Here is a 115343-nt window from a genome sequence, read left to right on the forward strand (position 1 = left end):
ACACCTCTAATCCAGGGGGCTGGCCCCCTGCTATTTATCGCGAAAGAATGCTGTCACAAGCAGCTTAGCAACGGGATTTCTGTATGAGGGTGTTTTCAAACTGCACTTTTTTTGACAACTCCAATACTTCGCCTTGGCTCAAGCCACATTGTTCCGCCAGCCCCGCCCTCCACGGGCTTCTTGCTCCACAAGTCCTCCCAAGCGTAGCCAAGGGAGGTCGTTGCACAAGAATTCGACGAAGCAGATCAAATAAATAACAAAAATGTAAAAGGGAATTCCGAATATATTGCCGAACCTCTTACTAGGAGTCTGAGAGTGTGAGAATTAACAAGTACGACATCTTGAGAACAATGGGATTTACAAAACGTACATAAAAACCGGTGCGAGATTAATGATAATAGAAAATTGCATACCCGTATCTTTTTGCGGATTTTTATCGTTAATAGATTGAAAATTAAATTAAAGGAGAGTAGATGATCTATGGAGAGAATTGTCACATTTGTAGCCAGCATTTTCATTCCGGTAACCGATATTACCCGATCTGCGGAGTGGTACGTTCGAATGTTCGACATGGAGACAATTGAAAAGACCGATCAACGAGTCGGACTCGCGTTCCCTATCGGTCAAACGTTGGTTGTATTATGGAAAGTGGAAAAACCGCAGCCTGTCCAATTCGATTCAGGCAAATATATGATGCCTTACTTCAATTTCACTTCGTACGATATTGACAATTCGTATAGACGGCTTAAGGCAAAGGGAGCGGGGTTAAGTGAAATCCACGTAGAGGATGGATTTAGGTTTTTCGAAGCTATCGATCCTGACGGTAATCCCTTTAATATTGTGGAAGAGACGGGACAAACACCGTATTTTGCTCACAAGAAAAATATAAGGAAGTAAACATAATGCCACAGGGGGACCGTTCAGATGCAGGATATGAGACGTTTGCGGTGATGACACTGCCGCTGCAAAGCGATCTGAAGCAGTATTGTCTGGCTAAGGCGGGTTCAGCGTGGGATGCGGACGATTTGCTGCAGGAGTCGCTCATTAAAGCATATCGTTGGCACACTCGGTTCCCAAGCAGGGAAATTACGAAGCCTTTTTTGTTTCGAATTGCCGCCAACGCGTGGGTGGATATTTGCCGCAGTCGCAAATGGCAGCCGAAGGTCGGAGCGCTCGAGGTGGACAAAATCGGTTCTTATGATGAATGGAGCCAATGGGATGTGCGTGAGGCGCTCGAGCTGTTGTCTGGTCGGCTCGAACCCAAGCAAGTCGTTCTTGTTTTGCTGATCGACGTATTTCACTTTACCGCGAAAGAAACGGGAAAACTGTTTGGACAATCAGAGGGTTCGGTGAAGGCGGCTCTGAATCGGGCGAGGACGAGGCTGAGGACGGCCGTTGAACGCCATCCCGAATATTGGGATGATTCTGTGTTTTCAGCTCCGCGCCGCGGACTTAGCATCGAGGTGTTCGAAGCGTTCGTCGACGGTTTTCGTCGTGCGGACCCTATAGCGATTTTCCGATCGTACCAGACGCTGATTGACGATGGCGCTGTGGTGGATCGGATCGAATTGCGCGGAAAAACACTTTATTTTACGATTGTCGACCCCGACGGCAATTTATTGATGATAACGGAGAAGCTGAATGAGGGGCGTATGAAGTTCGAGGAGTGATTTTACTTGTTGGAAATCTTGCAGCAACAATACGATTGGATCAGATCCGCTAGAAAAAACTTGTTTACGTTTATGGAAGAGATCCCTCCTCAAATATTACATCAAACAATTCCCGATTATGGGAACGGAACGATCATTCGGACCCATATTCATGTCGCTGACTCTTATAGGTTCTGGCTGGGATCTTTCGCGTTTAAGAAGTTAAACGAAAATATGGAAACTACCGTACATGAGATTGAACAAGCTGATGTGAAGTATGTCCGTGACAGATTTGCGGAAGTAGATGAAATCGTTCAACGGTTCTTGAATGAATATTGCGGTCGCTGGCGTGAACCTATCGAGCAAGATAAGAACTGGAAGGGATACCCAAGGACCCCTACTCCTTTGCTGCTGTTAACTCATGTTGAGACACATGAATTTCATCACAAAGGTCAAATCGTGTCGATGGCAAGACATCTGGGTAATCCGCCTCCTGCCGATGATCGTTTGGGCGGACTCTTTTCCTAATAATTCAAAAATAAAATCGATAAGAGGTGTGGAAATGAAAGCTTTAGGATTGAGGAACATCGATGTTATTACCGTGTTCGTTGAGGATCTGCAGAACTCGAAGTCGTTCTATCAAGAGGTTTTCGGCCTTTCAGCCGTTTATGAAGATGACAACTCCGCAGTTTTTGATTTCGGAGACATGAGTATTAATTTGCTGATTATTCCTGCAGCGAGAGAGCTAATCGATCCTGGAACTGTCGCAAGCCGAGAGTCTGGGTCACGCTTCCAATTTACCATCCGAGTAGATGATGTGGATGCTGTCTGCATCGAACTGACTATGCGTGGTGTCGCCCTCCTCAACGGCCCAATGAATAGGCCGTGGGGAGTACGCACTGTAAGTTTCGCGGATCCGGGTGGACATATATGGGAGATTGCGCAACAACTTAATTAAAAAGAGAATACCATGATAATGACCTGTAAAGGCCATGTTATAATAGGAAAATATTACATTTAGGAGTGAACTACTTATGGAGAATATTATCCGTTCCAGCATTCATGATTTCGATTTTATGCTTAAGCCTATGATAAATCGCAATAGACGACGGACGAATGCTATATTTCCTGACAAGGAAGGCGTCTGGGAAGAGTTTGAAGCTAGTCACACGGGTGATAAATATCTCGATGGAAGGGTCATCGTAGATCATTTTGAAGGAACATACCCAGATGGAGAGGTCAGAAAAGGGATGACGATACGTGCTTTTGACGAGGAAGCGCAGCAGTGGTCGCTGGTATGGCTTGATAACCGCAACCCCCATGATTTTAGACCGCTGATCGGGAAATTTGAAAATGGAATTGGTGTATTCAATCAGGTAATAGAAACACCGGATGGAAAGCCGCTGCATGTACGATTTGTTTGGGATGAGATCACGGAGAATACGGCACGCTGGCAACAGGCATTTTCATTTGATGGCGGAAACAGTTGGGATACGAATTGGATTATGGAGTTTACTAGAAGATAAAAGTCTACGCTCTTTGGTCTTCAAAGAGAAGCTGACAGCTGGAGCGATTGGATTTCTTACGACGAGAACCCGATAGCCGTCGGAGATGATGAACATTCGAGCAAGGCATAACAGTATGTATATGCTGAATACATCGCCATGCAGCCTAGCGGCCGCGGCGATGTATTTTTCTATGTCCGGAGTCAACACGAATTCAACAACGCCGCTCTGACAGTTGCTCTGGGAGTACACAAAGATATCGACTCGTCTAGCATAAGACGGCTCTAATCCCATTCGGGGTAAGAGTCGTCTTTTGATATGTGTTGATTAACAATCGCGATGATATTTTGGACACTAGGAGTATTGCTTGTCATATGACAGTAAGGCACTACCCGATATTACACCGCGCAAGCCATCATTAAGAAAGCAGGATACAGAAGAAAGAAGGAGAGCGCGATGGAAGCAACACTATCGAAAAGAGCGGTGCAGTCCCTATGGATGATGTGGGAGGGCGCATTTGACTGGATTACAACCTTTCGCAGCGCATCGATTAAACAATACGGTATTTGTAAATTGGTTGTGAGGCGCCACCATGGGCGGACGTTAACCTGTTATGACGGACATCAAATTAGAAGCGGAGATTGGGTTGGAGAGCTTCATCTGGACAATCGAAAAGTGATGGAGCTTACGCGCGAATACGGGGCAGATTTGGCGGGGCTAAGCATTGCGCGTGCATTTCGGGCAGCGATCAAACAAATACGTCTGGAACTGAACGATAATCCGGAGATGGGTCAAATTCAGGCTTTTATGGGAATTACGTTGCTCCATCGGGGAATCGCCCATGGTATCGGCTTTGAAAATCATCCCATTAAGGTGAAATGGCAGCGGCTGTGGTACGGGTGTTATCTTCGTTTGCTGCTCAGAGTCATGCATCCGGAAGGAAAGCGGCGTATTCGGCAAAATAGAGAGCAGCTGTCGCCTGTGCTAATGATGATAAGCACACCGGCACTAAAAGCTCGCGGTAGATTATCACGTTAATGGGGCAATTTGTCGTATTCTTGGGGCTACTAGTGGGCATTCTGTTGCGGCCCTCTTTGGCGTTCTCGTTCAACAGTTTGCAAACGACTTCGCGAAAATAAGTCCATTTAGTTCCATATGTCGCAGCGTACTTGTGGGTTTTTATAATACCGGAATAACATCCTCACGAAGCATGCGTTCGGGGTCTGCCTTTTCCTGAGAGAACGGACTAAAAGTCATGACGATGACTGTTTTCAGGTCAGGAATAACGCGAATAATTTGACCGCCGTACCCGTTGGCTTCATAGCTGAAATGGCTTTTTCCATCGCTACCTTTGACGTCCGCAAGCCAGAACAGATAACCGTATTGATCACCGGGTTCAGTTGTATTTGTAGAAATATGACGCTCAGTGGAGGCGGTCACCCATTTCATGGGAACGATCTGTTTCCCCTGCCATTTGCCTTTATGAAGATAAAGTAAACCGAACTTCGCCATATCGCGCGGGACCATAGTTAAATTCGTGCCCCCTACGTTGATGCCGTTACTGTCGGACATCCAGTAGTAGTTTTGGATGCCGAGTGGCCCGAATAGATTACGATCTGCGAACTCTCGGGTGGACATCTTGGCCTGCTTGGTGATCATCGCGGATAAGAACTGGGTAAGTCCCGTATTGTAAGCGAACTTGGTCCCCGGCGTGTTCACTATGGGCTGCTTGATCGCAAAGTCGAATAGGTCTGGGCTATTAATGAAATTTTGAAAATCATCATCCGCCGGTTTTAGGCCACCAGTCAACGTCAACGCATTCTTGACAGTAATGTCTTTTTTACGGGAATCTTGTTCATTTACGAAATATTCCGGCATGATCTCAGAAACTTTAGTATCCAGTCCTCCGATTAGGCCTTGATCGATGGCGATTCCCGTTAATGCCGACATGATGCTCTTAGTAACCGAGAATACGCCGTTAGGTTTATTAGGGTCACCTCCGTTGTAGTATTTCTCGAATACGATATCGTCGTCTTTCACAATGAGTAAGCTTGTAATTTTTTTATTTACCGATAATTTATTATCCAATTCATCCAGTTGTTGGGCGTCCATTCCCTTATCTTTCGGATCGGCTGTTTTCCAGGTGAATGTGGTTGGTTGTGACTTGCCGAGCAACAAGTTGCAGCCGGAAGCGAAGATACAGCAACAAATGCAAAGCAGTAAAAGTAGAAAGAATTTCCGCATACGGACACCTCCATAGCATTTTAGGAAACGTTTGCAAAATCAATTATTACCAAAATATATCAATAAGTATTAGAAGAGTCTATGCATTTTGTTACTAAAATAGTGGGAACTAATACTCCCCGTACGATGCTTAAGAGCCGTTCGAAGCGCTAAGCAAAAATTATTGTAATTACAGTGAACGATTCGCAATCGGCTCTTGTCTAATAGTGTGGAGGTGAATACGTGAAATCCCATGTAGAGTTTCGATACTTGGTGAATATGGATCGTATGGACAAGACGGATCTGTATGAACTGATGACTGCATATGGAGACGATGTAAGGAGATACGCTTATGCCATCACCAAAAACAGGGAACAGGCCAAAGATATTGCCCAGGAAGTGTTTCTTAAAGTATATCGCAGCATTGGTTCGTTCAAGGGCGATTCGTCTATGAAAACATGGCTATTTACAATCACAAGAAATCTCGCCATTAACGAATTAAAGTCCAGCTATATGCGTCGCATCGTTTTACTCGGTTGGGTGAAGCCGCAAAAGAATGAACGGTCAGCGGAAATGGATTACTTTACGGAACAATCTGTTCGGGAGATTAGAGATATCATTATGAAGTTGCCGAACAAGCTGCGAGAAGTTCTTATTTTGACTCTTGAACACGAACTGACGATGGCAGAGATCGCTAAACTAGTGAATGTATCGGAAGGCACGGTTAAATCGAGATTACATAGGGCACGCCAGATCATTATTAGAAAATGGAGGGTGACAGAGCCATGAACGAGCGATCGATGGATTGGGAGAGCAGAGTAAAGCAGGGACTATTTACGGAGGAGGTTTTTTCCGACGAGATGAAGCGATCGGTGTTGGAGGCCGTAGATCGTCAACCTGGTTATTTCTCTTGGCAATGGAAGCGTCTTGCGGGGGCGGTAGTCTTAAGTATCATTTCGGTAATTTTGATCGCAAATTGGCCATACGCCAATGTCGACAAGGCAGCTTCCGGTTTATCCGACGAGATGAAGATGCCTGTTATATTCAAGCCCCTCGACGCCAGAAATTGGACATTCGGGCAGGTTATTTCACAAGCAGACCCCGACATTCTTCCGGGGTTATCCAATAAGTACAACCCTTTAAAAAATAAGACAATTACGCAGATTCCGTTTAGCGATATCCAATTGATCGATGAAAAGCAAATAGACGGTTTCGGAACGATATTGCATTATACTCTAAAGCCCGATTCAGTGACCCCTCATGAAGTAAAAGGAAACCCGGATTACTTTGGATTTGCGGTAAACGGATCATCCCGGCCGAAAACTTTGTACCATTACGGCACGGGGCATATGTATGACCAACAGTTCAGCATGACACGACTGTTCGGACAGGAGGTGCTTAAAATCGAACAACCGGTTTGCAGAATAGATGGCGAAACGTGCGTCTGGTACTTTAATAGGGATGCGGATGGACAGGTCTACTCGTACATGGATCTTGATGCTGCCAGCTATGAACGTGATTTGGATGGCGATGGAAAAGAAGAGGTGGTGGTTGTTACCCACAAACAAAACCAAATCTACATCTTTAAAGAACAGGATGGACAGCTCTTATGGGCAAGCATAAGAGACATTTTGAAAGTCAATCAAGATGACACCATACAATATGACGACGCAAGTGGCACTTTTACAGTACATTCAACCCTAACGGGAGGGGAAGATGCTGTTAGTGTTTATCTCTATAAGGAAGGGTCGGATTCGCTTGTTAGAATAGATAGCAACGGCAATATCATGCAAGCAACGGATAAACCTTCATCTTAAGATACTCGAAAGCCAGTCCTTCCAACCCCGCGAGCTGAGACGACAAAAAGAGCATAATCTGATGCTTATCCAGATTATGCTCTACATTAATGCTAATTATTTAATAAAAGTTAAGCTATTTTGAATGTGCTTGAGAATATGTGAGTTTTGTTCATAATAATCTCTTGGCATATCTAGTGAAACCTCCAGCACACGATCATGATCATCGATGACTATAATTTGGACGACGTGATCAGGGAATGCATCACTTCCAGCTATATTGAAGTCTGTTTTATAGGTCAACATAGTCATATTTTTTTTGAGCTTCTTTTCTTCACTCAGTTTATAGATGTCTTTATATGTCTTATCTTCCCAGTCGATAAACTTGCTTTTATACACATCTCTTGGATAAGGGTACGTATAAATATAAAAAAGGCCAAACTCGCCTTCTTCCACATCTATACTATACGATAATTCGCTTGATCTCGAGGTCCACTCCTTAGGAATACTGAACTTCAACCCCTCATACGTTACAGTCTCATAATTATCTGAATTGGTCTGTGAGCTGCAGCCGACAATTATCACTCCTGTAATAAACAAAAACAATAAAACCTTTAATCTTCTCATAATCATCTATGCTCCATTCGCTGATAACGATTCACTCTCAGTTTTTCATAGTCTACTCCTCTTTTTTTCATCGATTATATCACGACTTCCACATATTAACTATTTTAATGGGGCGGGTTAGCCTACCAACCAGATGGGCCATAAGAGACCCGGGCCGCCTCTATCGTCCACGAATTTGCAGGAACAACGCAGCGGCGCCTAGAATTCCATAAGCATAATGATAAAGCCGAGGCTGTGAATGCTAGGCTTTTTTACGTACCGTTGAAAAAAAAGGAACTTTGCGGCTTCGCGCTCGTTGTTTTGTCAGAGGAGGTTGCCGGAGTGGATTACGAGTATATCAAGCAAATGAACGAAGGGATCGACCGCAACGCCTTGCTCGACGAACTGATGATGATGTACGGCAAGGATGTGTGGAACTATGCGTTCTTCTTGACGCGTCGCCGGGAACTGGCCGAGGATATCGCCCAGGAAACGTTCATAAAAGCCTACCACGCGATTTACTCGTTCCGAGGCGGGATGACGATGAAAGCGTGGCTACTCGCGATCGCCCGCAACACGGCGCGGGATTACTTCAAATCCGCGTGGTTTCGCCGCGTCCAACTGGTCTGGGAGGAGTACGAGACGAGCGTGTTCCAGCCTTCCGCGGAGAAGCAATGGTTCGTGTCGCTCGAACAGCGCGAAGTGTGGAATGCTGTGCTGAGCTTGCCGCGGAAGCTGCGGGAGGCGCTGCTGCTGTACGCGCATCACCATCTCACGCAGAAAGAGATCGCGGAAATGTTGCAGCTTAGCGAAGGGACGGTCAAATCGCGCATATTCCGCGCACGGGCCGCTATTAGCCGCAAGCTGGGTAGGCCTGCGGCCTTTGAAGGAGGAAAGCGTCCATGAATCAATCCGAATGGGAGAAGCATCTCGAAGAGCTTCCGCTCGGCAGCGGCGGTTTCTCCCCGAAGTCCATGAAGCAAATTAAGGAGAGGATACGATTGGACGGTAAACGCAGAAGCCCCATCCGAGGCATAACGATCGCGGCAGTTTGCGTACTGTTGGCGGCCGGCGTCTGGGCGGTCGGGGATTACCGCCAGGCGCTCTTTCCGAGCTCGGGGGCGGCGAAAACAGACGAGCAAGAGTTTCGGCTGAGCGTGCAGTATGGGGACAAATCAAGCTTTATGATCCGGTTTGGCACGACGTATATGCTCGATCACCCGAAGGCGTCGTTCGAGGTCGCCGTACCGAGCGAGGAATACTTAAAGAAGCAAGACTTGGCCTCTTACAAGAAGTGGGTGAGCGAATCCAATGCGGACGTTCTCCGATTTCCGCTCGCTTTCGTCGACGACCTCGCCGCAGACGGCGTGATCGTTCCGCTTGACGATCTGATTAGGCAGGAAAAACTGGATCTCAAAGCGCTCTACCCGTCCGCGGTCGATCTGGTCAAGGAAGCGGGTAACGGGCGGATGTACGGCATCATCGATGATCTCGATATGAATATGCTGATCTACAACCGGTCGCTGTTCCAGAGCAAAGGCGTGCCGCTCCCCGAGAAAGGCGCAACGTGGGACGACATTGTCCGCTTAGCCGCACGATTCGAAGGTGCGAGCGACGGGGGCAAGCCGGCGTACGGCTTCTCGTACGGATCCATTCCGGATCCGTTTCGAATGATCTATGACATAGGGCAATCCCAAGGACTGTCAATCGTGGATGCGAAGGGTTACCCGCAAGTAAACAGCGCTTCCTGGAAGGCCATCTGGAGCCAAGTATCCGAAGGCATTCGCAAAGGTTGGATCAGCGATGAATCGCTGGATAATGCCGAAGCGTTAGACCCGTTAACGGCAGCGATCGCCGGCAATCCGTTCTATAACGGCCGCTCCGCGATGACATTGCAACCGTATCTTTCATGGTACGTCATGAGCGAGGCGATCCAGCAAGGCTTGTTACAGGACGAATGGGATGCGATTCCGCTGAGCGCGCCTACCACGCCGGGCAGGATTAGCTCGCTGACCGACGGCACGGTCTATGCCATTAACGCCAAGTCTCCCAATCAATTACAGGCGATGAAATTCATCCATTACCTAGCAAGCAAGGAACGTTCGACTAAGGCTGTCGAGATGGGGGGGCCGCAAATGCTACTCGCGGCAGTGCCGGGCGTGAAAATAGAGGGCTCTCCAATCGGTCGCTATTACGAGTCCGAGCTGGACGTGTCCGCCGTGCTGCAGCAAGCAGAGCGTAGTCAGCTGCCCGAGTACAACCGTGTGATGAGCGTGCTGTCGGCGAAAGCGAACGCGGAGCTTCGGGACATTGCGGGCGGACAGTCAACGGTCGATGAAGCGTTGGCCCGGCTGCAAGCGGATGCGGAACAGGCTGCGATTACCGGCGGGTCGGAGGCAAGCCAATGAGGGCGGCGGCCTTAAGGTCTCAAGGGCGCTTCCTTGTCATGGTGGTGTTGGCGGTTGGCTTGATCGCGGCGTCTAGCGGTTGCATAGGCAAGTCTAAACCTCCGCCAGAGCCAACCGAGCTGACGATCGCGTTCATCAACCAGATGACCTTCGATGCTTTCTACAGCAGCACCTTCCAGTCCGTCTATCCGAATATGAAATTTAAGATCGTACCGCTGGTGGATCCGATTTATTATCCCATCAATCCCGATTTCGGTTCCCCGCTTAAAGAAATGTTCGAGACGAAGAAACCGGACCTCGTTATTCTGTGGGACGCGCAATACAAACACGCCGCCGATGCGGGATGGCTACGCGACCTTGAGAACATGGCGTCATTGAACAAGTTCGACCTCGGCACGCTGCACGAGGGGATGCTCGACAGGGCACGGAACAATGAGGAAGGTAAGCTGTACGGGCTTTCGCCTACCTTTAACTCCTCGGCGGTTTATTACAATAAAACGCTGTTCCAACGCTATGGCGTGCCGCTGCCGGAGCAGGATATGACCTGGGACGAGATCCTGCGGCTGGCAGGGTTGTTCATAGACCAGCCAGGGGGCGAGGACGGCATCAGAGGCCTCAGCACAAAATCATTGACTAAGCCGTTCGACCTCATGTCCAATATCGCACGGACCGAAGGGATTGAGATGTACGACAAAGCCGCTAACCGCCTCACGTTCGACAGTAAATCATGGCATGCCCTTATTTCTAAGGTCATAGCCGCATACCAGCGCGGCACATTCGTTACCGAACCTTACAAGACAAAGGGCAAGTATATCGGTCTGGACGAGATGCGCGATCGCGACCTGTTCGCGCATGGCAAGGCAGCGCTTACGGTCGAAAGCGATTATTACGTGACTGAGCTGAAGCAGCTTTACGTAGACTTCGAGTGGGGCGTGCTGCCTGGGCCGGTCCAGACTCGGGACCCGAGCCGGGGCGGGGATATTTCGGTGGATACCATGTTTGCAATTCCAGCAAAGTCGGGTCATCCCAATGAAGCTTGGAAGCTTATCGAGGCAGTCATGTCGGAGAGAATGGGCGAAGTCTTTGCAGAGAGGGATTTCGGCCTACCCGTTCGGTTAAATGGAAGAATGGCGAAGAATCCGCTGTATGAGGTATTCTACAAGCTGCGGCCAGTACCGCTGCAGGCGGAGTATTCGATCGGCGCCAACGAGAAAGAAGAACTGACGCAGATCATTGACGACGAGACCGACGCGGCGATCGCGGGCCGCAAATCGGTCGACGACGCCATTGCGGCGATTCAGGAAGCAGGCTCGCGACTGCTTCCGGATCGCTCAAGACCGAAATAGAGAGGAAGTAGATTTGAGGGCTGCAACAGGTTGCCGTTGAGCGGAAAAGGCGCGCCATCCCCCGTCGGATGAGCGCGCTTCTTGTTTGCTAGTTTCAGGATTCGCTTGCTGCCGAATTATTAACAGATCAGCTTTTGGAAATCAAATCTTCCTAGCAATAATGAAATATTCTTGAGAACTTTTCTTCAAGCAATTCGATTCGACAATTGAAAAATTCCCTTCCTCAATTGTATCGACTAAATTGCGTATTTTAAATGATCTGATATTCGGCATTAAACCAACTCTGCCTGCAAACAATAACAGGTTTTTTAGAACGATCTTTTCTCCCACGCATGGTGTTGCAGAAATCAATAATCCTCCCGGTTTCAACAGTTCATTCATTCTCTGCAGAACGGTCTGTTCATCTTCCAACAAATGCAGAACATGAAAGGCCATGACGACATCGAATGAGCCTTTTTCATACCTTTTATCAAAAATGGTTGTGTGAGCATAGTTAATATTTGCAATGTTCCGCTCTTTTGCCTTGTTTTCGGCAATTGCGATCATATTAGAAGATATATCAATCGCATGAATCCCTTTCACATAATCTGCAATTTCATTTGATATCAATCCCGTCCCACAGCCGTAATCCAAAACAATGTCGCTTATTTTGAGATGCGTTTTCGTTCTTTTTTTTATATTGATGTAAGTTTGTTCATCCTTCATCTCTATTTGATCATATTTGCTTGCTGTTTTGTCCCAAAAACTTTCTGATTTATTCATTTCAGTTACACCTTCTTTTCTAGAGCATCCGCCCGGTTGAAACCTTTAATGATTAGCCATATAGCCAGAACCAATTGTTGAAAGGCAATTGGAATGTTCAACATCATGTATGTTGCATCCAGACCGATGAAGCGAATCATAAATAATAAGCTTGCCAATATGGACAATGCGGACCCAAGAATACCCGAAACGGATAACCAACGTGGGACTAATTTTGTTTGGTAAAATATGCGGTTAATCAAGAACATAGCCACAACAAATGCAAGTGTCGTTGCCACATGGTTCACCAAATCACGTCCTTCCCGTAACAATCCGCCCAGGGACTGAAAGTACGAACCATTCAGGGTTCCAACTTTTGCAAATTCGTGGCTTAACGTTAATAGCAATAGAAGAATGATTACACCAATAATTATGAACACACCCGCAATGATGCCGAAAGCAACAGAACCAAGAGCCAAACCTTTATTATGCTTACTTAAGATCGGATACAACACAATTGGAACGACAACATAGGTGACGACCATTAACAACTGGAAAATCACTCCTATTTGTACCTGGTTTTCATTAATAGAAGCCTTGACAAGGTAGTCCGCTCCATCTATAACAGGCACAACACTAAATATACCTGTAACCAACCCGGCTATTAATAACACCCCAGTAATTACTGCAGACCTTCTACCTGAATTTGTACTCTTCCTCAACATAATTAACCTCCTTATAAAGGACGTGTGAATTAAGAGGTCAAAGAAGTATTTCCCTCTTCTCGATAGCGAAGATTCGTAATGAGCGGAACCATGGATAATATAAACCCGAGGAAAATCTCGTCTCCTGATTAAAGTATATTTTACAAAATGTGTAAACTATTCGCAATATAATTAAAACTAGATCCTTTGTCAAGTTTATTTTACAAATTGTGATGGCTTGCAAACAACAATCTGGAGCGATTGGATTAGTTAAGCGGGGAAAAAGGTGGCGACAGGAGAAGAATAAGAACCGAGAGGGCACGTCGGACACGGGTTTGAGGGCTGTGGCAGGTTGCCCGTTGGGGGCCTGTTGCGGCCCTCATTGGCGTTCTCGTTCAACAGCTTGCAAATACCTCAATTCGGAGCATGGCATAAGATGACGGAACGGAAGAGGCATATATTTCTAGGGAAACGCAGAAAATGCCAAACTTTTCTGGTAGAATTGCCGTATTTATAGTTTAGGTGTAGGTTCGACTATCTAAAAATACATCATGAAAGGAGTGACGTCATGCTGCGTGTAGAAGGTTTATCCCATGCTTTTCGGAATGGCACAGAAACGACAACTGTATTACAGCACATTAATTTTCATGTGAGGCAGGGTGAGATCGTCGCTCTTCTTGGAAGCTCGGGCTCGGGCAAATCAACGCTGCTCAATCTGATGGCCGGCTTGATGAAGCCGACGGAAGGCGATATTTACATATCGGATCACAATATCGTGAAGATGAACGAGAATCAGCTTTCCGAGTTTCGCCGTAAACATATCGGTTTTATATTTCAGGCATACGAGCTGATCGCGAATCTGACGGTTCGCGAGAATGTCGAGTTGCCCCTTGTGTTCCAATCGGTCTCGCCCTCAATCCGGAAGCAGAAGGCTCTGTCGCTGCTTGAGCAAGTAGGCATTCCCGAGAAGGCGGAGCTGTTCCCTTCGCAATTATCCGGAGGCCAGCAGCAGCGTGTCAGTATAGCGCGCTCTTTAATTACCGAGCCATCGGTCATCTTTGCGGACGAGCCTACCGGTAATCTGGATACAAAGACGGAAGAGGAAATTCTGGCGATATTGAAACGGCTGAACAGCATGATGAAAACAACGTTCGTCATTGTTACGCACGAGAGGGAAGTTGCGGCTCAGACACAGCACATTATTTCGCTGCGGGACGGCTACCTGATCACGGATCGGGACCCATCTGACGCCATGCCGTTGGCGGGGGTGACGACAGGATGAGGATTGGCGATCTTACGCGGCTGTCATGGGATCAGGTCAGACGCCGGAAAGTCGTGACCGCTTTGTGCGCCGCCGGACTATCGATTGGCTGTGCCGCGATTATACTCGCCCTCAGTATAGGAGAGTCTGCTCAGCAGTACATCGAAACCGAGATGAACAGCTTCTTCAAGATGGACGAGATTACGGTGACAGCCAATGAGGGCGTATCGGCCAGTGGAGGCCAGGGGGGTCAGGCAAGCGGCGGAAATCCGGCGGTGGGCGACGATTCTCTGGATCGCGGCAAGCTGACCGACCAGAAACTGGCGATTATGAAGAATATGAAGCATGTGACGGCAGTGGCTCCCTTTCAGCAGATCAATTATATGGAAATGTCCACAACGGACAACCGGAAGAGCTATGTAGAAGTGATCGGGACGGACCTGGGTATGCTGGAGGCCTTCGACAAGCCGTTCATGAATGGCGGGCCTTCAGATCTGATCGGTACCATCGTGCTGAGCTATGGGGCGACATTGGGGCTGGCCGATGCCGAGGCGCGCGATAAGCTGATCGAGCAGTTGAACCGCAATCCTTATGACAGCACCCTGGTCGAGCAATATGAGAAAATGAATCGGATGCCGGCTTCCCTATTCCAGCGGCAGGTCCAGTTTCTCGGTTACTCGAATGACGGAAAGGTCAATCAAACCTCGCAGCTGCGCGTAACCGGTGTATTGAAGAAGCCGAAGGGCGTAAGCGAGAATGCGGTTGCTTACGACAAGAAAGCTTACGTATCGCTTGAGACGGCGCAGATGATGAAGCGCGAGTTGAATATGGGCCGAGGCGGGATGGCCGATGAAGCATCATATAACTCCGTTATTGTAAAGGTGGACAGTCAGGAGAACGTCGAGCAGGTGGAGCGACAGATTAAGAAGCTTACTCTGAATACGCAAACGAATTTGCAGCAGAAGGAACGGCTTGCCGAGCAATTCAGCATTATTAAAGCAGTAGCGCTTGGCGGCGGCGTATTTATTCTCATCATTGCTTCGATTTCGATCGTGGTGGCCATGACGATGTCGACTTACCAGCGGCGCCGCCAGATCGGCATTATGAAGGTGCTTGGGGCGAATTTGGCGCAAATCCGCAACATGTTCATCTTCGAAGCGGCGCTGCTTGGCCTGCTTGGTGGCTTGCTCGGCATCTTGTTCTCCTATTGGATCGTATGGGGAATCAATGCCTTAATCCAGTCCATGTCCGGCGGCAGTCAGGATGCCGTCATTATCTTTGTTCCCTTGATGGCCATTCCGGTTGGCATGGCGTTCGCGATTCTGACCGGCGTCATATCGGGAATCTATCCGGCGGTGAGCGCTTCGCGCACCGATGCGCTGACGGCCATTCGACGGGATTAGAAGCAAGTGATGCGATGCTATTAGATAGAAGGGGTAGAAGAGATGAAGAAGAGAATAAAATGGCTCGTCATCGGGCTTGTCCTAGTTGGGATCAGTTACGCCTTATATTCGATATCTCGGCCGGCAAAGCCGATGGATCCGATGGAAGCCTCGCAAGCGATTACGTTCGAGGTGACGACCGAGACGCTTGTCAATACGATTGAAGTAAAGGGCAAGTCGCTGTATGAGCAGGAAACCTTTGTTTACGCGCCATTCAGCTCGAAGGTTATGAGTTGGAACGTGGAGGACGGGCAGCAGGTCAAGAAAGGGGACGTTCTGTTCAAGCTTGATCAGACGGCGCTGCAGAATGAAATCTCCCAAGAGGAAGCCGCCCTTCGCAAGGCGGATCTCGAAGCGAATCTCAAGGCATACATGTCGGAGCTGGACGAAGAGGGCATGACAATCGGCACGACGGAAACAGAGCGAAAGCGGGCGCACGCGACGAAGGAGATCGGCCGGCTGACACAGGAGCTGAACGATGTAACCAAGTCGATCCAGCGCAAGACGCTGGCGGAGAAGCAGACTCTGCTTGGGAAGTCGGAATACCGCTCGCCAGCTGCGGGCATATTCCTCTACGATACGTCGAGCAAGCGGCCGCAAGCGGTTGGTGACAACCAATACATAGGCAAAATTGTCGACCTCAGCAAGCTGCAGTTCATCGCGCTTGTCGGCGAGCAGGATGTCTTCCGCATCAAGCCGGATATGCAGGTTCAAGTGAAGATGAATGCGATGAAGGATTTGAAGCTGTCGGGCAAGGTGCTGCGCGTATCGAAATTCGCCAAAACCGGCACCGATCAGAACAACATCGAACAGGCGGCCCAGTTCGAGGTAGTAATCGCACTGGAACCGAATGAATATTTGATCGCAGGCCTTAGCCTCAATGGGCAGATCGAAACCGAACGCAAGAAGGATGTAACGGTCGTGCCGACGATTGCCGTCATGCGGGAGAAGGACTCCTATTACGTCATGGTGGATAAAGGAAATGGACAGTTCGAGCGTCGGGATATTAAGATCGGCATGGAGACGCCCGAGAAGACGGAAGTGCTGGAAGGCTTGAAGAAGGGCGACACGATCGTGCTGCAATAAGCATGCGATCTCGTCCGTATATAGGCCGGGAACCATTGCCGCAGTATAGATGCGGCCGGATTCCCGGCTCTGCCGCGAGAATCCGGTGGCGACGCGGGGAAGAGGAGCAGTTATACAGGTTGTGACAAGGAGTACGTCGTCGCTCATGTGACGATGTACTCCTTTGCTTTGTGTCCAGGAGTATCGAAGGCACTTTGCACTTGCATGCGATTCCACTTGATTTACAACCTTACTTGCGAGAAACAGTGGGGTCATCCCTCGTGTTGTTCTTAAAACGGGAGAGTCGACAAGGGACTAATTCGCTTCTTGATTCCCGATTGATTATTTCACTTGCAGCTAGTCGCGCAATCAGCGGCGCCAGCGTTATTGCAGAATGCATCACTGTCAGATAAAGTCCCTTTATGTGATCATGGAAGCCCACGATCGGATAGCCGTCTTCAGGCATTGGTCTCATCCCGACCTGGATGTTTTCCAGTTCCAATTGATTTCCGCCCTCCAGACTGCGACGCAACGTCTCGAACGCTCGCTTGCCGACCGCCTCTGGCCCGTTTTCCTCCGACTCGTCGATATAATCTTCCGCAGCAAGCAGCGTTTGATCCGTCGGTTGACGCGCTTCAAATTGCGCATTTGAGATTAATGTGCGTATCAGCTTATGCGCAGATTTCATCCGAATCAGAATGGCAGGCGACGGCGTTACCGGCACGGGACAACCTAATGGGTTGCAAAGTTCGGGTATGCCTGTACCTGCGGCCAATATGACGACATCCGACTCCAGAAAACCCTTAGACGTGTGAACACCGACCACGCAGGAATCTTCTTGCTGCAGCTGTGTAACGTTGGTACCGAACTGAACCTTTGCTCCGTACTCCCGCGCTCTGCTCAACAACAGATCCGTTAACCCTATCGGGTCCACCGCACCTTCTTCGCTGACAAACATCGCTTCATCCGGATATTCCTTCAGATTCGGTTCCAATGCCTCAAGCTGCTCCCGGTTTAATTTTTGAAAACGGAATTGCTCCCTTAGGGACGGATTGTCCCAAGTCAGCGCCCCGTGCCAATGAATTTGCAGTTCGGACAAGTCTTGCTGAAGCGCATGATATTCTTCACAAGCCGCATCGTACAAATGCCAGTATTCGGGAGCCACCCTATGCGTCGTATGTATCCAGGCAAACGATTTTTCCGTGACTTCACGTGCCGCGGCGGGGTGTCGTTCAATAACGGTTACATCTTGATTTTGTTTGGCCAGATGATAGGCCACGGACGCCCCGACAATTCCTGCGCCGATTATCACGATTTTTTGTTTACTCAATAAGGACTCCCCCTATGTCACCTTATTGTAGCATAGGCGTCATAATAATCTGACGTCATAACATATGAGGACAGCTGGAGCGATTGGATTTCGTACGATGGGAATCCGGTTACCATGGGAAGAGAGACATCACCTGGTCAAAACGTAACCTTCTACCTCTCTGATCTGTCCAACAAGGCAAAATATGGAATTGCAAAATAGGCCCCTGATGATAGCCGACTGCTGTCATGCAACGACAACGGCATCGCAAAAAAACAGAAACCCGAGAACGAACGCCTATGAAAAGCGCCTATTCTCGGGTTTTTGAGTTTTCTCCGTTAAGGTTGCGGCGGAACCAGCGTGACGTGGCTGCCGACATGATCGGCGTCGAAGTTTACGGTATGAACGTAATAGCCAATCAATTGTTTGTTCGCGTCAAAAGCGAATACATACATGAATTGGTTATGGACCTTTTCGATAGGAGCGCTACCCAAAAAAAGATGGGTATATGGCTTGTTTACAAATTGGTCTATTCTTACAAGCTCATGAACGGCCCAGAAACGATTCCAACTGAACTTCACTGCTTCTTTCGTCCAAGCGGTCGGCGTCGAGTGTTGATACTCGATATTATTCCACTTGAAGCTGAAATATTTGGCGTTCGCCAACTGCGGATTCGCCGCTATCGCTTGCGCGTTAAATTGGAATTTGTATCCATAGTTGGACCGGTTCATGTCATAGCTTTGTTGATCATGAGCGGTCAGCTCGGCTTTGGTCCACAGCGAGATCTCGATGCCATTACCGTTCGTGACGACCTGGGCCGGGGTTAAGTCGTACGCATACTCTCCGTCCATGATCAACCGGCCTTCGCGGACGACCGTCACGTGCAGATTGCCTTGCGGAAGGGCAGGCTCGAATCCGTTCAACAGAATGAGCGCTCGATTGTAATAAACGGTATCGGTAACAATGGTCTCTTGCCGAGATGCATGATCGGTAGCTGGAATCGTGACCGTTACGACATCCCCTTCTTCCAGCGATTGGCTCACCAATTGATAGGGCGCTCCGTAAAAGAAGTCTTTCTGAATGTAAAATGCCTCTTGAAGATCGCGATCATAAACGAATTGAATCTCGTATACCTTGGTGCTCTTGTCGTTACCGCTGGTCACGAAAATAAAAAGATGAGCGTCCTCCAGCGGTTTCAGATGCACGTTGATCGTATTCTGGCCGTTCTGCAAAAATCCGAAACGGTAAGTGCCATCATTCTGAGTCAATGAGTAGGAAATCTTGGCATAAGTGGCGGCTGTCACGCTGACGGCGACGTCCGATTCGGCAATGTTGCGCGGTACGCCGACCGAATAATATAAGGCGTCGCTGCTGAAGCCGGTGCCAAAGATATTTTTGCTCCCGTCCCGCTGGACAAGCTGGAATTGGTCGTACACGCTGCTGGTCACGGATACCGCGCTCAGTCTCGCGTTGTCACATTCGGCAGTATTGGCGGCATTGCCGGTGCAATGCTCGGAACCTGTGCCCGGATTCGTCCCTGGGCCTGTACCCGGATTCGTCACGGGACCTGTACCTGGATTTGGATTGACTGGCTTCGAGACTTTAATGCCGTCTTTGCCATCACCGTCGACGTTAGCCGGTTGGTTCGCGAACTCGGATCCTTTTGCCTTCTCGTTGATCGTCGCGTTCTCGATCTTGCCATCGCCGATCAGCTTGGACACCGCGTCCAGCACGAGCTTGAGTACTTGCGCTTCCTTGCTCACGTTGATTGTATTGTTCGCTGCGCCGTCCGCCACAACCAGATTGTCGACGGAACCGCTCGGGATGTTGATCTTGATGTTAGCAGCCAGTACGCGAACGTCTTCAAACTTTCCGATAAGATCGACGCTTGCGTCTTTCGGCAGATCTTTAGCCAACTCGACATTCGCGAACCCGCTGTCTGTCACGTTCGATTCTTCCAATTTGACCGCGGATTGGACGATGACGTCGTAGACTTTGGTCTCGCCGATCGCGACGATGCGCACTTTACCGGAAGCTTTGTCCACGATAACTCGAAGTAATACAGAATCTTCGACGTGAATAGAATTTTCGCCGCCGCCGTTCACATGCGTCGTACCTTTGACTGTGACGTGCTTAAGCGTCACGTCGCCGTCCCCGACTTTTGCCGACACGGTTAGATTGCCCGTGATGACCATATTCTGTAACGTGACGTTATCGGCAGCAATAACCACGTCACCTTCGATGGTCTCTGTCTTGTCCGTTGAGCCGTATACGCCGGCCTTATCGAACACTTTCGCCGTTGCAGCGGGTTTCAAAGCAAGGGCCGCATCAATCGCGACGACCGCTTCCGCGCGGGTAATGGCAGCTTGCGGGCGCAAATTGCCTTTCGTGTCGCCTTTAAGCACATTATTCGTAGCTAACGACGTGATCGCGTCCTTACTCCAGGAGGCGATCTGATCGGCATCCTTGAATACGGAGACGTCCTCGCCAGCCACCGAGTCCAGTTTGAACGCTTTCGCGATCATGACGGCCGCCTCCTGGCGAGTCGTCAAGCGGTTCGGATAGGCTTTGCCGCCAGTACCTTGCAAGTACCCGGCTTTCACGGCGATCGCGAAGTCACCGTAAGCCCAATTTGTTGTCGGCAAGTCGCCGAAAGTAAGATTATTTTGGGCGTCGCTCAACTTCAGAGCGCGATTCAGTAGCGCCACGAATTCGCTGCGCTTGATCGGCACGTCTGGCTTGACCGAGCCGTCCTTATACCCTTTGATCAGTCCGGATTCGACCCATTTCTGCAGCGTCGTTGAAGCCCAATGCTTCTGCGCATCCTGCGGGACGGCTGCGAAAGCGGAGGAAAGCAACGTTCCGAATACCAGATTTAGAGCTAGTAAAGCCATGATGATTTTCCTGCTGCGTCTCAACCCATACTCCTCCTTAAGGTGGGGCTAAAGCCCTCATTAGAGGATAATGGTACCACATCGATATACCTACACCCATGAAAAATATGTAATTAATATAAAGGATCGGTAGATTTACTTTTAGATATTTTAAAATGGCAATAGAAAGGCCGAGTGCGCTAACACTCGGCCATACAATTGCTCCCCTACTGTAGGATATATGTCGGTCAGACAAGGAGAGGAGAAACTCTTCCTGAGCAAGTTTTATTATGGAAAAGGAAATTCACTGAACTAACGCTATATAATTGTTGAATCACGGGACAGGCCGCCGAGCACTTGGCGGCCTTCTGTACGTATGAATCCCATACCCCAAATTACTTTCATTTCTTTTTCTCCAACTCCGCCTTTAATCTTGCATTCTCTTCCAACAGCTTTTGAACGTCCGGGGCAGCCTTGCCGGAAACCCAGCCATACAAATCGTCTCTTGCTGCATACTCCGGTAATTGATCGCGAAGTACCATTTTAATGTGCCGTACATCTTCAACATAATAGATAGGGATTTGTTCCATGACCGATTGCTTAAAATCTTGAAACTTCCGATAGTATTCAATGGCTGTGAAGTCGTATGGCTTTTGTCTTAATGCTTCATCTGTGACAACAAAAGCAAATCTAGGTTTGCCCGTTTCTCCGGCATACTCATATTCCCAATGCGTATAGCTCTTGGATTCATCAGGAAGCGTTAACCCATAGAACCCTCCGAGAATCAGGATATATACATCGGACTCGTCGATCCATCTCTTCCTCATTGTCATTGGACTTTCCTTAAAAAATTGCTCGATTCCAGCAGGGATATGACCGGCTTGAAGCACAGCTTCAACAGCGGTATGTCTTTCCTCAATAAGATCGTCGAATGTAGACGATATGTAAATTTGTAATTTCTTTCTCATAGACCCACCCAAAAGAATTAGTATAAATGGAATCTACCACTCTCGCGCTTTATTTGTCAAAATGGACGGGGGTCTACCGCCAACGATGCGCTCTAAAAAGCCAGCTGAGGAAAGGTTTGAAGACAGGTTTGAGGATCAGCGTTATAGCACCGGCAATGTCGGGACCCACGGCGACGGGGGTTAGAAGAGCCTTTTCCGCATATTGATCGTTTATGATATACGTCCATGTCGAGGAAGGGCTTTTCAAGCCTAACCGCTCCCACTCGGAAGGATCGTTCGAATTGCCGAGCCTTGCCAGCATTGTCGAAGTTTCCTTTTCTATTTTCGCCGGAATTTGTTCGAACGCCTGGATAATTCGCGCATGAAACTCGTCGATCGGATTAAGGTTCGCAAGGCCTTCCAAATGAATGCCTTCACGAATATAGGAAACATAAGCGAGATGCTCGGCCCAAAACTTGTCGATATAAAATAATCTGACGCGCTGTTCCGAGGGGCTCATTGGCGTTTCACCGGTCAAAATAGCGAGGCGATCTTGATACAGGATACGCCTTTGCTCCTCTACCATATCCGAATAGTGGTTCAGCTCTTGGCGGATGTGGAAAGTTTGGCCCATGATCACGTGCTGAATGTGGCCGATTTTATTGCGCAGTATCGCTTCATCGAGCGGCTCGTCCTGTTTGCGTTTCTTGTAGGAGGAGGGGATCGCTTTGTCGATGCCGAAACGCAAAATTAAATCGTCCTCTAAGGTAACGAAAAATCTGGACGCTCCCGGATCTCCTTGCCGGCCTGCGCGACCGCGCAGCTGATTGTCGATTCGAATGCTTTCATTCGCGAGCGTACCTATGACATACAGACCGCCAAGCTTCGCGACGGCATCCGCTTGCTTCGGGTCTCCGCCGCCAAGCCGTATATCCACGCCGCGCCCGGCCATGTTCGTGGACACCGTTACGGCGCCGATCTCTCCCGCTTTGGCAATGATTTCGGCTTCTTCCGAATCGTTCTTCGCGTTAAGCACATGGCAATTCACGCCGATTTGCCGAAGGCACTCCGCCAATATGCCCGACTCTTCAACGCTCGACGTGCCGATCAGAATCGGTCTTCCGGTCGCATGGACGGACGCAATCTCGGCGACCAACGCTTTCAGCTTTGCTTCCTTGTGGGTGTAGATTTTGTGAGGGTGATCGATTCGAATACAAGGACGATTGGGCGGAATTTGAACCACCTGCAGCGAATAAATAGCCTCGAATTCGATCGCCGAAGCTTGAGCGGTAGCCGTCATTCCGCTGATTTTCGGATATAAGCTCAGCAAATGCTGAAGCGTGATCGTGCCGAGTATTTGGCCGCCGGCCTTCGACTTAAGCCCTTCCTTCGCTTCCAGCGCTGCTTGAAGTCCGTCCGGCAAATGTCGGTTTTCCGCTACACGTCCGGTATATTCGTCGATCAGTTCGATTCTACCGTCGCGTACGATGTAATCGATATCCCGTTTTAATAGAGCATCTGCATGAAGAGCGCAATTGATGGACGTTAACAAATGACTGTTATGGCCTTCGTACAAATTACCGCAGTGTAACAACGATTCTACCTTTTCGGAGCCCGTCTCGGTTAAGTAGACATTACGCTTGAACTCATCGAAAACGAAATGCTCCTCGTGATGCAACTGTTTGGCCACATTCGCGAACCTTGTGTCATCATTTCCAGTAGTTGCAGCTTCGCCAGCAATTACGAGCGGCACGCGCGCCTCGTCGAGCAGCAGCGAATCCGCTTCGTCGACGATCACATAATGAAAAGCCCGATGGACGGTGTCGGCTGCATTCATCACAATGGAGTCGCGCAAATAATCAAAGCCCGCCTCTTTGGCCGTCACGTACGTAATGTCTGCCGAATAGGCTTGCTTTTTCTCGGCCAAGCTCATGCCCGCTTGAACCGCGACTGCCGATAGACCGAGAAACCGATAAATCGGTCCCATCCACTCCGCGTCCCTGTTCGCCAAATAATCGTTAAACGTCAGGACATGCACGCCTTTGCCCGTTAGCGCGTTTAAATAAGCCGGCATAACGGCCGCAAGCGTCTTCCCTTCGCCGGTACGCTGCTCGATCAGAAATCCCTCGTGCAGAGCGATGGCAGCCATGATCTGGACATCGTAAGGCCGTAATCCGAGCTTTCTCTTCGCTGCCTCGCAGACTAGCGCATAGGCATCGACAAGCAGCTCGTCCAAAGGCGTACCCGATTTTGCCTCCTTTTTCAGCCGGAGGGATTCCGCTAGCAGCCGCTTTTCGTCCCATGCTTCCAAATCCCGTTTCCTGATAAGCTCCGCTTTGTCTCGATAGGCTTTCAGCTTATGCTGGGTATCGCGGTCTTTGATTTTTTGCATCAACTTGACGGCTAAATTCATCGGAATTCGTTCTCCCCTCGGACCAGTTCTACTTGCTCAGAAGCCATACCCATACCAAGAACAGAAGAGGGATCCCCACAATCGCAGAGATCGTTAGCCGGCCCATCGGTTTGGCTATATTGACAGTCCAGCCCATGCCGTAAGGTTTCGGAACGAAGATCGCCGGATCATCAGGATTGCAGTAGAATGTCCCCGTCATTTTCCAGTGATGATTTTCCTGCGAAGAGAAATCTCGTAGTTGGTCCAATCCCTTCGCCCTCGAATAAACCAACATGCCCAGTAGCAACAGATAGGCCGTAAGCATGAGCGCGAACGTCAAATTGATCCACAAGTCCAATTTGAATGAATAGATCCTGCCCGCTTGGAACAGCCCCAAGAATACGGTCAGACCTAGCGAAATACCCCATATCACGAAAGAGTTGATTCGCTTGTACTGGATTTGCTTTTGCAATGAACCATCCGGGTCATTCGGATCCAGAGACGTTCTTATTCTGGCGGCAATGAGGTTCAGAAGCATAAAAAGTCCGGTTCCGATAAGTTGTCCAAAGTTCTCGTAGAAAACGGAACTGATGGATTTGGTGGAATACCAGGAATACCAGTCCGGCATTCTGTCCGCGTTCCGATGTATGGCGAAATAAACCGGGATATCGTTCCACTTCACAAGGGCGATAACGACGCAAACCACGATAACGGCCAAGTGAGCACCGAACCATGGCAAGCCGAGCACGGGGGAACGAAACCGTCTGCTCGAGATGATGGCTGATCTTCTATTTTCGATGGGGACTTGCCAACCACGGGTTGCATTTAATCGTAGCGCCGATTGTCTGCAGATCGCGATTGCGATGCCGGAGAGCGGAAATTGAAGGAGTAGTGCGATCAAAAAGTATACCAAAGCGTGCGCATTGCCCAGGTACCGAATCAATGAGAAGCAAGCGGCAGCCATAACCAGTACGATTATCCCCATCAGAAATATATATTGAACGCGTATCCGTCGGACAGCGAGATCCTGCGTCTCGGTAGCCGGAACCGATACGCCAAACAGCAAGGTTCGAGGACCGAAGAAATTTTGTGCGCTGATCAACAGCGCTTGAATAAAATAGAGGCTTGTTGCCGCTATGAGGGTTCCATTCATCATCATTGACCGTCCCCTCCGCGCTTCATAGTGGTGTCCTCATACAGCCTTTTGCATCGATTCACAAAAGCTTCTTCCGTCATTCCGCGTACAGCCGCTTCCGCCGCGAGCGAACGAAGCTGTCGGAACAATTTGGCTTCGAATTCCGCCGTCACGCCCGGCATCGCGTCCGGCTGAACGATAACCCCCTTCTTCCGGTGCACTTGCAGAAAACCCTCCTGCTTCAGCAAGGTGTACGACTTGTTGACCGTATGTAGATTGATGCCAAGATTCTCGGCAAGATTCCTAACGGATGGAAGCGGATCGCCCGGCTTCAATGCGCCCGATGCGATCCCTTCGATCAATTGGTTGATTAATTGCTCGTATAGCGGAGTCTCCGATTGGAGATCCAGCTCGATGAACATAAGTATCTCTCCTTATATCCGTACAGGTTCAGCATATCTGTCATATATATTATATAACAGATATGCTAGGAGAGAGCAATATCTATTTGTGGTAAGGGAGGATGCAAGATTTCCCGCAAAAAAGAGACGCGCGGCATTTCTGCCGCGCTGATCGGAACACCCGTTTTTTTTGTTTCGGAACCTTTTTGCTCCCACCATAGTCGCGACCGTTCGATTATTTGATCTGGATCAGAATGTCTCTATTGATTTCGATCTGATCATTGCTTCGGCTCAGTTTAATTTCATAACTATCAGCCTGCGGGGCGCGAACGGCCAAAGTATAGGTTTTACCTTTCGCGTCAAGCTCTGGGATTCCGATAGTCCCCGGATAATCGGCATAAGATTTTCTTAGTTCGGCATACTTTTTGGTTTTGTCTTTATATACCTCTTGGCGATAGTCGGGGATGTCGAAGTGGACGGTCGATAAGCTGCCGGTCTCCGGACGCTCGTTCTTGAGCTTCAGTATAAGGAGCCCTTTCTCGTATTTCGCGTTTTCGATTGTAAACGACTTGTTTTTGAAGCTTACCGATTGTGGGAACTTCTGTTTTGTTGAAACAGTAACAGAGCCGCTCGGCGATTTATCTCGAATATGAACGTTGTTGACGTGGAAATACAGCTTCGATACGTTCGGATCAAAGTAAGGGGAGTTCGTGAACGTCATGATGCTTCCATCCGTGGTATTCCCCGGATCCAGACCGTATTGATTCGCGATTTCTTCTACCATAAGGGGATATATGTTCCCTTTGTCGTCTTTTAAGTAAGGATTGTTAGGTACCTCGTCGCCAAATTGAGCAAATTCGACATAATAGGATGCGTTCTTCTCGGTGGCGATTGTCAAATAGGTATTGGTCGGCGTAATGTTGATTTTGTCTAAGGTAAATGCGACGAGATCCGGATCTTTCGGCTCAGTTGCGACGTTCTGGCTCAAGGGGATCAAGCGGTCTTGTGCCAGTTTGTCGGGATTGAAGGGGATTACGAACGACATCCATTTCGTGTGAGAGGTACCTTTGGAATATGCATCGACATCCACGTGCAAAGCAGTAGGTTTGCTTTTGAGAAACGTCTTCAGCTTCTCGGAGTCCAAATCGAAACGCACCGATTCGACATAAAAGATCTTTTTCGTAGTTTCGTCTTCTACGATGTTTGAATTAATGGGGCCCCCTATGCTGATGCCCGAAGCAAACTCCGAGACGGAAACCGAATATTCGGTAACTTGTTTACTGTCGATGCTCAACCCACCGTCGTCAAGCCGATATGCATGCTTCGTAATTTCGTCCGAAGAGTAGAGCACTTTATACATCAGCTTGTCGCTTGAAAGGTACATGTCGCTGATTTGAATGGTGACGCCATCTTTTTGCTGGGTGATCGGTTTAAATGGTTCATACCCGTAGTTCTGCGCGTTCTTTACGCCTTCATATCCCCGAATCGCGTCCAACCATTGCACGGCGGCGGACATGACTGGGATTTCCTTCGCTATGGCCGCAAATGACGGCGAAACCAATACGGCGGTCGAGAACAACAGCGTAGTCGCGACACAAGCGGCGGCAATACCATGGAAGCTTGCGCGTCGTTTTGAACGGCGTGTTCCAATCTGTGCCGAATCGATTTCTTCGAATATGCGTTTCTTCATTCTTTCAACGTCTACCTCGTGCTTGTTATACGTTCTGGAAAGCTTGAGATTGTCCTCCATATCTATCCTCCTTCATTCTAAGCCGTAATTGCTCGCGGCCTCTTTTGAGCCTAGTTTTGATCGTGCCGACATTCGTATTGAGCGCCGACGCGATATCCGCAATCGGAAGTTCCTCGAAATAGTACAATACGATCGGCGCGCTGTAGCGGCTCGGGAGCGCTAGTACGGCCTCGTGCAGCTCACTCAAGTCGGAACGGTTGAAATACGACTTCTCCGCGCTGTCGTCTTGTCTTTCCTGAAAAAGGTTCGTAATTACTTCTCGCCAATGTTTACGTTTGGCTTGCTTGCATTCGTTAATTACAATTTGGACGAGCCATGGAAAAGGATCCGGCTTGAGAAGAGTGTCCATCGAGCGGTATGCTTTGATAAAAGCGTTTTGCACCATGTCCTCGGCGGCCGTCCAATCCCTGACATACGTGTAAGCGATTCTGACCAGACGCTTCGTGTAAAGGTCGATCCACACGGCTAGTCGATCTTTGTTTTCCAAGTTTCTCTCACCTCCTGTGCACATGTAAGATGCACGCCGTAGGAAAAAGGTTTCAGCCGATAAGAAATATTTTTCGACCACTTAGCCTGAAGCTCGTCCGCCTCCTCAGCCCCCAGGAGCTTTTAATGACGCCGTCTTAGCGGTTAATAGCGCGAAGCTTTATCTAGAGCCGACAGATCCAGATATGGCTGGTGTTTCTTCCCATAATGAAAAGCAAAGCGATCGGATGCTGCATAAGTGGCGTCCGGTCGCTTTTGTGCGCATGGCAACGTCTCAGCGTGATGAAACGATTAGGGGCAATGAAAGTTGAAATTAGTAATGGTATTTTATCCCGTACCGTAATAAAATGGTGGAAATGTGACATTGTGACACAAATCTATTATAACCTACTTAAGAACAGGAGATTTCGGATGCAAAGGAAACTTATTTACCTAGTTACGGCACTCCTCCTTATCATTAGTGGTACCGGAACGCAGGCAATGGCTGCCGCAACGGCGAAGGTGCAGCTGCTTCCTGTAAACGACTACTTAGAGCTACCCTATTTAAACGATAGCGGGAAGAAAATACAGCTGCGAGGCTATAAAAATTTTGAGCTAGATTGGAGCGCAGCAATTACAGATGCATGGGAGTTTAAACTGGATGGGGACCGGTTGTTACTTCTGGACAGCAAATTTACGAAAGCAATATCCAAATCGAACGGCCGTAAATTGTGGGAGCATAACTATAATGATTCTAAGCCGAACTTTCTATATGGGTGGGGGCAGTCGGCGAACGGCACGATCTTCACGATCCGAAAGGGTATTATGGATGACACTATTGACGCTAGGGTGGATCTAATTACAGGCGGTGGCAAGGTCAAATCCACCTATTTCCTTCCGAATGATCAGTATATATTCCCTGAATTTATTGCAAAGGTTGCCATGGATTCGAATGACAATCTGATAACGGTGGCAAGCGGGAGACTCGTTTCCCTCTCCCCGAACGGTTCGTTGAACTGGGCCAATTCGGAAGTTGGTGATTGGAAAACGACTACCACAACGATCGGAGATTTCGTATTTACAAGATATGAAACCAATATCAAGGAATTGATTGTCGATTCCCAGGACAATGTGCTCGTATTGACCGACTTGGATTACGCTTATTACTTGAGCAATACCGGAAAAATATTGTGGGAGAAGCAGCTTGACGGAACTCCGAAGGATTGGAGCGCATCCGGCTATATTCAAAAAACCGGCCAGTGGATCCGAGCATTCGGTAATCAATCTGCGTATATCGAAATTCTGGATTTGAAGAGCGGGAATCTGACAAAAGTAAATAAGCCGAGTACGGCTCAGCTTGATCTGGTTATGGCCAAAGCGGGCAATGATCGATATTATGTACAATCCAAACACGGAATTACCCAGATCGATTCTGCAGGTAAAACGATATGGGAATATCCGCTGCGTCTGAACGGTTATTATACGGTATACTCCATGTTATGCGACTCCAAAGGCAATGTATATATTGAGGACAACGGTGGTAGCGTATTCTCTCTTGACCCTGCGGGCAAAGAGCGGTTCGTTTTGATTGTAAAAAACAAGACATCCATATTACATAACATCGCGGTTGACGAGAGAGGGACTCTTTATTTAGTAGATACGAAATTGGGAGTGCTGGCAATCAAGCCGACGAAACGCTAAAACGGCCTTCATTGTGTTGAACCCGCACCAACGTCAAATCTCATGCTTCGGGAAGTCGATCAGCACGTTGAATTGATCGCCCTGAATGTCGATCCGAATGCTGCCTCCCTGCAGCTCAACGATGCTCCTGGCGATGGCGAGACCTAGTCCCGATCCTTCGGAATGGCGCGACTCGTCGGCTCTCTTGAATCGCTCGAACAATTCTTCCGCGGCAAAATCGATCTCGTAGGACGAAGTGTTTTGGATGCGAAACGATACCCGATCATCTGTTTCCTCCAGCGACAAATAAATGCGCGTGCCGGGAAGCGAATACTTGCGCGCGTTGCCGATTAAATTCTCGAAGACGCGCTGGGTCTTATTGCCGTCGAGATAGGCATAAATGTGCGGTTTGCCGATCTTCACCCGAAGCAACGGCGCGATATCATCGCTGTTGTCGCCGAGTTCGGCCAATGTCTGGTTCAGCAGAGCTGCGACGTCGATCTCACGCAGGTCAAGCTCGACCGCTCCGCTGGCCACCTTGGACGCTTCGAACAAATCTTCGATGAGGGTTTTGAGCCGCATTGATTTGCGGTCGAGCACATCTACGTAGGCGCTCGATTCTTCCGGCGACAAGTCCTTCTGTTTCAACAGATCTACATAATTAATAATGGAAGTAAGCGGCGTCTTCAAATCGTGAGATACGTTCGTGATGAGCTCGGACTTCAGTCGTTCGCTCTTCATTTGTTCTTCAAGCGCCACGCGGTAGCCGGCCTTCATATTATTAATGCGGGAGGCCAGTGCAGTGAATGCGTCTTTGCCTTTCACATCGATCGCGCTTTGCAGGTTGCCGGCGGCTGCCGCCTCCACGCCGAGACGAATCCGGTGGAACTTCCCGATGAGATTCCAAGCGTAAGGCAGGACGACAAACACATAGAAAATATCATATAAAACGTACCACCGTTCCACGTAATAATACCGAAAGGTCAAATTCCAGGCACTAATCCCCGCCAAAGCCGATAACACGGCGAATCCGACGACAACGAGAGTAAGCTTCACTTCTTTGAACGCGTATCCCCATGGCAAGTATAAATAATTGCGCACGTAACTGTGTCGCCACTGCTCTTGAAGGGACGACCATCGGACGACGAAATGACCGGCGAAGAGCGCAAAGGATCCTAAGGCCAGCCATAGCAAGCCTTCCAGGGTATTCCATAACATGCGGTAACCGTAGAACCTCAAATCTGCGATCTGTTCGATGACAAGCCACCAGATCGCAACGCACGCCGCAAGACGAATCTCGAACGGCACGCGGCGCAAGGGGATTTTATTTAGGATCGATTTTATAGCCAATGCCCCACACCACCTTCAAATATTTCGGCTCTTTCGGATTGATTTCGATCTTCTCGCGAATATTACGAATGTGGACGGCCACCGTATTTTCCGTGGAATAAAACGGTTCGTTCCACACTTTTTCATATATCTCATCGATGGAGAACACCCTGCCCTTGTTTTCCATCAGCAGCTCCAATATTTTGTACTCCTTGGCCGTAAGCCTGACTTCATCGTCATCTACGAACACTGTTTTCGCATCTCTGTCCAGCACGAGTCCTTTAATCTGGATTCGATCGTTGTTTACGGAATGGACAGCGCCTAAGTTTGTATATCTTCGAAGCTGCGAACGCACTCTCGCGATCAGCTCCATCGGGTTAAAAGGTTTTGTCATATAGTCGTCCGCCCCGATATTGAGGCCCATAATTTTGTCGGTGTCCTCGGATTTGGCGGACAGCATGATAATCGGAATGTTGCGGGATTCCCTGATTTTGAATGTCGCTTTAATCCCGTCCATCCGAGGCATCATGATGTCCATAATAATGAGGTGAATCGTCTCGCGCTCCAGAATGTCCAGCGCTTCCTCGCCATTGGACGCGGTGAATACTTGAATCCCCTCGCTTGTCAAATAAATCGTCAGTGCTTCCCGAATTTCGGGTTCGTCATCTACGATCAATACGTTATTCTTCGGCATATTTTGTCACCTTCAATCTATTCTTGGTTCGTTTAGACATACGCGTGTATTTCCATTGTATCCCGACGCAAATTAACAATATACAAAGAAGCGGCATCGTTGTGCTCCTATCTCCATTCTTCAATAGAGCGAGCAGCTTGTCCGGGCCTCTTGGCGCGTCCGTGTAAAACCCATATGCTCCGATTTCCTGCAACCCATTCATCATCATGGTGTTGTTGACCGTGTGGACGTAACTTTTCACGCCGAGTTTATTCAACCTCTGAATAAGCGTGGGATTCACGATTGTCCGGGATACAGGCATGGCGACTGCCGTAATATGCTTGGCTTTCACATATGCAACGATGCTGTCTGCGGAAGCGAGCGTCTTGTATAACGAATAGATTTTATGCGGAAACGGATAGATCTCCATGACGGCGTCGTACATCTCGGGATTGAAAATCTCTGGAATGACGCGCTGCATAATCGCAGGGTCAACGATATTCGCAACAGAGACTAGAGCCGCGAATTGAGCTTTCACTTTCTGAATGTCCGTTTCTTTGGTATCCAGTATGACGTAGACATCGGGGTACTTGGCCATGAGGCTGACAATATCCTCCCAAGATAACGGTTGATACTCCCCATAGATCAGGGCATCCTTGAACTGTGCAAGCGTCGGCTTATGGCCGGATTTGACGGGCAAATCGGGTTGTATCTTCTTCGTCCAACCGTGCTTCGCGACGACCTTCCCATCCAACGTCATCATCAAATCCACTTCAAACAACCGATAGCCTCTGTTGTAATTGGTCATGAACGCTTCATATGAATTCGTGTAAGACATTCCTCCTACCGATCCCATCGCATGGGCGATCATCCTGTTCTGCATCCATTGTTCTCCGCTGGCAGAGGCAACATTGCCGTTAGCTAACCTCGTGCCTCCGAAGCCGAAACTAATTATAAACGAGATTAAAATTATAATGAGAGAGATTCGAGCAACATAGCTGACTTTTTTCATGATGTGATCCTCCTTCTCGCAACCCCATGAAGGCATCCTACCAACCGGTTATGAAGAGCGAGCGGAGAAAAAACGAAGGAAATTATGAAGTTTTGGGAGCTGATTGAAATTGATGCCCCAGTTCTTTGTGATAAAATAATGTTAAATATAAAGCGGGAGGCGTTTGAAATGAAAACAAATTACATTCACGGGCAAACTCATGAGGGGCCAAGCGCATAATTGCCCATAAACTGCGCGATCCCCTGGCGAGAGGGGAAAAACAAGTGAAGCAATATGCATTGCAACAGTACGAATACCATGTTTGGGCTAACAAGAAAGTGTGCGCACATTTACAAGAATTGTCCGACGAGGTGTATCGAAAGGAAATCGTCAGCGTGTTTCCGACGATCTATGATGCAATGACACACATTTATGTGATCGATTGCAACTGGTTAACGTTCTTGTCGAGAGGCGGCGTCACGGATATGTCTGTCGAATATTTTCAAGAGCTAAAGGAAACGACGGATCGATTAGTGGCTGTAACCCAAGGCAAGCGTATTGAAGAGCTGAGCCAAATGATGTTTGAGTTGAGCGAGCGGTTCAGGGAGTATATCGCGGAGCATGAGGATATTGAATCATTGTGTCCATCCGGGGCGTTTACAGCCCGCTATATCGATTTTATTCAGCATTTGGTGAATCATGGGACCTATCACCGCGGGAATGTCACCGCAATGCTTAGACAGATTGGGCATCCCGGTACGCCGACAGATTTTGGCTTTTACCTGTACACTTTAAGCCAGTAATAGTTGAGAAGCATAACAAGAAGCAGCCTGGAACTTCATATTTCCAGGCTGTTTTCCATTACCTTGCATTATTGTGCATACAAAGCGTTCTGGAGGATGAGCAACAATGTGCATGCGTGCAAATTTTATGCAAGTTGTGGCTTTGTAATAGGCGGGCTTGATCTTCACTTGTATCAGGGCATTCATAAGAATAGTGATGAATTCGCGATATTCTGGTATCTGATTTTTGAATAAGCAACGCAAAAAAATACACCGCCCAAGGCATGCAGCCTTTATGACGATGTATTTAAATTCATTCTTCTGTAGTCTTGTAATCTGCGGGGTCGAAAGCAGCTTTCGGATATTCGAGCTTAAGCTTGCTAAGAGTCGATACGATGATTTTCAGCACCAGGTAATCGCGGAACCACCGATGGTTCGCCGGAACGATGTACCATGGATTCGTTTTCGTTGCGGTCGCCTTGAACGCCGCTTCGTACGCCTTTACGTAGGCGTCCCAATGGCGCCGTTCTTCGAGATCGCTCGGGTCGAATTTCCATAGCTTCTCCGGGTTTTCCATCCGTTCTTGGATTTTTTTAAGCTGAAAATCGGGCGAGATATGCAGGAAAATCTTAATAAGTACCGTTCCGTTATCCGCAAGCATTTTCTCGAATTGCTGAATGTTTTTCAGCCTGCGGGTGGCGACATCCTTGTCGATGAGCCCATGCACGCGGGTAATGAGTACGTCCTCGTAGTAAGAGCGATTGAAAGAGACGAAGTAGCCTTTGGGCGGCGTCACTTTGTGGGTGCGCCATAAGAAATCGTGAGCCGCCTCGTCGTCCGTCGGCCGCTTGAAGCTTTCCGCGCGGAAGCCTTGCGGATTCAGTCCGGACAGCACCTTTTTGACAACGCCGTCCTTACCGCTGCAGTCCATCCCTTGAAACAGGACGAGCACTCCGTTTTTCTTGGAAGCGTACAGTCTTTCTTGAATATCCTCCAGTTGCTCCTTCAGCTTGGCGAAGCTTTCTTCAATTTCCTCCTTGCCCGTAAACCCCGATGTATCCTCCGGATCGTAGCTTTCCAAAGACACTTTTTTCTTCTCGTCCAGCCGATAAGCGTCCAACATTCGAATCTCTCCTCGCGTTGGGAATGAACTCATGCTTTCTACCATATTAACGCAATTTTCACGATTCTAATAGGAGATTCGTCCTCAAGCAATGCCGGTCAGCGAATCGCCGGTCGGCTCTCGCTCTTGCCGTCGCCGATCAGCTTAGACACGCTGTAGCCAACTATGATATATTTTGACTACGCAAATGAAATGTAAGCGCTTAACTTATGATATGTACTAAAAAAAGTCGTTGCTCTTGTGCAAAGAAAGGACGGTTCGATGAAGATAAGATCGCTGCTGGCAGCGCCATTTCGGGGACTGCTTATCCGAAACAAAATTATCGTCGTCTTTATGCCGCTGTTCATCATCCCCTTATTTGCGCTTGGGTATTTTACAAGCCATTTGTTTACCGGCAGCCTGATCGACAAGACGAAACAAAACGTGCTGGACGAATCGGCGTTGATATTGACTCACCTCGATTCGATCATTCGCAACTCCGAGAGCGCTGCCAATGTGATGGTGGAGGATTTCAACCGCATTTACCAGGATTCGGATACCCTAAACAGCCCGGTTGAAGAAAAAAAGCGCCGCGTTCAAATTCAAACCTTGTTCGATATCGAACTATACAATTTTCCGGACATCGATTCATTTGCATTTCTCGATTCGCGGGGGGTTCTATACACGTCCTACTTTCCGGCCAAAAACAATGACGTAAAAGTATTCGGCAGCAAGCTGCTCCACGATCTGAACGAGTTGCCAGGCTACGGTGTCAATAATTGGTTGCCCGTGCAATTTCGCGATTTTCTCGTGTCCGATCCCGATATTCCGGTGCTGTCGATCGGCAAGCAGATCATCGATCTGAACTATGGCTATCCGCATGGAATTCTGTTTGTCAACGTTAAAGAAAGCGAGCTTTCTTCCCTATACGCGAATATGGTCTCGTATCCGAACGAGCATTACCGCATTATCGACAGCAAAGGCACGGTGATCTCGTCCTCGGACAAATCGGAGCTAATGAAGCCATTGAAAGACGAAGCGCTGCGAAAGCTTATCTTATCGAAAGAGTCTTTCTCGGAAATTGTGCGTACGCAGACTGGCGCCAATCTGGTTACGAGCGTCACTTACGCCAAAATGGGCTGGAAGCTTGTCAATATGGTACCTGAGCGAGCCATTACGGCGGATATCCGCAAAAATACTCGAATGACGGTCCTGATCGGTTTAATCTGCCTTGTCTTCGCTCTCCTCGGCGCAACCATTCTGTCTAGGTTCATCGTCAATCCGCTGCAGAAGCTGGCGAAGGCGATGCGCCGGGTGAAAGAAGTCGAGCTGGATGAAAAGGCGCATTTTCACACAGCCGACGAAATAGGGCTGCTTGCGTCCGTATTCAACTCGATGATTGCGCGCATGAAGGAGCTGATCCAGCGGGTGGAGGCGGAGCAGAGAAGAAAAAAGGAATACGAACTGGCGCTCATTCACGCCCAGATTAAGCCGCATTTTCTGTACAATACTCTCGATTTGGTATATATGCTGAACGATCTCGGCCGAAGCGACGAAGCCCGGGATACGACCAAGGCACTGGCCGATTACTACCGCGTCGCGTTGAGCAAGGGCAGCGAGATCATTCCCGTTGGCGAAGAAATCAAAAATGCCAAAGATTATTTGACGATCCAGCGTGCCCGTTATTCGGACGTATTTGATTTCGATATCAGCATGCCGCCGGAAGTAATGAGGTCGGCCATTCCGAAATTGTCGATCCAGCCGCTGGTGGAGAATGCCATCTATCACGGATTGAAGACGAAAGGCAGCATGGGACATATTCATATCGGGGGCTTCCGGGACGAGCAGGCGGTGACGATCATCGTCCGCGATAACGGCGTCGGCATGCCGGAGAGCCAGCTGAGGGAAATCCGGAGCCGGTGGTCAAGCGACGACAACATGCCTGTGTCCTTCGGGCTATTCAGCGTTAACGAACGAATTCGACTTTATTTCGGGAACGAATACGGGGTAACGATCAGCAGCAAGCCGCAAGAAGGCACCGAAGTCAGAATAAGGCTGCCCGTCTGAACGAAGGAGGAATTGCGATGTTTAGCGTGATGATAGTAGATGACGAGCCGTTGTTTCGAGAATATTTGCAAAAAAAGTTCGATTGGAATGCGCTCGATATGGCGATCGTGTGCGAGGCCCGCAACGGCATCGAGGCGCTGGAGCAGGCGGAGGCGTTCCTACCGGATATCGCGCTGGTGGATATCAACATGCCCTATATGGACGGCCTAGCCTTGTCCGAGCAATTGAAGTTGCGTTATCCCGATATGTCGATCGTGCTCGTAACCGGCCATAACGAGTTCGAATACGCGCGAAGGGCCATTCGGATCGGCGTAAAAGATTATTTGCTGAAACCTTTCGACAAGGAAGAATTTTCGGTGACACTGAATAAGGTGAAGAGCTTTATGAAAGCCATGCACGAGGAAAAGGCTAATGTCCAGAATCAGTCCGCCTTGCTGCGCGAAAGCTTTCTGCTAAAGCTCATCTGCCCGGATTTCTGCATGATGCGGGAAGACGCCGAGGCCGAAATGGCGCAGCTGCGAATTCCGATACCGCGGCGGTATTGCCGGGTAGCCTTAACGGTAATCGGTCATTTGCGCGACAACGACGAGCCGACTGAAGCTTCGCTGTGGAGAAATGAGGTCGAAAAAATGCTTCGGGAGCTTATCCCCGCACGTGGCGAACCGGTGCTGTTCCACGATGCCGAGGGCCGGATTGTCTCCATTATCGCCTTGGATGACCGGGAAGAAGCGCTCGCTTATGACGGCCAGGCTTTTGAACAGCTGAGTCGGCAGGTCGAACATCACTTCAAGATTACGGTGACGACGGGACTCGGCAGACTCTCGAACGATCCTATGGAACTGCGCTTATCATATCGGGACGCTGTGACTGCCGTTCAGAATAGAATGACGGCCGGTCAAGGCCAGGTCATCTGGCACGAACGGTTGGGAAACAACGCGAGCGCGTTCGAACTATTCTCCATCGAGTTGCAGGAAAAGCTCATTTACAGCTTGCGGATGAAAGAAAGGGATACGGTCGAACAATTGCTTGACGAGGTTTTCTCTTATCTCGGCCAAACACGGACTGCCGCCGATACCGCCTTGACCGGACTGGTGGGCATCGTCTCCATCGGCCTATCGTTCGCCGCCGAATCGGGCCTCGCGGTCGGCGATCTGTTCGGCCGCGAGTTCTCGCCCTACCGGGAGCTAGAGCGGATGCAGACGATCGAGCAATGCCGGGAGTGGTTGAAGGCGCTGTTTTGCCGCTTAATGAACGAGGTCTACGGGAGCAGGGCATCGAAATCTCTAAAGCTGCTCGAGGCAGCAAAGCAAATCATCCATGACGGTTACGCCGATAGCGACTTGACCGTCGAGGCGATCGCCGCGCGGCTCTTTATCGATGGCAGCTACTTGCGGAGAATATTCAAAAAGGAGGCCGGCATGCCGGCTTCCGATTATTTGACCTTTGTTCGAATGCAGCAAGCGAAGAAAATGCTCGGCGAAGGCAAGCTGAAGCTATCCGTTGTCGCGGAGCTGGTCGGCTATAATGACGCCAACTATTTCAGTAAAAGCTTCAAAAAGCACTTCGGCTTCACTCCGACCGAATACGAGCTGAGGAAGAGGCGCTGACGGCTTGCATCGGAAAACAAATGCCCGATGTCCCGTTTTGTACCGATTCGTCGCGATTATTGCATTCTTTCCCTTCCTCCGAAACTTTATAATAAAAAAAACCGATGAAACCGCTTGCATAAACGGGGTCGCGGATTCAATTCCATAGAAGGAAGGGATAGGGTTGAAGCAAACACGATTTAAGGCATGGACAATTGCAGTCGCATTGGTGGTCACTTTCTCTTTGGCCGCGTGCGGCAATGGCAAGAATACGTCGAACGCAGAAAATTCAGCGCCGGCCAACACGAGCGAAACCGAGAGCTCTACCGAAACCGCAAGCGCGCCAGCGAATGATCAGCCGGTCAAGCTGAGGATCTATGCCCAATATTTCGATGACGATACGAAGAAGCCATACGACTACGCCGTTGCGGAGTTGAAGAAGTCGATGCCGAATGTCGAGCTTGTGCTTGACCCGTCCGTACAGGACAACGGGCAGAAGCTGAGAACGTACGCCGCTTCGGGCAATATGCCGGATATTTTTCAAGTGGGATACAACGATATCAAGGCATTCAGCACTTCGAAAAACATCGAAATGCTGGACAATGCCGCTCCGACAGCGCAGTTCAAGCAAGATTTGAATCCCGGGAACGAGCCGGTGTTGATTGCCCCTGACGGTCATATTTACGCTTATCCCTATTCCGGAATCGAATTCCAAATTCTCTTTTACAATAAGAAGCTATTTGCCGATGCGGGCGTACAGGTGCCGATCAAGACGTTCGATCAGTGGAAGGATGCGATCGCCAAATTCAAGGCGAAGGGCATCGTGCCTCTGTCGATATTTTCCAAGGAGAAATGGATCGGGAACTCCTTCTACAAAGGACTTGTAACAAGAGAAGAACCGAACGGATACGCTGCTCTGACAGGGACCGAGCTTTCGGATGCGTTCAAGCTCGCGGCGAAGCAATTCAACGATCTGAAGGTCGCCGGATTGTTCGATCTCAATGCCACGAACACCAACTACGATCAGGCGTCCTCCATGTTCTATACGGGCAAGGCTGCGATGTTCGTCAACGGGCAGTGGGAAATCTACGGCGCGGATAAGCAAATGGGAGACAATGTAGATTGGATGTATTGGCCGGCGAAAGACGAAGCGACGTACGATGCCATGAAGTTCTATATGGACGGTTCGGGCGAACCCGCTGGCTACGGCGTGTCGACGACGAGCAAAAACAAAGAAACCGCGATTGAGGTTGCCGCATTCATCTCCCGGAAATATGCGGAATTCAAATATACGCAGCTCGGCAATCCAATCGTCTCCGTGAAGGTGGATAAGCCGATTACCGCCACTCCTCCTGCGATGATGCAACGTCTGATCGATGAAACGCTGCCTAACATCAAAGGTTTCGCCAAGCTGAATGAAAATGTCAAGATCAGTACGGCTATCGACGACAATACGCAAAATCTGATCGTCAAAGACTTCAGCGATCAAGACTTCATTAAGAATATGAATAGGGTTCTTGGCGAGGTCAACAAGTAACGGCGAATTCTACTCAGAGAATGGAATGAGTTCTATGAGAAATTATTTCGGGAACAAAAGGGCGATCGCTGCGTTCGCCCTTCCTGCTCTTTTACTGTATACGCTAGTTGTCGCTTATCCGGTGGCGCAAAGCTTGTACCGCAGTTTTTTCGACTGGGACGGTCTCGGGGCGGGAACCTTCACCGGGCTAAGCAACTATGTCAAGCTGATTGACGACCCGCTTCTCTTGACCTCGCTCAAGAACGGCGGAATTTTCGCCCTCGTTCTGGTCGTATTTCAGATCGGGCTCGGCACGGTGCTGGCCCTGGCTTGTGCCGATGCCAAAATCAAAGGAAGAAAAATACTGAAAGTGGGTTATTTCATTCCGGTGGTGTTGTCCGTTACGGTCGTGTGCCAGCTGTGGATTGCCATTTACGACCCGACCAACGGGCTCATTAACCGGTTGTTCCAGATGCTGGGCATCCCTTATCAACAAAACTGGCTATCCTCGCCTACCGTCTCCATCATCGCGATCGCTTTCGTGAATGCCTGGCAATATATGGGATATCAATTCAGTCTCCTCTACGCAGGAGTCAAGTCGATCCCGGAGCAGTATATGGAGGCCGCCATTATTGACGGCTGCACCAAGTGGGCGGCGCACCGCAAAATCACGATCCCGCTGATGGTGGAAACATATAAGTTTTGTTTTATAGTGGCGATTACATCGGGAATCGGGGCTTTCGTCCAGATGTTGATCATCACGAACGGCGGACCCGGAACGACCAACTTCACGCTGACGTTCATGATTTTCCGTTACGCATTCAACGAATTCGAATATGGCTACGCCTGCGCAGTGGCCGTATTTCTGGTAGCGCTCAGCTTGCTCGCCACCGTCATCATTAACCGGTTATTCGAGCGAGAGCGGATTACTTATTAATTCGGGAAGGGAGCGTGCCGCAATCTTATGCCAACCAGAGTCAATATCGGACGACTACTTCTGCAGGGTTTGTTATGGTTTTATTTTCTCATTTCCGTTTATCCGCTGATCTGGATGGTCTCGTATTCGCTGAAAAACAATGATGAGATATTCGTCACCAATCCCTTCGGCTTGCCGTTCCATTTCCGGATCGAGAACTATATTCACGCCTGGTCGCAGTTCAGCATTCCCCGTTACTTTGTGAACAGTCTAGTCGTTTCGACGATAAGCACCGCCGGGATCCTGATCCTGGCGGTCATGTTCTCTTATGCGATCGCTCGAATGGTGTGGAAGCTGCGCGAAACTGCGAGGTTGTATATGATCATCGGCATGTTCATTCCGTTGCAGGTCATTATGGTCCCGCTCGCGATTTTGGTGAGAAATCTCCACCTGGCCAACACTTACGGGGCTCTAATCGTCCCGTACATCGCGTTTGGCCTACCTTTCTCGTCGCTTGTTTTCTACGGGTTCATGCGCAGCATTCCAGTCGAGCTAGAAGAGTCGGCGTGCATAGACGGGGCTAGCATTTACAAGACGTTTTTCCGTATCATCGTGCCAATCGTGCTGCCGGCCATCGCAACAATCGCCATCTTCCAATATCTCGGAGCGTGGAACGAGTTTTTGCTCGCCTATATTTTGATCTCCGACGAAGCCTTGAAGACGCTGCCGTTAGGTTTGCTGTTTTTTCAGGGACAATACAGCACGGACTGGGGCGGAATGGGCGCCGTCATGACAATTGCCAGCTTGCCGATGGTCATCATATTCATGTTCTTTAGCGATCAGGTCGAACGCGCCATGACAGTAGGCGCTGCTGTCAAAGGCTAGTTCTGCAACCAAAGTTGTAAATTAAATATAGATTATGCTATTATAGGTTCAATACAAGGAACGGAGGGTTGTTCTAACAATGGGTGTTATTTATTTTTCCAGATTACGTTTTGTCACTTTGTGCCACTAATTAAATAGTGAACGAAGGCTCTGCTTGCGTGCGGAGCAAAACGGAATCGGTCTGCCCATTTTAGGATATCCCTGCTGCATAGATGGATATAAAGGGACAGCGCGTCTGTCTCTTTTTTGCGTACTTAAAAAAGATCTCAAATTCACTTTTGCAGTTAAAAATCCGCTAACTGTTGTCTTTGTCGACTCAAGGACAAGAGTTTATCTGAATGCGCCTAGAAGTTCATCCCAATTCCCGTTGTTCCGCCGCAGGCATACGCCTGTGGTTTTTTATTTGGGTCAACGGAAATGAACGAATTCGGGAGGAACATAACAATGCGCGGACAGAATAAGAAGCATAGAACGATTAGAAAGTGCAAATCGGGACCGAACTTTACGGGCCAGCATCTCTTGCACAATCCGAAAACGATCAAGCAACTCATAGAAACGGCTTGTTTACAGTCGACCGATACAGTGCTTGAAATCGGCGCAGGTAAAGGTGGTTTAACTTTTCCGATTGCCGAGAAAGCCGGTAGAGTCATAGCGGTAGAAATTGATGCGGATTTCGTTGGGGCTTTGCGCGCAAAATCGAAAGGCTGTCCCAAAATAAAAATTATCCAAGGCGACATCAGGGAGATGCGATTGCCTGTAGAGCCATTTTGCGTTGTGGCGAACATTCCATTCTCCATCACCACGGCTATTTTTGAAAAACTGCTGGGAGCCGAAGGCAAAGCATTTCAAAAAGGGGCGTTGATTTTGGAGAAAGGAGCGGCTCGAAGGTTTACGGAAGGCTCTACGTTGGATCCTCGTTTGTTGATGTGGAGGATGAATTTTCAGTTCGAAATGAGAACGGTGGTCCCACGCACTCACTTTGCCCCGCCTCCGCGCGTCGACGCGGCTATCATACAAATTGTTCGAAGAGATCACCCTCTTGTACCTGCCAATGATGCGAAAAGATTCATGGCATTCGCGGCATATGCCTTAAGTGAACCGCGACAGTTGGCGGCCGAGGCGCTTAAGGGGATTTTCACACCAGCTCAGTTGAAAACGGCATTAAAAAACGCAAGGGTTGATCGGGAGCGAGCGGTGGCCTTGTTGTCGCAGGAGCAGTGGGCGTCACTCTTTCATACGATGCGTCAACATGTAGCGCCTTATCGTTGGCCCAAAATGTAAGATGGCAGAGAGTAACCGTCAACATTTATAATAATTATAATTTCTGGAAATTCGAGCCAGGAAACTAGTGATAAGGAAGTGAACAGAGCAGATGACTTCTATCGTCACGAATAAGCTAGTGCTGGAAGTTCTACCGTATTTGCGCGATATTTGCCCGGAAGATTGGGCGAATGCTCAGCCTGAAGTTCGGATATTCCCAGCCAAGTCGCGTCTCTTTCAGAGGGAGGAGGCTGCGTCATACGGCATCTTTTTGCTAAGGGGAAGCGCCCGCATCAGCCAAATCGGGGAGGATGGGGGTGAGAGGGGCGTCAATAAACTTAATCCTGGCGAGAGTTGCGCTCTCCTTGTGCTAAGTGGACTGAGCGGGCGGGACTACCCCGCCGCCATTGAAGCCGAGACGGAGGTCGAGGCGCTCTTTGTGTCCAAACTAAGCTTTCTCCGCTGGGTGCAGGAATACGAGCCTATTCGTAAAACCGTGTTTGGCAGCCTTCTCGATGGCATTATACGTTTGGGCGAACAACTCCAATCAAGACAGACAAAACCGCTGGACATACGGTTGGCTGAAGCACTGCTGAGATCCACTTCGGAGCGGCAGCCATTGCGACGAATGACGCATAATGAGCTTGCTTCCGAGATCGGTACCGCCCGCGAAGTTGTCAGCCGAACGCTCCAGCGTTATCAGCGGAATGGATGGGTAGAGACGGGGAGAGGTTGGATAAAAATCATTCGCCGCGATGAATTGGAAGCGCTAGTTGGTGACTAGGTCACAGAAGCGGTTCCACCCTTCCTGCTATAGTGGGGAAGTAAGCCATTTCCCTTATAAAGGAGGAATCTGCAGATGATTCGCCAACTTCAGCAGGGCATGATTGCCCCGGCATTTCGTACCGTCGATCTTTATGGCAATCCCATATCGCTTGAAAGTTATCGCGGCCGCAAAGTTCTGCTAGCCTTTTTACGTTTCTCTGCCTGTGCGGTTTGTAATTTACGCGTGCATCATTTTATCGGTAGATATTCGGAATGGCAGCGCCAAGGCATGGACGTCATCGCCATATTCGAATCCCCAGAGGAGAATATGCGGAGATATGTGGGTGCTCAAAATGCTCCGTTCCCACTCGTCGCCGACCCGCAAGCTCACTTATACGATTTGTACGGTGTCGAGACATCCGAAGAGAAATTACAAGCAACAATGGCCGATGCGAACACGAAGTCATTCGTCGCCGAGGCTGCTGCTGCTGGCTATGCGCTTACTCCCGAAGAGGGTTCGAACTTCAACAGGATTCCCGCGGATTTTTTGATAAATGAGCGAGGTATCGTACGGCTAGCGCATTACAGCAGCATTGTTACCGACCATCTCTCGTTTACAGTGATCGACAGCTTCGCTGCTGGCGAGTAACAAGTACCGCTAATTAGTATCTTATTGTTGAACCAGAGCCCTCTATGGTACAATATCGTAGAAAAACCGAGCGTGCGAACATTCGGCTTATACAATTAGGTTGGAGGGGATATCCCTTCAAGCTCATGAATGAAACAAAAGCCCACCTTCAGCTTCTACCTGCAAGGTGGTTTTTTACTTTCTCTTGCAGAAGAGGATCATGATCAGCTAAAGGAGAACGATCGGATTGCTTATTGTGCAGCTTAGTTATTTCGGACTCGTATTTTGGTTTGGTTTATATATGATTAATCGGGATGTAAGAAACGTTCGGTTATGGCTAGCCGGTCTCGGCCTCATCGTTTGCTCCATCGGTATCGGAGCGGTCATATTGTTACCCCACAGCCAAGAGCACCAGACTATGGCGATGCCAATCAGCAAGGTGCGTGATATCTGCTCTTATCTGCCTTTGGTTTTGTGGCAGGGTGCCATTCTATCGGCTGCCGCAGGAAAAGAGAACAAACGGAGCGCATTATGGCTGCTATGGAAACACGGGCTAACGGGGTTGACGCTGTGTAGCATGATTTGGCTCGCCTTCGTTGAGAGTCCTATTGTATACGGCGTTTCCTACAAAGTCGCGGTATGCATGTTTTTTATCCTGTCGGCGGTATTTTCCATAGGGGGAGCGGTATCTAATGAGATAAAACGGCCGCTTCCTTTCTATGTTTTCATTTATTCGCCGCTACTTGTATTTTCCTGCATGATGGCTTTGAATCTCTTATTCCCGGGTGACGCATGGAACAAAGGGACGCTTATGGCAAACGGTGCCGGAATGCTACTGTTTGGCGCATATACGATGATCAAAGAAATCAGGGATCAAGGGGAATCCTGGCTTCCCGATTTGTTTCGGTCGCTTGATTATTCCGTCTTTTTTACGCTCATTTTTTCCGGTCAGGTCGCGCTTGTTATTTTGCTTGGAACGGGGACGGGCTTCGATTTTACGACGCTGTCGACATTGATGGTCAGCATAATGGTTTCCATTGCATTTCAGGTGTTTGTGTATCCGATTCGGGCTTTGCTCGATAATATTGCTTTAATGATGTTCCCGAAGCTGCGCACGGAACGCTCCAAACTGCGTTTGGTCGAAAGCGTTCAGGTTCGTATTGATGAATATGCGAATCCGGAGGAGATGGACGACGAGGAGCTCTACCGTCATATCCGGCGCGCGACTAGCAACTTGGGTAACCTGGAGCGATTGGCGTCGAGCCCGCTCGCGCAATTGAAGCTGATTGACGAGAGGATTCGGAAGCGCGGGGCGGCGGATGGTGTAGTGGAACGGGCTAACGAGCTTAAGTCTTTGCTTATCGAAAGTATTTTGCAATTGAAGCCGCGCCGGGATGAACAGTTCGGCACGACGGACGAATGGAAATTTTACAATGCTTTGTATTTCCCTTACGTCGTGGGCATCAAACCGTATAGCGTTCGTTATTCGGACAATCAACTGGATGTTTCCTCCATAGAGGCCTTGAAGTGGTTCCGTACTTGTGTGCCAGAGCGCACCTGCTATAATTGGCAGAACGCCGGCGCACGTCTTATAGCGACAAGTCTGAGGGAGAAAAATGCCCTTATCAAGGCGCAGTAACGATGACATGGATGGCGGTTGTCTCCTTGGGAAAGCCCAGGGAAGCGGCCGCCTTTTTTTTAACGATCAGAAGAATAAATTTCTATGACTCCATACTCATCTGATCGCTCGATACAAACGTATACTGCCGCCCCGAGGACGGCGGAGCCGTTTTGCTTGCTGACCGAAGAAATACGCAATATTGGCACCAAACGGCAGTGAAAAGCATGGTTTTGGCAGTCATTTGTGGGCTACTCTCGGTGTTGCAAGGCGTAATCAAACCATTAGGAGGAATGTACAATGTCTCAAGCAAGCATCCAAACCGCAAAAACGGCACATCAATGGGTGATCGGATCCATTCAAGCGGACCGACACGCCTCCGTCGATAATTAATCGTCCCCAAAAGAAAGAGGTGTTAAATATGAAAACAAATGGAGCAATAACGCCGGCAGGAGAAAATCTCATTCGCAAAGTACTACTGACGAATGTCGTTTCGTCCGGGGCATGCGGGCTACTGCTGCTGTTCTTTTCTGGGTATGTCGCAGATTGGACGGGACTGGGCAACAGATTAGCTTTGGTCGAAACCGGGGTTTTCCTGCTCGTATTCGTCGCATTTCTTGTTTGGACCACGTCCAGAAGCACTGTTTCTCCAGTGGCCGTGCTTATCATTGCTATGCTTGACTTCATTTGGGTCGTCGGCAGTGTGTTTCTGCTGAAGGATAAAGGAACTACGTTGGCGATGACCGTTTTTGGCGAGTGGGCGGTAATTCTGGTCACTGCGGTCGTCGGCGTATTCGCGATTTTCGAGGCGTTTTATTGTTGGCGTAACCGTTCTTTCGGAAGAGATCAAACGATCCAGTAACTGGCGAAGCGCAACGTCGGACGCGGGTCTGGGGGCTGTGTCAGGTGGTGAGCAAGTGATCTGGCGCAGCCCTTTATCGATACAGGAGGTATTATGGATACAGAATCAGAAGCGGTTATGAAGGATTCGACGATATTTTTCCTGATAGCCCGTCCAGCAGTACGTTCAGACCGAAATCGAATTCTTGCTGCCAATCTGTGTTCACCGTGTAAGGAGCCAACCGAATGAAAGTGGGGAACTGTTCCTTGGAAAGACTGTTGTAGAACTGACCATATTGCTCGCTGATTTGTTCGGCGGTGGCACCGCTATTATCCGCCAATGATGCAAACCGCATTTCCTCAGCCACAAGTCCCAGCACATAGTTTTTCAGCATGGAGGCGATCCACGGAATCTGCCTGTCTTCGAACCCGGCAGAAGCCAGTATTTGATATAACTTTTCGATCTGCACAAGACGATTGTATCCCAATGCGATAGTGGCATTAAATAAATCCACGGTGTCACGGTACCGGCTCAGTATTTTTCTAAATTGCGCTCCCCAATACAGAAGCTGTTCCCTCCAAGGCAAGGAGGGATCGGGCCATTCCATTTCGGAGCTTATTTTATCGGAAATCAGCTGCAGTAGTTGCTCTTTCCCTTTTACATGGTAATACAGGGAAGCGGTCTGTACCGACAAATCATCGGCTACTTTACGCATGCTCAATTCTTTCAAGCCTGATTCGTTTAATAAACGAATAGCTGATTGCACGATCCGCACCCGGCTTAATGGCGTATGCAAGCTTTCGTTTTCTTCAGGACCGATGAGTTCCAACGATTGCCGAACCCGTTTTCTCGCCATTTGAACACTCTCCTTATTGACATTATAACATGTTTAGAATAATCTAATACCATTAGATTAATTAAGGGCATTTATATGTCCCGGAATAAAAGGAGACATTATGAGACTAAACCATTTGAATCTTTGCGTGGAAAATTTGGATGAAGCACGTGAGTTTTTTCGTGAGTTTTTCGATTTTAACCTGGTCGACCAGAAGGGGAACGCAATTGCGGTGATGAATGACGGGCACGGTTTTACGCTTGTATTGAGCAATCCCGTGTCTTTTGGGGGAACTGTCCCCGAGTACCCTAAAGACTTTCATGTCGGTTTTTATGTCGATTCAACCGATGAAGTCGATCGGCTTTGCGACCGTCTCGCGGCAGCAAATCTGCTATCCGATCAAAAACCTAAAAACATGAGGGGTGGATATACGCTGTACTTCAATGCACTGGGTGGCATCCTGTTTGAAGTGACTTGCTTCGTTGATTGAACGCCTTTGCTTCCAGATAAACATCTGGAAGCAAAAGCAATCGAAGCCAATTGTCCTCGTTAGCGTTATTGCAATACATACCCGCCATCCGTAAATAAAGTCGTGCCGGTTGTATAACTATTCGTCATTAAATAAATCACCGAATGAGCGATCTCATCCACATGTCCTACACGCTGTAACAGCGTCATGCCTTCATACGCCTCGTAAGCTTCTTTACGATCCTTCTCCGTTCTTATCGTACCAGGAGACACCACATTAACTCGAATCGGCGCTAACTCGATTGCAAGCGCCTTACCTAAACTTTCAATGGCTCCATTACATGCAGCATAAGAGGCCGCTCCGGGTATAGGTCTTTGACTCGCTGCCCCAGACATAAGAACGATTGATCCGCCTTTGGAAATATAAGGGGCAGCGTATTTTGCGGCATAGTACTGCGGCCAGAATTTATTTCGAAAACAACTCTCCGCGACCTCTTTCTCCGAAGTAATTGGGCCAAGCACATAAGTTGCTCCCGGAGTAAACAAATGATCAAACTGGCCGACTTCACGAAAAAAAGATTGAAGTGCGTCTTCATCTTTATTGTCCACCTGCAATATTTGCAACAAATCGCTATTGATGTCGGATTGCGCTTGCTTTAGCTTTTCAAATGATCGCCCAGCAATTACGACATGCGCACCTTGCCTAACAGCTTCCTTAGCTGTACCCAGGCCAATTCCAGTACTGCCACCTATAATCACAACGCGTTGATCGGTTAAGTTCATGCTGTATACTCCATCAAGTAATACGGCCCGTCTTCGGACGTTCCTTGTTCCAGGATGGTCCAGCCTCGGGATTGGTAGAAGTTCAGGGCGGACGTATTCGCCGCCACGCACTTCAAGGTCGGCCGCGGCGAAACAAACCGTTCGCAGCAGGCTTCAAGGAGCGCCGTACCCACACCTTGTCCCGCGAAATCGGGATGTACGAATAAATGGTGAATAAAATGAGTGGGAACCCATACGGACGAGAAACCCAGCACGCGCTCGCCGTCCGCGGCGATCAGAATAAACTCGTCTTCCGTATCCTTGTCGAAGTCCTCGGGAGCTATCGAAGAAGGGGCCAGCCACTTGAAATGCCGGTTTCGGGATTGGAAATAGATTTCTCTCAGCGCATCGTAATCCGCTTTTTCTGCCTGCCTAATCTGCACCTTCAAACACCTCTGCCTTTATTTCATGGAAATCCGTGAATCAAATATCCTTCTCCAAAATTAAAGCACAGAGCTGCTCTAGCTTCAAGCTGGATGGGCACCGAGCCTTCGCCTGTACTTAACAGGCGTCAGTTTTTTCTATTTACTGGCAGGATAGCAGGAAGAAATCGCGAATCTTGTCAGGGATAAAGCCTTTTGCTTTGAAACACCCTATCAAGCCCATCATTCACACCGTATTTCTACCCGTACCTGATTTGAAGGTGGCTATCGAATGGTATGCGGACTTGTTCGAACAGCCCATTCGGCCAGACAAAACGGGAGGCGGAATCTACTGGGGCGTATCCTTCGAAGGTACCGGAATTATTCTCGACAGCCAAATGTGGGGATTCCCGCCGATGATCATGTTCGAGTCGATTCGAGATATCGATGCGTCGTATGACTTCTGCACCAGTATGGGCTATTCGCATGTTGGAGAGCTGTACCGTTATGACGAGGCTAAGCATTTCGCGGTGGGCGGGAACATGGTCTGCTGGGCAATCTCGCATGAGCAGCCGGAGGAACCAGTGGGCGATACACACCCGCTGCTCACGAGGATCAGCCGAGTGATTGCGCATGGAGATCACGCGGCCGAGACGGAGAGCTGGTACGCCGGATTTTTGCAAAAGGACGTTCGGCCGGATCCGCTGGTACAAGGGTTGAACGGCATTGCGATGGACAGGGGGGCGGATCTGCTAGTCGACGACAACCGGCTGTCGCAGACTGGAAAAGCGCATTACGACAAGCTGCAGCTCGATCTGCGCGTCGCCCCGGCCCTGGTGATCGATTCCCCGGATTTAGAAGCAGCAAGAGATCACGTGATCGCGAAAGGCGCATCCGATGTGACGGTTATCGAGGAACGGATGGGCGCGGCATGTTTCACATTCTATGACCCGTACGGCAACGGGATCATGATGCGGCAAACGCGTTAATCGCATCCGATGTGACGCGGGTTCGGGGGCTGTGGCAGGCTGCTGGATGGTGATCTGTTGCAGCCCTCTCTGGGCTTCTCGAGTACAAAAAGCCGCCAAAATGCGGCGGCCTAAGGAGATGCGCGCGAGCCTTAGCTAACGATAGCCCGCGATCAAACCGATGGCGACGAGTGATTCCACTACCCAGACGATGCGCATAAACCCGACGCTATACCGAGTGTCTCGGTATAAAGGATCCGGACCTCCTCGCTGTTCAAGAACACTTTCATTAATCCGGAACTTAGAAAAATGGCGGCTAAAAGTCCCTGTGCAATGCGAACGAACCATTTCATGGTTGGTCCCTACGAGGAATGCCTGGCCAGCAGGGCGGCGAACTGATCCAAGAGCTCGATCACCCCCTCGGTCATGCCCGACTTAAGTACTCCGTCACGAATTTCTACCGATGGGGTACAAGGAAGTTTCCGTAAATTTTGTTCTTCCTTCCGCCAGTTCTTCGAACGTCACCGTGACTAGGCCAACGGCTGGAACGCCTTCAAATTCATACGTGTGGATAAGTCTATCCGGCGATGAAACTTCATGGAAAACCCCGTTATGTGCGTACTCTTTTCCGGCGGGATCCCGCAGAACGTATCTCCAAATGCCGCCTTTCTTCACGTCCAAGCTGTCCACGATCGTCGTCATGAAGCTCTTCCCCCAAAATTCGGGGATATAAGCGGCGTCCGTCCACATTCGGAAAACCAGCTCTCGGCGAGCTTCGAATGTCCGACTGATGATTATTTCCTGTTTGTTCGGTTCCGCAATTATTGATGTTTTGAGCATGTTCAATTCTCCTCTTCAAATTGAAATGGTCACATAGGTTCGTTCCCCTGTTCCTGCACTTTGCAGAGAAGAGCGTCCAACCGGTCGAACTGCTCCTCCTTAGCGTTCAGGAACGATTGCACCCATCTGTCCAACTCAGCGAACTGCTCCTTCTGGACGCTAAATATTCGCCGGTTCGCAACTGCATCCACGACAACGAGTCCCGCATCGCTTAGCACCCGGAGATGCTTTGATGACTGGGGTAACCGGAGTGAGAGTCGTTCTGCAATTTCCCCGAGCGTGAGGGCCCCCACGTCCCGCAATAGCTCTACGATATTCATCCGGTTAGGTTCTGCAAGCGCGCTCAACGTTGCCGCATTCATGGACCTACCTCCTTTCCAAAGCGGATCGTGATCTACTTGATGAAGACAATATACCACGATTGGAATTTTCCTGTAAAGGAAATTTCTATACAGGGAAATTTCATATCGAGAAAAATATAACAAGTCGCGTAAATCGGGTAACGATAAACTAATTGCAATTTGCAGTGCGCATTTTATACTCAAGAAGTAAGTTTTTACAGAAATATTTTGTATCGGGGATTACGCTAGGATCAGTGAAAGAATAAATCAAAGTTAAGAAAGCAGGGGAGCGACATGACAAAAAAAGTGCTTGTCACCGGTGCGGACAGAGGGCTGGGCTTTTCATTTACGAAGCAACTGCTGGAGAAGGGCCACACTGTATTTGCGGGACAATTTATTGAGGATTGGCATTTTCTGAGCGAGCTTCAGGAGAAGTATCCAGAGACATTGCATATTGTGCCACTCGATATCGGAGACGATGAAAGCGTCAAACGCGCAGCACGCCGGGTGGCCTCCAAGACGCAGAGTCTAGACATCATTATTAACAATGCAGGTATTGGTACACAGGGCGATAACTCGACAATTTTGGTCGAACAGGATTTTAATCTGATGCAATCCATCTATAACATCAATACGCTCGGTTCGCTGCGAGTGACGAACAGTTTGATCGGATTGCTGCTGCAGAGCGAGGATAAGCTGGTCGTGAACATTTCATCGGAAGCGGGCAGCGTAGCGCGCAACCACCGTATTTCCGGTTATGGCTACTGCATGTCCAAATCGGCGCTGAATATGCAGTCGGCTATTGTCCATGAGCATCTGCGGAAGCTGGGCGGTCAGGTGATGGTGTTCTATCCGGGGTGGCTGCAATCGTATATGAGCGGCGAATTGAATGAGAATGCGCCTACGCATCCAGATGAATCGGCTGCCAAGATCATTGGCCTGATCGAACAGCGAGAGCAGTATGCAGGAGAGCACCCCATCTTCTTGGATATGGACGGCAATGAGTGGCCTTGGTAGACTAAGGATAATTATGGAGGGGGAGGAAAGAACATGTTTAAAGCGTTGGCGCTGGGAAATTACACGGATGTGAAATATCATCCATTTGAAAAAGTGGACCGCGAAATTGAAGCTTGCTTTGACGGGGTTGCGGAGGTTACCAGTACAGGCGATTACAGCGTGCTGAACCAAAAGACGCTTGGCAGCTACGAGCTTTTTATCTCGTATACGGAATTTGCGGATGAGCCACTATCGCAGGAGCGTACTGCAGCCCTGTTGCAATATGTGGCAGGCGGAGGCGGGTTGCTAGTCATTCATAATGGTATTTCGCTGCAAAAAAATAAAGAGCTTATGGCAATGATCGGCGCCAAGTTTACCGGACATCCTGAGTTTACGACACTCCCCGTAAGAAGCGTGCAGCCGGATCATCCGATTATGAAGGGAATCGCCCCTTACGATATCGATGACGAGCCGTACAGATTTGATATGATGCCGCACTATGAAACTACAATTCTGGCCGAATACGAGCACGATGGGCAGCTATGGCCGGCTGCATGGGCGCATGAATTCGGTCTGGGCAGAGTGGTCTACCTCATGAACGGACATCAATTATCCTGTTTCTCGGTGCCGGCATTTCGCCAACTGATCAAGCAAGCCGGTCTCTGGGCAGCTAAATTCTGGTAGGTAGAGCCTTGGCAACCCTGGAAGCTGCGAAACAACAGGCGAAGACCATCTACCCCATTTTGGGACTTGTAAGCGCAGCCCATCTGCTGAATGATTCCTTACAGGCCGTCATAACCGCCTCGTATCCTGTGCTACAGGAGGCGCTGTCCTTAACGTTTACCCAGTTGGGATTCATTACATTCGCGCTGTATTTCACGTCGTCTGTCATCCAGCCCTTCGTTGGCGCGATTGCCGATTCGCGTCCGTCACCCTTTATTTTGCCGATCGGCATGTTCATGGCTATGCTCGGCATGTTCGGCCTCGGCTTAGCCCCGGCATATTGGGCGATACTCGCAGCGGTGCTGTTCGTCGGAGTCGCGTCGGCGATGTTTCATCCTGAAGGAGCCAGAATTGCGTACATGGCAGCGGGGCCCCGAAGAGGACTTGCCCAGTCCATCTTTCAGGTGGGAGGTAATATAGGCAGTGCGCTTGCGCCGCTTATGACCGCCTACATTTTCTTTCCGTTCGGACAAAAAGGAGCTTACTGGTTTATTCTGTTAGCCGCTGTGGGACTTATCATTCAGATCTTTGTGGCCCGTTGGTACGGTCAGCAACTGCAGTTGATGCCGACCATCGTTCGTAGGAAAGAACAGAAGAAAGTGACCTCAGATGAACGGAGCGGCGTTAAAAAGTCGATCTTCTATGTAATCGTACTCGTTTTTGCCCGTTCCTGGTTCAGCGCCAGCATCGGCACCTATTTCGTCTTTTTCCTGATGGAGAAGTTCGATCTATCGATTCCAAATGCGCAAATCTATATCTTCACATACATGGGCGCAGGCATTATTGGCACTTTACTTGGTGGTCCCTTGTCCGACAAGTACGGCAGAAGAAATGTGATCCTGCTATCTCTGTTGGGGACTCTCCCATTTGCACTTATTCTGCCTTTCTCGGGATTGATCGCTGCTTATCCTCTACTTTTCCTGCTTGGTCTGATTAACCACAGCAGCTTTTCAGTCACGGTAGTCTATGTACAGGAAATGATGCCTGGCAAAGTTGGAATGGTATCGGGCTTGATTACGGGTCTGGCCTTCGGCATGGGGGCGCTGGGCTCTATGGTGCTCGGCATTCTGATCGACTTAACGAGCATATCGACTGTTATTGTTGCTTGCTCTTTTATGCCGCTCCTTGGTTTTATCGGGTTTATGCTTCCGCCGGACAAGCGTCAAAAGAGCGGTGCGGCCCACGTCTAAACATTTGTCGAACACCCGCCTCCCGATAATGCAAAAGGAGGCGGGTGTTCGCGTTAAACGGTAGACGCTCTCTTTTTTCTACGGATGAAGCGCCGATCGATGAAAAAAGCGACGAGCAGAGAAAGGACGCCGAGCAAAATCGGTATGCCGAACGCTTCTAAAGAGAAGGATCTGCCTTCCAACTTCAGGTGGTCGGTGGCACGATATTCGAGCCGCTTGGCGGCAAATTTCGCCGTCTGGATATCTTCTTGACGGGCCAAATCCTCGAATGCGGGATCCATTGCAAACCGGTCCGCCGCGTCACGGTGCAGGAATAGCAGTTTCGCGTTATTGCCGCTGTTCTTCCATTGGTTGATGTCTTCGGCGGCTGCAGCATCGGCATCGGCACCAACGACAATCATTTTCGCCAGCTTAGGCACGTTGTTGATCTGATATCGCGCGACTAGGTTCAGGCCGTGCTTCGTTACAATCGGTTCGTTTGTACTGGAAACGGTTAACGTTATCGTCGTGCCGGAAGCGGCGTACGTATCGAATGCGGCGGACAAGTCCAGCTCATCGGCGCCGTTGTATAATAGCACGCCCGCTTTTACTTTGTTCCACTGAAAAGCGTTGTTTAGTACGTACGTGATATCGCTCAGCCCGGCAACGAACGGTTTCATTTGCGGGTTTGTCACGTAGTCGTAAGAGGGATAGTTCATCTCTTTCGCCACTTTCTTCGCCGCCGCCTCACCCAACTGTTGGGAGATGACGTATAACGTAGCGTCGATCCCCGATGTCAGACCGGCGGAAGATACAATATGGCCTTGAGGGACGTAGCGCTGATCTTTCACCCACTGGGTGTCCGGATATTTTTTAATGAGCCGGTTGATGTCTCCCCAGTGCGTCGCTGCCGTTTTACCGTTCAGCAAGCCGGTATCCGCCAGGTTTTCGGCTCCGTTGCAAATAGAGATTAACGTCGTCTTGGCGCCAGAGTGCTTCCGTATCCATTCACGGACTGGCGCGTATTTTTTCTCGTCTAAAATCGGCATAAACGGAATGACAATAATGTCTGGGTTTCTGCCGAGCATCGCATCCATTTCTTCAAACGAATAATGCGGGACGACATCGAGTCCGCCGGTTAGCGATTTAATTCCGCGATCGGGGGCCACGCCGTATACATTGTAAGCTTCCGTCATCGCAAACATCTCGTACGGAACCAGAAAATCGAACACCTCCGTCACTTCATTCGCCAGCAGCACGGCCACTGTCGGTTTGTTCGCTTCATATTTCGGTACCTGCACATCCGCCAATTTAGGCGAGGTTTTATCGTAAACCGACATTCCGGCATTCATCGTATGGATGAACCCGATCGCGCCTGTCCCCCCTAAGACGACAACAAAAACGATGAGATAGATCATGATACGTAATACAGCTTTCACATGCTTCGCTCCTTCGGCCTAATCTGCTTCCCCATTAAATTTATCAGAATATGATAAACATATCGTCTGACTGTGGTTTGGTAGAAGGCTCGCCTAACGTTGGAGCGGCCGCTGGACTCTGGTCTGTATTAGAAAGGAAGTGTCGGACTTATATTGCGGAACCGGATGGAAACCGGTTTATGGTAAACGGAATAATTATTCTTGGGGCCTCATTCGTGTGATACAAGTATTGCTCACTTTCCGGAGCGATTTGCGTGGCAGTGTCATGAGTAGAGGGTTTAAAAAGAGTATAATAATATGTTTTCAGTGTTACTAGTTTCAATATCGATTTCCCCTATGCTGCCGGACCGCTCAAAAGCCATATGTACTTGCGTTAGCGGTTATACCAAAAAGAAAGTGACTAGGGTTAGTGGATATTACAGGGGTTATGGATCAACCAGCGATTCCTCCAACATTGATTCTTATACAAATTTCTATTCGGACAGCTACAATTACTATGGATCGTCAAAAATCACCAATTTATACAAAGGAAATTATTTCGTAGGAACTACTGATAGCGAGTTTGTTGATAGCAGTGATCAAAATGCTGCTATAAAAGAAAAGTATTTACTTTATAATTTTTTGGATTACAATTTGAATGGCTTTGGCATTAAATACTTATTGTGGCTCTAAATGAGGTAGAGTCGGATAAGTCAAAGAGCAGTCTGCATTAAATATAGTAACTCAATTTAATGAAGATTTGGGATATGATGAAGCCTCGGCCGTAAGCAGCAGTAGGTTCGATTTAACCAGCGAAATTACTTTGAAGATTACCTTTGTAATGTTGCGGGAAGTATAAACCTAACCGTCTTTCTCGAGATATTCAGGCGCTCGGCGATAGCCACCGGCCCCAGCCCTTTCGCCTGTAGAGCTTTTATCGTCACGACTTGAATTATCCATAATCTTCCATACTCACCCTTCGCGTTATCACTATGAAGGGTATCGGAATCTTTCAAATTGCACGTTCTACCCTGCGATTATAATGGGTAATTATGCACGGTTTTTTTGGTAATGCACATTTGGGGTAATTTCATATTTTCTTAGACAATTAAAGTACAGAGCATCTGAGGCGTGACCTCCGGTGCTCTGTTTTTATGGCTGTAGTCAATATTAAGTCAACAATGGCTTTCATTGGCACTTTCAGCGCGGAACTGAGTGAATACCCGAAAAACAATACAATTGGAAGCCCGAATTCCTTTGGCTAAGCACTTTAGCATCATATTTGAAGTTAGCAATCAAAGAGTGTGCTAATCAACTCATGATTCAACTAGACTTGTAGTAGCGTAATCTTGAACAAACTAACCGGCGACAGCGTATACTAACTTTAGTGTGGATTTTACTATATAGGACAATTTAATTGGGATTGTATGTCTCTAGACTTACTTGTGGTAAAATATTACCATAATATTAGGTTAAAGGGAGTTTTCATTCAATGATAAACATTAATCTGGGAACAAGAATCATTATGTTTTCGATCTGTACTTCAATTGAATTTGATTTAAAGAATTATTTATTATCCTGCGGATCGAATATTAAGTATTCCCCAGAAATGATTAGTAAAGCTAAGTTTAGAAACGCAAAAATTGATATCGAAAATGATGCTGATATGCTAAATCAACTGGATTTGGGAGATTATGTAACGATTATTTCTGGCAATCCTTTTGACTTTAAGACAAATAATGAAAAATCGCAGTTAATGGTTGAATACTTCGAAAAAGTAATCCCTGTGAGAAATAGAGTTATGCATACAAAACCGTTAGAACTAGGTGATAGGGCAATTCTTTCAGAGGTAATTGAACAAATTGATGAAACAATTCATTGGATTGAGTGGGTACAAACATTAGAAACAAGAAAAATAATAAATACAGATCCAAGTAGATTAGTTGTTCAGAGTTATCCCAAGGTTATCGAATTTAGCCCTCAGATTTATCATAATATTCCTGAGCCTGAATTTGATGATACAGGTTACATTGGAAGGAAAAAAGAAGTTACCGAAATCAAGGAATTGCTTCTAAACAATAAAAACCAAATTATTACCATTATAGGTAATGGAGGAATTGGGAAAACGGCGATAACAGTAAAAACTTTATATGATTTAATTGAAGATCCACGATGCAAGTTTGATGCAATTATATGGATATCTTTAAAAACAAGAACTCTATCAAAGGGTGAATTTGTTATTTTAAATAATTCAATTAAAGATATCCCTAATTTATATTTGGCTGGTGAATTAAGTGCTGTCAAAGAAGAGGGCCAAACTCCAAAAGAAAACCTATTAAAATTTATGAAAGAATTTAATGTTTTGTTAGTATTGGACAATCTAGAGACGATAAATAATGAGGATATTAATCAGTTTATTAAAGATATACCTGAAAATTCTAAGGTATTAATTACATCTCGTCACGGTATTGGAGAGCTTGAATACCGATATGTCCTTCAAGGAATGAGTAGTAAAGATTCAACTACATACTTCAGAGAACTTTCTAAATATTACGGCTTAGAGTTATATAAACGAACAGATGATCAAATTAAAGAAGTTGTTAACAATCATTTGTATTCTAACCCTCTTTCAATTAAATGGTTTATTTCCGGTGTATTTAATGGATTAAGTGAAAATGTATTAATTTCGAAAAAATCAGAACTTGTTGAGTTCTGTATGTCTAACGTGTATAACAAGTTAAGTCCAAATTCAAAAGCAATCCTGCAACTATTTTTAATTGAGAAGAAAGAGTTAAGTTTAGGCGAAATTGATTATTTTAGTGATATTTCAGACGTTGAGTTAAGAGTAGCTATTAATGAATTACTTTATACGAATATGATAATGTTAAGAGCGGGAATATATACTGTGAATGACATGTCAAGGGATTACTTAACTATTTATCAAGCACCTGACAACAAATTGGTTACAAGTACTTTCAGTAAAAGGAAAAAATTAAATGACATATTACAATCCATTAGAGTAGAAAATGAGAATGATCCCTTTAACCCAAAATCAATGTTCGCAAATCTACAAAATGATAATAGAAAACTTGCATCTTATTATCTTACAAATGCACTGGAAAGAAGTTCGAAAAATGATTGGGAAATTGCTTTTCACTTTGTAGAAAAAGCTGCAAATATCTCGCCTGACTATTTTGAAGTATATAAAATAAAGGCTTTTATTATGGCAGAAAAGACAGAACTATTCGGGGCATTAAATAACTACCAAATAGCGTTAGATAAATGTGATACCGAATTTGAAAGAGCTTCCGTGTTGTATTTATTTGCTGTCTTTTATGTTATAAAGCTGACGGAACATACTAAGGCGCTAGAACTTATACTTGAAGCAGAAAAGATCTGTCCAGATGAAATAATGATACTTTTAGAAAAAGCACGTATTTTAATGTATCTAGGAAAATATAATGAAGCAGAAGAAATACTTGCATATTATAGTTTACATAGGGAAAAGTATAATCTAAAAACACAGAACATTCTTGCTTCAAGATTTGCAGAGTTATTTAGAAGAAAGTCAGAGAAATTTGAAAATAGAGATATTGATAAAAAAAGAGAACTATTATTCCGTGGTGTGGAAGAGATAGAAAAATTACCACAGATTGATAGGAGATCCTACCTGACACTAATTTCTATATTGAAAGAAATATCCTATTTATATTTTGATCAAACGAGTATGGAATTTTTAGTTGAAGTTCTCAAGCGGCATTTTAGTAATATTAAATCTATAAACCATTTAAATATTAAGAGAATACAGGAAGTGTTATTGGCACATAAGGCTCAAATTCCACAAGAGTTATTTAATTCGCTAGTTCCATTCATTACGGATTATAAAGCTGAAGCAAGAAAAATTCTAGAAAAGAACAAAGGAATAATTGTGTTTACCAAAGATCATTTTGGTTTTATAGAAAACGCACATTATAAGAGTCTATACTTTAATAAAAAAATTCTTCCAGAAGGAGTAGAAGTTGGTGATTTGGTTGAGTTTGAAATTAAAGAATATCCGGGAGGACGAACGTATTGTAACAGTATTATTAAGGTCGAGATAGAGGAAGAAGTATACGAATCGTAATGCTAAGTTCCTAATTATTCAACGAAACATTATGTAGAATCACACCATGCACTATAATATTCTGCTAAAGAATTCAATAACAGGGTGGAAATCTATAGATATTTCGCTGTATATTGGAGAGAGATTTAGCTGCTCCATTCTAAATTGCGAGAGGAAGAGTCGGATGAATCAAAGATATCGTAGACGGAATACGGCTGCTTTTACGGCTGCGTCTTATTTTGCGCTGGGTGTGGGCCTCTTGCTCTTCTGCTTGGGCGTGTACAACGCCGATTGGGAACTGAATGTGAAAGGGTATTACCTGCTGTGCATGGTACTGATCACAATTACCTGTATTGTTGTGCAGAAGGTCGTTAGAGATAATTCAGAAGATAAAGAATTTCGTTTGGATAACCCGAGGCACCGTATGAGGAATACATCGGCTTTCACAGGCATGGCTTATGCGGGTTTGGTAATCGGGTATGCGATGTTCTTTATTGGGATTTACAATGCTCCGTTTGAATTAAATGTAAAGGGATACTACATAGCTGTTATTTTTTTGATATCTTATAGTGCCATTGGCGTCCAAAAAGTAACGCGGGATAACGCAGAAGACAACGAAATCCTTGCCGAGCAAGAAGCCAAGCGGAATACTTCGGGATACGCAAATCAAGCAGTGGGTGAAGATTCCTAAATAACGAGGACATGAATACAGAGCACGGTGTGATGAACACCGTTGCTCTGTATTTTTGTAAAGATAAAATGAAGGGCGGGGGCTGCTTGAACACTCAGTTGTACTTGGATAATATCGTCTCCATGTTTAAGGAAGAACTCAGGGACAATTTGTCGGGTATTTACTTACACGGTTCATTGGCTATGGGGTGTTTTAATCCCCACAGAAGTGATATTGACTTCATCGTTGTGGTAAAAGAAAGCTTGACCTCGGAAAATAAAAAAAGAATTGCGAAGATGACCTTAATGATGAACGATAAAATGCCCAACGAAAAAGGGTTGGAGTTCAGCGTAATCTTGGAAATGTACCTGATGCCTTTCGTTTATCCCACTCCATGCGAGTTTCATTATTCCGATTTCCATAAGGAAAGGTATCGATCGGATGAAAACTACCTTTGGGGAGGATACGAGGATAGCGACCTGGCGTCACAACTGGTTGTTGCTTACCATAGAGGAATTCCCTTATATGGCAGACCGCTTAATGAGCTATATCAACCTATTGAAAGACAATATTTTCTGGCGTCTATTCTTCATGATATAGAAGGTGCTTCTCAAGACATTTTCAAACATACCATGTATCTGACCTTAAACTTGTGTAGAGTTCTGTTCTTCTTGAAAGAGGGGGATATCTCGTCCAAAAAAGAAGGGGGAGAATGGGGAGCCCATTCACTTCCCAATCCATATCGAGACTTGGTCATGCAATGCTTAGAAGAGTATACAGGGAATGCAGGTAAAAGCGAGTTCGACAATCAAATCCTATCGAGTTTTGCTGAATATATGTTACATGAAATAAACCGGTTGAGGCTGTAACAGGACGTCGGTTGCTCCTGTTGCAGCCCACTTCGAGTTTTCTATTCAACAGCTTGCAAACGACAAAAGGTATAAAACTATAACGGTTTTATAGGCACGCAAATTTCACAAAAGTCATCCATAAGCATCTTACCAGTGTATCTTTCTAGAATGGGTTTGTTGTCCATTTGATACTTGCCGTTCTGTAAAGCCGGATACAATTCAGCCCATGCTTTTTGAATATCTTCCGCTGTGTGTTTAACCTTGCAAATCATATATTCTCCGCCAGAAAGTTCACTTTCGCAGATAGAATCGTCAATTTGATAATCCTCTGAAAGAACAATACCTGCATCATACCTACAGTCTGCAGGAGGTGTTGTTTCGGGGTTATCTTGTGGTATTCCGAGTAATATGGCCGATTCTTCAAGCAAACCTTTCTCCGCAGCCCACCTTTTTAACTTCTCCATGGCTAGAGTATTGGCGGGACCATACGGACCGACTTGTCGAACGTAGGCAATGCGGTAATGTGGCAGAGTCTCGACTGTAATCATTGTTTATTTCTCCTCTCCTATTTGGTGATAGTTGATACGTTTTGGATGCTATCATGATATAAAAAATATATCCATCCGTTTTTTATTAATCACGAGTTACGATTCAGTAAAGGAAATGAACGTTTGGGCAGTCTTGCATTATCGTGCACGGAATGCACGGATACGAGCTCCATATCGAGATATAGTCAGTTTGGGGAGGATGACCGTGGATGGATTGGGTTGAAAGAATGAATAAAGCTATCGGTTACATCGAGGATCATATCAACGGGGATGTAGATTATGAAGGGGCGGCCAAAGTCGCATGTTGCTCGGTGTACCATTTTCAACGCATGTTTTCGTTTATAACGGATGTTCCACTATCGGAATATGTGAGAAGGCGGCGACTAACGTTAGCGGCTTTTGAACTTCAGAACAGCTCTATTAAAGTGATTGATCTGGCGCTTAAGTACGGGTATGAGTCGCCGGAATCGTTCACCCGCGCGTTCCAGAACTTGCACTGTACTACTCCGACGGCGGCGCGCCGAAACGGAACAAAACTCAAAGCCTATCCACGGATCTCTTTTCAAATCTCGATTAAAGGAGCGGCTGAAATGAATTATAGGATCGAGGAGTTGAAAGGGTTTTCCATTGTAGGGATGCAAGAAAGAGTGAATACAAGCGAAACTTCTACGATTATTCCCCGCATATGGAACAATGCTCGGGAAGGAGGACTCTTCGAACGGTTGTGGGAAATCGGGGCATTCGATCATTCGATGCGGGGGTTACTCGGCGTGTGCGCCGACGGCGACTTCGGAAAGAACGAGGAGTTTCATTACATCATGTCTATCGTATCGGAACAAGCGCCGCCTGAACGGATGGTTAAAAGAGACTTTCCGGAAGCGACATGGGTAGTGTTCGAGGCGGAAGGAGGGCCGGAAGGAATTGGGGGGATATGGAAGCGGCTGTATACCGAGTGGGTCCCGGTTTCTGGTTATGAGCTTGCCTATCTGCCTGCCATTGAGTGCTATTTGCCTCCGGAAGAAAACAGGAATGAACTTTGGGTAGCGGTTGTAAAAAAATAACGACGGAAAAAGCCACCGGAGTTCCGGCGGCTGGTCACGGTGAAAAACAAACGCGACAATCATTCAAAATATAGCAATTATGGATAGGGAAATTCTAGTTAACCTAGGTAGATAGAACTACAATGTTTCTTATTTGGCTTCTTTCATCCTGAGCTTAACCGTGTCGGGCGAATGGATTTATTTCGTGGATACCAGCGATGACGGATTGTACAAGATGAAGAAGGATGCCATGAAGCTCACTCGTCTAAGCGGCACGAAGGTTAAAGCCGCTGGTATACTTCGCATAGAGGGCAGTTGGATCTACTTCATGTACAATCGAGAGCCATTTAAGATCAAAACGGACGGAACCGGTTTTCAAAAGATCGGTTTATAATACAAAGAAGGCTGCGATAGGTCACATGCTCCCGACCCATCGCAGCCTTAAATCCAGAAGGTATTACAATCCGACAACCACGTAATTACTTAAGCTGCCCATGCTGGCCTTCTCCTGCTTGTCTTTGGGCAGACCGCTGATGACTTTTCTTGCCTCTTCGACCAGATCGCTTCGATCGATCTTTGCGCCCAATCGAATCACAATATGAGTGCTGCCTGTCTGAACTTGCTTGGACAACGTGGAACCGAATTCGGAAGACGATTTAGCCTCCAGACCGTTCGCGACATAATAATCCTTGGAACCGTCCTTAGAGATGAATTTCGAAAGCTCTTCGTCCTTCCAGAATTCCTTAGACATCGTGAAGTTCAAAGACTCTGCGATCTCATCGCTGGAGTAGAAGAGAAGATAAGGGATACCGCTGTTCGTTGCATTGTTCGTAGAGTCAACATGCACCCAGCCATTGTCTAGCTTGACCTTATTCCAAGCATGAGGAACGCCGTTCATATCGCCGGTTACGACGATCGTCTCCACTCCTGCCAAATCGCTTAACATCTTATACACGGAAGCATAAGAAGCGCATACGCCGACCTTCTTAACCATAATGCCGTAAGTCGTGAATGAGTCGTTGAATGCAGGGTCGATCTTCCGGAAATTGTTGGCCTCTGCGTTCTCAAGCGCGGCATTGTCATACTTCGTATGGTCATTTAGATAATCGTAAATGGCTTTATACTTTTGCTCTGCGGACATGTCCGGTTTAATTGTATCAGCCACGATTTTGTTCGCCTCGGCCAGAACTTCCTGCTGCTTTTGCTTGATCGCGTCCGCCGATTCTTCATACTCTAGCTTTAGCGTCAAGGACTTATAATCGTATCCCCAACCCTGTAGCCCCATGACAAGCGGATTCTGGTACATCACTTCTTGCATGACGTCGGAGATAGTCTCGAAGTTCTGGGCTTCGGGAAAAGCCTTCAGCGAGATGCTTTCTTGAACATCAATCATGTTGATCGCTAAATACTCTTCGAGCGCCGTATCTGCATTGACCTTAACATCCTCGATAACTTCGGGAACAGGTACCGATTGTTGATTGCCCTCGTCGACTTTTTGCTTCGTATTTTCCTTTTGGGCTTCTTCTATGCCTTTATCCTGCTCCAAGCTAGAAGATGGAGCTTCAATAACCGTAGGGAGATCAGGGTCGGGTACGTAGTCGGTCGTGTTCTCAGGCGCGAAAAAGCCGGTAGAACTGTCTTTAGGCGTAGCTTCGGCAAGTGCCTTCAGATCAGCTTCCGTCAAGTTCTCGACATATACGGCACCCTTCATAGCCGTACCTTTGATCGCAGCGGGAATTTCAGTGCTTCCATGTTCTTGAATGCTTACGTTAGTGTCGTAAATGACATCTCTCGAAGAATGGGAGCCATCGATCAAGGTGACATCGATTTTCGTCGGCAAAGAAGAAGCACGATCGAATGTGGAATATAATATATTGTTGATTCCATCAAGCTCTTTCGGTAATTGCGAAGATAACGTTATCGTGCTTGCGGCATTGCTGAAAATAGACTCTTTGCCATCTTTGACCGCCGTAACATAATACTCGCCGTTAACGCCTTGGTTTTGAGATACGACCCTGCCATCGTTGCCTTTAACTAAGCCGCCGTTGCCGTTTTTCAAGAAGTCGTCAAACTCGGTCTCCGTAATCGTAGCTTGCAGCAATGGACCAGGCCCTATGTACCCTTCCTCGGCTCCCGTTACCGCCAAGTTCTTGGTTTCCAACAATACGATTTTGCTGCGCTGATAAACTTTGTATTCCGTTGCGCCTTCTACCTTATCCCAAGTTAATTTGAAACGACCGTCATTGCCGACGTTATACTTGAGGGTCGGAACTTCTACTTCGGATTTGACAGTGAACGGAACAATAATAGGCTTCTCTAGCTTAGTAGGCGTTGTCGCATCCATATCGTAGTTGATACGGACATAGTAGATCGGGGCATTTCCCCAACCATCGTACCCGTTCAGGTGATCGGAAGTAGATAACACCGCGCTACTCGGCTTTACCTCAAGCGTATTCTTATTCTCTTGATAGTCTTTAGGGGAGACAAAGGTTAAGATACGACTCTTATCCTCTGCTTTAATATCCGTGTGGACGGTGATCACATCGTTCTCGCCCGTTACGTCGCTGTTAAACTTAAACTCGAATACTTTGTCCCGAGGAACATTGTACATAGGCATTAAAGCCTTGTCCTTATCGGAACCGTACTTCTTCTTGAGATCAAGAACCGTTACCCCGCTCGTGTTAATGATGGTTTCCGTAGGGGACTTAGAAGGTTGCACTTCTTCCTTACCGCCGAAACAAGCGGTAAGGAGCATACTGACAAGCAAGAATAATGACAACGTCTTTTTCAAATCGTACACCTCTCCGCACCTAATAGAGTCAAAAGTCTCTGTTATTCGACAGTATTATACATGATTTTGGCAGGATATGGTGTTTAAATTAAGTTAAAGAAAAGTCGACATTATTTTTCAAAATCATAGGAGCCGCTAAACAGATTATCGTCGTGGAAAGCAAGGATTAAGATATCGTAGTGTTCGCTGGTAAGAATCTCTTTCAAGCTGAACTCCGAATAATAGCGATTGTCGTAAACCGTGAGTTTGTTAAAATGTTGGGCGATATACGGCGTAATGGGATTCATAAAAGAATCTTTAAGCAGTAGAACGTTTAGTCGATTGTTTGCTTTCGGGTTTTCATAAGCAATCTTTCGTCTATCCCCGCCATAGATGGTGCCGTAAGAATAAGTGCTTTGACCCCGTTTGAAACCGTAAAAATCGTTAAAGTTCTTGACCGTTTGCGTCCCGTCTTTATTAATCACTTCAAAAGGACTAAACGCGAAAGGTGCTTTCGGTTCGTAGATCACCGTTCGATCGGCTGTTTTAGGATTGACGACAAAATTGATTTGCGAGTTATAACTGCCCTCGAAGCTGCCGATCGTTAATGCGGAGACGCGAATATCGTCCAGAGACATCGGCTTGCCGTCGAACTTGGGCGATTTGTCGGAGATCTCCGTGATCATATCTTGATAAGCGGTAAAAGCGCCCTTGATATTCCAATGGTGGTCGGTTTCCAAATAAAGTTCTTCCAGCTTCGCGTTCGTGAAGGAATCGAACCTCTTGCCGATATCCACGACGTTTACGTTCTGATCGAGCTTGGATAAGAAATAGTCCTTCGATCTAGCATAAGCGTCGGTTTGCATATAGTCCGGATAAAGATGCATCAACGCTTTGGTTCTCGACGGATTAAAGACGAAATACGTTTCGGTCTGTTGATTTTCGGCGAACCGAATCGCGTCGTTTAATTTGGCGGTCGATTCGTCGATTTTATCCGTATGAACGACTTTGTCCGTAACCGGAAATATCCACTTTTTGTTGATGACCACTAGATTGGAGACGATACGCGAATCCTTCACGACCGTTCCGTCATCGGGCTTCTGCGGGGTTTTTATGTCGAACAAGTTTTCCAGCAGCATGGAGTTGAACATCCCAGAATTTTGTTGATGTTGATAGAGGCTCACCATTTCGTTGCGAAACGCGATTTGATCATTGAAATACTGATTCATGTCCTCGAAGAAACTCCGTGTCGTAACGGCGTCTATGCTGAAAGTGGGCAACTTGCTTAAAGTTCGATTTTCAATGGGGGAGACGTCTTTATCCGGAGAGACGATGCTGGCAAGCGCGAAACCGAAAATAATAGCTAGGAATAGCACCATATAAATGATGGAGACGGGTTTATTCACTTCGGTACTCCTTAGGATCGATTAGAATCTGAAATACAAAAAAGGGTTATAGGTTGAATTAATAAGATATAAGATCACTTCCGCGAAGAGGAAGAAGTGAAGCAGCAGCGCGCCAACCGTTTGGACTTGCGTGATCGACTTGCCGAACCGAAGCTTTCGAAGGCTAGGATAGATTGGCGCGGCGACCAGAATGGCAACGGCCAACTGGAGCCAATTCATAGATAACAACGACAATGCTTGGGAGTCGAAAATGGCGTTGCCGTGGGAGTAGAACATGGAACGAATGAAATCCGTTGCGTATCCGAAGTCGTCGGCTCGGAAGAACACCCACCCGATCATGACAAGCAGGATGACCGCTGCATGATTTAACGGAAAGATCTTGGACAGTATCCTTTCGAGACCGGCTTTCTCCGCGGCGATCAAGATGCCGTAGTACATTCCCCAGGCAATAAAAGTCCAACTCGCCCCGTGCCAGAACCCGGTCAGCGCCCACACGATGAATAAGTTGCGATACATTTTCCACGGGGCGACTCGGCTTCCGCCGAGCGGGATATAGACGTAGTCCCTGAACCAACTGCCAAGAGAAATGTGCCAACGCCGCCAGAACTCGGAAATGCTCTTGGAGATGTACGGGTAGTTGAAATTCTCCGCGAACTCGAAGCCGAACATTTTACCCAGCCCGATCGCCATGTCGCTATAACCCGAGAAATCGTAATAGATTTGCAACGTATAAGCGATAATGCCCACCCAAGCGCTCCCTGTGGAAAGGTCCATGGCGGAAGTGGCGAATACGGTGTCCGCGACGGAGCCGAGCGGGTTGGCCAAAAGGACTTTTTTGGACAATCCGAGAATAAATCGTCTGATTCCGTCGGCGAATTGAACGGAAGTAAATACGCGTTGGCTGAGCTGCGCGGCGACCGCATTGTATCGAATGATGGGACCTGCTACGAGCTGCGGGAAAAACGTAATGTAAAGCGCCAGATTGAAGAGGTTACGTTGCGCTTTTTCCTTCTTGCGATAGACGTCGATTAAATAACTGAGGACGTGAAACGTATAGAAAGAAATGCCTAAAGGCAGCGGCACCGGCACCGGCTTAAGATGAATATTCGTTTGCAATGCGGAATTGATCATATCGACAAAGAAGTTGGCATATTTGAAGAAGCCCAGAAGCCCGATGTTTACCACGATCGCCATCGTTAAGATCGAGACTCTCTTATTCCCGCGATTCCCCGCGTTATCGATCCATATCCCATAACCGTAGTTAAGGATGATAGATACGATCATGAGTGCGACGTATCTCGGCTCGCCCCAGGCGTAGAAGACCAAACTGAAAATCAATAGAATCGTATTTTTATATTTGAACGAAACGGCAAAATAAAGGGAAAGAACAAGCGGCAAGAAGAAAAACAAAAAGATGACTGAACTGAAAACCAAAACGGAATTCCTCCTGATGTCTGCGATCAAATGTGAGAAAGCTTGATTATATCAAACTTAGACCTATCAGGATGAAGTAGCTTTTTCCAAACCTGCGCTTTTCGAAACTTTCGAGCGAGGATTTCCGTCAATAGGCGTAGGATAATTATGGTAATGGGTGGGGCTTTACAGCTCGCATAGGAGGAGTCCGATGAAAAGGATACGGTATGGGATTCTATTGCTATTGGCCGCTGTGACAATATTACAAGGGTGCAGCAGAGGGAAGATGGACGAGAATGCGCCAGTGGGTATTCCGTTGATTAAAGACGTACAGTCGATTGCCGTACTGGACCGTGACGGTAACATCGTTGCGGAGCATCGGGAGCTTGACGTCATCGACCAGTTGCTGCAGGGAATGAAGGTTGCAAGGCTCTCCTATATCGGGGATCCGGAAGAATCCGGCGATCTGTATGAGATCATGATAACCGGCAACGGGGAGTCTCGTACATTTTCCATCAACGATCTGAGGGGAACGGATACCCTGGGTGTCAGCGTCAAACTCTATGCAACGTTGCCGAATGAACAGAGCGCAAGGGCTTGGTCGTTGAAAACGGCTTGGATGCAGCTGCTGCTGGATCCTGCTGTTAACGAAGATGAGCCTGAGCTGTTCGTTACACTTAATGAAACCAGCGATAGCGTCATACTGGTGGCCAATCGCGATATTGATCAGCAATCTTTAGAAGGGGCCATCCAATCCACTCTTAATATCAGATCGAAAACCACGGGCGGAACCACAAACTACACGCTGAATTGGACGGATTCGCGCAGGGTTGTCATCCGTTTTCTCGAGCTGCCTCAAGGGGCAACGGCAGAGTTAATGTTGGAAGGTGTTGCGGCCGAAGATGGAGAACGATTCCATATTCACGCGCCTCATGACGGCAAAGTCATCGCCATCCATCAAGGCCCCGCTTGGAGCGGGCTTCGATGGGTCGATACGTCCGGAAGAACCGTTCACGAACATGGCTTCGATTCGGCCGTGTTCATTGAGCCTTTACGATATGAGGAGTACGCCCAAGAAATCATCATCTATAATCGCGACAATACAGCCTATCTATTTCATCCCGAAAAAGGGGAGATAGCGGACGGTACCTTTCGGGAATGGGCGGATAATGTAGAAGCTAAGTACGGCAGCGACTATGGAGTCAACGTGCTTTATTCATATCCGGCCGATACGGCTGGTTTCTTCGTCGCGAGGGGACTGAAGACGATATATCGCATCCATTCCGCAGATGGCAAGCAGTTGCCGATCTATGAAGCCGACCGTCCCGTCTACGGCATGGCTTCTTCGCCTGATGGTAAGCACATCGGCATATTGGTCGATTCGGAGTCGAATCTTGGACCATACGCCGATCTTTTAGTTATAGATGCCCAGGGCAAGAAGATCTCGGAGTTTAAGAAGGCAGCCTATATCGGACATAGCGAAGGTTGGCATCTCATCTATCCCGTGATGTGGACGGATAATGAGACGATTGCCGTTCCTCTGATCGGTAGTTCAGGCGAATCCTTCTTACGGGGAAAAGCACTATTCGATTATAAGGCAGGGTTTCTGTCGAAGGGAGAAAATCCTGCGTTGCCGGAAGACGCCGTCTCTCTTCTACAGTCTGAGATCGATGGGCTGGACGAGACGGAAATCACGCGCTTACTTCCTAAACCGCACGACGAACTTGCGCGTTATTATGCCGTATTCGTGGTCGGTTCAGGGAGTTATCTAATTGATCGGGAAGAGAAGAAGGTAACCTTGCTTGGTTCCGGAGCATTAGTCACATGGACGTCAGCGGGGCAAATTGTGGTTTGGCATTCTACGGAAGGAAAGTCCGTGGATTTTGTGGGCATCGAATAGCCTTGACGCTAATCAGACATTACTTTATCATTAAGTCTATTCAAGAGAACTATTGAATGATTGAGGTGTTATAATCCATGAACTTTGAACGAGAATGGAAGGATCAACTCTACCAAGAGTTTGCCCGTATCGGTAAATGCCTATCCAGTCCCAAACGGTTGGAGCTTATTGATTTACTTGCGCAAGGTCCCAAATCCGTGGAGCAGCTTGCGAAAATTACCGGAATGAGCGTTGCCAATGTATCGCAGCACCTGCAAACTCTGTATGAATCGAGGTTGGTTCGATTCAACAAAAAGGGCAATTTCGTCATTTACGAAATTGCGGAACTATCCGTAGCCGATTTCATGGTCTCTTTGCACCGGCTCAGCGAGAAGCAACTGGCGGAAATACGACGGTTAAAAACGGATGTTTTACATGAACACGCCATCATGGAACCGATTGCTCTTGAAGAGCTTATGGAACGGATGGAAAAAGGGGGAGTGGTGTTGTTAGACGTGCGGCCGGAGGACGAGTTTGCTATGGGTCATATTCCAGGCGCCATATCTATACCTATAGATGAACTTGAGAAACATCTCGCGTCTTTGCCGGCCGATAAGGAAATCGTGGCGTATTGCCGCGGCCCTTATTGCCTCATGTCGGCGCAGGCCATTGAAATATTGAAGAGAAAAGGGTTAAAGGCCTCGCGATTGGAAGAAGGCGTTCACGAGTGGAACAGGTATGCAACAAAGGCCTGATTGATTAAAGTATCCATAAGAGAAAGGCGGTTCTAGGCGATGACGCATGAACCCCACCATATACAGGATTACGTTGATTCTCCCAGCAAGCAGCAACAATTATTTAAGCGCACCTTACTGATCGTCGTTATATCGCAAATATTCGGAGGTGCAGGCCTTGCTGCCGGTGTCACCGTAGGCGCGCTGCTTGCCCAGGACATGTTAGGAACGGAGAGTTATGCAGGTTTGCCGGCAGCCTTGTTCACTCTTGGCTCAGCTTTGACGGCCTTTCTTGTGGGCCGTTTCTCTCAAAGACATGGGCGCCGGATGGGTCTTGCCGCTGGATTCTTTGCAGGGGGAATCGGGGCAATAGGCGTAATCTTCGCCGCAATAAACGATAGCGTTATTCTTCTGTTCGCTTCTCTTTTTATTTACGGAGCAGGAACCTCGACAAATTTACAAGCACGCTATGCGGGCACGGACTTAGCTAAGCCTAACCAACGAGCTAAAGCTATTAGCATTGCGATGGTTTCGACGACCTTTGGGGCGGTTGCGGGGCCGAACATGGTTGGCGTCATGGGCAACTTTGCTAAGTCGATCGGAGTCCCGGCCCTTGCAGGTCCATTTATTTTAGCTGCGGGAGCTTTCCTCGTTGCAGGGGCCGTATTTACGATTTTCCTTCGTCCGGACCCCTTCGTCGTAGCGAAGGCCATATTTAAAGCACAATCGGATTCCAGCCGATCAACGGCAGCGCACGCGAATATGCGTCAAAATAACAACAGAGGCTTGATTGTCGGGGCAACCGTCATGATCTTAACTCAAATCGTGATGGTCGCAATTATGACTATGACGCCTTTGCACATGAAGCATCATGGACATAGTTTAGGCGATGTGGGGTTAGTCATCGGCATCCATATTGGCGCCATGTATCTCCCTTCCCTCATTACGGGCGTGCTCGTCGACAAGATCGGCCGCGCAGCGATGTCCATCGCTTCGGGTGGGGTTCTGCTCGCCGCTGGCATTGTGGCAGCTCTGGCGCCTACCGATTCCATTTTTGTACTTATTATTGCTCTGGCTTTATTAGGACTCGGCTGGAACTTGGGTTTGATCAGTGGGACCGCGATTATCGTAGATGCAACAGAACCAGGAACTCGAGCGAAAACGCAAGGAACAATCGATGTGCTAATCGCGCTGGCAGGAGCGTCGGGAGGGGCGTTATCCGGGATGGTTACGGCTCATACGAGTTACGCGACACTTTCGCTATCCGGCGGCGGACTCGCGCTCCTACTCATTCCGGTAGTGATATGGTCCCGCAGAAAACAAAAGAAAGTGGTCTCGAACAATCTCCCGATGAACGGATAGATCACAATAGGAGCGGGCTGGGGGCTGTGACTGCTTGCCGTGAGGCAGGTTGTTGCAGCCTTTTTGGGCTTTTATACGATTGGTTTTATTGGTTGACAGAGGCGGGCGACCGCGGATAAAATGTGGTTAGTTAAACATTAAACTATATGCAGGAGTTTTGAAAGATGGACGTTCTTCAGCGTTATGTGTCCCAGCAACCGCTAGAGGTGGAAACTTTTTTTGCCATGGTGGATACAACGGCTGAGCTTATCGGCAATTCGGAGAAATATTGGTCCTCGCGGGGGATTAATGGAGCTCGAATCCGCATTCTGGTCGAGATCGCCAAAGCGGGCGGTACCATTCTCCCTTCAGTCTTGGCAGTACGCATTGGGGTAACGAAGGCCAATATCAGCGTTTTGCTAGTGCCGTTGGAACAGCAGGGCTACATTCGAAGCATCAGCGACCCGAAGGATGGCCGCAAGCGTAGAATACTGCTCTCCGATGAGGGAGAGAAGCTGCTTCTGGATGTATTGCCAGGAAATCGCGCGGTCATTGCTAAGCGGATGGAAAACTTGGATGCGGACAAGTTAAAGCTATTACTGTCGCTTCTGCGCAAATTGCAGGCAAGGAAGGAGTAATGGCTTCCTGCGCCTATATAGTTAAATATTTAACTACTTAACCTTAGAGGAGTCGGTTCTATGAAAATCGTTCTAACTGGTTCGACGGGTCATTTGGGAGGATTGATTCTGAAACAATTGCTTTTCCGATGCCGCGCAGAAGACCTGGTCCTTAGCGTCCGACAGCCGCATATCGCTGAAGGATATAGGGATCCGAATCTGGATGTACGGTATGGCGATTACGATGTGCCGGAATCCCTCGAACCCTCTTTCCGCGGCGCTCGTAAATTGATGATGGTATCCTCCCCCTGTACGGACGAAGCCATTCGTCTGCGACAGCATCTTTCCGTCATTGAAGCGGCTCGCCAAGCCGGAATCAATCATATCGTCTATACCAGTATATTTGCACCGGAGAAAGGCAACCTGTCCGTCCATAAACTTCACTTGGATACGGAGCAAGCCATAAGGGAGTCGAATATCCCTTATACGATTCTGCGTAATGCTTATTACACGGATATCGTGAAGTTCCTGGGGATCCGGGAAGCGGCTGCCAGCGGGATTCTGGTCAGCCCCCCGGGGAATTGGAATTTTAATACCGCCTCTCGTTGGGACTTGGCGCACGCCGCCGCTATCGTCCTTACCGAGGAAGGGCATGAGAATCGGACATACGAGCTGACCCCAACGCGAACTTGGAATCTGGATGATCTGGCAAGGGCGATCTCGGAAGTTACAGGCAGGAAGGTCGTTCACCGCACGGACAAGGATTATCAGAATAACATCTACCGGATGCTGCCGTTCTCCGATATGCAATTCACATCCGATGACTTGGCCGAGCTGGTCGGACAACCTCTTCGTTCCGTGAAAGACGAAGTGCAGGACATTTTCGGATAGAACCTGTTTTCAGACCTCAGACCAGGTCATTCCCGGACAACAGATGGTTCCGTATTTCTCCTCCGCTTGATAAAATAGGACTCGAAATCAAGGGAGGGGAGACTTATGGATCTAAAAGCAAATGCCCCCGGACTTCGTATGCAGTCACAATCGAACCGAAGGCGTTCCTTAACGTGGTCAGGATATGCCGTATTCATTTGGTCGGTCGCCTATATGCTGCCCCATCTTTATTGGGCGATGGGTGGCAAGCTCGGTTTGTCGATACTGAAGCCGGGTATATCCGAATCTCCCCAATGGGAAATGATTAACTGGGTGGCTTCCGTTTTTCTCACGGCGGTTGGACTTCTGGGAATTACCCTGATCTATCTCAGAAAACGAAAATTACTAAGCTGGTCATTGCTTGCGGTGCTGCTGGCGGGATGCTCTGTAGCGACATCGCACGGCATTTATGGAATCGGCTATCGCATCCTCCAAATTACTGGCGTTATCGGAATAGAATTAGAGTCGTTTAACGCGAAGCAACATGTTTTTGTTCTGTGGGATCTATTTATTTTCGAACCGTGGTTTCTGATCGAGGGTATTCTTCTGGGAATCTTAGGCTGGTGTTTCATGAACAACCCGCGTCACAGACGAATCTGGTTGACGCTCTGTACGATAGGCGTCCTATTCGGCTTAATCACGGGATTGCTAGGAGTACGATTCGCTTAAGCGACGAGATGACTTAAAAAAGGGCCGGAGCACCTCTAACAGAGGACCCGGCCTTTTAGTGGTGTGGTCAGCACCTTATTTGTAGTAGGAAGTAGTCAGCGGGACGAACAAACCGCCGCCGCTCTCGAGTTCCGTATGAATAAACAAAGTATCAACGCCGCCGATATCTACTTCGATCGTCGCTAAACCGTCGGCTATCGAGATCGCTTGTTGTTTAAGCTCGGTACTGGTGTCGCTGTCTTTAACGACCAGATTTTCGATATCCTTGCCAGTGGCGGCCACTTGCAGATAAAGCTTCTGGAATTTCTTCTTCGGGTGGAGAATGAAGGAACTGCTTCGGCCTCCGCTCTCGTTGTCGAAGTAAACGTCCTTGTAATCCTTGCCGTTGTAAGAGGTTTTCGCGGGATCCTTCGTATGGTACATCGAATCGAAGCCCGCGGCGATCGCGACGCCTTCAGACTTCTCTCCGAGCTGGATCATTCCCGTTTTGCTATCGTAATCAACGGCGACTTTTAGCGCATCGGCGATCGCGCGCACCGGCAAGTAAGTCGAGCCGTTATACGTAATCGGAAGGACAGGCGATCCATTGGCATCGACCAATTGAACAGGGGATCCATTCGCTTTGAAATGAAGTCCGGAATTCAAGTAAGCTTTGATCTCTTGCAGGTTAGACCCGGCGTAAACGCCGGCGCCCATGCTTGCGAACAAGGACAGACCGATGACGGTAGCGGTAATTTTCTTTTTCAGTGTGATTCACTCCTCATCCAGAATATAGCTTCTACAATCCAAAATGATTATAGAAACGGTTACCTATTGGCAATATGTTTTTTATTACGGATTATTCTAACAAAAACTAAAGTGGAACACTTGTTCGCAAAATGTTACGCTGTAGATAGTTAATATTATTGTTGGGAACGGAGTGAATCTTTTGTTGGATCAAACGAAAGAAATACAAGTAGAGATTAGGACTTGGGCACATACCGATCTCCCGTTGCTGCATCGTTTGAATGCGCCGGAGATGCTGGATCATCTGGGAGGTCCGGAGACGGAGGAGCAGGTTTTAAACCGCCACCAACGATACGTTGAGATCGAAGGGAAAGGGCAAGGAATAGCGGCTAAAGCGGGGGAGCTTGCCATAGCGAACGCTGCCGTGGAGAAGAAGAGAAGGCATATTCATGCATTCCCTTCCATCGACAATCTCGCATCGAACGCCATTTGCAGGAAACTAGGTTTTCAATTGGTCGAGGAGTGCAGCTTCGAATACCCGCCTGGGAATTTTATTCGATGCAACGATTGGAGATTGGATCTCGGTACGTGATGACAAGTCGCCCTATAGCAAAAGGAGCCCCCAAGAAGGCTCCCCCGTCGTTCATTCCGAAAAGGCGCTCAGTTCCAGTCCGGAATGCTCCTGCTCCGCCATATAGGCGTTCACAATTTCTCTCTCGTTAAACGGAATTTCCGCGTTTCCCAATATTTGCGTCGTTTCGTGCCCCTTGCCCGCAATGACGACGATGTCACCCTTACGGCATTCGTTAAGCGCGTAATGAATTGCCTCCTTGCGATCTAGGAACGAACGGTAGACGCCACCGGCTTCCTGCACGCCTCGCTCGATTTCAAGCAATAGACGAGCCGGGTTTTGCTGCTTCGGATTATCGGACGTGACGACGGACAAGTCGGCGAAGGTGCCGGCTACCCGCCCCATCGCCAACCGTTTCCTTTCTCCATGCTCGCCTTCCGCCCCGTACACCCCGAACACGAGAATGATCCGGCCCTTGACGAAGGGAAGCAGCGTGAGCAGCAGCTTCTCCAGTCCATCTTCGGTATGAGCAAAATCGACGATGACCCGATAGTCGCCATTCGCGTATACCGTCTCCATTCTGCCGCGTATCCCCTTCACTGCCTCCAGCCCGCGACGAATGGCGCTCAAGTCGATCCCCTCGCTTAAACCGAATGCAATAGCCGCAAGGGCGTTATACACATATATCATGCCGGGAAAATGAAGATCGACGGCAAATCTTCCGACCGGCGTATGGGCGATGAAGCTCGTCCCGTCCTCCCGGCAGCGAATTTCAGTGGCGTACACCTCGTTCTCGCTCCGGATGCCGTAACGGATTAACCGTGGCGCCCGCCCGCGCAGTCTTTCGATCAGACGACGACCGTACTCGTCGTCCCCGTTCACAATGTTCGCCGCCGTCGTTCGGTCAAACAATTGCGCCTTCACTTCGAAATAGCTTTCCATCGAATGATGAAGCTCCAGATGATCCGGGGTCAGATTCGTGAATATGCCGGTTCGGAACCGGCAATAGGCGGTTCGCTTCAAGCTCAAGGCATGGGAAGACACCTCCATCACGCAATCGCGGATGTCCGACTCCCGCATCTGAAAAAATAGTTGCTGGAGATGCAGCGACTCGGGCGTCGTATTGCGGGATTGAACCGCCTCGTCGCCGATGAAGCTTCCTATCGTACCGATCAAGCCGACGGATCGATCGGCGGCCTTCAGAATGGATTGAATGAAGTACGTAATGGTCGTTTTGCCGTTCGTTCCGGTTACGCCGATCAGATTCATCGTTTCAGTCGGATTGCCGTAAAAGGTTGCCGACATTCGGGCCAGCGCATCTCGGGAATCCGCCACCTTCAACACAGCGATCCCTTCCGGCGCGACGGATTCTTGCTCGACGACGACTGCCGAAGCGCCCCGCCCGATCGCCTGCTGGATATAGGCATGTCCATCCACCTGAAATCCGGAGATCGCCACGAAGAGGCCTCCCGCCGTCACTTCCCTCGAATCGAACGCGATAGAGGTAATCTCCGTCTGCAGCTCTCCTTGCTGCAACGTGTAGGCCAGATCGGCCACGACGGATACCAGCTTCATGATGGACCTCCTTTCCAAGCCGGCGTACGTTCGGGTGTTACCCGGAACCTGTGTGTGCTCAGTATATACCGATGCTCCGAAATTAATCGGACACATCCCATCATTTATCAGGGCTAGGATAGGATTACCTAACCGATATCATTATTAAAACAGAGGTTTGTATCTAACTTTTATCGGGGATGTAAAGGTCCCGTAAATTAAGCCAGAAATAACAGGGAAAAGTTTAAAAATACCCCACTATGTAATCGGTTACATTTCTTGTAAGCTAGAGTTGATTCCTATATTTACTAGTTTCCATTTTGAACGCCAAAGGGGGATGATCGGATCGATTTCTTTGTCTGGTTGCCAAGCAGTCTAACGGTATGAAACATGAAACGCTATACCGGCATGCAACCCAAATCCATTTCATAGGGAGGCAATAATGATGAAAAAAAAGCATTGGAGTCTAATCTTATCCGGAACAATGCTGCTGTCCGCGTTTTTCGGATTCACGTCCTCTTCTTCGGCCGCAGATCCTGTCGTCACGTCCGGAAATCCCATTTTCACCAGTATTTTCACCGCCGATCCTTCCGCGCATGTGTGGGGCGACGGACGTATTTACGTGTACGCGTCGCATGATATTTTCCCGTCCCGGGGCAGCGATCTCATGGATAAGTATCACGTATTCTCGTCGGATAATATGGTGGATTGGGTGGACGAAGGGGAGGTTCTTCGCGCTGCCAACGTGTCGTGGGGCAGGCCGGAGGGCGGCTTTATGTGGGCTCCGGACGCCGCTTACAAGAACGGGACCTATTATCTTTACTACCCTCATCCCAGCGGCACGAATTGGAACGATACTTGGAAGATCGGCGTGGCCACAAGTAATAAACCTGCCGCGGACTTTACCGATCAAGGCTATATCCAAGGGCTCCCGGGCAGCAATATGATCGATCCGAGCGTGTTTCGCGATGACGACGGAACCTATTATCTGTATGCCGGCGGCGGAGGTAAAAGCTACGGCGTCAAGCTAGCCAGCAACATGACCTCGATTGACGGACCGATCAAGCAGTTCACCGAACTGCAGGACTTCCACGAGGCTACATGGGTCTTTAAGCGGGGCAGCATGTATTACTTGATGTATTCCGACAATAATCCGGGAGCAAACCGGGTGCGGTACGCCACTAGCAGCGGTCCGCTTGGGCCATGGACGAACCGTGGCATTATGTTGGATCCGGTATTAAATAGCGAGACGACGCACGGATCTATCGTGGAATATAAGGGGAATTGGTATTTGTTCTACCATAATGCCAAAATCTCCGCCAACGGTACGCTGCGTTCCGTCTGCGTGGATCGGTTGACTTTCAATTCGGACGGGACCATCCAGAAGGTCATCCAGACGTCCGAGGGAGTTCCGGCCGTCGGGCCGCGTTCCCGCGCCACGGAGATCAAGTATTACGATTTAATTAACGAGAACTTTGACGCATATACCCAGAAAACGGAATATGCCATGAACGGCAGCAACGTTACGATCGGAGGAGGAGCGACTCGCTCGGGCGCCAATATTGAAAATATGCACAACCAAGGCTCCTATATTCAGTTGAGCGGCATTAACGGCGGCGCAGGCGGCAAGGAGCTTCTTACCGTGCTTTATGCTTCCGGCGACAGCGGAGCGGCCTTTAAGGTGGACGCCAGCGGAGACACGACCGGGGACGGCTATTTTCTTTCCCTGCCCGGTACGGGCGGATGGGGCAACTATACCGGTCGAACCAATCGTCTGATCGATTTGAACCCGGGCGCGAACAACGTCATTCGGCTGAACGGCGGTATGGGAGGAGCCAATATCTCCCGCGTCATCGTATCGTTAAAACCGGCTACCCAGCCAACGGAATACCCGATGAGCGGGAACAACGTGACCGTCGGGGGAGGGGCGACCCGCTCGAACGGAACTATTGAAAATCTGCATATCCCGGGTTCCTACTTCCAATTGACGGGCATTGACGGCGGCACGGGAGGAAAGAAGCAACTGACCATCGTTTACGGTTCCGCGGATAACCAATCTACCTTTAAGGTAAACGCCAGTGGAGACACGACGGGGAACGGTTATACTTTTTCCTTGCCGGGTACGGGTGGATGGAGCACTTATACCGGTCGCGTGAGCGGTCAGATCGATCTGAACGCAGGCACCAATAACGTGATTCGCGTGAACGGCGGTATGGGGGGAGCCAACGTCACTCGTATCATTGTCGCACCGATTCCCTGAAGCCAAGCCGGTTAGATCATGATCGGCGCAAAGCCCGCTCGAAAAGAGCGGGCTTATTTGTGTAAACTTCTTTTAACCCTTTCTTATTCGAGCAAGACCATGTACTCTTAAACTATTGGTCTAAATAAAACGATAGCCTCGTGAAATTATAGGAGGAGCAACCATGTTAAACGAGATAACCCCATTCCAGGAAAGCGACCACGATACTCTAGTCGATATTTGGTATCGAGCCGTATGCCGCACCCATACGTTCTTGACGGATTCGGACATCGCGTTTTACCGCGAGTTCGTTCAGAACGGGGCATTAAGACAAGTCGAGGTCTGGGTCAGCAGAAACGAAAATAAAGAACCGGTTGGCTTTATCGGACTTGCCGGAACCGGGATCGAGATGTTATTCGTAGATCCGGAGCACCATGGCAAGGGCATAGGCAGCCAGTTAATCAAACACGCCCAACAGTTAAAAGGAATCACGCTCCAAGTCGATGTCAATGAGCAAAACGAAGGAGCGTGCGCGTTCTACAAACGTATTGGTTTCGTACAGATTGGGCGGTCGGAATTGGACGGCTCGGGCAAGCCTTTCCCGTTACTTCATCTGGAATACAGGTCGGAATAGTGTTTCGATTGGCTTAATTCGCTGTTAAGAATCCATTTTTGAAAATGTTCAGCAAATATTCGAGCGTTGTCGGATCGCTATACGTCGACGACTGTGTATCGATCTCGATGACGCGATTGTTCTTCACCGCCGGAATGTTCTTCCACATTTCCGTATCCAAGAATGCGCCATTTCCCTCCTTGTTTTTGCTCAGCACAATGAAATCCCCGGCATACTCGGGAATAACTTCATGCGACAGCGTGTGGTAGCCCGGTCCCAGCGCATCTTGCTCGACTTTGGCGGGCATTTTCAGCCCCATCTCCTGGTATAGAATTTCGGTACCGCGCGCCCAGTTGTTGCCGAATACGTAAATGTCCTTCATGTCGTATTCGAAGACGGATACGGTGACGTCGTCGCCGTACGTCGCTTTGATCCGGTCTCCGGCCGCTTTGGCGCGGCTCGTGAAATCGTCGATCCATCCTTGAGTCTCCGCTTCTTTGCCAAGTAGCTTGCCGATCTCGAGCTGTTGGGCCTGATAATCCAGCTTGCCCCATGTGTAGACGATCGTCGGGGCTATCTCGCTCATCTTGTCGAGATTATTCATCCAAGAACCGGCAATGATCAGATCGGGCTCAAGTTCGATGATTTTTTCGAGATCCGAATCGGATACGGTCACTACGCCGGCCAGCTTGTCGGTGAACAGCGGATTTTTCTTTGTCCACTCGTCCACTCCGACCAGATTTGCATTCAGGGAAACGAGGTTAGGGGCGTTCGTCAATCCAATGATTCGTCGAGGGTTGGCCGGGACTTTCACCGGACCGTTCTCGGAATCGTAGGTCACAGTTTCGGATTGCGCTTCCTGGCTCGGCGCTTCGCCTATCGACGCTGTGTTGCTTTCGGGGGCGGTAGCCGGCTCATTGGCGCCGCACGCGCTCAGAGCAAGAGTAATGAGCAGAATGAAAGGGATGAATACCTTTTTCATGTGAGGGTTTCCTCCATTGGAATGTGTAATAAAAGCCCTTAATTAGTCGATAATGAGAATCATTATCATTCACTATAATAAAGATTTTTGCCGGATTACGCAAGTAGGCGGGCGTGGTTTTGGTTGGAGTTTGTGTACGATCATAGATCTTGAATTGCGAACATATGTGCGGTATAATCAACGCGAACCTCCCAAATTTTGGTTTGGGAGGTTCGCGATCTTCTTTATGAGGGAGTGGCGTTATGACGCATGCTAAAGTTCGCCTCAAGGAAATCTCAGTTATTTTTCCCGGTCATAGCCAAAGCGAGATGGAGTGGAACAGAGCATTTAGAGCGCTTTTTATGGAGATCCCGAATCAAAATCTTACCTTTTATCCCACAGTTCGAGATCACCAACCGATGACATCGTTCAGAACGAAAGCCGTGGGTTTTCTCGAGATTAAGTTACATACGACTACACCGATTTCTGCACGAATCGGAAAGCTAAACATTTTGAATAATGCGGATGCCCATGACCACTCGGAACCTCATCATTCGGAAAAGGCAGAAGTGAATCATTTAAGCCATTCGAATCCAAATACGATTCAGTCTGTTTACTCCAGATTGAAGGGGTATCTTGTAGGTATTGATCATACGGGAGTTAATATTCCAATGTCTATAATGTCTAGGGACAATTGGGAGCAATTATTAAGTGACCTATCCCCAATATCCAATCTGTACCGGTATCCGGGTGAAGAATGGCCGTTTATCATTCCCGCCAATGAGGAAGAGTTTCGTCATGATATCATTGATTTCACGGAGAATCGAAATCCGAAATTCGAATGGGTCTACGACAGGTATGCTTCCGTTCCTATTTTACAGTTTGCTCTAGTTACCGATCTGTCCAAACATGAGCTTGAGGAGGCATTCCCTGCTCCGATTGGGTTTGCGATTCCTGGACTTGAGGATATTTTCCGTAGTATTATCATCGACTCTCCATGGCGGGAGGATTTAGAGATACGATTCGATCTCTATTATAAACGCAACCAAAGCAATCCGACCGAATGGGAAACCGGAGAATGGTTGGTTAAAGAAGGCGGAAGAATCGTTTAGCGGTCTTCCAATCGCTGCACGAATGCCTTCGGTTCGTCCAAGGCCAAATAAATAAACTTAACGGTGCGCGGCTGGAAGAGAAAACCTTGGATCTGCATCGGATGCGCGAGTTCTATCCGCACGTTGGGTGCAGAAAGCATAGGCATAGCCGAATCACGCTGTTCATTCCGGTCCGGACTGTACTCGGTTGAGCATGCAACATTGGCGATGGCGGTGAGAGGGATATCCGCCTGAATTCGCAAGCCGTATCGAAGCTTAAGATGGCCGGCGGCAAGTCTGACCGGTTGCAGGAAGGAAGCTCGGCTATCCGCCCAGATCAACGATAGAAGCCATAGGTCGGCGGCTGTCATGATCCAAGCCGCCCAATGGGACCATTGTTGGAGCAGCAGATGCATAGCGACTCCTTCCAGAACGATAATCTTCGTGATGATCGCCGCATACAGCGTCTGGCTCGTCTTGCGGTGATAAGTAAAACTTGTCATGGAATCCTCGTTATCAGATTTCCTTTTTCTCCCCCATGAAAAAAATAGATGATACAGCATGCTCAGATCATGAAGCAGGAAGTGGGCGAATTTCCCCTTGCCGACCCCTTCATACATCGCGATCCGTAGCGCCTCTCCGGTATCGGGCTCTTGCTTGGAGACCAGGCGGAAGCGCCGGACGAGCCGGTACACTGCTCTTAATTCATATCCGAGAATGGCAACTTCTAAGGCTATAATCACTGCCTCGACCGGCCAGACCGACTGCCAGACCATGCCGCGCATGGACACAGGAAGCGCGACCCACGCAGCGATGGCGCCCGCTATTGGCCACGGTGCGACTTTGGCGATCGATTTTCCTTGAACCCGTAAGACGAATACCCAATATAAGAACGGGATGACCAGCATGAAATCGAACAGTATCGCGTAAACCAGGATAGGATCTTCCGCGAACGGCGCGGTCAGACGAACAACCGCCGTATCCGTGATCAAGATCAGTGACACGAGAGCGATCAAAAAGTAAATGGAGCGTTTCGATTTAGCCGTAACCATGTATCAACCCGCCTTCGCTTAATGATGAAATGCCTAATTTCATTTTACTGGGAATTATGTAAACCCGGTATATTCTCAATGAACGATAAGTTGACGATTTGATGACGGAAAAGAGGGTGTCCCATAAGTCGCATTTCTACAATCGGACAGCAACAACCCTGCACCACCGAGCTTAACGGACATGCAGTACTTATTTGCCCGATGATGTACCGATTAGAATTCTAACGGACTTGGCAGCAGCTAATCGCTTGAATTAGGCCGAAATCATGCTTTTCGAGGGCAATAAAGGCCCTGGTGTCCACTAAATTCCGGAAAACGCTGATTTCGTAGAAACAACGGCGCTGAAGTCCGTTAGCCATGCGGGTATGGACATACGAGCAGTGGCGGACACATGAACTTACCCGAGCCAGGCGTCGCGCGGCTATCCCTCGCAGACAATCTTCTAAGAATTGCAGCTGTGAACGCAAAAAATCGAGGAGCTAAGCGAAGACAACCGCTTAGCTCCTCGATTTCTTCTAAATATCATCCTATTTTACTGCTGAGAGTGACCACAGATTGCTTTTGGGGCACCCTCATTATTTTACCCCGGGTTCTGAAGCCCTGCATGCGGTGCGGATTTTGGAGATGCAAATGGACGAATCGGGGGGAGAGCGGCTAATATAGGAGGTATTGCTCGGCGGGAACCCTGACGGTTATGCCGGAGACGGCGACAATAAGGCATCCATCCGGGCGCTGCAGAGGGGGAGAGACGGCGAAATGAACCGTATCTACAAGAGAAGCTTGTTTGCCAGACTGCTCGTCTGGATGCTCGTCATGACGACGATTCCGTTTATTCTGTCGAACGTCATATCCTATCGGTCGAACTATCGTACGCTTCAGGAGCATTCGATCGAGCTCAATCAGAATACGATGACCATCGGCATGGACAATATGAAAAAGTATTTGCAGGAGCTGAATCTATTGTCGGTATCCTGGTATGCCGACCCGGACTTTGCGAGGTATGTGTGGAAAAACATGACTCGCTTCGAGCGTAATATGTACATTCAGAGAAAACTGAACGAGACGTACAGCAGGCGTCCAGAAATCAAGATGGTCAACTTCTATGATAGGGGCACCGGACAGCATTTTCAGCTCGATAATTTGATGGGCAACGATCGCTGGCAGACGGTACTGCCCCCTGCGAACGAAAAAGAATGGGACAGTGTGGCGAATTACGAGACGAAGCAACTGGGCAACGAGCGGTTTCTCGCTTTTCACAAGAAGCTGATCGATTATCCGAATTCGACGGTGATCGGTCTTCTGTCGATCTATGTGTCCTTGGACGAGTTGGAGAGGCTGAACCGGCAGCTTTTCGATTCCGCCAGTGAAACGATGTTTCTGTTCGTTGACCGCAACAATCAGATGCTGTATTCGTCGGCGAGCGAATTGAAGCAGCTGGATTCCATGGATACAATCGCAACCGACCCGTCGAAGTCAAAGGGCTACAGCTTCGGTAAACTGAACGGTAAGAGCGGCGTGTACGTGTACATTCGCGACCAGTACCTGGGCGTGCCGTTAACAAGTCTCAAATTTATTTCAGCGGCAGCGATCAATAAAGTAGCCAGAAATACGTTGAACCAGACGATCGCCATACAGGCCGCCGCCGTTGCGTGTGTCATCTTGTTCGCGCTTCTCCTATCCTACTCCATTACGGTTCCGATCAAGCGGCTTGTGCACAACGTATCCCGGGTAGGAATCGGCATGTTTGACGGCGTCAAATTTAATGCTCGGGAGGACGAGATCGGCATTCTGGAGCAACGCTTCGAAAGCATGGTGCACAACCTGAAAGAGATGATCATCAAGGACTACCAGCAGAAGCTTGAAGTATCGACCGCGCGATTGAAAATGTTGCAGGCCCAGATTAACCCGCATTTTTTGTACAACACGCTGCAATCGATTTCTACGCTTGCGCTGCGTTATCGGGCGGAAGAAATTAACGACAGAATATCGGAGCTTGGCTTCATTCTGCGTTATAGCATGGATATGAAAACCGAAATCGTTCCGCTGGGCAAGGAAGTCGAGCATATCGAGCATTACCTGTCCCTTCAGGAAAACAGATTCAAGAACAAGCTTTCATACCGAATTTCATGCGAGTCAGAGGCGGAAAATGTAACCGTCCCCAAAATGATCCTGCAGCCGCTCGTGGAGAACAGCATCATCCACGGCATCGAGAACGGGATTGGCGCGGGTTTCATTCATGTGGATATTGCCTTGAATTCCGGACTGACGATCCGCATCGTCGATAATGGCAAAGGCCTCGAGGATGGCACGATCGAGCTGCTCAAAAAAAGATACGCCATCCACCACGTTCAGGATTGGGAGGGCGGAGGCATCGGCTTAATGAACGTGCTGCAACGGCTGTGGATTCGTTACGGCGACTCGTTCGAATGGCAGATTAGCAGCGTTCCCTACGACAAAACGGAAATTACTTTGACGATTCCCCTTGAGGAGGCAATTCAGAATGAAACTATTGATTGTGGACGATGAGCAGCATGTCCGGGAGGGCATCGAGCTGTCGATATCGGCCGAGAAATTCGGCATAACGGACATTCTGATGGCCGAGAACGGTCTGGAGGCGCTAGAGCTGATCAAGATCAGCAAACCGGCCGTCGTATTCTGCGATATGAAAATGCCGATGATGAACGGAATCGAGCTGCTGGAGAAAATAAGGGAGTTGCAGCCGAACACGCAGGTCATCGTTATTAGCGGGTACAGCGATTTCGAATATACGCGGGCGGCGATCAAAGCGAACGGTGTGGACTATATTCTAAAGCCGTTTCACAGGAAAGAGCTTGAAGAAGCACTGCAAAAAGCCGTTAACGCCTGGAACGAGCTGGAGTCCAAAAAGCAGTCGGAAACGGAGCACGGACACATCGTCCGCAAGGCGGACGCGATGCTAGACGAGAAGAAGCTGGCTTCCTACGCGAGAGGGGAAAGTCAGCTTAACGACGCAGTCAGGCGGTTGTTCGCCAAGCACGGCTTGTCTGAGCAGGCTCTGAGCATTGCCGTCATTTTGCCTCGCAAAAGAATGGACATTGTGGGTAGTCGATTTGAAATGGACGAGGAGCTCTTTTTCTTCGCGGTCGATAACATCGCCCGGGATGCGATAGGAGAACGCCCGAATTACTTGTGCAGGCTGAACGACTATCAGTGGCTGATCATAGTGGGAGCGAATTCGCCGGTGCAGAGAACCCTCGATCCGTCGTTCGACCGTGTTAGGCGAGCCTGGAAGACGACGCTTGGGCTGGACGTGCTGATTGGGCAATGTCCCAGAGCGTGCAGTGCCACGGAGCTTGTTCAAGCGATCGGGGAGGCGAAAAACGAGTTGCTGGGCTGCGATGTGCTGTCGGGCAAGGCGATGCTCTCGAAAGCTTCGTCCACTCCGGAAATTCCTCCGTTCATGAACCAGCAATTATTACTGCAAACGGCGATCGATGCGGGGAATAAGCGTTTTGTGCTGGACATCGTCGGAAAGTACGGAGACAGTCTGCGGGCGCAGGGGACGCTTGCACTCAAGTCGCTGCAAATCTGTTCTTTGGAGGCGAATTTACTGCTCAGCAGGTTGGCGGCCAAGCAATCGGGAGCTTCGCCGGTTCCTAACTTGCCGCTCTGGATCAGCGATCTGGAGGAATGGGAGAAAATGCTGCTGCAGCAGTTCTGGGTATTGCTGGAGACAACGAATTCGTCGTTTGCCGGGAATAAAGAAATCGAAGCGATTCGGGAGTATTTGAACCATCATTTTCACGAGGACATCTCGTTCTCGACATTGTCGGAGAAGTTCCATCTTAGCCCGCAATATATTTCCAAGAAGTTCAAGGAAACGTACAATACGACAGTGATTTCGTATTTGACGGAATTGAAAATCGAGAAAGCCGAAGCTTTGCTGGCCAATACGAATATGCCGGTGGCTCAAATCGCTAACCAGCTTGGCTACGACGACGAGAACTACTTCAGCAAAGTGTTCAAGAAGCAGACGGGGATGTCGCCGCTTCGCTATCGCAAGGTTCGACAACAAACGCAAATATTCCCTATTTAGGCGAGGATATTCCCTGCCAAGCCGTATTGTAAGCGGTTAGAATAAAGCTGCATAACACCACATCATGTTCTGGGGGAGTCGTAATGAGAAAGTCGTTATCCAGCTTTACCGTTCTTGCTTTGGGCGCTGGCTTGCTTGCCGGATGCGGCCAGGGAGACTCTAAGCCGTCGAGCAATGCTTCGGAGACGAAGCCAGCCACGGGAGACAAAAAGATCGTGCTCAAGCTGCTGCAAGGCAAGCCTGAAATCGCCGACAAGACAAAGCAGATGTTGGCCGATTACCAGGCGGAGAATCCCAATGTAACGATCGAGCCGGAAATCACCGTTGACGTTCAAACGCGGCTCAAGACGCTGTTTGCGGCGGGAGAAGCGCCGGACATTTTCTTCGTCAAAGGGTATACCGATATGGGACTGTGGCGCGATCGTCTCGTTGATCTGTCGGATGAGCCTTGGATGAGTAAAGTGCTGCCGACGACCCTTCCCGGCATGACGTTCGACGATAAGAAGTACGGGTTCCCAATTTCCATCGAAGGATACGGCTTCATCTACAACAAGGATCTGTTCGCCAAAGCCGGAATCGACAAAGTTCCGACAACGATCACAGAGCTGGAACAGGTGAACGAGAAGCTGAAGGCTGCGGGCATCGTCTCTTACTCCGAAGCTTATAAAGAATGGTGGACTCTTGGACAGCATCTGCTGAGTCTTCCGTTCGCTTATACGCCGGACCCTGCCGGATATGCCAAACAGCTGAACGACGGTTCCGCCAAAATTAAGGACAATCCGATGATAGACGGATTTTTCAAGGTGCTGGATATGACCGTGAAATACGGATCGGGCGTAGAGTCTCTCGGCGTTAGCTACGATACGGAAATCGCGAACTTCGCAACAGGCAAAGTCGCCATGATCCAGCAAGGCGTCTGGGCGCTGCAGCCGATTCTTAAAGTGAATCCGGACGTGAACATGGGCATGTTCCCCATTCCGCTGACCGACAATGCCGAAGATACGAGAATTCCGATCAGCGTGCCGAACTACTACGGAGTCAACAAGGAATCCAAAAACGTCGAAGAAGCGAAGAAGTTCCTGAATTGGATTCATGAGAACGGTCAGAAATATTTGGTCGATTCGTTCCAGTTCGTTCCGGCCTTCTCCGATCTGCAAGCGACGGATCAGCTTGGACCGCTCGCCGCGGACATGAACGAATACGTGAAGAACGATCGAATCATTCCTTTCGCCTTCTTCCTGTGGCCGGCTCCAGGCATCCAGACCCAATTCGTGAAGCCGCTGCAAGCCTACGTCGGCGAGCAGTTGAACAAAGAGCAAGCGCTGGACGAAATCCAGAAGATCTGGACCGGCGCCGTAAAGAAGTAAAAGCGTAAACCGGGCGTTGTTATGCGCCCGATCGGCAATCAAGGCAGTCGCTGCGGCGGTTCGGAATATCCGCCGCCGCAGCGGCTGCGCAAGGTTAAAGCGGGAAAAAGAGGTGCTTTTCATGACGCCAACGATTAAAAAACGGCTCGTCTACGCGACATTCGTCACTCCGGCCGTTCTGTTGTTCGCACTGATCATTATGCTTCCTTTCGCTCGGGCGATCGTATTCTCGTTCCAGGATTGGGACGGCATCAGCAGCGATATCAAATGGATCGGGTGGGAGAACTACACGGCGATCTTTCAAGATACGGCGTACCTGAAGTCCTTCGGGTTCACGCTGAAGTATGTGGCTGTCAGTACGTTATTGGTAAATCTTATAGGATTTTCATTGGCTATAGTTTTGAACATGAAGCTGAAGACGAAAAACGCGCTCAGAACGGTCTTTTTCATGCCCCATGTCATCGGGACGCTCATTATCGGCTTCATCTGGCAATTTATTATTTCCCAAGCGTTCCCGCAAATCGCGGAATGGACGGGCTTGCACATCTTCGAGGTCAACTGGCTGAGCTATCCCGGCTACGCTTTCTGGGCGCTGATTATGGTCAGCGTATGGTATAACGCCGGCTACTTCATGGTCATATATATCGCCGCACTGCAAGGCATCTCCAACGAACTGCTGGAGGCGGCGGAGATTGACGGCGTCAATCGCTGGCAAAAAATGTGGCATATCGTGCTGCCGCTTGTGCGCAACGCATTTACGATCTGCTTGTTCCTGGCGATTACGAGCGGGTTCAAAGTATTCGATCTGAACTTGGCCTTGACGAAGGGCGGACCGTTCGGTTCGACGGAATCGCTGGCGCTGCATATTTATCAGGATGCATTCGCGAATAACAACTATACGCTGGCTTCGACGAAAGCGATTCTGTTCTTCATCGTGCTCGGATCGATTACGCTTATTCAAGTGTTTGTCATGAAACGGAAGGAGGTCGAGGCGTAATGAAGGAACGCTACAGCAGCGGCAAGCTGGTTCTTGAGCTGTTCATGGTCGTGCTGGGCTTGATCGTTCTTGTCCCACTCTATCTCGTATTCATCAACGCATTCAAGCGGTACGACGAAATCTTGACCTCGGCCGCTTCGTTTCCGCAGGCGTTTCAATTCGACAACTTCGCCACGGTATGGCAAGAGATGAGATTTCCATCCGTATTCGGCAACTCGCTCGTCATTACGGTGTTCAGCGTACTCGGCATTCTATTGTTCAGTTCGGCCGCGGCTTATCAGCTCGTTCGCCGTCCGGGCAAAGTCAGCAACGTGATCTTTCTCGCCATTCTGTCGGCCATGATCATTCCGTTTCAAACGATGATGATTCCGCTGCTCATGGTGGCCAAAGACTTCCACATGATCAACAATCTGCCCGGCATCATTATCATGTACTGGGGCTTCGGAATTCCGCTGGCGCTCTTTCTGTATCACGGGTTCATTAAAGGCGTTCCCGTGGAGCTGGAAGAGGCGGCAACGATTGACGGCAGCAATACGTTCGGCGTATACTTCCGCATTCTGCTTCCGCTGCTGAAGCCGATTACGGTGACAATTGCGATATTGCATACGCTCTGGATCTGGAACGACTTCTTGCTGCCATACGTCGTGCTGAATTCGAAGGCGGTTCAGACGATTCCGCTCGCCTCTTACATTTACTTCGGTGAATATATGAACCAATGGCATCTCGCACTGGCGGCGATGGCGCTGGCAGTCGTCCCGATTATCGTCTTCTTCCTGTTCATGCAGCGCTATATTATTCAAGGCATTACGGCTGGCGCGGTCAAAGGCTAAGGTCGGAAACAAGAGATTCGATAAAACGATAAAAACAGAGACAGAGAACGGATTAGAGAGGAGCAAGACGGAGATGGAACGCAAATGGTGGAAGGAAGCCGTCGTCTATCAGATTTATCCGAGAAGCTTTATGGATAGCAACGGGGACGGCGTTGGAGATTTGCAGGGCATTATCCTCAAGCTGGACTATCTTCGGGAGCTCGGCATTGATGTCATCTGGCTGAGCCCGATTAATAAATCGCCGAACGACGACAATGGCTACGATATAAGCGATTATAGAGATATTATGGACGAATTCGGCACGATGCAGGATTTCGATCAGCTCCTGACCGAAGCGCATGCCAGACAGATTAAGATTATGCTCGACTTGGTCGTCAATCACTCTTCGGACGAACATCCTTGGTTCATTGAGGCTAGGAAGTCCATGGACAACCCTTACCGCGACTATTATATGTGGCGTCCGGGCAAGGAAGACGGCAGCGAGCCGAACAATTGGGGCTCCAGATTCGGCGGTTCGGCGTGGGAGTATGACGAGCAGAGCGGGGAGTATTACCTCCACATTTACTCTAAGAAGCAGCCGGACTTGAACTGGGAAAATCCCGTGCTTCGCGGTGAAGTGTACGATCTGATGAGGTTCTGGCTCGACAAGGGCGTGGACGGCTTCCGTATGGACGTCATCAACATGCTTTCCAAAGCAGAGGGACTTCCAGACGCAATCGTCAAAGATGGCTTCAAATATGGCGACGGCGTTCCCCTCTACTGCGACGGACCGAAAATTCATGACTACCTGCAGGAAATGAACCGCGAAGTGCTGTCCAAGTACGACATCATCACGGTTGGGGAAACGTTGGGCGTCAACTTAGAGCAAGCCAAGCTGTATACGGGCGCGAGCCGGAACGAATTGAACATGGTGTTCCATTTCGAGCATGTGTTCCTCGGTGACGGAAAGCTGGGCAAGTGGTCGCCTCAGCCGTGGAAGCTGACCGAGCTGAAGACGATTATGAGCCGCTGGCAATACGGTCTGCGAGAAGACGGCTGGAACAGCCTCTACTGGAGCAACCACGATCAGCCGCGCGCGGTATCCCGTTTCGGCAACGACAGCCCGGAATATCGGGTGCTGTCCGCCAAAATGCTCGCCACCTGCCTGCATATGCTGCAAGGCACGCCTTATATTTATCAGGGCGAAGAAATCGGCATGACGAACGTACGATTCGACCAGGTTACCGATTACCGGGACATCCAGACGGTGAACGCATATCGCGACTTTGTCGGAGACGGGCAGCTCAGCCACTCGGAGATGATGGAGAGCATTCACCAGCGCAGTCGGGACAACGGCCGCACGCCGGTTCAGTGGTCCGCAGCCGACAACAGCGGTTTTACCGAAGGCACGCCTTGGATCGGAGTTCATGATAATCATAAGGAAATCAACGTAGAGCGCGACAGGCAAGATCCGAACTCGATCTTTCATTTCTATCGCAAACTGATTCAGCTTCGTAAAAAGCACGGGATCATCGTATACGGCAGCTATGACGTGCTCATGGAAGCCGACGAGCAAATCTATGCGTTCACTCGTACGCTGGACCAAGAGCAGCTGATCGTCATTTGCAACTTCTCCGACCAGACTCCGGTGTTCGAGCTGCCTAGCCACATTCGCTCTGAGGGTCGGGAATTACTGATCAGCAATTATGAGGTGGACGAGCAGGAGAAGATTGACTCGCTTACGCTGCGGCCTTACGAAGCGAGAGTCTATCGGTTAGCGTAATTACGTTCAGAAGAAAGGGTTAGCCATACTGCTCCACTATCGGGATAAGCCTGACATCTATGGACACGAAGGCAGTGATAGGTTTGATTCCGGTTCTGATAAAAGCAAGCGCGTATATTTTCATCATTTTATTGGGCTATATGTTGAAGAGAAAAGGCTTTGTCGCGCCATACGATTATAAGCTGATCTCGAAAATCGTGCTGAACGTGACGCTTCCCGCAGCCGTCGTGACGAGCTTTGCCGCGCATGAGATGCAAGCCTCGCTGCTGTTTATCGTTCTGCTCGGGTTCGGGTGCAACGTACTGCTGCTGCTGCTCGGGTATTGGGCGTCACGTAAGGAAGACAACGGCACAAGGGCGTTTTATATGCTGAATTGGCCGGGGTATAGCATCGGTTCGTTCACCATGCCGTACGTGCAAAGCTTCCTCGGTCCTTCCGGCATCGTCGTGACCAGCTTGTTCGATGCGGGTAACGCGGTCATGTGCACGAGCGGCTCCTATGTGGTGACTTCGAACGTGCTGAACGCGGGAGAAAGAAGCCGTGTATGGGGGATGATCCGCAAGCTGTTCTCTTCCGTTCCGTTCGTGACCTATATGCTGATGCTTGTGTTTGCGATGCTGCATGTGGGCATGCCGACGGGGGTAATTGCCGTATCCTCGACAATCGGTGCAGCGAACGGCTTTCTGTCCATGCTGATGATCGGTATGATGTTCGATATCAAGTTCGAGCGCAAATACGTCAAGCAGGTTGTGACTACGCTTTCCGTAAGGTTTCTCGGCGCATCGGTCTTCGCCGCGGTCTTCTATTTTCTCACTCCGTTTTCCGAGGAAATTCGGCAAGCGCTCGTCCTCGTGTCGTTCTCGCCGATCTCGAATCTGTCTCCCGTGTTCACGGAGAAATGCAAGGGAGATCCGGCGTTGTCGAGTCTTACCGGATCGTTGTCCATCCTGGTCAGCATCGTGGTGATGACGTTCCTGCTCATGCTGATGCAGCAAGTATAACCGACGCGCAAAAGAACAAACGTACAGTGGTGTGAGGGGTCCGGGGCTAGCCCCGGACCCCTCCTATTCGTTTACGTTCTCGTCCGAACGGCTAAACCGCTGAACGAGATAGGTCCGACAACATCGGCTCTTGTATTTGCAGCACGGTTTTCCGCTGTGACTGTATATACGTGGGTACCGGCTGGTACATTTCTATCTTCCGCCTGGAACGTAACGGCGTAGTTTTGCTCGGAACCGACAGATTCAATACCTTGCTGCGTGTTGAAAATCTCTCTTCCATCGCGGAAGATTCTAAAGAGAATTTGTGCAATGCCAGTGACGCCCCGAACGCCCACGGTTGCCACCAAATCTACCCGATTAGGTTGAGAAAGAGTTGGAATCCGCAAAGTAATGGTTGCAAGTTGAGATCTTGCTGGCGAACGACGTATGACAAACGAGGTTGCAAGATTGAAACTACGGCGCGGCATGACGGCAGCTTTATCGAGAATACGTGTTACAATAATACGTGCCAAAATATCAACTCCTTTGGATTGATACTGACAATATATTCTCGAAAAACAGTGGATGATTGGACAAAGCTACCGTCTGTTTTATTTTAAGGCAGGTAGCTATCTGAACATAAGCGGGGCTTGTATATTAATCATCTTTTTTTGGAGTATTTGATCTTAGATCAAGTACTTTTTTTTATTTCACAAATGAAAGGACGGGGTAGGGGTATGAGAACGGCTTACATTTTGTTCGACGGAATGACGATGCTGGATTTTGTCGGGTTCTACGAAGCGGTTACCATGATGGACATCTTTACGGCTAAAGACAAGGCGTCATGGGATTTTTGTTCGAACAAAGAGCAAATTACCGATGATCGGGGATTGACCGTTCGGGTGAATCGAATCTGCCCGAATCTTTCGGACTACGACTTGGTTTTCATCCCCGGAGGCTTCTCTACTAGGCAACTAAGGTTCGAAACGGATTTTATTTCATGGATTCAGACTGCGCGAGATGCAAGGTACAAGGCTTCCGTATGTACGGGAGCGCTAATTCTGGGGGCGGCGGGGTTTCTAAACGGAAAAAAGGCAACGACGAATCCTTCCGCGTACGGGTTGTTGGTGCCTTATTGCGCAGAGGTGGTCAAGGAACGCTTCATCAGGGACGGCAACGTTTTTACGGGTGGGGGGAGTATCCGCCTCCATTGATTTGGGGCTGTATTTCATAGAGTCACTTGCTGGCAAGGAGTTAGCCCGACAGGTTCAAGAGAAGATGGATTACCCGTATTATTCTTCGACGCGGTCGTCTTGACAATCTGAGCCGGAGTCCAATAGAGTGGGGTTAACGAGAGCGATTCCGGCCCCGATCGCCGAAAGGATAATGACATGGAGAAAAAGCTGCTCTATATTCGCGTTAAAGAAGAAATCGAGCGAAGAATTCACGCGGGAGAGTTCCAACCGGGGGAGAAGCTTCCTTCGGAGCCCGCGCTGGCCAAGGAATTCGACGTAAGCCGTCCCACCTTGAGAGAAGCTTTGAAGATGCTGCAGAGAGAAGGAGCGCTGACGAGCAAGAACGGAGTCGGCACCTACGTGAACGAGCGCCCTTCCTTCATCGTGAATCCGCTGAACAAGCTGCGCAGTCTGGGAGAGATGATCAAGAGCGTAGGCTACAAGGAAAGCGAGACGGACGTGAGAATCTATTCGCGGGAAGCCGAGCCGGAGTGGCTCGAGAAGCTTCGGACCGAGGACCCGGTCGTCGTGTTGGAGCGGATCCGCACCGCGGACGATCAGAAAGTCGCCTTCTATTACAACATTTTTCCTGGAGATATCGCGTCCGATCATTTCGAATCCGGATTCACCGGGGCGATATTCGATTTTCTTCGCGACCGGCTCGGGATCCGGATCGCTTACGCCCTGACCGAAATCTGCGCGGTCAGCACCTCGGACGAGCGGGATTGCAAAGCCGCGGAAGTGCTTGGCGGGGGGCTTATTCTGCTGAAGCAGCTTCATTTCGACGAAGATGATCGCCCCGTGTTCTATTCGCTGGACTATCTGAAAAGCAGCGCTTTTAAATTGTTCGTCAGACGGGATTAGCCGTCCTAATCGCATATCAGCCGCATCGTCCTTGTCGGACGGCGCGGTTTTTTTGCATTAACGATTGGAATCATCGCTATTGATGGGTGGCGGAGCGAGGGACGAGTTAATAACGGTACAAAACATCGCAATTAGAGGCAACAAGGATAAACGCCCCAGGTTTCCAGGTCAACAACGCTATTTTACATCGCTATTCCAGCGATAGAACGAATGGGTAGGCAGAGTAGCGATGTTTTTCATCGTTATTCTTAAATCCCCGGCTCAGGCGATGGCCAAGCGTTAATAAAAGTTTTACTTGCGCGTGATGCTCCTCTAACATTTGTCTATTAAATTGGAGATGTCAGACAGCTTGTCAGATAAATGAGGAGGATCGGAAAATGATCAGGAGTTGGAAGAAGAGAACGAGCAACGTACTGGCGTTGGCTTTGATTGCAAGCATGACGGTATTGGGTGCGTGCGGCCAGAACAACAACGGCGGAAACTCGGCGGAGAGCCCGTCGGAAAGCGCCCCGTCCTCGGCCCCGAGCGCATCGGAATCGAGCTCCCCGGAATCGAAGAAACTTGTCGTGTACACCGCATTGAGCGAAGACGATATGATGCAGCTTCAGAAGAAGTTTAAGGAAGACACCGGAATCGACATTGAATATTTGAGCTTGGGAAGCGCGGGCGAAGCCAGTACGCGGGTTCAAGCGGAGAAGAGCTCGCCGAAGGCGGACATTCTGGTAGGCGGGTCGGTTGAATTCTATCAGCCGCTGGCCGACCAAGGCATTCTTGAGAAATACACTTCGCCGAACGCAAGCGAGATCGATGCTCAGTTCAACGATCCGAACGGTTTCTGGCAAGGGTGGTACATGGGGGTTCTCGGCATCGTGTTGAATAACGAACGCTTCGAGAAAGAGCTTGCTCCTAAAGGCGTGAAAGAGCCTGCGACATGGGATGATCTGCTCGACCCCGCCTACAAGGATTTGTTTATCACGTCGAACCCCGCAACGGCGGGCGGCGGCTACATCTTCATCGCGGATCAATTGTTCCGTCTGGGCGAGGAGAAGGGCTGGGACTATCTGAAGAAACTGAACGACAACGTTCATCACTATACGCCCAAAGCCGGAGACGGTATCAACCTGACTGCCGCGGGCGAATTCGTGGCAGGCATGTCCTGGGCTCACGACATCGTCAAATCGGCCAAACAAGGATATCCGATCAAGGTCATCGTGCCCGAGCAGACCGCATTCGAGATCGGGGGCGTCGGAATCATCCAAGGCGGTCCCAACACGGATAACGCCAAGAAATTCGTCGATTGGCTTTTGACCAAGGATGTCGGCGAGATGAATACGGAGATGTCCAACCGCTATTCTGTTCGCAAAGACGTCGCTCCTCCCAAAGGCATGATTCCGCTCGAGAACGTAAACCTCGTCGAATACGATCGTGCCAAGGCGGCCGAGATGAAGGCGGATGTCGTGAAGAAGTTTACTGAAATGATCGGTTCCAAGTAATACATTCCGGCATTTAAGCGGGAACATTTCCTCCCTTGCGGCGAGGAAGTGTTCCCGCGTTATCAGATCTGAAAGAGGGGAACCCCCGTGACCTCGTCCGCTCTTAGAAACGCATGGCTGGAAATCAGGAAGCTGAAGCACGAGCCTGCGTTGGCGTTCTTAATCGCCGCAGTGACGACGATAACCTGTTTTTTCGTTTTATGGCCGATCGCGAAGGTCGTCAGCTTTCCCCGCCCGGAAGACTATTTGCAGCTATTTACGAATTCCAGATGGTTTCAGGCGGCGCTCAACAGCTTGTTCATGATGGCGATCTCGACGCTGTCCTGCACGGCCGTCGCCTTTCTGTTCGCGTATTCGATCGCGAGACTGGACATTCCGTTTAAAGGATTATTCCGTTTCGTGACCTTATTGCCTATCGTCTCTCCTCCGTTCATCGTGGCGTTATCCTACATCCTGCTCTTCGGCAGGCAGGGCATCGTCTCCAAGCAATTGTTGCACGCCAACTTCGACATCTACGGCTGGCACGGGCTCTGGCTCGTGCAGACGATTACTTTTTTTCCGTTCGCGTACGCGGTCATCTACGGAGTGCTGAAATCCCTGCCCGTCCACCTGGAGTACGCGGCGCACAATCTCGGCGCGACTCGCTGGCAAGTATTCCGCCATGTATTCCTGCCGCTCTGCAGGCCCGGTCTCGCAGGCGGAGCCTTAATCGCCGCGATGAACGTGCTGGCCGACTTCGGCAATCCGATGATCATCGCCGGCAACTTTACGTTGCTGCCTACTGAAGCCTACATGCAAATGTCGGGATGGTTCGATCTATCCTCGGCGTCGGTTCTGTCCACCGCGCTACTCTTGCCCGCTCTCGCGCTGTTCTTCGCGAACCGTATCTGGTTAGGCAGACGATCTTACGTTACGGTTACCGGCAAGGAGTCGAGCCTTAAAGCCTATCCGGTGCCTTCTTACGTAAAATGGGGCTTGTTCGCCTGCTGCTTATTCGTTGCTCTGTTCGTGCTGGCCGTGTACGGCGTGCTTTTCTACGGCGCGTTCACGAAAACCTGGGGTTACGATTGGAGCTTTACCTTGCAAAATCTGAAGTACGTCGCGGCCAAAGGAACGGAACTGTACAATAGCATCCGCTACGCGCTGTTCTCGTCGTTCGCAGCGGCCGTCTTAGGGATGATTCTAGCTTATCTCGTTCAGCGCAAGCGCATCGGATTTAACCGCCTGCTCGATTTCCTGGCCATTCTGCCCGGAGCCGTTCCGGGCGTATTCCTCGGGCTCGGCTTCGCGATGGCTTTTAATCAGGCGCCGCTTGATCTATCGGGAACTTCCGCGATTATGATTCTCGCCCTGACGTTCTGGAACTTGCCGACATGCTACAGCGCAAGCTCGGCGGGGCTGCAACAGATCGGCAGCTCGCTGGAGGACGCTTCGCTTAATCTGGGCGCCGGAAGCTTCCGCACGTTTCGCAATGTCCTGCTGCCGTTGCTGAAAGGGCCGTTCCTATCGGGGCTTTCCGTTGCTTTCCTGCGTTCGGTGACTTGTCTGAGCGTGATTATCTTTATTTATTCGGCCCACACTTCCGTCGGAACGGTATCGATTCTGAATTTGGTACAGAACGGTGCATGGGGAGGGGCGTCGGCGTTTACCGCCGTGCTGATCTCCATTGCCTTCGCCGTGCACGCGGCGACGCAACTGATCGCGAGAGCGTATGATCGGAGGAAATCATGAGCGAGCTTCAACCGCATATTCGCATCGACAATGTGACGAAATCTTTCGGCTCTTATTCCGCTATTCGCAACGTATGTTTGGATATTCCGCGAGGCAGCTTCACGACGCTGCTCGGACCAAGCGGCTGCGGGAAAACGACTTTGATGAGGCTGATCGCCGGCTTCGACGAACCGGACAGCGGCAGCATCCTGATCGACGGGGCGGAGATGAACGGCATTCCGGCCTTCCGGCGCAAGACGCCGCTCGTCTTCCAGGAATACGCGTTATTCCCGCATATGACGGTTTATGAAAATATCGCCTACGGCTTAAAGCTGCAGAAGGTTCCTCGGGATGAGATTCGGCGCAAGGTTGGCGAGATGCTCGAGATGTTCGGCTTGGAGGGACTGGGCGATCGACAGCCCAAGCAATTGAGCGGAGGGCAGCAGCAGAGGGTGGCATTCGCGCGGGCGCTCGTCACGGGGCAGGACATCCTGCTGATGGACGAGCCGCTGAGCAATCTCGACGCCAAGATGCGGGTCGAAGTCCGCAACGAACTTCGCGAGCTGCAGCAGCGCGCCGGCATTACCGCTGTGTTCGTGACCCACGACCAAGACGAAGCGCTGTCCCTCTCGGACCGAATCGCCGTATTCGATAAGGGCCGCATCTGCCAAGCGGGAACGCCGTGGGAGGTGTACTTTAAGCCCGACAATGCTTTCGTCGCCGACTTTGTCGGCACGGCTAACTTTATTCCCGGCGAAGTCGCGGCCGTCGAAGGCGGGGAGCTTGTCGTTCGGTGCGAGGGCGCTCATCATCGAGTAGACGGGGGAGGTCGATCGTTCAGCCAAGGAGATCAGGTGACGCTGGTCGTCCGTCCGGAATGCATCTCGATCTCCATGGAGGCAGGTCCGGAAGGAAGCGCCGGCAAAGGCTGGAGCGGAGAGATTATGAGCAGCAGCTTTCTGGGACGAATGGTTCGTTATCGGGTCCGGTGCGGCTCTATGACATACGACGTGGACGACGCCAGTCCGAGCGTCAGGGGGGTTCTGCAAGGTTCCGTTCGTCTGCAGATGGATTCAAGCAAGATTCATGTGCTTTTGGGGAGCGGGGAGTTATGATGCGGGCCAAAGTCCATTTTCTTAATGTCGGCTGGGGAGATGCGCATCTAATCCGGCTCCCATCGGGAACGGTGACGCTGATCGATGGCGGGGACGGAAGCTTCGCTCCGGACCGGGATCACCCGTTATCCTGGATGGATCGCCAGGGATTGCGCAGGCTCGATTGGATGATCTTGACGCACATCCACGCGGACCATCTGAACGGACTGATCGATATTGCCATTCGATGCGAAGTGAAGAGGGCGATTCTTCCTTACGAGCTTCCGCAATTGAACTTCTCAACCGAAGAGACGGAAGATTCCTCCACAGGTTCGGATGCAGGGAGGGTAAGCCGTATGCTGACGGCATACGAAGAACTCATTCGTCTGTTAAGGAAGCAGGGGACGGATATTCGTTGGCGGAGCGATTATGCTTCGGCCGGTAGCTCCGTGATCTGGGAAGAGGAGGGCTATACGCTCACCCACTTGTATCCTTGGCAGGGAGATCCGCTTCCCGGGCTTGACGTTCTGCGCGAAGCTGTATCTGAAGACGGACGGACAGGGAGCGAACGATTTGCGTCATTGGAACGCTTCTTCACGCTGTCCAACGACGACAGTTCCGTCTATCGGTTGACCTCCGCGGAAGCTCGCTCGGACGGCGTTCTCTTCGGAGGAGATCAACTGGAAGCCGGATGGGAACGCCTTTCCCGGCGAACCGATCTGAGAAGCCGGGTGTGGAAAGTGCCGCACCACGGGATGGAGGACGCATTCACATTCCGATTGCTGTCCGCGATCGAGCCCGAGTTTTGCGTGATTCCCATTAGCAGGCAACGCGCTTGGCCGCTTGAAGAACATTGGGATCGTCTTCGCGAGCGATCGCGAGCGGTTTTCCATCTGACAGGAGACTTTCTGCCGGGAAAGAGCGTCCGCTTGGCGGACGGGCCGATCGAAGTGGAGATCGGCGAATGAATCATCGCTTTCTTGCTTGTATCGGAGGACTTCAACCATGAAAGAGTATAGCTATAGCCTGCTTCTTGCCTTCGCGGCGGGTATGCTTACCGTTCTACAGGGCGCCATCAACGCATCGATCGGCAGAACGAACGGGCAGTATGCCATGATTATCGGCGTATCCCTTGTTCAGGTGGCGATGTCCATGGTCTTGCTTCGAGCCGGAGGTTCTTTTCCGACGATAACGTCGGCTTTCAGCCCTTGGATGCTGGTCTCCGGCTTGCTCGGCGTCGGCATTATGTTCAGCGTCTCCAAGGCGACGGGGACGGCCGGGGCGTTGCCTGTCTTCGTGACGGCGATCGCGGCCCAGATTTCCGCATCCGCCGTCATGGGTCATTGGGGCCTGATGGGGCTGCCACGTTCGCCCTTCACCCTACAGAAACTCGGCAGCATGATGCTGATTGCGGCCGGTATATACGGGCTGCTCAAATCCCAATCTTCCTAAAAGCAAAGGAGCCATAATGAACGACAATCCAACACATATAACGTCTGTTTTGGCGTCCGCGATCCGCTATGCGGAAGAAGCCGGACAACAAATTCTGAATCGCATGACTACTCCTTATCGCATTGACGATAAAGTCAACCGCTCCGACTTGGTTACGGAAGTCGATCTGATGAGCGATTCTCTTATCCGGGAGCGGATCGGCAGTGACTATCCGGATCATTGGGTTCTGTCCGAAGAGACCAAGAGCCCGGGAGATCCGTTCGACATGATGAAGATGCCCGCTCCCGGATACGGCTGGATTATCGATCCGATCGACGGAACGACCAACTTTGTGCACGGAATTCCTCACTTCGCCGTCTCGATCGGTATCGTGCAGGATGGAAGCCTGCAACATGGAGTGGTCTACAACCCGATGACTCGGGAGCTATACCATGCTTCTAGGGGAGAGGGCGCCTTCCTTAACGGGACCCGGATTCGGGCAAGCGAAGAAAACGACGTCGGCAACGCTGTGCTCGCGACTGGATTCCAAGCTTCGGATTGGAATCCGGATTCCGTTGCTGCCGCACAAGTAGCCCGCATCGCCGGCACGACCCGAAGCGTTCGAATTCTTGGAGCCGCCAGCCTTGATCTGTGCATGGTCGCCTGCGGTCGACTGAGCGGTTTCTGGCATGACGGCCTGTATCCTTGGGATGCCGCGGCCGGATTGCTCATCGTCATGGAAGCGGGCGGGATCGTCACGAACGCCGCAGGAGAGCCTTTCTCCTTGAGCGATAAAACGCTCGTCGCTTCCAATCCGCATCTTCATCGAGCGCTATTGTCCTTGTTATACGCGATTTAACGCAGAAGAGAAGGTGCCGGCCGGCACCTTCTCTTCCATTTTCACGAGCATGATCGTTTCCGCACTTTCTCGGATAGAATCCCCCGCTTACAAAATTATGGGAGGACACTGGGAATTGGTGCTAAACTAATGGCGCGTAAGAAAACTGCGGTTTTTTTCGTCTATATAAGAGAGACACCCAAGGAGGGATAAAATATGAGCGACAAGACGGCGTTGCAGATACTCGGTGAAGAAACAAGGCCATATTTCGGAAGGTTCTGGGAGGTGATTGAGCCCTTCCAGCGGGAGTTGTGGAATTACTGCAGGAAAATCACGGGCAATCCGTGGGATGGAGAAGATTTGTTCCAAGATACGGTGCTGAAAATGTTTACTTCGCTTTCGGCATTGTCGCACAGAGAGCATCCCATCCATCCGAGAGCGTTTTTGTTTCGGGTCGCCACGAACCATTGGATTGATACCTGTCGCAAGCGCAAAGGAAAAATGGAAGAATGGTCGGATCATCTCGTTACGAAATCTTCGGAGGACGTATCGATTGCTCTCGAAATACAAGGAGCGTTCGAGACGTTATTGACCCATCTGCCGCCCAAGCAGACGGTTGTACTGGTTCTGATGGATGCTTTCCAATTTACGGCGAATGAAGCTGCCGAAGTGATCGGAACGACGGAAGGGGCCGTCAACGCCGCATTATTTCGCGCCAGATCCCGACTTCGGCAGTTAAAGAGTGACGAGTTGAGCGCCGATAACTCCACAGCAGCCGCCGATACGCAACCCGACGAAAGCCTTGTTAAGCGTTATGTGGAGTATTTCAATAAAAGGGATTTTCAAGGCATTGCGGATCTGCTAGCGGAGCATGCCGTGTTCAGTTTCGTTACGCAGTCGAGCAAAGAATACGGCAAACGGAGAATCATGAACGAGTCTCATCATCCGTCGCACTATGATCGCCCTGACTTATACGCTGTCGTTCATGAGCTTTGGGGGAGAAAAGCGGTTATTTTCTATAAAGGGTACGAACAGGGGGAGCCCACTGCCCTCAACGAAGTGCTGACGATCGAAACCGAAGACAATCACATTATCGGAATCAACGGATACTTCTTCTGCCCTCAATTCATGGATGCGGCCGCGCAAGAATTAGGGGTGCCGAGAGAAGAATGGCAATGGGCGGAATAGATCGGCGCTAGGAAGATTAAACCGGATGGGAATGCGATTAAGCTTTGGGAAGACTGTCCAGTCTCATCTTCACGCTGGATTCCCGCACGATAAGCCGCGGTTCGAACTCCACGCGCTCGTACCCGGCTGTCGTGTTCGGATATTGGATGCGTTTGAGCAACAATTCGGCTGCCAGCCTTCCCACCTCGCTGCCCATAATGGAGACGGAAGTGATCTGCGGCGTCGTGACCGTCGCCCACAGATTGTTGTCGATACCCGCGATCGCTACATCCTCCGGAACCCGGACGCCAAGTTCTTTGAGTCTATTGACGATGCCGATGGCCACCATGTCGTTGACGGCGTAGATGGCATCCGGCATATTTTTTAAACTGTAAAAATAGTTGGCGGCTTGCCGCCCCGTCTCGAAGGAGAAATCTTCCCCGAAATAGACGAGGGATGGGTCAACGTGATTCAGCGATTGCTCGTAAGCCAAGTAACGCTCTTCGATCTTATCTTTCGGTGCCCCGGCATAAGCGATTCGGTTGCGGCCGATCTGAAGCAGATGCTCCATCACAAGCTTGCCCTCCTGACGCGCCATCCCCACGATATCCGCTTGCAAATCCTCGCCCAACTTTTTGCTGTAGTTAATGATGGATACCGGAATGCCCGCCTGGTTAATCATAGGTTCAAGCTGTTTTGGGTAAGCCAAAGGCATGATGACAAGCCCGTCTACATGCAGCTTTCTCAACTCCCGCAGCGTCTCCAACTCTAGCATGGCGTTGCCTAGCGTATTAATCTGGACGACTCTGTATCCGTGCTGCTTGGCCGCTTGTTCGACCGAATAGGCAATGTCCGGGATAATCGCATTCCGAATATCCGGAACGGCCAGCGCTATCTGGCGGGTCTGGCGAATTTTGAGGCTTTGGGCCGAAGTGTTCGGCGTGAATCCCAGTTCGTCGATGACTTGCAATATTTTGGCCTTCGTCGCGGCGCTGATGCCTTCGCTGTTGTTAAGCGCTCTGGACACCGTTGCGATCCCGACTCCGGCATGCTTCGCTACATCTTCAATCGTTACCTTCTTTTTACTCGTCATTAGGGAGAATTCCTTTCGCGATGGAATCGTTTCCTATTCCTTTCCGCTGCAATCCGCTGATGTCATTATTAAAGCATAGCACATATCCTTTGGTTCGGCACCGTAGATGCGTCGCAGAAGCGTAATTCGCGGCAAATAAGCCCGCAGAAGCGACTTTTTGTCATTTGACAGTTTGTCGGAATTGTGACATGATTGTTTCCGGAAACGTTTCCTATGAGAGTAAGAGCTATCATTTATTTAATTCCTTTAGGGAGATGACCTGATATGCAAGCATTAAGGTGGCACGGCGTAAAAGATTTGCGCGTAGAGACGATCGAGGAGCCAACCCTTCGGAAAGGGCAGGTTAAAATAAGAATCGAAGCATGCGGCATCTGCGGAAGCGATCTGCATGAATACGCCGCCGGACCGATCTTTATTCCGGAAGGAACGCCCCACCCGCTCACGAACGAGAAAGCGCCTATCGTCATGGGCCATGAATTTTCCGGACAGATCGAAGAGGTAGGCGAAGGGGTTACTCGGTTCCAAATCGGCGACCGCGTCGTGGTTGAACCTGTATTCTCCTGCGGAACGTGCGCGGCTTGTAAGCAAGGCAAATATAATCTCTGCGATAAAATGGGATTCCTCGGTCTTGCCGGCGGAGGCGGCGGTTTCTCCGAGTACGTGGCGGCGGACGAGCATATGGTTCATAAAATTCCGGATAGCCTCTCTTACGAGCAAGGAGCTCTAGTGGAGCCTTCTGCGGTTGTACTATATGCCGTTCGTTCGAGTCAGTTAAAAGTCGGAGATCAAGCCGTCGTATTCGGTACAGGCCCAATCGGTCTGCTTCTCATCGAAGCGTTGAAAGCATCTGGCGCGTCCAAGATTTATGCCGTCGAGCTGTCGGAGGAACGCCGCAACAAAGCCGCCGAACTTGGCGCGATCGCATTGAATCCGGCGGACACGGACGTCGTTGCGGAGATTCAACGTCTAACCGACGGCGGAGCCGACGTTTGCTACGAAGTGACGGGCGTACCTGTCGTTCTGAACCAAGCGATTGCTTCGACCAAAATCAGCGGACAGATTATGATCGTCAGCATCTTCGAACGTGAAGCGGCTATCCATCCTAACCAAATTGTGCTCAAAGAACGCAATATCGCCGGAATTATCGGATACCGCGATGTTTTCCCTGCCGTCATCAGCTTGATGCAGCAAGGCTACTTCCCGGCGGACAAATTGGTCACCAAGCGCATTGCGCTGTCCGATATCGTGGAGGAAGGCTTCGAGACGCTGATCAAGGAAAAAAGCCAAATCAAAATTATAGTGTCTCCAAAGAGCAAATAATACACGGGTGTAAAAATGTGGGGACCGCCGAGAATTCTCGACGGTCCCCTTTTTTGTGCAATTACAGTCCCGCTGTTTTAGCGGTCTGAGAGACCATTAAATCACCAAAAGTGGGCACCTCCGCCGCTGTAACGGTCTGAGAGACCGTTAGAGCACCCCAAGAGTGCAACTCCGCTGATGTAACGGTCTGTGAGACCGTTAGAGCACCCTAAGAGTGCAACTCCGCTGATGTAACGGTCTGCGAGACCGCTAGATCGGCCAAAGTGTGCAATCTCGCCGCTGTAACGGTCTGCGAGACCGTTAGATCACCCAAAGTGTGCAATCCCGCCACTGTAACGATCTGCGAGACCGTTATATCGCCCGCCGGATTTTAGGATGACGCGTCATTACCTTGAGCGGCCGGCCTGATCGTACGATAGATCGTCCTGGCCGTCAGCATAAGAATCCCCGCGAATACCCAAATATCCGCAAAATTCATCGTTGCGGCTGCGGAGAAGAAGAGAAAGTCCGTCACTTGGTTAAACGCGAGCCGATCAATCGCGTTGCCAAGCGCCCCGCCGATAATGAGCGCCACGGCCGTCTGCACGTATGCTCCGCGAATTTTACCTTTCCGATGCCAATAGAGCGCAGCAACCGTCAAGACGATGACAAAAACGGCGAGCACTCTCCCCCATCCGTGGAACATGTTTCCGGTAGAGCCCGTATTCGCGAGATGCACAAGCCGAAACAATCCGCCGAGAATCTCCGTTTGCTCCTCAAAATCCAAATTCAAGCGAATCGCTATTTTCGAAGCGACATCAACAATGATGGCTGCGACGATGATCAAGTAGAAGTACATAAGAGTCCTCCTTTTCAGAAAAGTGTTCGACGGCTCTTGTTAGAATTCCTTTCCGCTATCCGCCTCCAAAACTGAGAATTTCGATCGAGTTTACAAAACATTCGACAAAGTCCCTCTCGAATTTGATTTAGATCAAACATTCGACAAGTATCGTATGGAGTGTGCTTAGTGTTAAAAAATAGGAGGTATCCTCGGAAAATGAAACCGGTTCGGATGATCTGGACATGCCTGTTAGGCATAGCGTTACTCATTAGTGGTTGCTCGTCGCAAGGCGGCGCGCCCGATCAGGAAAAGAAGCGGCTGAAGGTCGGCATCATGTTGTCCGACGTTGGCCTCGGAGATCAATCGTTCAGCGATGCGGCTTTTACGGGGTTGATGCAGGCGCAGGAGGATTTAGACATTTTCTTCGATTACCGTGAACTTGCCGATACGACGACTTACGAGCAAGGGCTTACCGAGCTGGTCGAGGAAGGAAACGACTTGGTGATTGGCCTCGGATTTATGGTGAAAGACAGTTTGGAGTCGATCGCCAGCCAATATCCGGATACAACGTTTCTTCTCATTGATGAAGTATCTGAACAGCCCAATATTATCTCTCTGACATTCAAGGAAGACGAGGGCAGTTACCTGGCCGGGGTTGTAGCGGGCATGAAAACAAAATCAAACGTAGTCGGGTTTATTGGCGGAGTCGACGTTCCGATCATCCGTAAATTCGAGACCGGTTATATTGCCGGGGTGAAGGCTTCAAATCCGAACGCGAAAGTGGTATCCGAATTCGCTGGAGATTTCGGGAAGGCCGACCTCGGCGCGCAAATCGCCGGCAACATGTTCGAGCACGACCAGGCGGATATCATTTATGCCGCCGCAGGCTTTACTGGGATAGGCGCACTAGAGGAAGCGGAGAAACTCGGCAAGCTTGCCATCGGAGTCGACACCGATCAGTTTTTCCTGGCGGAAAAAGCGGTTCTCACTTCGATGCTCAAGAATGTGGACGTGGCTATTTATTCAGCTGTCAAAACGTATCAGGAGCAGCGCGAATTTTCTGAGTCGCATCTGGAGTTCGGTTTGCAGGAGAACGGCATCGGATTGGCCCCTGTTCGAGTCGTGCCGATGACCAAGAAAGAGGAACAAACCTTCAAGACGTTAAAACAGCAATTGCTGTCCAACGGCATTCAATAATCCATATACGGTTAGGGGCGGCAAAATATGAAATTGCAAATGAAGCTTTTATTAAACACGATGTTATCGCTGCTGATGCTGTTGGCGGCTTTAATCTACGTCGTAGTCAACGTGTCTGGCATGCAAGCTTCTAATGAGCAGACGCTTCAGGTAATGACCGACAGTCAGCAGTTGAAGACCGAACTGATCCTCGCCCAGCTTGCGCTGTCCAACGCTTCCGGCAACATGACAGAAGGGAACAAGGGGGAAGCGCTCGATCGCGTCAATAAAGCGAACGTCAGATTGACCGACATGCTCGATAACGTATCTATTCCCGGTTACAGTGGCATTTTGGAGACGGCAAAATCAAGATTGGATCTGGTTTCTCAGGAAGCGGAGCAAGCGCTGGACGATCGTAACGTTGCCGAAATCAAACGACAATCGGTTCGAATCCTTGGCATTCTGAACGGGATTAATACGCTGAACATTTTATCGTCCGAGCTTCAACATAGCAAGTCGGAGCAGACCGACGCCAAGATCCGCAACGTATACTGGATCGCCCTGATCGGCGGGATCGCGCTATTTCTAGCCGCGGGCTTGCTCAATTACATAACGACTGGGCGTATTGTACGACCCATCAAGCGGCTAAACCGCCACACCCAAGAGATTGCCGCGGGAAAACTGTTCGTGAACATCGAAAAATACCGCGGCAAGGATGAAGTTGGCGAATTGACGCAAGCTTTCTCGACAATGGTTTCCAATCTGCGCGATGTCGCGGGAACCGCTCAACACGTCAGCGAACAAGTAGAGCGATTGACTTCTGAGCTGGATGAAGAGAATGCCATCATGTCCGACATTTCAAAGCAGATTGCGCATTCAACGAACGAGCTGGCAGCAGGAAGTCAAGCCATTACGGAAGATTTGCAGCATACTGTTACGAATATGGAGGAGATGAAGATCGGCTTCCAATCGAATCTGCAAGATTCGTTGCAGTCCGTCGAGTACGGAGAGGAAGCCGTTCGAACGATTAAAGAAGGCATGGAAGCCATCGATCAACAACGCGGCATTATGGATCGGAATATGGAAGCCATTCATCGGATGGAAGAGGCCGTGCGGCTGCTGTCCGATTCGATCGGCGATATCCGCCAAATGACGGGATATGTATCGGATGTGGCATCTCAAACAAATATGCTGTCGTTAAACGCCGGGATCGAGGCTGCTCGCGCCGGAGAAGCGGGCAGGGGATTTGCCGTGGTGGCGCAGGAAGTGAAAAAGCTGGCCGGACAGAGCGCGTTGACGGCCAACCAGATGATGACCGTGCTGGAGAATGTCTCTAACGGCATCGAACAGGTGAATATCACGATGCAGGTTTGTATGGAGCAAACAACGCAGCAGGCGCAGGCCGTCGGAACAACGAACGATGCATTCGACAGCATTCGCGGCAAGGTTCTACAGATTGCCGATCATCTGCACGGCCTGAAGAACGAGATGCACGCTTCCGAGGAGAAGAGCAACCAGGTGCTTCAATCGTTTGAAAGTATTAGTTCCATCACGGAGCAATCGGCTGCGGGAAGCGAGGAAATATCCGCATCAACCGCCGAACAGCTAACAGCATTCCTGTCGATCAGCGATAAAGTAAAGCTGCTTCGCGGCGCATCGGATCGACTGTCCGCGACGCTAGAGCAGTTCGTGCTGGAGGGGGCGGGGGATTCTCGGGCTTCATAATGTCAGACGAATGCTAACAGACAATAAGCAATGGAGCTGGCTGAGCCAGCTCCATTTGTCATGATGATATGTTCGATCATCGCTTTGCTTGCCGGGCAACCCGCCAACCTTCCTTATCGGTTGCAAGAATGCCGCGACTATTGTAAATGCCTTGAATGTCATCCCCTGTCAGCGTAACTCTGTACAGGGTTTGCTCGAATGGCTCATACAAGGGACAGACGGGGTTGTTTTCCGCGACGGACGCCTCGGCACCGTACCGGACGAACCGAATGTCCGACCAATCCAGATACGAAGTCGAGAGCGCGGCATCCATGTGCGGGATGACCGCCCCGGACTTGACCAGAATCACAATCGGCAGTTCCCCTGGAGCGATGCGCTGCCATCTCCCTCCGGGATAGGCGATTCCCGTCTGGTAATCGACCCATTCGCCCGGCGGCAGGTAGACGTCTCGCTCGTCACCTTCCTCGAACATGGGCGCTACCAGCAGTTCCGACCCGAACATGTATTGATCCTCGATCAGCCATGAGCCGGGATCCTCGGGAAATTCGAAGAATAGAGCACGAAGCATCGGATGGCCCCGATCTGCGCTTAGCTTCGCCTGAGTATAGATGTAAGGCATCAGTTCGTACTTCATCTGTGTCGTTCGGCGGAAAAAGTCGGTAAACCGTTCGCCGTACGCCCAAGGCTCCGTCGGCGGCGCCCCGTGGCAGCGACTATGGGAAGTGAGCATGCCGAAAGGAAGCCAGCGGCGGTACAGCTCTTCCGGGCTGCTATGGACGAATCCGCCGATGTCGTGGCTCCAGAACGAGAAACCGCAAAGGCCGAGCGACAGCCCTCCGCGGAGCGTTGCCGCCATGGCGCCGTCCGTATTCTCCGCGTCTCCGCCCCAATGGATCGGATAGCGCTGGCTGCCTGCCCACGCGCTTCTTGCCCAGATGATCGACTCGCCCTTGACGGCTTCGGTAACCTCGGCAACGGCTTTGTTATACCGCAGCGGATATAGATTGTGCTCGCGGTAACCGCTCTTGCCCGACGAGTACTGTCCGTTCAGCGGCGCGGCCTCGCCGAAGTCGACTTTAATCGCGCTCACGCCTATGCGAAGCAACTCCGCCAGCCGATCTTGGTACCAGGTCACGGCGGCGGGATTGCTATAGTCGAGAATAGCGTCGTCCGTCGGCAATGCGCCTTCCGCCGTGCGCACGGCGAAACCATTTTCGATGATCGAAGCATATAGCGGATTGGTGGGCGTAAAGTAAGGGAGCTGCCACAAGGAAACGCGGTAGCCCATCTCCCTCAATTGCTGGATCATCCGCTCCGGATCGTCGAACCGCTCTTCGGAGAAGCGGTAATTGCACCGCCAGTCTTTCTCGAACCAACCCGTGTCGAGATGAATAACGTCGCAAGGAATGCGGCTGAGTTGTAATTGCCGGGCTACTTCCCGGACCTCCTCCTCGGAGCTGTACGTAATTCGGCTCATCCACAAGCCGAAAGACCAGAGCGGCGGCAGCGCGCTTCTCCCCGTTATTCTCGTATATTCGGAGACGATCTCTTGCGGCGAGCCAATGAACAGAAACAAATCCAGCTCTTCGTCACCCGTATATACGACGCACGTATCGTCGTACGTCGATCCGAAATCCATCGTCAGCGGCGACGACGTATGAACGAACAAGCCATAACCTCTACTGCTGAGAAAAAAAGGCACGGGTTTGTACATTTTGGCCGTCTGTGCGCTGAGGGCGTCAGTAGTGAACAGGTTGATCTTTTGGCCTCTCTTGTTCAAGCGAGTGAACGATTCCCCCGTTCCATAGAGCTTCTCGTCTGGACGCAGAAGGAAGCTGGCGGCCGCGTTGTTCCCGAAATCCGAAGAACTTCTTCTGAAGGAGAAGGGGAGACCGTTCGTGTTCAGCAGCGACTTGCCGTCAGAGAAGCCGCGTGTTTCGGTCACGATCGAACCGTTCGCATCCCGGATAATCAACTTCCAAGGATCGGTTTGCACCGTAATTGAGCCAGCCGCGCTGGAGTATACGATCTCGTTATCCTGTCTCCGAGATTCCCAGTTTTCGGTGGTGCCGATAGCGCTATGATCCAACATCAGTGTTGGCTCGGCGCTGCCCAAAGCCCCCGGCCGAGTCCCGATACGGATTCGCACGGTCCGTTCGCTTAGGAATGATAATCCGAACGGAGTAGTAGGCCGATCCTCATATTCGTCCGGGAAGGCCCAAGACGGCGATTCTTCATAAGGGTAATCGATCTGATTGAAAGACAGCCTGGGCTTACGCAAGTATCGCCGCCACTGCAGCGTTCCGCTGGCGGAATCCGCATCGAAAGAAACCGCTTGTGCAGCGAAGAAGTACGTATCGGATGTCGAATCGAAGCCTTCGCTCCGATCGATCGGTTGATTCAGTGCTGACATCATTCCCACCTATCCTTTCACGGCGCCGTTCGTTAGGCCGCTCACAATGTATCGCTGCACGAAAATAAACAGGAGAGCGACCGGAAGCATGCTGACCGTACCGAATGCCATCGTATTATTCCATGACGTGCTCTGGAAGCCGAGGAAATTGTAGATACCCGCCGTGATCGGTCGAAGTTGCTCTTTGCCGATGAAAGTCATGCCATAGATCAGATCGCCCCAAGCGAACAAGAAGGAGAAAACGGCTGCAACGACGACTCCCGGTACGGCAATCGGCAGTATGATTCGCACGAACGTTGTCCAGCGGTTACAGCCGTCGATCTGCGCGGACTCCTCAAGCTCCTTCGGAAGCGAAGTAAAGTACGTCCGGAGAATGATGACGGAGAACGGGATGCCCGCCGTGGCGTTGGCCAGGATCGTGCTCCAATAGCTAGGACCGATCAATCCCATATGCTTGAATAAAATAAACAGTGGCGTCAGCAGCAAAGACGCGGGCAGCATCTGGGTGACCAGGAACAGCAGTACGAACAGATGACGACCCGGGAACCGGAATCTGGCAATGCCATATGCGGCCGGGATCGCAAGCGAGGTCGAGATCGCAAGCGACCCGATCGAGATGACGATGCTATTCCGGAAGCCTGCGATAATGTCGAATGATGAACCCGATAACTGCTCCGTATACGATTCGAAATGGAATGTACGAGGGAACCACGTTTGGGGCGTCGCGAATATTTCGGCTTCCGTCTTAAACGAGGTCACGACCAGCCAATACAGCGGGAATAGAAACGCGGCGACCAGTAATATGCTTATGACGGGCAAGAGCCAAGGAACGTTCCTGCGCAACAGCTTCATTCTCGTTCCTCCCGGTTCAGCAATTTCAGGTACAAGACTCCGACTATCAGCAGCACAAGGAACATCACGTTGGAAACGGCCGCCCCTTGGCTATATTTAAACTGCTCGAACGACAGGTTATAGGCGTACGTAGACATCATCTGAGTCGCGTTGACCGGCCCTCCGTGCGTCATGATCAACACAAGATCGAATACTTTGAATGTATAGATAAAACCTAACACGAGAAGCGAGAGAATAGCTGGCTTCAGCAGCGGCAGCGTAATGCGGAAGAACCGCCGCACGGCCGTCGCCCCGTCGATCGCGGCGCTCTCATAAATGTCTCGGGGGATCGTCGTCATCGCCGTGGACAACAAGATCATGTTAAAGGGAATGCCGATCCACGTATTGGCAAGCACGACTGTAAACATAGCGAGCCCCGAGCTGACGAGCCATTCGATCGGGCTGCCGATCAGATGAAGCCGAAGCAGCGTATCGTTGACGATGCCGTCGGATCCGAACATGAACTTGAACATCATCGCCGTGATCGTAGCTGGCAGCAGCCAACTGATCATGACAAGCCCTCTTAACCGCTGTGCCATGCGGAACCCTAGATTGAAGAGCAGAGCCAGCGCGAGTCCGATCACGAACTGCAGGACGAGGCATGCCGCCGTGAAGACGAACGTGTGAAGCAGGACAAGCTTAATCGTACCTTCGTTGAACAACGCCGTATAGTTATCGAGTCCGACATAAGGCTGATGGCCGGAAGCGAGATTCATGACATTCACGTCGAACAGGCTTAACCGCACGTTGTCGACAATGGGATAACCTACGAAAAAAAGCATATAAACGAGCGCGGGGAGCACGAACAAATAACCCGCGCGAAGTTCCTTCATCCTCATCATGATGCGTTCACCGCCTTAAAAAAATGGAGTACATGGAATCTGCACATGTACTCCCCAACCAATCGTTATTTACTGCCCAGGATACCGTCGATTTTCTTCTGCGCTTCGTTCGCGGCGTCGTCCGGCGTAGAGCCGAGCGTCAGCGATTTGCCGAGCGCTTCGGATATGACGTTGGAAATTTCCGGCCATTTCGGATGCGGGCCGCGCGGTTGCGCGTTCACCATGTTCTCGGCGAACACCTTCAGCTTCGGATTATCCGTCCAGTAAGGATCACTCGCTACGTCCTTGCGCGCCGGGAAGTAACCGAAGTCCTGCGCGAACTGTTTGTTGACGTCCGGCGAAGCGACGTATTTGATGAATTCGACCGCTTCGTTCACATTGGGACCGTTGACGACGCCGAGATTCTCTCCGCCGAGCACGGAGGCGAATTGCTTGTCTTTCGGGACGAAAGAGAGACCGAAATTCAAATCCGGGGCATTCTTCGCCAGATCGGGCAACTGCCAAGGACCGTTGACCATCATCGCCAGCTTACCCGCGGCGAACTGTTTCATGACGTCGGATTGCGTCCAGTTGATGACTTCCTTGCTCATGGAGCCGTCTTTGATCAAGTCCGCAAGGATGCCGAACGCTCTTGCGCCATCACCTGCTACGTGATCGAAGTTCGCCCCGGTAGACAACAGCCAAGGGAGGAATTGGAACGTACCTTCTTCGTTCTGCGGCGCACTGATCCCCAAGCCTTTAACTCCGCTCTTGGTTAGTTTCTTGGCGGCCTCCCGTAGCTCATCCCACGTTTCGGGAGGTGTCACACCGGCATCGGCCAGCATCTTCTCGTTATAGAACAGCGCCAGATTGTTGCTGCCGAGCGGAATGCCGTATTGCTTGCCATCGTAAGAGGCCGATTTCCAAGGACCCGCGAAGAATTGATCCTTATCTGACCAGTCTTTCAGATTGTCCGTAATGTCCGCGAACAATCCCATTGCCGCATAGGCAGCATGATCGGGATTATCGATGATGACGATATCGGGCAAATCCGAAGCTGCAAGCCCAACCGACAATCGTTTCTTGAAGTCCGCGAACGGGATATAGACGGGCTCGACTTGAATGTTCGCATGCTGCTTCCCGAATCCGTCGGTGAGCGATTTGATAATGTCGAACTGGGATTTTCCTTCGAAATAAAACCATAGCGTCAATTTTTTCTTTTCCGGCTTCGATTCGCCGCTTGGCGAAGCCGCGGGAGAATTCGAGCTTGGCTGCGCGTCGTTCGATTTGTTTGAACCGCAGCCCGCAAGCGATAACATGATGACCAGCATAACGGCTAACATTCCTAGACCTGTTCGTTTCACTTTGCTGCCCCCTTGGAGTTGATGGTTGACGTCTTCAGTGTATGGGAATGAAAGCGTTTCGAAAATTCGAAAAACCTAATAAAGGTGGACGTTCTTAAGATAACCTTCACCGGGAGAGGTTCACTTTTTGGTACTCCGCGGGAGAGAGTCCTGTGACTTCCTTGAAGACGCGAGAAAAATATTTCGGATCCGGGTAGCCGACGGCGCGGGCGATCTCGAACATTTTCCGCTTCGAGTCCAGCAGCATCGTCTTCGCTTTCCTGATTCTGATTTCTTTAACGTAAGCCGAGAAGTTGCTTTTGACTTCTTTCGCGAACAGCGCGCTCAAATACTCGGGCGTGATGCGAATCGCGGCGGCGATTTCCTCCAGCGTGATTCCTTCTGCGTATTTCTCGTGGACGAGACGCAGCGCCTTCTGCACGGTTAAGCTGTACGGAACGGATTCGGGGTTCTGACCGACTGAGGAGACGTGCTCCATAATCGCACCGAACGCGCGCGTCA

At 49.6% G+C, this 115343-nt stretch carries 102 protein-coding genes and 3 pseudogenes (1 of these 105 running past the window's edge); 67 read left to right on the forward strand and 38 right to left on the reverse strand.

Annotated elements, in window-relative coordinates; genetic code table 11:
* Positions 1-480 precede the first annotated feature (480 nt).
* The 6 genes from FPZ45_RS20220 (at position 481) to FPZ45_RS20245 (ending at position 4192) form a co-directional block, all read left to right on the forward strand.
* Positions 481-897, forward strand: a complete 417-nt coding sequence (locus FPZ45_RS20220; protein ID WP_144705894.1) for a VOC family protein — start codon at positions 481-483, stop codon at positions 895-897.
* 5 nt (positions 898-902) lie between these two features.
* On the forward strand, positions 903-1670 hold the full coding sequence (locus tag FPZ45_RS20225) for an RNA polymerase sigma factor (protein WP_144705896.1): 768 nt from the start codon (positions 903-905) through the stop codon (positions 1668-1670).
* Positions 1671-1676: 6 nt separating this feature from the next.
* Positions 1677-2177 (forward strand): DinB family protein, encoded by a 501-nt coding sequence (locus tag FPZ45_RS20230; RefSeq protein WP_144705898.1) that lies wholly within the window; start codon positions 1677-1679, stop codon positions 2175-2177.
* Positions 2178-2211: 34 nt separating this feature from the next.
* On the forward strand, positions 2212-2607 hold the full coding sequence (locus tag FPZ45_RS20235; protein WP_144705900.1) for a VOC family protein: 396 nt from the start codon (positions 2212-2214) through the stop codon (positions 2605-2607).
* A gap of 76 nt (positions 2608-2683) precedes the next feature.
* The gene (locus FPZ45_RS20240; RefSeq protein WP_144705902.1) at positions 2684-3175 is read left to right on the forward strand and encodes a DUF1579 domain-containing protein; all 492 of its coding nucleotides are present in this window, start codon (positions 2684-2686) and stop codon (positions 3173-3175) included.
* A 435-nt stretch (positions 3176-3610) separates the two neighbouring features.
* Positions 3611-4192 (forward strand): YkoP family protein, encoded by a 582-nt coding sequence (locus FPZ45_RS20245; protein WP_246120524.1) that lies wholly within the window; start codon positions 3611-3613, stop codon positions 4190-4192.
* 141 nt (positions 4193-4333) lie between these two features.
* On the opposite strand, the gene FPZ45_RS20250 is transcribed toward FPZ45_RS20245, so the two are convergent.
* Positions 4334-5398 carry a serine hydrolase domain-containing protein gene (locus tag FPZ45_RS20250; RefSeq protein WP_144705904.1) on the reverse strand — a complete coding sequence of 355 codons (1065 nt, stop codon included), beginning with the start codon at positions 5396-5398 and terminating at the stop codon, positions 4334-4336.
* Between the two features lie 222 nt (positions 5399-5620).
* Here FPZ45_RS20250 and FPZ45_RS20255 point away from each other — a divergent pair, with 222 nt between their 5' ends.
* Both FPZ45_RS20255 and FPZ45_RS20260 read left to right on the forward strand, forming a co-directional pair.
* Positions 5621-6166: an RNA polymerase sigma factor gene (locus FPZ45_RS20255; protein ID WP_246120525.1), complete on the forward strand. Its 546-nt coding sequence runs from the start codon at positions 5621-5623 to the stop codon at positions 6164-6166.
* Positions 6163-7194, forward strand: a complete 1032-nt coding sequence (locus FPZ45_RS20260; RefSeq protein WP_144705906.1) for a hypothetical protein — start codon at positions 6163-6165, stop codon at positions 7192-7194. Before FPZ45_RS20255 ends, FPZ45_RS20260 begins: the two co-directional genes overlap by 4 nt.
* 96 nt (positions 7195-7290) lie before the next feature.
* Here FPZ45_RS20260 and FPZ45_RS20265 read toward each other — a convergent pair whose 3' ends face one another.
* Positions 7291-7800 (reverse strand): hypothetical protein, encoded by a 510-nt coding sequence (locus FPZ45_RS20265; protein ID WP_144705908.1) that lies wholly within the window; start codon positions 7798-7800, stop codon positions 7291-7293.
* 321 nt (positions 7801-8121) lie between these two features.
* On the opposite strand from FPZ45_RS20265, the gene FPZ45_RS20270 reads away from it, so the two are divergent.
* Genes FPZ45_RS20270 through FPZ45_RS20280 form a run of 3 tightly spaced genes read left to right on the forward strand, consistent with a single transcriptional unit; the run spans position 8122 to position 11533 of the window.
* Positions 8122-8685: an RNA polymerase sigma factor gene (locus FPZ45_RS20270; RefSeq protein WP_144705910.1), complete on the forward strand. Its 564-nt coding sequence runs from the start codon at positions 8122-8124 to the stop codon at positions 8683-8685.
* A complete protein-coding gene (locus FPZ45_RS20275; RefSeq protein WP_144705912.1) occupies positions 8682-10187 on the forward strand; it encodes an extracellular solute-binding protein in 1506 nt (501 codons plus the stop codon). The genes FPZ45_RS20270 and FPZ45_RS20275 overlap by 4 nt, the downstream gene beginning before the upstream one ends.
* Positions 10184-11533, forward strand: coding sequence for an ABC transporter substrate-binding protein (locus tag FPZ45_RS20280; RefSeq protein WP_144705914.1), 1350 nt, complete (start codon positions 10184-10186; stop codon positions 11531-11533). Before FPZ45_RS20275 ends, FPZ45_RS20280 begins: the two co-directional genes overlap by 4 nt.
* A 141-nt stretch (positions 11534-11674) precedes the next feature.
* Here the strand turns inward: FPZ45_RS20280 and FPZ45_RS20285 are convergent, their stop codons facing one another.
* Both FPZ45_RS20285 and FPZ45_RS20290 read right to left on the reverse strand, forming a co-directional pair.
* Positions 11675-12295 (reverse strand): class I SAM-dependent methyltransferase, encoded by a 621-nt coding sequence (locus FPZ45_RS20285; protein WP_144705916.1) that lies wholly within the window; start codon positions 12293-12295, stop codon positions 11675-11677.
* 5 nt (positions 12296-12300) lie between these two features.
* Complete coding sequence (locus FPZ45_RS20290) at positions 12301-12999, reverse strand: DUF4386 domain-containing protein (RefSeq protein ID WP_144705918.1); 699 nt, start codon at positions 12997-12999, stop codon at positions 12301-12303.
* 547 nt (positions 13000-13546) lie between these two features.
* On the opposite strand from FPZ45_RS20290, the gene FPZ45_RS20295 reads away from it, so the two are divergent.
* From FPZ45_RS20295 to FPZ45_RS20305, 3 genes are read left to right on the forward strand one after another with little or no spacing between them, the layout of a single operon-like run.
* Positions 13547-14260, forward strand: a complete 714-nt coding sequence (locus FPZ45_RS20295) for an ABC transporter ATP-binding protein (protein WP_144705920.1) — start codon at positions 13547-13549, stop codon at positions 14258-14260.
* Complete coding sequence (locus FPZ45_RS20300) at positions 14257-15642, forward strand: ABC transporter permease (protein ID WP_144705922.1); 1386 nt, start codon at positions 14257-14259, stop codon at positions 15640-15642. Before FPZ45_RS20295 ends, FPZ45_RS20300 begins: the two co-directional genes overlap by 4 nt.
* A 42-nt stretch (positions 15643-15684) precedes the next feature.
* Entirely contained in the window at positions 15685-16767 is a 1083-nt protein-coding gene (locus tag FPZ45_RS20305) for an efflux RND transporter periplasmic adaptor subunit (protein ID WP_144705924.1), read from the forward strand.
* A gap of 229 nt (positions 16768-16996) precedes the next feature.
* On the opposite strand, the gene FPZ45_RS20310 is transcribed toward FPZ45_RS20305, so the two are convergent.
* From FPZ45_RS20310 to FPZ45_RS20345, 8 genes are all read right to left on the reverse strand, one after another.
* The gene (locus FPZ45_RS20310; protein WP_144705927.1) at positions 16997-18076 is read right to left on the reverse strand and encodes an NAD(P)/FAD-dependent oxidoreductase; all 1080 of its coding nucleotides are present in this window, start codon (positions 18074-18076) and stop codon (positions 16997-16999) included.
* A gap of 317 nt (positions 18077-18393) precedes the next feature.
* Complete coding sequence (locus FPZ45_RS20315) at positions 18394-20973, reverse strand: S-layer homology domain-containing protein (protein ID WP_144705929.1); 2580 nt, start codon at positions 20971-20973, stop codon at positions 18394-18396.
* A gap of 356 nt (positions 20974-21329) precedes the next feature.
* Positions 21330-21896 carry a DUF4062 domain-containing protein gene (locus tag FPZ45_RS20320; RefSeq protein ID WP_144705931.1) on the reverse strand — a complete coding sequence of 189 codons (567 nt, stop codon included), beginning with the start codon at positions 21894-21896 and terminating at the stop codon, positions 21330-21332.
* A gap of 73 nt (positions 21897-21969) precedes the next feature.
* Positions 21970-24288: a preprotein translocase subunit SecA gene (locus tag FPZ45_RS20325; RefSeq protein ID WP_144705933.1), complete on the reverse strand. Its 2319-nt coding sequence runs from the start codon at positions 24286-24288 to the stop codon at positions 21970-21972.
* Between the two features lie 28 nt (positions 24289-24316).
* Positions 24317-25426, reverse strand: coding sequence for a DUF5808 domain-containing protein (locus tag FPZ45_RS20330; protein ID WP_144705935.1), 1110 nt, complete (start codon positions 25424-25426; stop codon positions 24317-24319).
* Positions 25423-25824, reverse strand: coding sequence for a GntR family transcriptional regulator (locus tag FPZ45_RS20335; protein WP_144705937.1), 402 nt, complete (start codon positions 25822-25824; stop codon positions 25423-25425). Before FPZ45_RS20335 ends, FPZ45_RS20330 begins: the two co-directional genes overlap by 4 nt.
* 214 nt (positions 25825-26038) lie before the next feature.
* On the reverse strand, positions 26039-27553 hold the full coding sequence (locus tag FPZ45_RS20340) for a DUF4179 domain-containing protein (RefSeq protein ID WP_144705939.1): 1515 nt from the start codon (positions 27551-27553) through the stop codon (positions 26039-26041).
* Positions 27519-28040, reverse strand: a complete 522-nt coding sequence (locus FPZ45_RS20345) for an RNA polymerase sigma factor (protein WP_186438485.1) — start codon at positions 28038-28040, stop codon at positions 27519-27521. Before FPZ45_RS20345 ends, FPZ45_RS20340 begins: the two co-directional genes overlap by 35 nt.
* A 115-nt stretch (positions 28041-28155) precedes the next feature.
* Here FPZ45_RS20345 and FPZ45_RS25810 point away from each other — a divergent pair.
* Positions 28156-28350: pseudogene (locus tag FPZ45_RS25810) on the forward strand (hypothetical protein); the annotation flags it as partial.
* A gap of 100 nt (positions 28351-28450) precedes the next feature.
* Positions 28451-29719, forward strand: coding sequence for an NHL repeat-containing protein (locus FPZ45_RS20355; protein WP_144705943.1), 1269 nt, complete (start codon positions 28451-28453; stop codon positions 29717-29719).
* 33 nt (positions 29720-29752) lie between these two features.
* On the opposite strand, the gene FPZ45_RS20360 is transcribed toward FPZ45_RS20355, so the two are convergent.
* The 3 genes from FPZ45_RS20360 to FPZ45_RS20370 all read right to left on the reverse strand — a co-directional run bounded on the left by FPZ45_RS20360 (position 29753) and on the right by FPZ45_RS20370 (position 32712).
* On the reverse strand, positions 29753-30916 hold the full coding sequence (locus FPZ45_RS20360) for a sensor histidine kinase (protein WP_144706080.1): 1164 nt from the start codon (positions 30914-30916) through the stop codon (positions 29753-29755).
* A 106-nt stretch (positions 30917-31022) separates the two neighbouring features.
* Positions 31023-31721 carry a response regulator transcription factor gene (locus FPZ45_RS20365; RefSeq protein ID WP_144705945.1) on the reverse strand — a complete coding sequence of 233 codons (699 nt, stop codon included), beginning with the start codon at positions 31719-31721 and terminating at the stop codon, positions 31023-31025.
* Positions 31708-32712 carry a phosphatidylinositol-specific phospholipase C/glycerophosphodiester phosphodiesterase family protein gene (locus FPZ45_RS20370; RefSeq protein ID WP_186438486.1) on the reverse strand — a complete coding sequence of 335 codons (1005 nt, stop codon included), beginning with the start codon at positions 32710-32712 and terminating at the stop codon, positions 31708-31710. The genes FPZ45_RS20365 and FPZ45_RS20370 overlap by 14 nt, the downstream gene beginning before the upstream one ends.
* 263 nt (positions 32713-32975) lie before the next feature.
* On the opposite strand from FPZ45_RS20370, the gene FPZ45_RS20375 reads away from it, so the two are divergent.
* Both FPZ45_RS20375 and FPZ45_RS25815 read left to right on the forward strand, forming a co-directional pair.
* On the forward strand, positions 32976-33494 hold the full coding sequence (locus FPZ45_RS20375) for a DinB family protein (protein WP_144705949.1): 519 nt from the start codon (positions 32976-32978) through the stop codon (positions 33492-33494).
* A 99-nt stretch (positions 33495-33593) separates the two neighbouring features.
* Positions 33594-33728: pseudogene (locus FPZ45_RS25815) on the forward strand (GNAT family N-acetyltransferase); the annotation flags it as partial.
* 58 nt (positions 33729-33786) lie between these two features.
* On the opposite strand, the gene FPZ45_RS20385 reads toward FPZ45_RS25815, so the two are convergent.
* On the reverse strand, positions 33787-34596 hold the full coding sequence (locus tag FPZ45_RS20385; protein WP_144705951.1) for a PPK2 family polyphosphate kinase: 810 nt from the start codon (positions 34594-34596) through the stop codon (positions 33787-33789).
* Positions 34597-34857: 261 nt separating this feature from the next.
* On the opposite strand from FPZ45_RS20385, the gene FPZ45_RS20390 reads away from it, so the two are divergent.
* The 10 genes from FPZ45_RS20390 (at position 34858) to FPZ45_RS20440 (ending at position 46678) form a co-directional block, all read left to right on the forward strand.
* On the forward strand, positions 34858-36642 hold the full coding sequence (locus FPZ45_RS20390) for a sensor histidine kinase (protein ID WP_144705953.1): 1785 nt from the start codon (positions 34858-34860) through the stop codon (positions 36640-36642).
* A 17-nt stretch (positions 36643-36659) separates the two neighbouring features.
* The gene (locus tag FPZ45_RS20395) at positions 36660-38249 is read left to right on the forward strand and encodes a response regulator (protein WP_144705955.1); all 1590 of its coding nucleotides are present in this window, start codon (positions 36660-36662) and stop codon (positions 38247-38249) included.
* A gap of 163 nt (positions 38250-38412) precedes the next feature.
* Positions 38413-39765: an ABC transporter substrate-binding protein gene (locus tag FPZ45_RS20400; RefSeq protein WP_144705956.1), complete on the forward strand. Its 1353-nt coding sequence runs from the start codon at positions 38413-38415 to the stop codon at positions 39763-39765.
* Between the two features lie 34 nt (positions 39766-39799).
* Positions 39800-40681, forward strand: coding sequence for a carbohydrate ABC transporter permease (locus FPZ45_RS20405; RefSeq protein ID WP_144706083.1), 882 nt, complete (start codon positions 39800-39802; stop codon positions 40679-40681).
* Positions 40682-40708: 27 nt separating this feature from the next.
* On the forward strand, positions 40709-41545 hold the full coding sequence (locus FPZ45_RS20410; protein WP_144705957.1) for a carbohydrate ABC transporter permease: 837 nt from the start codon (positions 40709-40711) through the stop codon (positions 41543-41545).
* Positions 41546-41989: 444 nt separating this feature from the next.
* Complete coding sequence (erm, locus tag FPZ45_RS20415; protein WP_144705959.1) at positions 41990-42826, forward strand: 23S ribosomal RNA methyltransferase Erm; 837 nt, start codon at positions 41990-41992, stop codon at positions 42824-42826.
* 91 nt (positions 42827-42917) lie between these two features.
* Positions 42918-43589: a Crp/Fnr family transcriptional regulator gene (locus FPZ45_RS20420; protein WP_144705961.1), complete on the forward strand. Its 672-nt coding sequence runs from the start codon at positions 42918-42920 to the stop codon at positions 43587-43589.
* Between the two features lie 75 nt (positions 43590-43664).
* Positions 43665-44219 (forward strand): peroxiredoxin family protein, encoded by a 555-nt coding sequence (locus tag FPZ45_RS20425; RefSeq protein WP_222430793.1) that lies wholly within the window; start codon positions 43665-43667, stop codon positions 44217-44219.
* A 235-nt stretch (positions 44220-44454) separates the two neighbouring features.
* The gene (locus tag FPZ45_RS20430; protein ID WP_246120528.1) at positions 44455-45837 is read left to right on the forward strand and encodes a hypothetical protein; all 1383 of its coding nucleotides are present in this window, start codon (positions 44455-44457) and stop codon (positions 45835-45837) included.
* A gap of 400 nt (positions 45838-46237) precedes the next feature.
* Positions 46238-46678 (forward strand): hypothetical protein, encoded by a 441-nt coding sequence (locus tag FPZ45_RS20440; protein WP_144705965.1) that lies wholly within the window; start codon positions 46238-46240, stop codon positions 46676-46678.
* 115 nt (positions 46679-46793) lie between these two features.
* Here FPZ45_RS20440 and FPZ45_RS20445 read toward each other — a convergent pair whose 3' ends face one another.
* A complete protein-coding gene (locus tag FPZ45_RS20445) occupies positions 46794-47513 on the reverse strand; it encodes a TetR/AcrR family transcriptional regulator (protein WP_144705967.1) in 720 nt (239 codons plus the stop codon).
* A 100-nt stretch (positions 47514-47613) separates the two neighbouring features.
* Between FPZ45_RS20445 and FPZ45_RS20450 the strand changes: the two genes are divergently transcribed.
* Positions 47614-47982: a VOC family protein gene (locus FPZ45_RS20450; RefSeq protein WP_144705969.1), complete on the forward strand. Its 369-nt coding sequence runs from the start codon at positions 47614-47616 to the stop codon at positions 47980-47982.
* A gap of 65 nt (positions 47983-48047) precedes the next feature.
* Here FPZ45_RS20450 and FPZ45_RS20455 read toward each other — a convergent pair whose 3' ends face one another.
* Both FPZ45_RS20455 and FPZ45_RS20460 read right to left on the reverse strand, forming a co-directional pair.
* On the reverse strand, positions 48048-48743 hold the full coding sequence (locus FPZ45_RS20455; protein ID WP_144705971.1) for an SDR family oxidoreductase: 696 nt from the start codon (positions 48741-48743) through the stop codon (positions 48048-48050).
* On the reverse strand, positions 48740-49165 hold the full coding sequence (locus FPZ45_RS20460) for a GNAT family N-acetyltransferase (protein ID WP_186438487.1): 426 nt from the start codon (positions 49163-49165) through the stop codon (positions 48740-48742). The genes FPZ45_RS20455 and FPZ45_RS20460 overlap by 4 nt, the downstream gene beginning before the upstream one ends.
* Positions 49166-49365: 200 nt before the next feature.
* On the opposite strand from FPZ45_RS20460, the gene FPZ45_RS20465 reads away from it, so the two are divergent.
* Positions 49366-50133 carry a VOC family protein gene (locus tag FPZ45_RS20465; RefSeq protein ID WP_144705973.1) on the forward strand — a complete coding sequence of 256 codons (768 nt, stop codon included), beginning with the start codon at positions 49366-49368 and terminating at the stop codon, positions 50131-50133.
* 426 nt (positions 50134-50559) lie between these two features.
* Here the strand turns inward: FPZ45_RS20465 and FPZ45_RS20470 are convergent, their stop codons facing one another.
* Both FPZ45_RS20470 and FPZ45_RS20475 read right to left on the reverse strand, forming a co-directional pair.
* Positions 50560-50952: an SRPBCC domain-containing protein gene (locus FPZ45_RS20470; RefSeq protein WP_222430794.1), complete on the reverse strand. Its 393-nt coding sequence runs from the start codon at positions 50950-50952 to the stop codon at positions 50560-50562.
* 29 nt (positions 50953-50981) lie between these two features.
* A complete protein-coding gene (locus tag FPZ45_RS20475) occupies positions 50982-51314 on the reverse strand; it encodes an ArsR/SmtB family transcription factor (protein ID WP_144705974.1) in 333 nt (110 codons plus the stop codon).
* A 273-nt stretch (positions 51315-51587) separates the two neighbouring features.
* Between FPZ45_RS20475 and FPZ45_RS20480 the strand changes: the two genes are divergently transcribed.
* The 3 genes from FPZ45_RS20480 to FPZ45_RS20490 are packed head-to-tail and all read left to right on the forward strand — an operon-like array spanning position 51588 to position 54202.
* Complete coding sequence (locus tag FPZ45_RS20480; RefSeq protein ID WP_144705980.1) at positions 51588-52310, forward strand: SDR family NAD(P)-dependent oxidoreductase; 723 nt, start codon at positions 51588-51590, stop codon at positions 52308-52310.
* 33 nt (positions 52311-52343) lie between these two features.
* The gene (locus tag FPZ45_RS20485) at positions 52344-52973 is read left to right on the forward strand and encodes a ThuA domain-containing protein (protein ID WP_144705981.1); all 630 of its coding nucleotides are present in this window, start codon (positions 52344-52346) and stop codon (positions 52971-52973) included.
* A gap of 8 nt (positions 52974-52981) precedes the next feature.
* Entirely contained in the window at positions 52982-54202 is a 1221-nt protein-coding gene (locus FPZ45_RS20490) for an MFS transporter (RefSeq protein ID WP_144705982.1), read from the forward strand.
* A gap of 53 nt (positions 54203-54255) precedes the next feature.
* Here FPZ45_RS20490 and FPZ45_RS20495 read toward each other — a convergent pair whose 3' ends face one another.
* Positions 54256-55620, reverse strand: a complete 1365-nt coding sequence (locus FPZ45_RS20495) for a DJ-1/PfpI family protein (protein WP_144705983.1) — start codon at positions 55618-55620, stop codon at positions 54256-54258.
* A gap of 1471 nt (positions 55621-57091) precedes the next feature.
* Between FPZ45_RS20495 and FPZ45_RS20500 the strand changes: the two genes are divergently transcribed.
* The 3 genes from FPZ45_RS20500 to FPZ45_RS20510 all read left to right on the forward strand — a co-directional run bounded on the left by FPZ45_RS20500 (position 57092) and on the right by FPZ45_RS20510 (position 61240).
* Positions 57092-59722 carry a tetratricopeptide repeat protein gene (locus tag FPZ45_RS20500; RefSeq protein ID WP_144705984.1) on the forward strand — a complete coding sequence of 877 codons (2631 nt, stop codon included), beginning with the start codon at positions 57092-57094 and terminating at the stop codon, positions 59720-59722.
* Between the two features lie 163 nt (positions 59723-59885).
* Positions 59886-60392, forward strand: coding sequence for a YiaA/YiaB family inner membrane protein (locus tag FPZ45_RS20505; protein ID WP_144705986.1), 507 nt, complete (start codon positions 59886-59888; stop codon positions 60390-60392).
* A gap of 11 nt (positions 60393-60403) precedes the next feature.
* Entirely contained in the window at positions 60404-61240 is an 837-nt protein-coding gene (locus FPZ45_RS20510) for an aminoglycoside adenylyltransferase domain-containing protein (protein WP_246120527.1), read from the forward strand.
* Positions 61241-61317: 77 nt separating this feature from the next.
* Here the strand turns inward: FPZ45_RS20510 and FPZ45_RS20515 are convergent, their stop codons facing one another.
* A complete protein-coding gene (locus tag FPZ45_RS20515) occupies positions 61318-61770 on the reverse strand; it encodes an AraC family transcriptional regulator (protein WP_144705988.1) in 453 nt (150 codons plus the stop codon).
* Positions 61771-61979: 209 nt separating this feature from the next.
* Between FPZ45_RS20515 and FPZ45_RS20520 the strand changes: the two genes are divergently transcribed.
* Together FPZ45_RS20520 and FPZ45_RS20525 are read left to right on the forward strand one after the other, a co-directional pair.
* Positions 61980-62831 carry an AraC family transcriptional regulator gene (locus FPZ45_RS20520; protein ID WP_144705990.1) on the forward strand — a complete coding sequence of 284 codons (852 nt, stop codon included), beginning with the start codon at positions 61980-61982 and terminating at the stop codon, positions 62829-62831.
* 133 nt (positions 62832-62964) lie between these two features.
* The gene (locus FPZ45_RS20525; RefSeq protein WP_144705992.1) at positions 62965-63204 is read left to right on the forward strand and encodes a DUF5050 domain-containing protein; all 240 of its coding nucleotides are present in this window, start codon (positions 62965-62967) and stop codon (positions 63202-63204) included.
* A gap of 63 nt (positions 63205-63267) precedes the next feature.
* Here FPZ45_RS20525 and FPZ45_RS20530 read toward each other — a convergent pair whose 3' ends face one another.
* The 3 genes from FPZ45_RS20530 to FPZ45_RS20540 form a co-directional block, all read right to left on the reverse strand.
* Positions 63268-65601, reverse strand: coding sequence for a transglutaminase domain-containing protein (locus tag FPZ45_RS20530; protein ID WP_144705994.1), 2334 nt, complete (start codon positions 65599-65601; stop codon positions 63268-63270).
* Between the two features lie 110 nt (positions 65602-65711).
* Positions 65712-66986 (reverse strand): DHHW family protein, encoded by a 1275-nt coding sequence (locus FPZ45_RS20535; protein ID WP_144705996.1) that lies wholly within the window; start codon positions 66984-66986, stop codon positions 65712-65714.
* A gap of 21 nt (positions 66987-67007) precedes the next feature.
* Positions 67008-68420, reverse strand: coding sequence for an MBOAT family O-acyltransferase (locus FPZ45_RS20540; RefSeq protein ID WP_144705997.1), 1413 nt, complete (start codon positions 68418-68420; stop codon positions 67008-67010).
* A 190-nt stretch (positions 68421-68610) separates the two neighbouring features.
* On the opposite strand from FPZ45_RS20540, the gene FPZ45_RS20545 reads away from it, so the two are divergent.
* The 6 genes from FPZ45_RS20545 (at position 68611) to FPZ45_RS20570 (ending at position 74569) form a co-directional block, all read left to right on the forward strand.
* Positions 68611-70299, forward strand: a complete 1689-nt coding sequence (locus FPZ45_RS20545) for a hypothetical protein (RefSeq protein WP_144705999.1) — start codon at positions 68611-68613, stop codon at positions 70297-70299.
* A gap of 77 nt (positions 70300-70376) precedes the next feature.
* Positions 70377-71033 (forward strand): ArsR/SmtB family transcription factor, encoded by a 657-nt coding sequence (locus tag FPZ45_RS20550; protein ID WP_144706001.1) that lies wholly within the window; start codon positions 70377-70379, stop codon positions 71031-71033.
* A 39-nt stretch (positions 71034-71072) separates the two neighbouring features.
* Positions 71073-72374, forward strand: coding sequence for an MFS transporter (locus FPZ45_RS20555; RefSeq protein ID WP_144706002.1), 1302 nt, complete (start codon positions 71073-71075; stop codon positions 72372-72374).
* A gap of 164 nt (positions 72375-72538) precedes the next feature.
* On the forward strand, positions 72539-72991 hold the full coding sequence (locus tag FPZ45_RS20560; RefSeq protein WP_144706004.1) for a MarR family winged helix-turn-helix transcriptional regulator: 453 nt from the start codon (positions 72539-72541) through the stop codon (positions 72989-72991).
* 60 nt (positions 72992-73051) lie between these two features.
* A complete protein-coding gene (locus FPZ45_RS20565) occupies positions 73052-73861 on the forward strand; it encodes an NAD(P)H-binding protein (protein WP_144706006.1) in 810 nt (269 codons plus the stop codon).
* Positions 73862-73966: 105 nt separating this feature from the next.
* A complete protein-coding gene (locus FPZ45_RS20570; protein WP_144706008.1) occupies positions 73967-74569 on the forward strand; it encodes a DUF3995 domain-containing protein in 603 nt (200 codons plus the stop codon).
* A gap of 75 nt (positions 74570-74644) precedes the next feature.
* On the opposite strand, the gene FPZ45_RS20575 is transcribed toward FPZ45_RS20570, so the two are convergent.
* The gene (locus tag FPZ45_RS20575) at positions 74645-75277 is read right to left on the reverse strand and encodes a stalk domain-containing protein (protein ID WP_342780079.1); all 633 of its coding nucleotides are present in this window, start codon (positions 75275-75277) and stop codon (positions 74645-74647) included.
* Between the two features lie 220 nt (positions 75278-75497).
* Between FPZ45_RS20575 and FPZ45_RS20580 the strand changes: the two genes are divergently transcribed.
* Positions 75498-75887, forward strand: coding sequence for a GNAT family N-acetyltransferase (locus tag FPZ45_RS20580; protein ID WP_144706012.1), 390 nt, complete (start codon positions 75498-75500; stop codon positions 75885-75887).
* A 51-nt stretch (positions 75888-75938) separates the two neighbouring features.
* Here the strand turns inward: FPZ45_RS20580 and FPZ45_RS20585 are convergent, their stop codons facing one another.
* On the reverse strand, positions 75939-77441 hold the full coding sequence (locus tag FPZ45_RS20585) for a UDP-N-acetylmuramoyl-L-alanyl-D-glutamate--2,6-diaminopimelate ligase (RefSeq protein WP_186438488.1): 1503 nt from the start codon (positions 77439-77441) through the stop codon (positions 75939-75941).
* Between the two features lie 421 nt (positions 77442-77862).
* On the opposite strand from FPZ45_RS20585, the gene FPZ45_RS20590 reads away from it, so the two are divergent.
* Together FPZ45_RS20590 and FPZ45_RS20595 are read left to right on the forward strand one after the other, a co-directional pair.
* The gene (locus FPZ45_RS20590; protein ID WP_144706016.1) at positions 77863-79680 is read left to right on the forward strand and encodes a family 43 glycosylhydrolase; all 1818 of its coding nucleotides are present in this window, start codon (positions 77863-77865) and stop codon (positions 79678-79680) included.
* Positions 79681-79843: 163 nt separating this feature from the next.
* A complete protein-coding gene (locus FPZ45_RS20595; RefSeq protein ID WP_144706018.1) occupies positions 79844-80293 on the forward strand; it encodes an acetyltransferase in 450 nt (149 codons plus the stop codon).
* A gap of 13 nt (positions 80294-80306) precedes the next feature.
* On the opposite strand, the gene FPZ45_RS20600 is transcribed toward FPZ45_RS20595, so the two are convergent.
* On the reverse strand, positions 80307-81254 hold the full coding sequence (locus tag FPZ45_RS20600) for an iron-hydroxamate ABC transporter substrate-binding protein (protein WP_144706020.1): 948 nt from the start codon (positions 81252-81254) through the stop codon (positions 80307-80309).
* 242 nt (positions 81255-81496) lie between these two features.
* On the opposite strand from FPZ45_RS20600, the gene FPZ45_RS20605 reads away from it, so the two are divergent.
* Positions 81497-82345 (forward strand): hypothetical protein, encoded by an 849-nt coding sequence (locus FPZ45_RS20605; RefSeq protein WP_144706022.1) that lies wholly within the window; start codon positions 81497-81499, stop codon positions 82343-82345.
* Here the strand turns inward: FPZ45_RS20605 and FPZ45_RS20610 are convergent.
* Complete coding sequence (locus tag FPZ45_RS20610; protein WP_144706024.1) at positions 82342-83376, reverse strand: hypothetical protein; 1035 nt, start codon at positions 83374-83376, stop codon at positions 82342-82344. The two genes, FPZ45_RS20605 and FPZ45_RS20610, sit on opposite strands and share 4 nt — an antisense overlap.
* A 669-nt stretch (positions 83377-84045) precedes the next feature.
* Between FPZ45_RS20610 and FPZ45_RS20615 the strand changes: the two genes are divergently transcribed.
* The 7 genes from FPZ45_RS20615 (at position 84046) to FPZ45_RS20645 (ending at position 93408) form a co-directional block, all read left to right on the forward strand.
* Positions 84046-85902: a sensor histidine kinase gene (locus FPZ45_RS20615; RefSeq protein ID WP_144706026.1), complete on the forward strand. Its 1857-nt coding sequence runs from the start codon at positions 84046-84048 to the stop codon at positions 85900-85902.
* The gene (locus FPZ45_RS20620; RefSeq protein WP_144706028.1) at positions 85877-87451 is read left to right on the forward strand and encodes a response regulator transcription factor; all 1575 of its coding nucleotides are present in this window, start codon (positions 85877-85879) and stop codon (positions 87449-87451) included. The genes FPZ45_RS20615 and FPZ45_RS20620 overlap by 26 nt, the downstream gene beginning before the upstream one ends.
* An 83-nt stretch (positions 87452-87534) precedes the next feature.
* Positions 87535-88818: an ABC transporter substrate-binding protein gene (locus tag FPZ45_RS20625; protein WP_144706030.1), complete on the forward strand. Its 1284-nt coding sequence runs from the start codon at positions 87535-87537 to the stop codon at positions 88816-88818.
* A gap of 121 nt (positions 88819-88939) precedes the next feature.
* On the forward strand, positions 88940-89815 hold the full coding sequence (locus FPZ45_RS20630) for a carbohydrate ABC transporter permease (protein WP_144706032.1): 876 nt from the start codon (positions 88940-88942) through the stop codon (positions 89813-89815).
* Positions 89815-90645 (forward strand): carbohydrate ABC transporter permease, encoded by an 831-nt coding sequence (locus tag FPZ45_RS20635; RefSeq protein ID WP_144706034.1) that lies wholly within the window; start codon positions 89815-89817, stop codon positions 90643-90645. Before FPZ45_RS20630 ends, FPZ45_RS20635 begins: the two co-directional genes overlap by 1 nt.
* Before the next feature lie 73 nt (positions 90646-90718).
* Positions 90719-92407: a glycoside hydrolase family 13 protein gene (locus FPZ45_RS20640; protein WP_144706036.1), complete on the forward strand. Its 1689-nt coding sequence runs from the start codon at positions 90719-90721 to the stop codon at positions 92405-92407.
* Between the two features lie 59 nt (positions 92408-92466).
* Complete coding sequence (locus FPZ45_RS20645; protein WP_222430795.1) at positions 92467-93408, forward strand: AEC family transporter; 942 nt, start codon at positions 92467-92469, stop codon at positions 93406-93408.
* Between the two features lie 71 nt (positions 93409-93479).
* Here FPZ45_RS20645 and FPZ45_RS20650 read toward each other — a convergent pair whose 3' ends face one another.
* Entirely contained in the window at positions 93480-93875 is a 396-nt protein-coding gene (locus FPZ45_RS20650; protein ID WP_144706090.1) for an exosporium protein C, read from the reverse strand.
* 249 nt (positions 93876-94124) lie between these two features.
* On the opposite strand from FPZ45_RS20650, the pseudogene FPZ45_RS20655 reads away from it, so the two are divergent.
* From FPZ45_RS20655 to FPZ45_RS20695, 9 genes and pseudogenes are all read left to right on the forward strand, one after another.
* Positions 94125-94704 (forward strand): annotated as a pseudogene (locus FPZ45_RS20655) (DJ-1/PfpI family protein).
* A 74-nt stretch (positions 94705-94778) separates the two neighbouring features.
* Positions 94779-95486, forward strand: a complete 708-nt coding sequence (locus tag FPZ45_RS25920) for a GntR family transcriptional regulator (RefSeq protein ID WP_144706038.1) — start codon at positions 94779-94781, stop codon at positions 95484-95486.
* Between the two features lie 377 nt (positions 95487-95863).
* The gene (locus tag FPZ45_RS20665) at positions 95864-96979 is read left to right on the forward strand and encodes an ABC transporter substrate-binding protein (protein WP_144706040.1); all 1116 of its coding nucleotides are present in this window, start codon (positions 95864-95866) and stop codon (positions 96977-96979) included.
* Positions 96980-97066: 87 nt separating this feature from the next.
* Positions 97067-98710, forward strand: coding sequence for an ABC transporter permease (locus FPZ45_RS20670; protein ID WP_144706042.1), 1644 nt, complete (start codon positions 97067-97069; stop codon positions 98708-98710).
* On the forward strand, positions 98707-99804 hold the full coding sequence (locus FPZ45_RS20675) for an ABC transporter ATP-binding protein (RefSeq protein ID WP_144706044.1): 1098 nt from the start codon (positions 98707-98709) through the stop codon (positions 99802-99804). Before FPZ45_RS20670 ends, FPZ45_RS20675 begins: the two co-directional genes overlap by 4 nt.
* Positions 99801-100751 (forward strand): ComEC/Rec2 family competence protein, encoded by a 951-nt coding sequence (locus FPZ45_RS20680; protein WP_144706046.1) that lies wholly within the window; start codon positions 99801-99803, stop codon positions 100749-100751. Before FPZ45_RS20675 ends, FPZ45_RS20680 begins: the two co-directional genes overlap by 4 nt.
* Positions 100752-100788: 37 nt before the next feature.
* The gene (locus FPZ45_RS20685; protein WP_144706048.1) at positions 100789-101235 is read left to right on the forward strand and encodes a DMT family transporter; all 447 of its coding nucleotides are present in this window, start codon (positions 100789-100791) and stop codon (positions 101233-101235) included.
* A gap of 16 nt (positions 101236-101251) precedes the next feature.
* Positions 101252-102073: an inositol monophosphatase family protein gene (locus FPZ45_RS20690; protein WP_144706050.1), complete on the forward strand. Its 822-nt coding sequence runs from the start codon at positions 101252-101254 to the stop codon at positions 102071-102073.
* Between the two features lie 195 nt (positions 102074-102268).
* On the forward strand, positions 102269-103240 hold the full coding sequence (locus FPZ45_RS20695) for an RNA polymerase sigma factor (protein WP_144706052.1): 972 nt from the start codon (positions 102269-102271) through the stop codon (positions 103238-103240).
* 37 nt (positions 103241-103277) lie between these two features.
* On the opposite strand, the gene FPZ45_RS20700 is transcribed toward FPZ45_RS20695, so the two are convergent.
* Positions 103278-104312, reverse strand: a complete 1035-nt coding sequence (locus FPZ45_RS20700) for a LacI family DNA-binding transcriptional regulator (RefSeq protein WP_144706054.1) — start codon at positions 104310-104312, stop codon at positions 103278-103280.
* Between the two features lie 264 nt (positions 104313-104576).
* Between FPZ45_RS20700 and FPZ45_RS20705 the strand changes: the two genes are divergently transcribed.
* Positions 104577-105632, forward strand: coding sequence for a 2,3-butanediol dehydrogenase (locus tag FPZ45_RS20705; protein WP_144706056.1), 1056 nt, complete (start codon positions 104577-104579; stop codon positions 105630-105632).
* A gap of 370 nt (positions 105633-106002) precedes the next feature.
* On the opposite strand, the gene FPZ45_RS20710 is transcribed toward FPZ45_RS20705, so the two are convergent.
* On the reverse strand, positions 106003-106470 hold the full coding sequence (locus tag FPZ45_RS20710; RefSeq protein ID WP_144706058.1) for a signal peptidase II: 468 nt from the start codon (positions 106468-106470) through the stop codon (positions 106003-106005).
* A 198-nt stretch (positions 106471-106668) separates the two neighbouring features.
* On the opposite strand from FPZ45_RS20710, the gene FPZ45_RS20715 reads away from it, so the two are divergent.
* Positions 106669-107649: a BMP family lipoprotein gene (locus FPZ45_RS20715; RefSeq protein ID WP_144706060.1), complete on the forward strand. Its 981-nt coding sequence runs from the start codon at positions 106669-106671 to the stop codon at positions 107647-107649.
* A 27-nt stretch (positions 107650-107676) separates the two neighbouring features.
* Positions 107677-109353, forward strand: a complete 1677-nt coding sequence (locus tag FPZ45_RS20720) for a methyl-accepting chemotaxis protein (protein ID WP_144706062.1) — start codon at positions 107677-107679, stop codon at positions 109351-109353.
* 76 nt (positions 109354-109429) lie between these two features.
* On the opposite strand, the gene FPZ45_RS20725 is transcribed toward FPZ45_RS20720, so the two are convergent.
* The 5 genes from FPZ45_RS20725 to FPZ45_RS20745 all read right to left on the reverse strand — a co-directional run.
* Positions 109430-111769: a glycoside hydrolase family 31 protein gene (locus tag FPZ45_RS20725; protein ID WP_144706064.1), complete on the reverse strand. Its 2340-nt coding sequence runs from the start codon at positions 111767-111769 to the stop codon at positions 109430-109432.
* A gap of 6 nt (positions 111770-111775) precedes the next feature.
* Positions 111776-112618 (reverse strand): carbohydrate ABC transporter permease, encoded by an 843-nt coding sequence (locus tag FPZ45_RS20730; RefSeq protein WP_144706066.1) that lies wholly within the window; start codon positions 112616-112618, stop codon positions 111776-111778.
* On the reverse strand, positions 112615-113499 hold the full coding sequence (locus FPZ45_RS20735) for a carbohydrate ABC transporter permease (RefSeq protein WP_222430796.1): 885 nt from the start codon (positions 113497-113499) through the stop codon (positions 112615-112617). The genes FPZ45_RS20730 and FPZ45_RS20735 overlap by 4 nt, the downstream gene beginning before the upstream one ends.
* A gap of 65 nt (positions 113500-113564) precedes the next feature.
* Complete coding sequence (locus tag FPZ45_RS20740; RefSeq protein WP_144706068.1) at positions 113565-114842, reverse strand: sugar ABC transporter substrate-binding protein; 1278 nt, start codon at positions 114840-114842, stop codon at positions 113565-113567.
* Between the two features lie 106 nt (positions 114843-114948).
* Positions 114949-115343, reverse strand: partial view of a response regulator transcription factor gene (locus FPZ45_RS20745; protein WP_144706070.1) — the final stretch only. 1150 nt of this gene lie beyond the right edge of the window; the window shows 395 of its 1545 coding nt (coding positions 1151-1545); its start codon lies beyond the right edge, outside the window — the gene reads right to left on this strand; it ends in the stop codon at positions 114949-114951.

The sequence above is a fragment of the Cohnella terricola genome (assembly GCF_007786475.1).
In the GTDB taxonomy this organism is placed as follows: domain Bacteria; phylum Bacillota; class Bacilli; order Paenibacillales; family Paenibacillaceae; genus Cohnella; species Cohnella terricola.

Coding starts and splice junctions, on each gene's coding strand:
- FPZ45_RS20220 (WP_144705894.1), top strand. CDS start 481: ATGGAGAGAATTGTCACATTTGTAGCCAGCATTTTCATTCCGGTAACC.
- FPZ45_RS20225 (WP_144705896.1), top strand. CDS start 903: ATGCCACAGGGGGACCGTTCAGATGCAGGATATGAGACGTTTGCGGTG.
- FPZ45_RS20235 (WP_144705900.1), top strand. CDS start 2,212: ATGAAAGCTTTAGGATTGAGGAACATCGATGTTATTACCGTGTTCGTT.
- FPZ45_RS20240 (WP_144705902.1), top strand. CDS start 2,684: ATGGAGAATATTATCCGTTCCAGCATTCATGATTTCGATTTTATGCTT.
- FPZ45_RS20245 (WP_246120524.1), top strand. CDS start 3,611: ATGGAAGCAACACTATCGAAAAGAGCGGTGCAGTCCCTATGGATGATG.
- FPZ45_RS20250 (WP_144705904.1), bottom strand. CDS start 5,398: ATGCGGAAATTCTTTCTACTTTTACTGCTTTGCATTTGTTGCTGTATC.
- FPZ45_RS20260 (WP_144705906.1), top strand. CDS start 6,163: ATGAACGAGCGATCGATGGATTGGGAGAGCAGAGTAAAGCAGGGACTA.
- FPZ45_RS20265 (WP_144705908.1), bottom strand. CDS start 7,800: ATGAGAAGATTAAAGGTTTTATTGTTTTTGTTTATTACAGGAGTGATA.
- FPZ45_RS20275 (WP_144705912.1), top strand. CDS start 8,682: ATGAATCAATCCGAATGGGAGAAGCATCTCGAAGAGCTTCCGCTCGGC.
- FPZ45_RS20280 (WP_144705914.1), top strand. CDS start 10,184: ATGAGGGCGGCGGCCTTAAGGTCTCAAGGGCGCTTCCTTGTCATGGTG.
- FPZ45_RS20285 (WP_144705916.1), bottom strand. CDS start 12,295: ATGAATAAATCAGAAAGTTTTTGGGACAAAACAGCAAGCAAATATGAT.
- FPZ45_RS20290 (WP_144705918.1), bottom strand. CDS start 12,999: ATGTTGAGGAAGAGTACAAATTCAGGTAGAAGGTCTGCAGTAATTACT.
- FPZ45_RS20295 (WP_144705920.1), top strand. CDS start 13,547: ATGCTGCGTGTAGAAGGTTTATCCCATGCTTTTCGGAATGGCACAGAA.
- FPZ45_RS20300 (WP_144705922.1), top strand. CDS start 14,257: ATGAGGATTGGCGATCTTACGCGGCTGTCATGGGATCAGGTCAGACGC.
- FPZ45_RS20305 (WP_144705924.1), top strand. CDS start 15,685: ATGAAGAAGAGAATAAAATGGCTCGTCATCGGGCTTGTCCTAGTTGGG.
- FPZ45_RS20320 (WP_144705931.1), bottom strand. CDS start 21,896: ATGAGAAAGAAATTACAAATTTACATATCGTCTACATTCGACGATCTT.
- FPZ45_RS20325 (WP_144705933.1), bottom strand. CDS start 24,288: ATGAATTTAGCCGTCAAGTTGATGCAAAAAATCAAAGACCGCGATACC.
- FPZ45_RS20330 (WP_144705935.1), bottom strand. CDS start 25,426: ATGATGATGAATGGAACCCTCATAGCGGCAACAAGCCTCTATTTTATT.
- FPZ45_RS20335 (WP_144705937.1), bottom strand. CDS start 25,824: ATGTTCATCGAGCTGGATCTCCAATCGGAGACTCCGCTATACGAGCAA.
- FPZ45_RS20340 (WP_144705939.1), bottom strand. CDS start 27,553: ATGGAGGACAATCTCAAGCTTTCCAGAACGTATAACAAGCACGAGGTA.
- FPZ45_RS20355 (WP_144705943.1), top strand. CDS start 28,451: ATGCAAAGGAAACTTATTTACCTAGTTACGGCACTCCTCCTTATCATT.
- FPZ45_RS20360 (WP_144706080.1), bottom strand. CDS start 30,916: ATGTTATGGAATACCCTGGAAGGCTTGCTATGGCTGGCCTTAGGATCC.
- FPZ45_RS20365 (WP_144705945.1), bottom strand. CDS start 31,721: ATGCCGAAGAATAACGTATTGATCGTAGATGACGAACCCGAAATTCGG.
- FPZ45_RS20370 (WP_186438486.1), bottom strand. CDS start 32,712: ATGAAAAAAGTCAGCTATGTTGCTCGAATCTCTCTCATTATAATTTTA.
- FPZ45_RS20385 (WP_144705951.1), bottom strand. CDS start 34,596: ATGTTGGACGCTTATCGGCTGGACGAGAAGAAAAAAGTGTCTTTGGAA.
- FPZ45_RS20390 (WP_144705953.1), top strand. CDS start 34,858: ATGAAGATAAGATCGCTGCTGGCAGCGCCATTTCGGGGACTGCTTATC.
- FPZ45_RS20395 (WP_144705955.1), top strand. CDS start 36,660: ATGTTTAGCGTGATGATAGTAGATGACGAGCCGTTGTTTCGAGAATAT.
- FPZ45_RS20405 (WP_144706083.1), top strand. CDS start 39,800: ATGAGAAATTATTTCGGGAACAAAAGGGCGATCGCTGCGTTCGCCCTT.
- FPZ45_RS20410 (WP_144705957.1), top strand. CDS start 40,709: ATGCCAACCAGAGTCAATATCGGACGACTACTTCTGCAGGGTTTGTTA.
- erm (WP_144705959.1), top strand. CDS start 41,990: ATGCGCGGACAGAATAAGAAGCATAGAACGATTAGAAAGTGCAAATCG.
- FPZ45_RS20420 (WP_144705961.1), top strand. CDS start 42,918: ATGACTTCTATCGTCACGAATAAGCTAGTGCTGGAAGTTCTACCGTAT.
- FPZ45_RS20425 (WP_222430793.1), top strand. CDS start 43,665: ATGATTCGCCAACTTCAGCAGGGCATGATTGCCCCGGCATTTCGTACC.
- FPZ45_RS20440 (WP_144705965.1), top strand. CDS start 46,238: ATGAAAACAAATGGAGCAATAACGCCGGCAGGAGAAAATCTCATTCGC.
- FPZ45_RS20445 (WP_144705967.1), bottom strand. CDS start 47,513: ATGGCGAGAAAACGGGTTCGGCAATCGTTGGAACTCATCGGTCCTGAA.
- FPZ45_RS20450 (WP_144705969.1), top strand. CDS start 47,614: ATGAGACTAAACCATTTGAATCTTTGCGTGGAAAATTTGGATGAAGCA.
- FPZ45_RS20455 (WP_144705971.1), bottom strand. CDS start 48,743: ATGAACTTAACCGATCAACGCGTTGTGATTATAGGTGGCAGTACTGGA.
- FPZ45_RS20470 (WP_222430794.1), bottom strand. CDS start 50,952: ATGCTCAAAACATCAATAATTGCGGAACCGAACAAACAGGAAATAATC.
- FPZ45_RS20475 (WP_144705974.1), bottom strand. CDS start 51,314: ATGAATGCGGCAACGTTGAGCGCGCTTGCAGAACCTAACCGGATGAAT.
- FPZ45_RS20480 (WP_144705980.1), top strand. CDS start 51,588: ATGACAAAAAAAGTGCTTGTCACCGGTGCGGACAGAGGGCTGGGCTTT.
- FPZ45_RS20485 (WP_144705981.1), top strand. CDS start 52,344: ATGTTTAAAGCGTTGGCGCTGGGAAATTACACGGATGTGAAATATCAT.
- FPZ45_RS20500 (WP_144705984.1), top strand. CDS start 57,092: ATGATAAACATTAATCTGGGAACAAGAATCATTATGTTTTCGATCTGT.
- FPZ45_RS20505 (WP_144705986.1), top strand. CDS start 59,886: ATGAATCAAAGATATCGTAGACGGAATACGGCTGCTTTTACGGCTGCG.
- FPZ45_RS20510 (WP_246120527.1), top strand. CDS start 60,404: ATGAATACAGAGCACGGTGTGATGAACACCGTTGCTCTGTATTTTTGT.
- FPZ45_RS20515 (WP_144705988.1), bottom strand. CDS start 61,770: ATGATTACAGTCGAGACTCTGCCACATTACCGCATTGCCTACGTTCGA.
- FPZ45_RS20520 (WP_144705990.1), top strand. CDS start 61,980: ATGGATTGGGTTGAAAGAATGAATAAAGCTATCGGTTACATCGAGGAT.
- FPZ45_RS20545 (WP_144705999.1), top strand. CDS start 68,611: ATGAAAAGGATACGGTATGGGATTCTATTGCTATTGGCCGCTGTGACA.
- FPZ45_RS20550 (WP_144706001.1), top strand. CDS start 70,377: ATGAACTTTGAACGAGAATGGAAGGATCAACTCTACCAAGAGTTTGCC.
- FPZ45_RS20555 (WP_144706002.1), top strand. CDS start 71,073: ATGACGCATGAACCCCACCATATACAGGATTACGTTGATTCTCCCAGC.
- FPZ45_RS20560 (WP_144706004.1), top strand. CDS start 72,539: ATGGACGTTCTTCAGCGTTATGTGTCCCAGCAACCGCTAGAGGTGGAA.
- FPZ45_RS20565 (WP_144706006.1), top strand. CDS start 73,052: ATGAAAATCGTTCTAACTGGTTCGACGGGTCATTTGGGAGGATTGATT.
- FPZ45_RS20570 (WP_144706008.1), top strand. CDS start 73,967: ATGGATCTAAAAGCAAATGCCCCCGGACTTCGTATGCAGTCACAATCG.
- FPZ45_RS20585 (WP_186438488.1), bottom strand. CDS start 77,441: ATGAAGCTGGTATCCGTCGTGGCCGATCTGGCCTACACGTTGCAGCAA.
- FPZ45_RS20590 (WP_144706016.1), top strand. CDS start 77,863: ATGATGAAAAAAAAGCATTGGAGTCTAATCTTATCCGGAACAATGCTG.
- FPZ45_RS20595 (WP_144706018.1), top strand. CDS start 79,844: ATGTTAAACGAGATAACCCCATTCCAGGAAAGCGACCACGATACTCTA.
- FPZ45_RS20600 (WP_144706020.1), bottom strand. CDS start 81,254: ATGAAAAAGGTATTCATCCCTTTCATTCTGCTCATTACTCTTGCTCTG.
- FPZ45_RS20605 (WP_144706022.1), top strand. CDS start 81,497: ATGACGCATGCTAAAGTTCGCCTCAAGGAAATCTCAGTTATTTTTCCC.
- FPZ45_RS20610 (WP_144706024.1), bottom strand. CDS start 83,376: ATGGTTACGGCTAAATCGAAACGCTCCATTTACTTTTTGATCGCTCTC.
- FPZ45_RS20620 (WP_144706028.1), top strand. CDS start 85,877: ATGAAACTATTGATTGTGGACGATGAGCAGCATGTCCGGGAGGGCATC.
- FPZ45_RS20625 (WP_144706030.1), top strand. CDS start 87,535: ATGAGAAAGTCGTTATCCAGCTTTACCGTTCTTGCTTTGGGCGCTGGC.
- FPZ45_RS20630 (WP_144706032.1), top strand. CDS start 88,940: ATGACGCCAACGATTAAAAAACGGCTCGTCTACGCGACATTCGTCACT.
- FPZ45_RS20635 (WP_144706034.1), top strand. CDS start 89,815: ATGAAGGAACGCTACAGCAGCGGCAAGCTGGTTCTTGAGCTGTTCATG.
- FPZ45_RS20640 (WP_144706036.1), top strand. CDS start 90,719: ATGGAACGCAAATGGTGGAAGGAAGCCGTCGTCTATCAGATTTATCCG.
- FPZ45_RS20645 (WP_222430795.1), top strand. CDS start 92,467: ATGGACACGAAGGCAGTGATAGGTTTGATTCCGGTTCTGATAAAAGCA.
- FPZ45_RS20650 (WP_144706090.1), bottom strand. CDS start 93,875: ATGCCGCGCCGTAGTTTCAATCTTGCAACCTCGTTTGTCATACGTCGT.
- FPZ45_RS25920 (WP_144706038.1), top strand. CDS start 94,779: ATGGAGAAAAAGCTGCTCTATATTCGCGTTAAAGAAGAAATCGAGCGA.
- FPZ45_RS20665 (WP_144706040.1), top strand. CDS start 95,864: ATGATCAGGAGTTGGAAGAAGAGAACGAGCAACGTACTGGCGTTGGCT.
- FPZ45_RS20675 (WP_144706044.1), top strand. CDS start 98,707: ATGAGCGAGCTTCAACCGCATATTCGCATCGACAATGTGACGAAATCT.
- FPZ45_RS20680 (WP_144706046.1), top strand. CDS start 99,801: ATGATGCGGGCCAAAGTCCATTTTCTTAATGTCGGCTGGGGAGATGCG.
- FPZ45_RS20685 (WP_144706048.1), top strand. CDS start 100,789: ATGAAAGAGTATAGCTATAGCCTGCTTCTTGCCTTCGCGGCGGGTATG.
- FPZ45_RS20690 (WP_144706050.1), top strand. CDS start 101,252: ATGAACGACAATCCAACACATATAACGTCTGTTTTGGCGTCCGCGATC.
- FPZ45_RS20695 (WP_144706052.1), top strand. CDS start 102,269: ATGAGCGACAAGACGGCGTTGCAGATACTCGGTGAAGAAACAAGGCCA.
- FPZ45_RS20700 (WP_144706054.1), bottom strand. CDS start 104,312: ATGACGAGTAAAAAGAAGGTAACGATTGAAGATGTAGCGAAGCATGCC.
- FPZ45_RS20705 (WP_144706056.1), top strand. CDS start 104,577: ATGCAAGCATTAAGGTGGCACGGCGTAAAAGATTTGCGCGTAGAGACG.
- FPZ45_RS20710 (WP_144706058.1), bottom strand. CDS start 106,470: ATGTACTTCTACTTGATCATCGTCGCAGCCATCATTGTTGATGTCGCT.
- FPZ45_RS20715 (WP_144706060.1), top strand. CDS start 106,669: ATGAAACCGGTTCGGATGATCTGGACATGCCTGTTAGGCATAGCGTTA.
- FPZ45_RS20720 (WP_144706062.1), top strand. CDS start 107,677: ATGAAATTGCAAATGAAGCTTTTATTAAACACGATGTTATCGCTGCTG.
- FPZ45_RS20725 (WP_144706064.1), bottom strand. CDS start 111,769: ATGATGTCAGCACTGAATCAACCGATCGATCGGAGCGAAGGCTTCGAT.
- FPZ45_RS20730 (WP_144706066.1), bottom strand. CDS start 112,618: ATGAAGCTGTTGCGCAGGAACGTTCCTTGGCTCTTGCCCGTCATAAGC.
- FPZ45_RS20735 (WP_222430796.1), bottom strand. CDS start 113,499: ATGATGAGGATGAAGGAACTTCGCGCGGGTTATTTGTTCGTGCTCCCC.